Below are 115343 nucleotides of genomic sequence, written 5' to 3'. Positions count from 1 at the left end.
AAAAGGTGGGCGCAAAGCTCACCTTTTTTTTATGTTTGGAATTTGGTGTTTGGGGATTAAGTTTTAAGTATTCAGGGTAGGGCAGTGTGGAGCTTGCGACACCCAACAACACATTGAGATATCATTAGTAATATACGTCAATGGAGTATATAATAAGTAATGACTAAAAAGGATTCTGGATGTTACATTTTATAGAAACCCCATTGTTTACTAAGCAAGTGCTTAAACTGTTAGACGACGATAACTATAAAGAACTGCAAGCAGATTTAATTAATAATCCAGACCAAGGGGATTTAATTCAAGGCACGGGTGGCGTTAGAAAAACCAGATGGGCGCTAAATCAAGGTAAAAGCGGTGGCGTACGTATTATTTACTATTTTGTTGATAATCACGGCGTATTTTTTATGTTGCTTGCCTATTCCAAAAATAAAAAGGTCAACTTATCAAGCCAAGAGAAGGCAAGCATGTATAAGCTAACCCAGCAAATCAAAGAGGTCTACAACCATGAGTAATGAATTTTATGATGATCTATCTACGTCGTTGAATCAAGCATTAGCGATTGCTAAAGGAGAAGCTGAGCCTAGTCGGCAGTTTAGCTATGAGCTACCTGATATAAAGTTAATACGTGGCAAAACAGGACTATCGCAACAACAGTTTGCTGATAAACTCAATATAAGCCCACGTACTTTGCAGAACTGGGAGCAAGGCACGAGAAACCCAACTGGGGCAGCGGTTACTCTGATGCGATTGTTAGACAAGCAGCCTGATCTGATTGGTTTGGCGTAATAAATAAGAGAAGCGTATTATTTTTTTAGCTGCTATCTTGGTAGTTCACTGTTAGGCGAGAGAAAGCAAGTGTCTGAGACATTTGACCCAACGCAAGGGAAAATTTGTGATCTTCTTATGGCTAAGGTGAGAGGCGTTCCAACATTCGAGCGATCCCCTCTAACCAAGTCACCGCAACCCAGTAGCCATCTAAGTATATCCGCTGCAATCAGGGCTAAAACGCTCTTAGAATCGATATTGAGTAATTGCTTTAAAGTATTTTTAGCTTTTTGAAATTTATGTGCCATGCTTATTTTATATAAAACGGAGCACGAGGCGCACCCTATAACTTATTAGCTTAAACTATCGATAAATCTGTAGGTTGGGCGGAGCTTGCGACCCCCAACAGCTTGTGTAATAACCATAACTTGTCACAAAAGCCAAATTTTTAACAGCTTTTGTAGGCTGTGGCTTTAGCCCAGCAGCAGCTATGCAAAAGTACTATTTGAGTTATGAAAAGCCGTTTGTTCAACTAATGGTAAGTTATGCCATAATAGACAAAAATCGCTGGGTTAAAAACCCAGCCTACGGTAACTTTTCTATTTCGAATAATGATTTACAGAATTTTGATATTAAAGACTTCATCTGTTAAGCCTCGCACCTCGAAACAAAACCTATCTCATGCTAAATCTTAATCTGACTTTGCATTGGGAGGCTGGGCGGAGCGTCTAAACCCCAACATCTCGATAGTGCAATATCCATTTGTTGACTCTCGACACCCACCTAGAATTATTTTTCAATATAAGCTGAGCATTGGCTACATGCGTACAATCATAGCTGGAAACCAGAAGCGTGGGATGAGGACGGCGCATGGATGCGGATGTTCCGTAACGCCCGTGCGTGGTTGCGTTAGGTTTGATTTGAGGTATTTTAGATAATAGCTTTTTATAATAAGGAGGTGGGCTTTGGCTCACCTTTTTTAGGTTTAGAGTTTGATTTTATGTGAGAGCTAATCCCACCTTACGATTGTATCTGCAGTCGGGGCTAAAACGCGCCTTAAGACTACTATTTTATCTAAATAGCAGATTTATGTAGTTTATCTAAATCAGATAAATCAATAGCTTCGAAGTTTTTTCCTTGGATATATGCTTTGTACCAATCAGAATCTTGTTCCTTTGCTTTATTTATTAGGAACAGTTTTAGATCAGTATAAACTTGGTTTATTTCTTCTTTCATTTCATTCGGTGTATCAGCAAGTTGAACAAGTTGTTCATTAGGTATTTCTATTATAGTTCCATCTGTGTTATTGATAAACGGCACAACAAGAAAGCCTTTGATTAGCTTATTGTTTAGAATTCTTAATAAATTATTTTTTATAGAGTCACCAAAGAAGCTATGTCTAATAGCAGAAGGTTTTATAATCAAGATATCCTTGACTAATTCCGATGGTGCAATAGCATGCTTCCAATTAAATAGCTTATAAAAATCTTCAATGTTACTAAGCGTTGAATACATATGATGAATATCAATTTTTCTAAGAGTGTTAGTAGAGATTTTTATATTTTCTTTCGTATATAGACATCGAAAATAGCCCTTATTAACTTTTTTATCCAATATCTCATATTTAGTAAAACCTTTACTTATAAGGATTTTTTGAAAATCCTTATTTTCTAATAAAGAATCTAATAAGTAAGATTCAAAAACTAGCATTTCATTAAGGTTTATAATACTAGACAAAGGTTTTAGGTCGTCTTTATTAATTCGAGCATTACAGAAGCTGTTACAGTTTAGAATATTGTCAATTATAAGTCCTTTATTAGATATAAACATTTCTTTCCATGATTCATTAGTTGTAGATAAACCTTCATTTGAGAACTTCTCAAATAACGCTACCATTCTATGATCGGAATTGAACATGTCATCTAAGGTGTTATCATTATGGTTTTTTATGTGACTTACTAAGTCGTTATAAGCTTGTAATACTCTATAGTTAACTAAGCTTTCGTTAAGAATATTTTCTCGACTAAGATTAATAATTTCAGATGCTTTTTCACTATAAACATCAATTGTGTAATAAAGTGTTTTAATATTGAATATATCAGGAAAATGAAGTGACGCTTCATTTGAATCGAAACTACTCACTCTTTGACCCTTATATTTTAGAGTAGGTAAACGTTGAAAAGTAGTTTCTTCCTTACTTTCATCTATAAAATAGAATTTTATTGCAGAGTTGGCATTTGAACTCCAAAAGTAACCTTTCCTATTGTCTATATCATCATATATATTTTGAATTGAAATCAAATCATCTAATTTTCTGCTATAAGCTATTGAAACTAATGGTGGGTTTAGTAACCTTTTTATACTAATGATTTTTTTCAGAAAACTTAAATCTATAGCTTTTATGCCTTTATAAAATACTAAATCCTTTATTTCTAGAAAACTATTTTTATTTTTTCTATGATCTCTTATATTAACCTTAGATGTTTTTTCTGTAATATAAAGCTTAGTACCAAACTTATTAAGATCATCTATTTCTTCGATAAAGCAGTATCCTGCTTTCCCAAATAATGGCGAGTTAAGTTCAATTTTTAAACTTTCATTAGTTAATCGACTTTTTGTAAAGATAGTTATTTTCTGATGTTCAGCAGGTAAGTCTTTCATTAGAAGAAACGCACTATGTAGACCGATACCAAACTCACCCGAGGGTCGCATCCATTCTGGCATTTGGGCAATTATCTTTTTCTTCTCTTTATTGTTTTTAGATCCTGCAATTTTTTGCATATACTCAAGGTCTGTGCGCGATATACCAACACCATTATCTTCAATACTGAACTCCCATAAATTTGAATCTTCATCATCAGCTACCTTTTTACAATCTAAGACAATAGGATAGTCTGCGAATAACTCACGAGTTTCTGTGTCATAAGGATTAGCATTTTCAGGTAGTTTCCTAATACTGTGTTCTTGTCCATGCTCTAACCACACTCGTATCATTGTTGCGTCAATCGCATTTTGAATCAGTTCTCGATAAATACTCATATCATTTTTATATAAGTTATTACCTTGTAGTAACTCAATAGCACTGCGCTCATCCAATGAAAATCTCATCGGTTTATCGTTAAGCAGTATCTTCTTGTCAGTCATTTCGACATCAAGTTTATTTATAGTCGGAAGCAAACCAAAATCACGACTAGGAACGATATTCTTCCACTGTGACATTTGGTTTTGAATTTCTTCTTTTATCCAATCAAACCAATTACGGCATTCAATGTATGCCATTTCAGTACTGCATATAGCAGTCACGCTTACTGTTTCATTATCTAGTTGAAACTCGCGAATAGCTTGATGTTTGTGTTTATGCGTTTCACTAAATGATGGCATATTACCAACTTGTCTTGCCATAACAGGGCAAAAACGGTTGTCATCGATATCAAATAAATCACCTAAACGTAATAGGCAGGCGACAAAACGAGGGTGACAGTGTTCTGTACCCATACCTGTTTGGCGAAAGGGTAATGTTTTCATCACATAGTCTTCAAAACCAAGACCGTGTGCCCAGCATATTTGACCAAGATAACGATAAATACGTTTAGGAAGTAGCTCGGTACGAGGAGAGCTAATGCCTAACTTTTCAAAAGGATCTAGAACCACTAAATTTGAATTTTTGGCATGACCACGACGATACCATTCAGCGATCATCTGACGATACTTTTCAACACCTGTATGTGGATCTGAATGATTGACAAGTGCTTTATTCCAACCGTCCTCATGCCAGACTTTAGCAAACTCATGTAAGTCTTGGGTATTATCATTAGCTAGGCTTTCGACATATTCTTTAAAGTCATCTTCTTCAAAGACTTTTTGGACTTCATCTGCATTGAACAGCATACCGATATCATGCCAGTACGCCGCTTCCAAGATTAACCATGTGTCTGTCGCTGTCAGCTTTTCAATATTGCTACCTAGCAGACGCTCGATATTGACCAGTATCTGCTGTGAGTGAGATTCGTTGTGGCTACTAAAGTGAGGATAATAGCTACCCACATTTTCAAGTGACTTACCGACGAGCTTTTCATCAAATTCCCATTGCGACATTAATATTCTGGTATTGCTGTCTTCATCTGTTTTCTTTCTTAAATGTTTGATTAATCCTGCGCTCATGGTAAGTCCTTTTATTTTTATATGTTTAGTAGTTCAATTCTATATTTTATGAACTTAATTCTACCTTAAACGCATGAGCAAAGGAGAGAGCATATTTCAATTAATCATCTCTAGACTTCGCTTTAGCCTCAGCCACTAACTCCCGAACCCGATCACTTTCCCTCAGCACACAAGCATCATAAGCAGAAAGCGGCTCAGACTCTTGTTCTTTCTCCTGATCTTGCTTGGCTTTTTCTGCTAAATATTCTGCAAGTTTATCCGCCTCAGAATCGCCCATAGCTTATCCCTCGTATAATTTTTACCCTATAAAAAACGGCACTGAAATCAGTGCCGTTTTATAAGTTGTGATAGTTTAAAAGCTAACCACGACTCCTTAAATACTGATGCACCACATTATCAATCCCAGCTTAAAATCACCTTACCGCATTGTCCACTCTCCATGATATCAAAGCCTTCTTGAAAGTCATCAATGTGCATACGATGAGTAATGATGGGCGACAAATCAATACCGCTAATCAGCATTTGCTCCATCTGATACCACGTCTCCCACATCTCACGGCCATAAATACCCTTTAGGGTTAACGCCTTAAAAATAATCTTGCTCCAATCTACCGTAGTAGTGTTAGGTAAAATGCCCAACAGAGAGATTTTAGAGCCGTTATACATATTACTAATCATCGAATCAAAAGCCTGAGGCGAGCCTGACATCTCAAGCCCAATATCAAAGCCGTGCATTTTTAACTCAGCAATGGCGCCTTCGATAGTTTCACCTTTGGCTGGGTTGACGGTCATAGTCGCGCCCATTTTTTTGGCAATCTCTAAGCGATAATCACTGATATCACTGACCACAATATTACGTGCCCCTGCAAAGCGGCAAATCGCTGTTGCCATAGAGCCAATCAGCCCCGCACCCGTAATCAGCACATCCTCACCAAGTACAGGAAATGATAAAGCGGTATGAGTGGCATTACCAAAGGGATCCATAATGGCTGCCATCTCATCGCTGATACGCTCATCGAGTGTTATGACATTGTCAGCAGGTATCACCAAATATTCGGCAAACGCGCCATCGCGGTCAACGCCCACGCCTATGGTATTTTCGCATACATGCAGCTTACCACGGCGGCAGTTACGGCAATGTCCGCAAGCGATATGCCCCTCTCCAGTGACTCGATCACCCACTTCAAAGTGCTTCACACCATCGCCCATTTCGCTAATGATACCAACGTATTCATGTCCGATTATCATCGGCGTCTTGATGGTATTTTGTGACCACTCATCCCACTTATAAATGTGCAAATCTGTACCACAAATGGCGGTTTTATTAATTTTTATTTTAACGTCATTGATGCCAACCTTTGGTTCTGGCACATCTTGCATCCAGATGCCTTTTTTATCATGGGCTTTAACCAGTGCTTTCATATTTATCTCTTATTTAGCTTCATTGCATTTCATTGTTGAATCCAGCAGGTAACTATGTAATTACTTAATTATGTAACTACGTAACTGGGTAACTAGCGAACCACTTTTAAGCAATCACTTTCATTTGCTTGGCGACTTTGATAAAGGCGGCGATACACTGGTCTAGCTGCTCGCGAGTATGAGCGGCAGAGAGCTGGACACGAATGCGAGCCTCGTCTTTGGGTACGACAGGGTAAAAGAAGCCAATCACATAGATACCCTCGCAGAGCAGTGCCTCTGCCATTTGTTGGGAGACAGTGGCGTCATAAAGCATAACCGCACAAATCGCTGATTGGGTGGGCTTGATATCGAAGCCCGCATCTTGCATTTGCTTAACAAAATAGGCGGTGTTTTCATGTAATTGGTCTTGTAGAGTGTTGTCTTGCGCTAGCATCTCAAACGCTTTTAACCCAGCAGCAGCTATCATAGGCGGAATGGAGTTTGAAAACAGATACGGGCGTGAGCGTTGACGCAATATCTCAATCATCTCTTTTTTACCAGTAGTAAAGCCGCCAATAGCACCGCCAAATGCCTTGCCTAAGGTACCAGTGATAAGCTCAATATCACCACGTAGATTGAACAATTCAGTTACGCCGCCACCAGTGCGACCGACGACGCCTGCTGAATGACACTCGTCAATCATCACCATGGCATCATATTTTTGTGCCAACGCATAAATCTCATCCATTGGTGCCACATTACCATCCATTGAAAACACGGCATCGGTGACAATTAAACGAAAACGCTGTGCTTGCGCTGCTTGCAATTGAGTCTCTAAATCTTGCATATCGGCATTGGCATAGCGGTAACGTGCGGCTTTACATAGGCGCACACCATCAATGATTGAGGCATGATTTAACGAATCAGAAATAATGGCATCCTCGCTGGTTAGCAAGGGCTCAAAGGCACCGCCATTAGCATCGAAACAGGCCGCATAAAGAATGGTATCTTCGGTATTAAAAAACTTAGAAATCGCCGCCTCTAATTGCTTATGCAACTCTTGTGTACCACAAATAAAACGCACCGATGACATGCCATAACCTGAGTTTTCGATGGCCTGGATAGCCGCTTTTTTAATCTCAGGGTGATCAGACAATCCAAGGTAATTATTGGCACAGAAGTTAAGCACCTCGCGGCCATCGGCGATCTTGATTAACGCATCTTGCGGAGAGGTGATCACGCGCTCGGTTTTATACAGTCCTGCTGCACGTATATCGCTGATTTCTTGTTGTAGGTGTTTCTGAAAGTCTTGATACATAAAGATTCCTTTTTAATATTATTAGATTTTGTATTGATAATGCAGATATTAGCTTAATTTGATTGGTCTCGTTTCTCGACACCAACCTACAACTATTTGTTCAAACCACCTATCAATAAAACCAGTCTCCATCATAAAGCTTTCCCATATCTCGATCACTGGTTATACGCAACATGTTTGAGATGGCACCATGAGCTTGTCCCTGATTTAGCTTTGTCAAAAAAGTCGCTACCTCAGACTCATCAGTATGAAGTATTTTGTCTAGGTAATAGCGCTGTTCACTTTCCTTTAATGCGGTTTCTTGAAGTTGAAAAGTTCGATGTAGAGCCGCTTGTAGCAATGCTGCACGATACTTATCGCTTTTGATCATATTAAAATCGCGACCTTCTATATCTATAGTTACATGAAAATCTGCAAAACCACTAGCAATAAAAATTTGCAAAGTATAATCGCCATTTTCTGCTTTAGCTATCATACGCAAATTGTTGTAATCTACTTCTTCATACATATTTTTTCCTAACAATTTATTTCTATAAGATGTATGAATATCATCTATATCAGATGAATCTTTTGGTACTAAGCGATTCTGAGTCGATGAGCATCTTACAAGTTCATTAATTTTTCCTGGTGAAAATTTTGTTTTTGGATAAACTATGTTGATTCTATTCTCAGACACAGATTCGAGAATTATAGTGTGTTGAGTCTTATCTAATAAGTTTGCATTTACGCATGAAAAATTTGCCTGTTGCTTATCTGGATTTAGGTATTTTCCATTAATAAAATCACAGTAAAAATACATTTCATCTCTTTCAGTTATCATCTTGTCTTCAGAGACGTTGAATATCCAATCAAGCTGGTTTGGATCGTCTTTTAGATTGCAATCATTCTGTGATATACCAAATGTATCAATAAATCTTTTATCAGCTATTGATGAGCTTGAAACTTCAGATGTGACCGTATTACAACCTGAAAGAAAAAAAGTAATATGATTAAAGGTTTTCTCATAATATAGGTTTCACTATATAAATAATTTATTACTTCTTACTATTATTTTTCATCAAAATTTTAATGATTTCTACCCTAAACTACGAATCTATATTTTTACGCACTTACTCGTCCTCTACAGCACGTTCTGCAGCCTCTCTCTGAGCCTGAGCCACCAACTCATGAATCTTAGCACTTTCTCTTAGCACACAAGCTTCATACGCAGATTTTGGTTCAGTCTTATTCTCGTTTTCTTGGTCTTGCTTAGCTTTTCCCTTAGATAACGTTCTAGATCATCTGCTGATACATTACTCATTTCTTACTCCTATTGATGCGTTTTAAATTTTTAAAGACTAACAACTGCTCATATCATACGTATCAATAAAAATCATCCGTACCCGCATACTTCTTATTGAGCGCCTTTAAAATAGCGTAAGTCTCTAAGTCCAAATCGCCAGTTGGTTTAAGTGGCCTAAAGTGCAACTGAAAAGCATAAATCACATTGCGACTGGCTTTATCCCATTCATCACTGTCATTGATTCGATAACCATATTCTCGAAATTCTCGCTTGATCTCTTCAACGCTTGCACTATCAAACTCATCTTGATTCATAAACAGCGCTTTATCAGCTTCATCATACCAAGCTCCGATACCATATTGCTCATACAGTCGCTGCCACGGGAACTTCGCACCAGGGTCTATTTTACGTGAAGGTGCCATATCAGAATGACCGATGATATTCTTTGGTGAGATCTCATAGCGCAGCGTTAAATCTTGTACCAGCTTAGCGACTTTCTTAATCTGGATTTCCTCAAATGCTACGTAGTGCTCATAGGGATGATACTCGAAGGCTTGAGTGCCATCAGCACCTTTTTTAAGGGCATCTCGATACGGTTTGGCAATACCATCATTGACGATTTCTATGCCGATAGAAGTATCGTTTAATATAGTTCTACCCGCAAAACTACCATCACCAGCATGCCAAGCTCGTTCACTTTCAGGCACTAGATTATAAATTTTATTATCGTCTTTATTTAGAATAAGATAATGGGCACTGACTTTACCCATGGTCAATAGCTTAACTGAGCGCTCATTATCGCTGACGGTATAGTGCAGGATAATAGTTTTAATCCGTTGGCTTTTGCCCGTTGCTTGATAGGTTTGACTATCGATGACATAGCCAGATTCTTTAGTTGCTACGCAGCCGATTAGCGGCATAGCTAGAAACAGGGTTAGTACTGAGGCCCGTATCAATGCTAATGCAATTAAGGTAATTTTTTTTGCCATGAAATGCTCTGTATGCCAAGGATTAGTATGGATTAAATAAGGTGCAAACGGCTATTGTTGAGTAACGTTGACAGTACTGGCTTGAGGTATTTTTTTATACCCTATCGCCCCTAATATAATAAACAAAACTAACAATATATAAGCATTTGCTGACAAAGCCGCAGGTGAAAATGGCAGTAGCAGCAGCGCTATAAAGATGATACTAATAAACACTGATAGATAATTTAACAGGCCAGCTTGTTGCTTGTTGCGCTCATTGATTAAGTCCGCTGTTGTTACATAGGCGAAGCCGACAGTAATACCTAAAGAGGCCATAGTAACGATATCGAGTAAGTAATTTCGGCCCAGCCAAGGTGAGAGCAGACAAACCAAAGCTATCAGCAGTACGGTTCTTTGCTTACTAAACTGCTGATTATTATCCGTAAAAATAGTCGGAAGTAAAGAGAACTGTCCCATGGACTCTAACAATTTGACAGAAGATAATATAAAGCCATTAATACCACTAAGTATCGAGCCAATCATAGCAATGGATAGCAGCACAACGCCTATGCTACCAATACGATTGTCTATGCCTTCACCAGTCGCCCAATTGCTATCTTTGATAGTTTGATAATCAAAATTCATGTTCAGTGCGGTAAAGTAGTTAATCAAGAAGTAGAATAAAACACCGGCTATCAATGAAATTAAGATGATGCTCTTTGTTTTGGTTTTTGAGTCGCTAATAGATTTTGATATCTGCGGTGTGGTCTCAAAGCCGACATAGGCCCAAGGCATGACCGCAAGAATAGGTAACCAGGCAAAATTGGTGATAGAACTGCTTTTCATATCCGTTGGCAGAAAGGTTTGGCTAGTAGGCACAGCCCAAAGAGAAGCAAAGAAAAGCGCCGTTACGGACAAAATCATAAGCAGGGCGATATACAGTTGAATTTTGGCACCGACTCTTACGCCCTTCAAATTGATATAACTAAACAAAATAATGGCAGCGCTACATATTACCACTTCGCTGGCATAAACCTCCCAACCGGCAATAGTGTACAGATAACCCAGTTGTAAGCTGCTAGGCACCAGATATCTTAGTAGCAACGCCACGGCCGATATATTTAGAGCGACGATAGAGATATAGCCAAGCGCTACGCCCCAGCCATAGATATAAGCGTGTTTTCTATTGATGTATTTTTCAATCCAATAGATACCGCCTGACTCATTTTCTGGTGTTTGAGTAAGTAAATTAATATACGAGCGCGCGACCATATAGATGGCGAAGGTACCGATTATGATGGCTACAGAAGAGCCTAATAGCTGCGACTGCGGCAAAAATAAATCGCCTGGCATCACATAAGCACCCCAGCCTATAATCGCTCCTACGCTAATTGCTATTGCTTGCAGGTAGCTGATACTTTCAGGTTTTTTACTCATGGAATGCTCCTTCACGGTATAGAGTTGAGAAGGAGATAATGCTTACTATAGAGCTGATATGGAACATGAAAAACCTTGTGACGCCATTACGCATGGTGCTGGCAATCTCTTGTAAATAGAAAAGCTATACTAAAGGTTTTTTCTGCATAACACTTTATCTATCGTGCTACATTTTCTTAGCTAGAACCTTCTTCCAACTGTCCTCTAAACATTCAATAGCTAGCCACGGCTCAATAACCTCTGCGGCAAACTTCTCTTTGGCGTTCGACAGTTGCCATAGCTTCTCTAACGTCGCAAACGGGTAGGGGCGTGCTATCAAATATACTGGCAAACCAGCACTAATCATCCCATCACGAACGACTTTAAAATACCAGCCAGCGATACCTTGCTTGCTGATCCATGAAGCGATGTTAGCCACTTCAGTAAACTGGCCGATCTGGTCATTAATTTTGTAACAAGGACGACGGGGTTGCACAATGCGTAATTGCACGCTATCGCTATCGTTTATTTGAGTGTTTTCATCCTGTCCACCGTATTGAAAGATGTCACCGATACAAACTGTGGCCTCAGTCATATCCGGTAAATCATTCACCGGCTCAGTGATAAGGTTTTCGCCCAAAGTGCCGATACGTACCTTTAAATCAAACTGTTGATTGATAAGACCATAAGTAGCAGTAGGCATCTGATGCACCGCTTTTAGTGGCCCGCCATGATGCTTACGATCAGCTTGCTCATCAGTCGTTAAGCCCATGAAATTGACAGCGACAGGGGCCTTAATAGGCGCTTTATCAATGGCACTTAGTTGCTCACGGGAGAAGGGCATAGCCTTGCCAGCTCGAACATCCACTAAAGTTGCGATATGCAGGGGCAAGGGTTGATTAAAGTCAGTTTTGGTTGGTTGCGGCAATGCTTTACTTGCTTGGTTGCTCATAGGAGGTCCTAAACGACAGTTATTTTACGGGACAAATAGGGTTTGAATAATAGTAGCTATCTTAGCCCAACTAATACTGATTTTCAGCTTATTTACCGAGTCAATACAACTCGGTTTTATGCAGTTAACTCTTATGCCGCTTAATCTTATGCAACCTAAGATTATACAAATTATAGCCATAAAAAAAAGACCGGAATATTAATCCAGTCTTTTTTAAGGTTAAAGCAGCCGATAATTAAACACTAATAAACTAGCACTATAATAAATAGAGCTATTTGTTTTTATTACGGCGACCAGCGGTTTTCTTTTCACGCGGCACTGCAATTAGCTCAGCCAATTGCTCAGGTGATGACCATAGACCTTCAAGATCATAGAACTCACGAGCGGCTGGAATCATCATGTGTACCACTACGGCACCTAGATCTATTAGCGTCCAATCAGAATCGTTGCCACCTTCACGGCCAAGCGGCATAAAGCCTGCTTGTTTAGCATCAGCACCTAGATTGTCAGCCATAGCACGAACATGGCGTTTTGAAGTACCGTCAGCTATAACGATACGCTCCATAACGTCAGTCAAGTCTTCTACATTCATTACAGTGATGTTCTTAGCTTTCATATCTTCTAAAGAATTTTGGACTAGTGCTAAGCACTCATTTAAACGGTCATTAGACATAGTTGGAATCATAAAGGTAAATCTCTTAAATAATCGATCATAATAAAAGTATAAGTAGTCGCTCTACATTAACGAGCTGTATAGGAGCATGCTAAAGGTAAAATGACAAAGATAGTGCAATTTTAACGGAATTAGAGCACAGAATATAGCTGATGAGTAATTATATATTGATAAACTTTAGGATTTAGCCAATTGGCTAAATTATTGCGCTTATTAACTATGTATTTAGCAGACGGCAATGACTCAAAATCAGGTTTATAAAATTGTTGTCGAATCTCAGTACTAGAGACAGTTATTACTGAGCGAGTATCTATATAAATGCGTCCTTGCTGCTGGCTTTTCAAGGCCTCAGGCGAAAAGGATTTATGGCTCGATGTATTGTTCAATGACGGCTGGATTAATAGTAACTCGATATACGACTCAGTCACTTGCTGTTGTAATTCATCGGGCAGTTGCAGCGTTAGCACGGCAGTGTCCTGCGGTGATTGATTACGATCAAATATCCATAGGTGCAAGTAATCAGTCAATTGTAAGCCGCCTTTCCATTTAGGCAAGCTACGGGCGCTGTCCATACCCATAATAAAGATCAAGCAGTCATCAGGATAGCGCTGGCGCAGTATCCGCACGCTATCGATGCTATAGACCGGCGGCGTTTGCCACAGTTCAAGCTCATCGATCTGCAAGGGGGTGTCCTCGATAGCCAGCTTTAGCATCGCCAAACGATCAGCAGGATCGGTACTTTGCTCCTTAAAGGGAGAACGGGCATTAGGTAATAGCGCAACTTGTAGCTCACGCTGCTCAGTGGCGAGAGGCAGCAGGCTGTTATAGACGCTCATCGCTATTTGGATATGTCCGCCATGCACTGGATCAAAGGAGCCACCAAGATAGGCACGAATGGCTGGTTGGGGTGTTTCAATAGTTTTAGCGACTGTAGCGCATGTAGCGTATGTATCAGGCATAAGTAAAAAGGCTAAATATAAGTCATATAGTGCTATTGTAGAGGGCAAGCAGGTTATTGTCATGTTGTCATGCATTAAAAAGCCGACTATCATGACGATAATCGGCTGGATGCTATAGGAGATAGGGCTATTGCACTTGTTCAGCTACACCTTGAGCAAATCAAACAGTATCACTATGCGCTTGAATGGCGGTCAAAGCGATGGTATAGACAATATCATCGACTAATGCTCCACGTGATAAGTCGTTTACCGGCTTATTGAGACCTTGTAGCATTGGCCCTACACTAATGACATTGGCGCTACGTTGTACCGCTTTATAAGTGGTGTTACCAGTGTTTAGATCAGGGAAGATAAATACATTGGCTTGTCCGGCAACCTTTGAGTCTGGGGCTTTTTGCTTGCCAACACTCATCACTGACGCCGCATCATATTGCAGAGGGCCATCGACCGCTAGGGTAGGCTCACGCTCACGCACGATTGCTGTGGCACGTTTGACTTTTTCCACATCAGCGCCAGAGCCAGAGGCACCCGTTGAATAACTGATCATCGCCACTTTAGGCTCAATTCCAAAGGCCGCTGCAGATTGTGCAGACTGAATGGCAATCTCAGCCAGCTCTTCAGCCGTTGGGTCTGGATTGATCGCACAGTCACCATAGACTACCACTTGCTCAGGCAACAGCATAAAGAATACTGACGACACTAGAGAGTACTGCGGTGCAGTCTTAATTAACTGGAACGCTGGCAGTACCGTATTGGCTGTAGTGTGAATAGCACCAGAGACCAAACCATCTACTTCGTCTAGAAGGAGCATAACGGTCCCTAAATAGACGGTATCTTTGAGCTTCTCAGCAGCAGCTATATCAGTCGTTTTGCCTTTACGGGCGGCAACCACGGCGGCGATATATCTAGTCATATCTAAAGTTTCAGGGTCGAGAATTTCTAGCCCTTCTGGTAATACTAAGCTACGGTTTTTCGCCACTTGTTCAACGTCGCTGCGCTTAGCTAGCAACACACAGTTAGCGATACCACGGCTTTGACAGATACAGGCGGCCTCTACTGTGCGGGGCTCAGAACCTTCTGGTAGTACCACCCGTTTTTTGGCTAGCTGTGCTTTTTTAACCACTTGATGGCGAAAGGCAGCAGGAGACAGGCGTGGGGTATAATCACCACTGAAGTACTCTTTGATCCAGCTTAGATCTAAGTGGGCGGCTACGTAGCGCGTGACTTCTTGCGCACGCTCGGTATCATCGCTTGGAATCTCAGAGCTCATATGCAACAGATTCTGTACGGTCTCAAAGCTGTCAGTCTCAACACTCATCACCGGAATACCAGTCTTAAGCGCTGATTGCCATAATTCAGCAACGGTTTCGTTGGGCATCACCCCGCCAGTTAGCACAATACCTGCCAGTGGAATGCCGTTAATACAAGCCAATCCAGCGGCTAATAATAGATCATCACGATCACCTGGGACTACAATCAGAGTGCCACGCTTGAATATTTCATCGACACGGGCTACTGAACGGGCGGTTAAACTGATGTTATTGATACGGCGGGTCTTAGCCTCACCGACATTCAACCAAGTGGCGTCAAGCTCAGCGGCGATATCCCAAGTACGGGGTACTGATAGTGAGTCACTAAAAGGCACTACTCCAATCAGGCGGAATTGATCAGTATTAAAATGCGGCGATAAACGCTGGACGTTTTCTATGAATTTTTTATCAAGACTGCATACCGCTTCACCTGGAGCTACGGGTTGAGCGTCAAAAGTGTTAGGCACATCGACACGCATCAAGATACAGCCTAGCGTACGCTCATCAGCGATACCCCCAAACTCACGCCCATGAACATCGAGCTTATCGGCTAACAAGGCTGGATTATTAGTATCAGCCGTACTGACAAAGATAATCTTGGCATCTAAAGCGTGGGCAATAGCACGGTTGATTTGTGAGGCATAAGAAGCTTCAGTGGTGGGTACTAAGCCTTCACAGATGATGACATCTTGATCAGTACCGATTGACTGGAAGCTCTCAACGACTTGCTCCATTAGGTCATCGAGGTTACCGTCACCGATCATACGCTCAACGTGCTGACGGCTGATAGATTGAGGAGGGTTGAGACCAAAAGCATGCATAATCAAGGCGCTGGAGCTGTCGAGACTATTTTGTTTATCGAGAGTATCGTCTTGCAAAAACGGCTTCATAAAAGCAGCTTTAACGCCATTATAATCTAGAGCACGGATGAGACCGAGTGCGGCGGAAGTGACACCGATACCACGGCTAATAGGGACAAGTAAAATGGTTTGCATAGCGTATCCTACAGTTTATTTGGTTTTTTAAACTAACAAGCGCTGCTGTTTTAATAGTATCAGCAGTGTCTACTGGTAACTATTCAACACGCTCTAAACCGAGTGCTTGACGAGTTTCTTGCGCAATACGGCATTCTTCATCGGTTGGGATAACCCACAGCTCGATACTACTATCAGCACTTTGGAAGCTGCCTTCTGCACCGCCAACTAATGACTTGTTTTTCTCAGCATCAAACTTGATACCGAAGTGACGCATGACCTCTAAGATACGAGCACGAGTGGTTGCCGAGTTCTCACCGATACCACCAGTAAAGATAATGCCAGTAAATACAGGCATAGCACAGCTAAGGCTAGCTAAGTATTTTCCTACACGATAGCAAAACATATCAATTGCTAGCTGCGCATCGGCATGGCCTTCACTAGCGGCTTGCTCGATAGTGCGCAAGTCATTCGATAACCCTGAGATACCGAGTAGACCGCTTTCACTATTAAGCATCTTATCGATTTCTTCTAAACTCATACCGAGTAGACGCTTTAAATGAATGTGTAGTCCAGGATCGACATCACCACTACGAGTCCCCATCATCAGGCCTTCAAGCGGCGTCAAACCCATGCTAGTGTCTAAGCTCTTGCCATCATAGACCGCCGTCGCAGAACAACCATTACCCAAATGCGCCGTTAGCCAGCCATGCGGACCTTTAGCTTGGGTAAGGGCACTGCCACGTTCAGAGACGTAGGCGTGTGAAGTACCATGGAAACCATAGCGACGAATTTTTTCATCTTCATACAGGGCTTTTGGGATCGGGTAGCGATAGGCAACGGGCGGCATAGTTTGGTGAAAGGCGGTATCAAAAACTACCACTTGTGGAATATCAGGATAGATAGCTTGTACTGCTTCAATACCTAAAGCATTAGCAGGGTTATGCAAAGGTGCTAGGATCTTTAGACGTTTTACTTCTGAGAGTACATGGTCATCGACCCGTACAGCTTCTGAGTACTCACGACCACCATGAACACCGCGATGACCAACGGCAATAAAGTGATACTGCTCAAGCAATTCAAGAATCTTTTGTAACGCCAGCTTATGACGACCGCCAGGGATTGAGATTTCAATCTTTTTGCCATCTAATTTAGTATGTTTAATACGCGCCGTATCTAGGCCTAAGTTTTCTGCAAGACCTGTAATACGAGTAGATTCGTCTTCGCTAATTAAGGCATATTTAATCGAAGAAGAACCGCAGTTCAAAACTAGTGTTGGGTTGGTTAATTGGTGAGTACCAGTAGTCTGATCGCTAAAAGTGGAATTGCTGAGGCTATCACTCATAATCTATCCTTAGATGGTGTTTTATAATTAGGTAATCATAACGGATTAACCGCTGCTGAACAAATAGAAATAAATGGAGAGTCAACTAATTTTTATTAGCTGATAGTCCTTTTATTTCAGGGGTTGACAGTGACTAGTTAATTTCAAATTACCGACATTGTAGGTCATTAAACTGCTTACTGTTTTAGGGTCAAAATAGCTAGCAGCAAAGATAAAGTAGATTAGCTTATTAGTTATACCCTGATGACTATAAGGTTTTATCTTGGTGCTCGTCAAGAGCCTAATAGAGTTAATTATCGGCTAGTAGCTTAGCTAGCATAGTGGTACAAGCATTGATCCAAATTGTAAGTAAAGTTGTCCAATAGTTTTTGACTATTGCTCATAGCCACTAGTAGCAGCTATAAAGCTTATTATGCTACCCTGAATAGTGAATAAACAGCGGTTGGTAGGCCAATAATTCTTGCTATAATTAGCGACTAAATAAACCCGATCAATGCACAGCTTTATAGATTAATGCTATGATCAATGGCCGTAGAGCGTAGAGTAGGCTAGCTGTTTCAATACTTTCCTAGAGTATCTATAACTGGTCTTTGCGATAATTTTTTATAAAGGCTGTTTATCGCTACAGGCAGTTTATGATTAAACGCTATCAATCGTTACTTGCTCTGCACTACTGAATTTACTTATAGCCAAAGGTTATCTGTTGTTAAGGCTAATATTTTGCTCAGTGCAATTTGTTATTGAGCAACAGTTCCTGCTATCAATCAGCTCGTCACTCTCTTGGGTACTCCCTTATGGTAATAATCAACAAAGCCTTTTTATCTAAAAAATTTGCCCTTATAGCACTAAGCTTAGCCGTATTGACTATGACTGGCTGTGGTCAAAAAGGCAGCCTATATTTAGCAGATAGCGATAGTCAAATGGTCTCTAACAGCTCTGGGATTTTAGAAAGTACTAGCAACCCACAAGATGCTGCTTTTGCTGGAATTGACGATAATGACTATCAGAAAAATCGCTACTTGGAGCAAGAGAAAGCATTCCCTGAAGTCAGTGATGATCCTAATGACTATTAATAGAGGCTTATTAATAGAAGCTTATTAATAAATGATGATTGTTTATCGATGATTGATGAGTAACTATTACCAAGTATTTATCAATCATGAGCTTATGAGTTACAAAACACTTAGCCATGGGTAGTAATAATCAGTACTTAATAAGCCAGATACTCTTTATCGTTTAATCGGTGAAAATTGCTCCGAGTTAAACGCCAGCTGTTGCAAAGCAGCTCGACTATATAACCTTGATGACCTGACCAAATTAGAGATATAACTATGAGTAATTCTACTTCGCCAGCTGATGCGATTAATACGCCAACCAATGCTAGCAGCTGTCCTGATGTCACAGTACAAACTGAGCAAGGCTTGTATATTAATCCTACTGCGCTAACGGCACACTTGCCAGCATTAGCGTATCGCAATAGCACTCTGTATATGGAAGATATCAGTGTCGATGAATTGGCTGAGCGTTATGCTACGCCTTGCTATGTCTATTCAAAACAGGCGATAGTAGCCGTCTATCAGGACTATAGCGATAGTTTTGCGGCTATTGAGCATCAAATTTGTTATGCGGTAAAAGCCAATTCTAATCTCGCTGTTTTAGGAGTGTTAGCGCAAGCAGGTGCTGGCTTTGATATCGTTTCACGTGGTGAGCTGATGCGAGTGTTAGCCGCTGGTGGCAAGGCGTCAAAGGTAGTGTTTTCAGGGGTAGGTAAGACAGCTTATGATATCGAGTTTGCCCTAAATCAAGGCATTAGCTGCTTTAACGTAGAGTCTGTTAATGAGCTGATATTAATCAATAAAGTTGCCCAGCAGCTCAATAAATCGGCACCAATATCATTACGGGTTAATCCAGATGTCGATGCTAATACTCATCCGTATATCTCAACGGGGCTCAAAGACAATAAATTTGGTATTGCCCACGATAAAGCAGTAGCGGTATACCAACAAGCCGCAGCCATGTCACATATCGATATTATTGGTATTGACTGTCATATTGGCTCCCAGCTAACCGAAGTCGCGCCTTTTATTGCCGCTTTAGACAAGTTAATCGAGCTTATTCAAAATTTAGCTGATAAAGGTATTCAACTTAAGCATATTGATTTAGGCGGTGGTCTTGGGGTGCGTTATATCGATGAAGCACCAATTACCATAGCTGAGTTTGCCCAAGCTTTATTACCCAAACTAACAACGCTAGGCCTAAAAGTATTCTTTGAGCCAGGTCGCAGTATGGTCGCTAATGCTGGTATCTTGCTTACTCGTGTCGATATACTAAAACCCACTGAGCATAAGAACTTCGCTATTGTTGATGCCGCAATGAATGATTTGATTCGTCCAGCACTTTATCAAGCTGAGATGGCAGTGATTCCAGCGTTATTGTCGAGTGTCGATGCAGATATTGAAGATATGCAGGCGTGGGATATCGTTGGCGCTATCTGTGAGACTGGCGACTTTTTAGCCAAAGATCGTCTATTGAATTTAACTGGTAATGATCTATTAGCTATTACCGGTGCCGGCGCTTATGGCATGGTGATGAGTAGTAATTATAATACCCGTCCCCGTGCTGCTGAGGTGATGGTGGCAGGTACTCAGCATCAGCTGATTCGAAAACGCGAAAGCATCGAAGAGTTGTATGCCTCTGAAACTTTATGGTCAGCTGACCAATAGCCGCTCACAACTAATGCTGGATAAGTAGCGCCTAATGAGCAGCGCCTGACCATTAGCAATAAGGCTAGGAGTTTTATAAGCCTATGGTAGTCGGTGCTATTACTAGTAAGAACCCCATTGTTAAAGTAACAGTGGGGATTTTTTTGCCTATTTTCATATAAAAATAAGCTCGCCCAAGCTACTGCGATTGTTATCATTGTGCTATACAGCGTGCTACTATAACGCATACATAAAAATAGAATGGGACACAAGGATATGCTAATAGAATTTACCAAAATGCATGGTCTGGGTAATGATTTTATGGTTATCGATCTGGTGACCCAGCGTTTGGAATTAACCAAAGAGCTAGTACAGCTCCTCGGCGATCGACATTTAGGCATTGGCTTTGATCAGCTATTAGTAGTAGAGCCACCGATGCGCCCTGATGTGGATTTTAGTTATCGTATCTTTAATGCTGATGGCTCAGAAGTTGAGCAGTGCGGTAATGGGGCTCGCTGTTTTGCTCGCTTCGTCCAAGCGCGCAAACTATCGTTTAAGCAGCGTCTACGAGTAGAGACAGCCAGCGGTGTTATTGCTCTAACTACCGATCGCTATGGTTGGGTAGAAGTAGATATGGGTAAACCAAAGTTCGAGCCCAATGAGATTCCTTTTACTCCCAAATCAACTACCAAAATTCAGAACGCCTATCATATTGATGTCGCAGGCACACCAGTACAGTTATACGTGGCCAATATGGGCAACCCCCATGCGGTCATTAAAGTTGACGATATTTTAGCAGTTGATATCGAAAAACTCGGTAAAGCTATCGAGGGGCATCCTGCTTTTCCTAATCGAGTCAATGTCGGCTTTATGCAAGTGATGAACCAGCGTCATATTCGTTTACGTGTGTATGAGCGTGGGGTTGGAGAGACTCAAGCTTGTGGTACTGGTGCTTGTGCGGCAGTGGCCGTTGGGGTGCGTGAAGGCTGGCTCGATGAAGGAGAAGATGTGCGCACGCAGCTGTATGGTGGCAGTTTAGTGGTACGTTGGCAGCCCGGCTATTCGGTGATGATGACTGGACCGACGGCATTCGTTTATGAAGGTGTATTTAGCCCTGATGGATTGATGGCACAATCAGGAATTAAAGCCAATCCGAGCTAATTTAGTTAGCTCAAGGAGTGCTGATATCTATGGATATTGAATCCCTATTAAGTACAGAACCAGATAACGCTCTAGCCGAATTATTAATACCAGTACAACGCTGGCTAGAGGTACTGGCAGTGCGCAACCATTCTCAGCATACTTTGAGTGCTTATTTTGCTGGGGTCAATCAGCTCGCGCTATTTATACGGGGTAAGCGCTTAACATGGACACGCTGTGACAAACGTCAGTTGGCTCAGCATATCAGCCAGCGCCTTGATGAGGACAAGCTAGCTCTGTCTAGTGTGCAGCAGGAGCTGTCTGCCATTAGGCATTTTTACGGTTGGCTGATTGAAGAAGGGCTGGCCCGTATTAATCCAAGCACTGGCTATCAGCTCAAACGTAGTCCTAGACCCTTACCTTCGATAGCGGATATCGATCTACTGACTCAGTTACTTGATCAGGCCAGCCCTGACATCCCAGAGCAAGCCCGCTTATGGTTACGGGATAAAGCGATGTTTGAGCTGCTGTATAGCAGCGGTCTGCGAGTAGGTGAGCTCGTGGCTCTGGATAGTAGTGATATCGACTTGGCTGACCTACGAGTACGGGTGACTGGGAAAGGTAATAAGACCCGCTTAGTGCCTATAGGGACTAAAGCAGCGGCGGCTATCAAGCGTTACTTGCCGCATCGCAACTTATGGGTCGAGCAGCAAGACCCTGCGCTATTTATTAGCGAAAAGCTCGGTACTCGGTTATCTAGTCGTGCAGTACAACAGCGCCTAAAAGTAGCGGCAACCCGTGCCGGTATTGCCCAAAATATGTATCCGCATCTATTACGTCATTGCTTCGCCTCACACCTTTTATCGGGCAGCGGTGATCTACGTGCTGTGCAAGAGATGCTTGGTCATAGCGATATCAGCACTACTCAGATTTATACTCACGTCGATTTTGCTAAGCTCACCCAAGTCTATGATCGCGCTCACCCACGTGCCACTCATCGGCCAACTGATAATGAGCAATAGCTTGCCTTTATTATAAGGCGCTATTAAAGCTGTACTACAGCAGATTTAGGCCAAGCGATGACATTGAAAAATAGGCATACTTTGGCGTCCTTGCTGCTGCGCTAGTTTGTCTAAACTGGCGAACACTAGCGCATAGTCGTTGACTTTATTGGCTGCTACTTTGTCAATCTCGCTATGCTGATAGCTAGTCACAATAGTGCCATCGAAAGCGCTAATTGCTGCATGTCCCCAAGTTTGACGCACTGTACCGTTTCTATAATGATGGTCACCGCCTTGTGCCGCACCAATCACCATACATTGGCTGTCCAAAGCACGTGCTTGTAATAATAGCGACCAATGCGCTTGACCGGTCATATAAGTAAAAGCCGCTGGCGCACTGAGGAGCTCAGCTCCTGCTTGGCGTAAACGTTGGGCCAGCGCTGGAAAACGTAGATCAAAACACACCATCATACCCAATTGATAAACCTCATTCTTGAGCTCAATCGGCGTCACTACCGTCTGCGTGCCAGGCTCAAAGGTCAAGGCTTCATTATAGCTGCCTTGCTTGTCAGCGACAGTAGCGGTAAACAGATGGATCTTATCGTAACGTGCGACGACCTTGCCAGCAGGGCTAAACAGTAAGCTGACTTGGCGCATACGACCATCAGGAACGATCACCCCATCAGGACGATAAGGACAAGGTAGAGAACCGGCAAGCACGTATACTTTATGAGCATAAGCGTAGTCAGCGATAGTCGCTGATAACTCATCAAAACGCTGAGCAGTAGCAAGCTGTTCGCCCATACTACAACAGTTCTCTGGGAGTACTACTAGCTGCGCCCCTTGTGCACTAGCCACGCTAATAGCTGACTTTATGGTGGCTAAATTGGCGCTAATATCTTGTTGGCTATTCATCTGTACAGCAGCTATAGTAAGGTGATGGTTATTCATAGTGGATTCTCAATGGTTATTTTTGCTAGTTGCTTTTAATAAAGCCTTTAATAACTTTTTAATAGAGCCTTTAATAGTTAGCTTTCAATAAACAGTCTTTAAGTGAGCGCTAACTATTTAAGAGTTTACTAGGATTAGGTTTGCTGTTTTTTGACTATAACTCTCACGGTTTAGCTACAAATGAACAGCTAATCACTCAACAATAATAACTTATAACCACTAATTATGGCTCGGCAGGATATAGATTATCATAGCAACAGACGGATAAAAAATGCTATCGTCAAGGCATATAGGTTGATTACACTGTTAAATCATAGCAACCAACAACCGCTATTACCAAAATTTTATTAATACTGGAGTGCAATAATCTGTCTATGAGTATGTCATTCGGATTAGCAGCCACGCTAAGTACCTCACAGAAACTCACCCCACAAATGCAGCAGGCGATCAAACTGTTGCAGCTCTCTAGTCTTGAATTGGCACAAGAGGTTCAAGCCAAATTAGATAACAATCCTTTGCTAGAGCGAGTCGAAGATGATGAAGATAGTAATGAGGACGACTATGAGCTTAGTCTAGCTGATGAGTGTTTGACCTTAGAGATGTGGAATGAGGATAGCTTAGCTGCTTCAGCAACTAATGACTCTGACAGCAGCAATACCGTCAATAGCGCCGATCAACAAGAGATAGATAGCTTGGATAAGTTACAACAAGCCAGTATCGACAACGAGGCTATGGATAACAGTAATGACAGCTATGCCAGTTTAGATAGTGATAACTACGATTATAGTAGTGTTGAGAGCAGCAACTATGCCTCTGCTGCTGGTTCAACGATCAGTTATACTGGCTATGATGATCCCGACAGCTATCAAGGCAGCACTAGCGCTACTATTCAAGATTATGTGCGCTGGCAACTAAACTTTAAACGGCTGTCCGATACCGATACCTTGATTGCTGATTATTTGGTGGACTCCATGGATAATATGGGTTTTGTCCGGCTCGATATCGAGGAGCTGCTACAGAGTTTTCAGACTATGGGCAGTTTCTATCAATGGGAGACTCAAATTCAGGCTGATGAGATAGTAGCGGTACTACGAATTATTCAGTCTTGCGATCCTTTAGGGGTTGGTGCTCGCCATTTGAATGAATGTCTCAATATCCAGCTACAAAAACTGGATACTTCTACTGAATTTTTGGCGCAAGCACAAGCCTTACTTAAGGCCAGTGAGCATCTGGTTAGCAATAATATCAAAGCTTTAACCGATATCACAGGCCTAATGCCAGAAGAGATTACTCCAGCGCTCAACTTATTACGTACCTTAAACCCTGCGCCTGGCTTAGCTTTTCAAAGCCGTCAGCCAGAATATACTCAGTTGCCAGAGAGCTATGATATTCCAGATGTACTAGTTACACCGTTACGCCGTGATGTAGCAGCAGTTAATAGCAGTGCTAGCAGTAAAACCAACCAGCAATTAGATAGCAGCCAGAATAACTTAGCTATAATTGAGGGCTGGCATGTGCGCCTCAATCCGGATACTTTGCCTAAACTACGAGTTAATCAAGAGTACGCCAATTTGGTCAAACGTGGTGATGAGAGTCCCGAAAATCAATATTTACGCGATAATCTAATCGATGCTCGCTTATTCATTCGTAGTATTGAAGAGCGTAATCAAAATTTATTGAAAGTATCCACTAGCATCATTTATCGCCAACAAGCTTTTTTGCAGTATGGTGCTAAAGCTATGCAGCCCCTAATATTAAAAGCTATTGCCGAAGAGGTAGATCTACACGAATCTACGGTTTCACGACTGACTACTAGTAAGACTATTCTGACTCCACAAGGGCTGTTCTCCCTCAAATACTTTTTTTCATCGCATGTTAGTAGTAGCGATGGCGATGTATCTTCTACCGCTATTAGTGCGATGATTAAGCAAATGATTACTGATGAGGATATGAAGAAGCCGCTTTCTGATAGTCGATTGCAAGCTTGTTTGCATGAAGAAGGTATCGATATTGCTCGGCGCACGGTGGCCAAATATCGTGAAGCTTTAGGTATAGGCTCCTCTACCCAACGCAAACAAAAGTATTAGTTGTGACTGATAAGAAAATAAATAAAAACAAAATTTTCTAATTGTATAGAATTGAGTAAAAAAGCCTAGCTGCGGTTACATTTAATTACAACAACCTACCTTGCTACTATTGGGGTTTCATGACAAATTAGAGAGGCATTAATAGCAAAAGCCAATACTTTTTAAATGTGGTTTATAAGGGCTTTTAAGAGTAGAAGCTCTCTACATTGAATAAAGAACTGAAGTTATTGATAAGGTAAGGTGGTTAGGCTAGTTTGCCTAATCGCTAGTGATATAAAGTTATGAACATGAGGATAATAATATGAATGTTTCTATCAGTGGTCACCATATCAGCGTAACCGATGCCATGAATACAGCTGTACGCGAAAAATTAGAAAAAATTGAGCGCCATTTTGATCAAATTCAAAGCATCCAAGTAATTTTGTCATTAGACAATAGTGGTGCCAGCGATGGTGGTCAAAAAAGCCATAAAGCCGAAGCTATCATGCGAGTTTCAGGCAAAGAGATGTTCGTACAATCTTTTGATGACGATATGTATAAAGCTATTAACGATATGACCGATAAGCTTGAGAGACAAGTGCGTAAATACAAGACTCGTCAGGAAGGTAAAAAGACTCAAGGTGCTGGACGTGATGGACGTTACGTAGATAATGACATTGCTGATGCAGAGCCTGTAGTATAAGAGGCAGAGACCTTGTAGTGAGAGCAATAGTAATTGTAACTATAGTAGTAGGAGAGACCAACAGTGAGGATGCGACAGTAGTGTTTACAACAACTAAATAGTAAGCCTTTGATCGGTGCGGTACTAGTCACAATTAGTGATAATCATAATACTAAAACATGATTGTAGTTATGCCAAGTCGATCAATCTCTTCACTACCCTGTTATTACCTGTTGATGATAAAAAAAGACCTCAAACGTATAATTCGTTGAGGTCTTTTTTATGGCTGCTATTTTATTTTGCTTGTCGCTGATGAATGACCGAATAAATTTATAAATTAGCCTAAAGTTTAAGCTTCATATTAAAAGTTTAACCACCGCCTACCGCTTGGACCACTTCAATACTCATACCCTCAGTAATACGTAACGTAGTAAGCTCGCTTTTAGGAATCAGTTCACCATCGACCTCAACCGCATAACGACCAGTACTTAATCCCAGCTCATTAATTACTAACTGCACGGTCTGATGAGTAGTTTGTAATGTTTTGCCGTTGACTATAATCTTACTCATAATGTTTTCCGGTAATGGTTTGATAAATGACTAGTAGCTAACAGTAAATCGCTTATCGATGATAGCTGACTAACCATCTTTTGTTAACCGCATTGTTAGGATATTTAGCACGCAAAATGATTCGTTTCTATAACGTGTTATTACCTAAACGAAAGGCTGTGACGGCTAGCCATAGCCAGCCTGCAATCATCAGGAGTCCACCGATAGGAGTAATAGCTCCAAACCAACGTGGTGCTCCTAAAGTCATCGCATAGAGACTACCGGCGAATATAATCACCCCCAGCTGTAATAACCAGGCACTAGTTTGGCTAGCATAATTGAGACGAATTAATAGGCCGACTAGCAGTAATCCTAGAGCATGGGCTAATAAATATAGGGTTGCAGTATGCCACCAAGCTAGTTGTTCGGCATTGGCTATACCTTTGAGACCATGAGCACCGAAAGCACCTAAAGCAACCGCTAGAGCCATATTGAGAGCAGCAATACCTATCCAATTTACCATGGTCTAACCTTTAAAGTGATTATGGACTATCTAGCTATTGACTACCCACTATCAACCAATCTCAGTTGTGGTAGAGGTGTGCTGCTATTAATAACTAGTTAATAACTGGGGCTACTGATTGCTATAGATATTGATGGCAAGTGCTATTGAATGTCATCGGGCAAAATGACACTATCGATAGTCATCGCATCACGAATTTTATCCATGGCATTCTTTTCGATCTGACGTACTCGCTCTGCTGAGATAGAGTAGACCGCTGCCAACTCATGCAGAGTGGATTTTTGCTCAGTGAGCCAGCGTTGCTCAACGATATCACGTGAGCGATCATCCAAGGTATCCATCGCCGCTATCAGTGCTGATGAGTTATTCTCTTCCCAATCAGCTTCTTCTACCATTTCCGCGGGGTCAATACCATCTTCTAAGAACAACTGCGGTGCGTAACGACCATCATCGTCATCACTCGATTGCGTCTCAAAAGAAGCATCGTAAGAGGTCAAACGTGATTCCATCTCTAGTACTTGTTTACGAGTAACATTGAGATCATTAGCAATCGCATCGGCTTCTTCTAAAGTCAGCTGATTATTGGTCTTTTTTAGACTGCGTAGATTAAAGAACAGTTTGCGGTGAGCTTTAGTGGTAGCGACTTTGACGATGCGCCAATTGCGAATCACAAACTCATGTATTTCAGCCTTGATCCAATGCACTGCAAAAGATACTAAGCGTACGCCTTTATTAGGATCAAAGCGTTTGACTGCTTTCATCAAGCCCAAATTACCCTCTTGAATCAAGTCAGCTTGTGGCAGACCATAACCTGAGTAACTACGAGCAATATGAATGACAAAACGCAAATGTGACATCACTAATAATCGTGCTGCCTCAACATCACCTTCATCGAAGTAACGATGAGCCAACTCTTGCTCTTGGGTGGTAGTCAAGATAGGGATTTGATGTACAGTATTGATATAAGCACCCAAATTCACCCCAGGGGCAGACAGATGGGTCGGCATAGCTGGTACTAAGTCACGAGTGCTAGTATCTTCTAGAGCACTAGCGTCATAAGGCGGACGTTGGGCTGCAGCCTTAAGGGCGGCTTCACGCGCAGGATTTATTTCAGCAATAGGCTGGTCATTAGCTGGCTTTTTATCCACTTTTTTACTAACCGTTTTTTTTACTTTATCTTGCTGCACACTAGTAGCTTTAGCCGTTTCGCTTTGATTATGGTTACCTTCGATTAGCGCATCTTTTACCTTTGCATCTTTCATTTTGGTGTTTTTTGCCTCAGGGCTGTGTGGTTTTACAGTTTTTGCACGCTTGGCTTGAGTGCTTTTTACGATTGCGGTCTTAGGAGCACTATTTTGAGTTGTCGTCACCGATTCAGTAGCCATATTTTTGACCTTGATTAATAGAAGATAAGTAAACAAAGTTACTGTTTAAATTTAACTTGAAGTTAATGCTTAGAGTTATTGTGCAAATTTGCTACGTAGAGTTAATAGGCAAAATTTCATTATCTTAATTGTAAAGGATAGCAACGCTTAGTTGCTATCAGTTTTGGTAATGATGAAGTGAAATATTGTATCAAAACTTGCACTAGTCTTAGTTTTAATAGACGCTGACATGGTTTGGTCAGTAGTGCTTTTATTTAGTATCAGCTGTAAACCCAAAGCATTATTTGCTTGCTGAGTGTGCTGACAAAAAGCAGTAATATCTGCCCGTGAATTGGGATCAGTAGCAATAACATATAGCGAATCACCGATAGCTATATTACGTAGTGCTACCTTGGTTTTTAGCAGGGGCATGGGACAAGCCAAGCCCCGACCATCGACTATACCTTTGATGGTCACCACATTATTATTTGCTAGCTCAGTACTTAAGTTAGCTGTATCCGATTGAATATCACTGATACAACCTGCTGGTAATAGGCGCAAGTTAGTGACAATCATATCTTCCTCAGACGCTACTAGGCTTGGTGCTAAGCACACCGAATAGGGCAGGGAAGAGATACTATTCGAGCAGTTATCAGCGTACATAGCAATAGCCTTGGATACCTTAGTTCTTATTACAAGAGGGTTGCTTTCTAACGCAAAAATGCAAGGTCGCTGTTAGTAATTTATCAGTAGCCAGTCACCAACAAATAAGGACAAGCTACTAAGCACAGTAGACTGATTATAACAAACTAGCGCCATGGCAAAGTTGTTGTTTGTGAGCACTACTATTAATACCACTATTAAAATTATCAATGATAGCTAATAGCATGAAAATAGCATGAAAATAGCATTACTGAACGGTAAGGGGATCAAAGACAGTGTTGCACAAAAGTCACGCCGTGCTTAGATATTAGTAGTCAGCAGCAGATTAAAATTGACCTTACGGCAGCAAGCTCCTATAGTCGATCATTGGATACTCCGAATAAAAAGACTTGCTGATAAATTAGGATATGCCCTTGATGCCTTTTAATCATAGTTATAACTCTAGTGTTTTGCACAGCGCAAAAGCTAGTAATCGATTAGATGTTGAGCCACGCAGCTTTAGTAGTCAAGCGCCGTGGCCAGCTAAGTCAGTTGCTGGTCAGCTTCGAGTGCCTAGCGTAAAGCTATTATTAATTGGCTTAGCTAGTAGCCTTATGTATAGCAGTTATGCAGCGCCCACTGTGAGCTATGGCTCATGGCAGCAGCCTAGCACAGACGTATTGGCGTTACCCAACTTACGTGGTGAGAGTCTTAGCTTCGCCGAACAGTATCAAAACAAGCTGATTGGGGAATGGTCGCTACAGAGCATCAATGGGCAAGTAAAGATGGAGCATGACCCTTGGATTCAAGAGACGGTCAAGGAGATGACTTGGCGACTTAATGCGCAAGTGCGCCAGCAAGCTCCTATGGCGGTAGTGATCATTGATAGTCCGACTATTAACGCTTTCGCTGCGCCAGGGGGTCTAATCGGTATCAATACGGGTACTATTACCGCTGCCAAAAGCATGGATGAGCTAGCAAGTGTAGTTGCCCATGAGGTTGCGCACATTAGTCAGCGTCATTATGAGCATAGCGCTGATGAGCGTAGAAAGGCGTTGTTGTTGCAAGTAGGCGGTATGATAGCTGCGATAGCTGCTTCCGCCGTTGATGGTGACGCAGCAGCAGCAGTGATGATGGGTAGCCAAACAGCAGCTATGAACAGTGGCATGGCCTTTAGTCGTAGCAATGAGCGTGAAGCGGACCGTGTTGGCATGCAAATTATGAATCAGGCCGGCTACAATCCACGAGCGATGGCTAGCTTTTTTGCTACTATGAATGAGCGAGGTCAGTTAAACCAAGTTGAGAATCAGTTTTTACCTAGCTTTGTACGTTCGCACCCGTTAAGTAATGAGCGCTTAAGTGAGTCGCAAAGCCGTGCCCAACGTTATCCTACTTTGTCATTGAATCAGCAGCAGCGTCATCAAGCCTTGTTTGATTTGCTCTATTGGCGAGTACAAAGTACCGGTAAGCGTATGACCCAAACCGCATTGATGAGCGCCGCTGAAAATAGCGTCGGTGCCAAACTAGCCTTAATGCATTGGTATGGTGAACAGCAACGTTTTGCTGAGGCGGAGCAACTATACAAAGTACTTATAGCTTTACCGCTATACGATCAACAGTTGCTAGAGCCGCTGCTATCTATTACTCAAAGCCAAATACTAGTTGAGCAAAATAAATGGTTACAAGCAGCACAGATTTTGCAGTCGCAACAGAGTCTATACCCCGAGCGCCGTGATTTACGCTTATATTTAGCAGATGCGCTGACCAATAGTGGTAATCCTACGCAAGCACAAGCACTGTTAAAGCCGCTAACGCTGCAGCAGCCTAGTGATCGCTATGCTTGGCAGAGCCTACAATTAGCTAATGAAAAAATAGCTAAGACCTCAACGTCGCCACAATTAGCGAAGATTGCCACTATCAATGCCTTACGTTATCGTAGCCATGATCAGCTATGGACTGGGCGCTACGATAGTGCAATGACTTCGTTGACCCAAGCCAAGCAGTTGGCTGAGCAAATGCAGGCAAGTGGGCAAGAGAGTAGTGCTCGACCTTTGCTGGCGAATATTGCCCAAGAAATTAGCCAAGTAAAAACCGCTAAAGACTATAAGCCTTAAGCGGTTGAATTAAGCAGCCGGTTTATTGAAAAATGCTTTAGTACTCTTTATATAAGCTGTTAAGGCTTACCCTTGCAGAGCGTCTCTTACTAACTTTGAAATTAACCCAGGATCTGCACGACCTGCTGTTTTTTTCTTTAGTTCACCCATCACTGCGCCCATATCACGCATAGAAGTAGCGCCTTGCGCAGCGATTTCACTACTGACTAGCGCAGCAATTTCGCTATCATCCATTTGCTTAGGCATGAACTCATTAATAATATTAATCTCGAACTGCTCTTTAACCGCCAAATCTTTGCGATCATTTTCAGTAAATATAGTTAAGGATTCTTGACGCTGTTTAAGCTGCTTTTGTAGCACATCTAACACATCGGCATCTTCGAGTTCGATACGACGATCGATCTCTATTTGTTTGATTACTGCATGCACATTGCGTAGCACTTTTACACGTTCAATTTCGCGAGCTTTCATAGAAGTGATGATAGTGTCTGCCAAATGCTGTTTAAGTGGACTCATAGCTATTATTATTCCTAATCAGTTAACAGTGTGAAGTAAGATCAAAACTTATTAATACTACTCAGTGATAAAAATTGTAGCATAAAAAACGCCACTGATATCGATAGATAACAGTGGCATTAGTATAGCGCTTGTAGTTATTGATAGGCCAGTCATTGATTGACCTTAATAACTATTAGTACATACGTGTGGTACGTACAGTATCACGTTGTGTTTTTTTCTTATAACGCTTCACAGCAGCGGCTTTCTTGCGCTTGCGCTCTTGCGTTGGTTTTTCATAAAACTCACGCTTACGCACGTCTGACAAAACACCAGCTTTTTCGCAAGCACGCTTAAAGCGGCGAATAGCGATATCAACTGGTTCGTTTTCTTTAACCTTAACTGCAGGCATGAAGACTCCTTATTAGGGATGAGATACATAAAGGCATTAGTTTGGCTGTATAGTAGTATTTAGTCGCAATATCTCAAGATCGCAGACATCAGCTCAAACTAGGATAGTCTTGCGCAATAGCACAAGGCCGATTATCTTAATCAAAAAACTCAACAAAGTCAAAGATTTTAATATATATATTCTATAAAACTAGTATAAATTCCGTACTGACTATAACGATTTATACTTACTTTATGCTATGATCATTTTAGGCTGACGGTAGCTAAATTCACGCTTTTATGTCAATTTTATTAAGGATGTTGGGATGAGCAAAGCAGTATCAAAATTAGGGTCAAAAAACCCATTAAGCACTGCATTATTGACTACGCTAGTGCTGGCGTTAGGTATTAGCATCAGTGCTTGTAGCAGTGAGCCTGAAGCTGGGGCAGAGTCAGGAGAGATCTTGGCAGTTGATCGCGTTGATCAAGCGGCTGATATTGCTCGCCAGTTAGCGCCAGAAGCAGAAGATATGAAGTTTCCAGCCACTGCCCCTGTAGTTGTGGCCGAAGCTACTCCTGCTGCTGGTGATATGGCAGTCGCAGCAGATGGCGCAGCAGCTGCTCCAGCCGCCGCTGTTACTGAAGATCTAGCGGTTAATGTTGGTGCAGAGCTTTATAATAAGCAATGTATGGCTTGTCATGCTAATGGCTTACTTAATGCACCAAAATATGGTGATGCAGCAGCTTGGGCACCCCGTATTGCTAAAGGTAAAGAGACTTTATACACTCATGCAGCAAAAGGCTTTAATCAAATGAATGCGCAAGTAAACGCAGAAGTGAGTGAAGAGCAAGTCCATGCAGCAGTAGATTATATGGTAGCTGCTGCGAGTTAATGTGGTTTAAGTGGTTGACGCTGGTGCTAAATCCTACCAATCAAACTGCAAAGTTTGTCACGCTAACGGTTCATTGAATGCGCCAAAATATGCTGACAAAGTAGCGTGGAGTATGCGTATTAGCGAAGATAAAGAAACGCTATATATGCATTCAGCTCAAGGTTTTAATAAGATGCCCGCACAAGCTGTGAATGGCGTTACTAAAGTGCAAGTCAAAGCCTCTGTTGACTATATTTTAGAGGCAGTTAGCTAATATTAGCTGTAGGCTGTTGAAATTTGTTAAACTAACCGTCATTGTAAATTGCGATGACGGTTTTTTTCGTGGCTACAATCAGCTACTTTTTAGCTAGAAATAACAGTGAAAACCTTATAAAGGCCATAGCATGAAAGTATTAGGTTTAGAGACTTCTTGTGATGAAACTGGTTTGGCTATTTTTGATAGTGAGCAGATCAATAGCAGCAATCACGGTTTGCTCGGACAAGTACTATACTCACAAATAGAGTTACACGCCCTTTATGGTGGCGTAGTGCCAGAGCTGGCTAGTCGTGATCATATTCGCAAATTAGTACCGCTATTTCATGAGTTATTAGAGCAGTGCAATATCAGCAAAGATGAGATTGATGCGATTGCTTATACTAAGGGCCCGGGGTTAATTGGTGCTCTAATGACTGGGGCATTATTTGGCCGTAGCTTGGCTTATGGCTTAGATATCCCAGCGATTGGCATCCATCATATGGAAGGCCATTTGCTAGCCCCTTTGATGGGAGTTAATCCGCCAGCTTTTCCTTTTGTGTCGCTACTAGTATCCGGTGGTCATACCTTGCTTATTGCCGCTCGAGGAGTAGGTAAGTACGAGATACTTGGTGAGTCTATCGACGACGCGGCAGGGGAGTGCTTTGATAAAGCAGCCAAGATGCTAGGCTTAGCTTATCCGGGTGGCCCCAATATCGCTAAGCTTGCGGAGACTGGTGATGCCGACGCTTATTCGTTGCCTCGACCTATGCTGCATCGTGGTTTAGACTTCTCCTTTAGCGGGATGAAAACGGCAGTGCATAATCTAATCAAAGATACTCCTGGATCAGGTGTGGGTTCTGCGAGTGACCCACAAGTACGTGCCGATATTGCGGCTAGCTTCCAACATGCGGTAGTCGATACTTTGGTGAAGAAATGCGTCAAGGCGCTTAAGCAAGCTGATATGAGTCGCTTAGTAATTGCTGGTGGGGTCAGTGCTAATAGTCATTTACGCACTACCTTAGAAACTGAATTGGCCAAAATAAATGCCACAGTACATTATGCACCGCCAGCACTCTGTACGGATAATGGGGCGATGATTGCTTATGCCGGTTATCAGCGCTTGCAGGCCGGACAAGCCGATGACTTAGCGGTTAGCTGTGTACCCCGTTGGCCGATGACTGAATTGCCAGCCCTATAGATGGTTTTTAAATTTTGAGAGCTTAAAACTTTAAAATTTTACCACCTTAAAACTTTGTAGTAAAAAGCTAACAATTTTATGGAAAAGGATAGGTTATGCAGTGGTTAGCTATCGGTTTAGGCGCTGCCATAGGCGCTTGTCTACGGGCATGGCTTGGGCGCTTTAATCCACTACACAGTTGGATACCGCTTGGCACTCTTAGTGCTAATATCTTGGGTGGCTTATTAATAGGCCTAGCATTAGTCTGGTTCGAGCGCATGGGCAGCAATGTACCCGTTAATGCAAAACTGTTTATTATTACTGGATTCTGCGGTGGTCTGACAACTTTTAGTACTTTTAGTGCTGAAGTTTTTACCTTAATTAATGATGGGCGTGTGTTACCAGGCCTTGGGCTAGTGGGTCTACACGTAGGCCTGACTTTATTAGCCACAGCTATTGGCTTTTATTTATTTAAAAGTATTTTATAATCAACAATCAACAATCAACAAGCTATAACGGCTTGACAATCCGTTCCAATAAACTAGCAAAGCCTTGCATATAGGCGGTATCTTGGCTAGAGTCCCGAGTCGCTGCGTAGAGCTGACAATAGACGCCATTGCCTAGTGGACGCGAAACTACCCAGCCTTTTTTCTCATATTCAGCCACTACCCAATCGGGTAAGGCCGCTACTCCACGTTCACTAGCGACTAGCTGTATCAGCATTGCTGTCAGCTCAGTAGTACGAATATTTTTGAAGTTTACTTGTGCGGGGGTCATAAAGTTGGCGATGATATCTAAGCGCTTAACTTCGACGGGATAAGCAATCAAAGTCTCAGCGGTTAGATCCTCAGGACGTATAAAGTCTTGCTCGGCTAAATCATGCAAAGGCGATAGCACTAAGCGACTTTCATACTCAAATAATGGCTGATAGCTCAGTCCTTCTATTGGCAAGTTACTAGTAGTAATCAATAGGTCAATGTCACCTTCCATCAATAGATGATGGGGCTCAGGCTCAAAACCAGTAGCGAAATCCAACTCTACGTCAGACCACTCACGGCGATAGCGGTTAAGTATCGGCATCAACCAGTCAAAGCAGCTATGACACTCGGAGGCTAGACGTAGTCTGCCTGCTTGACCGTGAGCTAAGCGTTTAAGGTTGGCTTTAGTGCGAGAGACTTGTGGCATTATGCTGTCAGCTAGGGCCAATACTGTTTTGCCCGCTGGGGTAAAAGTAAGAGGACGAGTACGACGATTAACTAAGCTAATATCGTAGTAGTTTTCCAGCTCCTTTAACTGATGGGAGACAGCAGAGGCGGTGACATGTAGCTCATCAGCTGCAGCCGCTAGCGAACCATGTGCCCGCAAAGCGGTTAAGGTATTAAGATGGCGAAGCTCTAACATAAGATGACCTGAGTTTTATATTTATTTAAATCAGTTGTTAAGTCAGTACTTAAACTAATCCTTGCAACCTGTCTTAACGTCGACGTAGTAATAGCTGCGAGATAATCACTAATACTAATGAGGCAGCTAGCAACAAGGTACCAATAGCGTTGACTTCAGGTTTAAGGCCTACACGTACCATCGAATAAATCCTTAGCGGCAGAATCTCATAGCTAGGACCAGTGACAAAGGTCGATACTACTACATCATCCAGCGATAAGGTGAAAGCGAGCAGCCAGCCAGCCATAACTGCTGGTAATATTACTGGAATTAGCACTGTGCGTATCATCGTCGATTCGCTGGCCCCTAAGTCACGTGCGGCCTCCATTAAGCTCTCATCTAAGCTACTTAAACGGGCAAATACGGTAATCACCACAAAGGGTAAACAGAAGGTAATGTGTGCTAGTAATAGCGACACAAAGCCCAGCTGTAAGCCAATCAACAAGAACAATGCTAATAAAGAAATAGCCAGTACAATCTCAGGTGACATCATCAACACAAATAACAAGCTGTTCAATAGCCCTTTACCGCGAAAATTATAGCGATGCAAGGCCATAGCAGTCAGTACCCCTATCAAAGTTGACACGGTAGCAGCCACTAACCCTAATATAATAGAGTGCCAAAAGGAATCAAGCATTGCCTGATTTTTAAATAAAGATTCGTACCATTTCAAGCTAAAACCGTCCCAGTTGTAGCCTGTTTTTGACTTATTAAAAGACATTACTACTAACACAATGATAGGCAAATATAGCAAAGCGTAGATCAGTCCTAAATAGCCTTTGGTAGCGATACTACCGATCTTACCTTTCATTTTTATAGGACGCGAGTTCGACATTAGGCCACCTCATTAAAGTCAGTCTTGCCAATTCGGCGACTACTAGCTCGATAAGCGAGTAATAATACTGCCATAGCCAAAGTTAACAGCACGCTAGCCGCCGCACCAAATGGCCAGTCACGTGCATCTAGGAATTGGTTTTTTATCACATTCCCGACTAATAAATTACGTGAGCCGCCCAAAATATCAGCGACATAGAACATGCCCATGGCTGGCAGTAATACCAGCAGCACCCCAGAGATAATACCAGGAGTAGTCAACGGTAGAACTACATGCCAAAAAGTCTGCGATTTTGAGGCACCCAAATCTTGCGAGGCTAATAGCATGTCATTACGCAAGTCAGTAAACACCGCATATAAAGGCAACACCATAAAAGGAAATAGCAAATAAGTCAGGCCAACAATGACTGATCCTTGGGTATATAACATGTCGATAGGAGCGTCGATAATGCCAATCGCCAACAGCGCTTTGTTGAGCAAGCCATTAGTCGCCAGCAGTAACTTTAGCGCATAAACCCGCACTAGTGAATTGGTCCAAAACGGTAATATTAACAGCAGCATCAGCAAAGGTTGCCAGCGTGCGTTAGTTCTGGAGACTAGCCAAGCAAAAGGGTAACCCAGTAGCAAGCAAATAATAGTAGTGATACCTGCCATCCACAGCGAGTGAACAAACACCTCAAAATATAGCGGATCGACCATGCGGACATAGCTGTCAATAGTGACCGGTAAGCTAATGAAGTCGCTGGTATCACGAGTCAAAAAGCTCACGGCTATCACTAATATATTTGGCAGTAGCGCAAAGATCAGCAGCCAACCCCAGATAAGCCATAACGTGGTGGTACGAAAGAGGTTCTTATTACTCACATGAGTAGCACTTTTACCTGCCATTAGCTCAGATCCTTGTGCACAGTTGCGCTGCTAATATCGAATATGGATTTAGAGACGACTTCATCATCGAGAGAGCTGTCATTAGGCAATACCCATTCCCAACCGTCGACCCAAGTGACTTTCACTGGCTCATTCATTTTATAATCAAAGCTAGGGTCATCTTCATCAAAGAACTCTGAGGCTTTTATAATATGGCCATTATCCAGCTCAATAATAGAGTCTAGAGTACTGCCTTTATAGTTACTCTCAATTACCCGACCTAGCAATCCAGAGTGAGTGCTGTCGTTGACTTCATAAATACGTAAGTCTTCTGGACGCAATAGTAAATTGACGATATCACCAACTTTTACATCGCTAACAAAATCAGGACGGCGCAGATTACGCAAAGTAGCCGGTGTAGCTTGTGCTTGCGCCTCACAGACTTCGACTTCGATACGGCCGTTAGTAACTAGTCCATCACGATCTGGCTGTTGCGGACAGACATTCTTAACTTCAGCTTTAAATAGATTGGTTTCACCAATAAATTTAGCAGTAAATAGATTCGCTGGAGTTTCATAAATCTCAATAGGGGTGCCAATCTGCTGGAACTTGCCATCTTTCATCACTGCAATACGATCGGACATCGACAGCGCTTCTTCTTGATCGTGAGTGACGAATACAAAGGTGATGCCCAGCTCACGTTGCAGACGCTTGAGCTCTGATTGCATCTGCAAGCGTAGCTTATAATCAAGCGCTGAGAGTGGCTCGTCTAAGAGGAGTAACTTGGGACGGTTAATCACCGCACGAGCAATAGCCACTCGCTGCTGCTGACCACCAGACAAGTCTTGCGGACGACGATTGGCCAAAGCTTCTAGCTGTACCATTGCTAACATATCGCGCACTCGAGTTTGAATCTCATCTTTCGGCACTTTTTTAAGCTTTAACCCATAAGCAACATTTTGCGCTACGGTCATATGGGGGAATAGAGCGTATTGTTGAAATACGGTATTGACTGGACGCTTATCAGCAGATAGCCCAGCCATTTGTACCCCATCTAACTGAATAGTTCCGGCTGTCGGTTGCTCAAAGCCGGCAATAAGGCGTAGCAAAGTCGTCTTACCACAACCCGATGGGCCTAATAAAGTCAGAAACTCACCTTGCTTAATATCCAGATTAATATCTGTCAATACTTCGGTTTTATCATAGGACTTTTTTAGCCCGGTTATTTTTAGTAGGGTATCAGTAGCAGCAGGTGCTTGAGGATTTACGGCTGAGTCAGTCATGATCGAGATTCCTAAGAGACCAAAATAGATGGTACTTATAGTTAGGTAATATGCTTAATATAAACGCTTAACGTCGAGACCTAATAGTAAAGCTTGGCATTAGGGATAAGCTCGATGTAATTGCTGCGTATTATAACAAACCTTCCCTATAAGTTGCTGCAAGTTACGCAGGCTATACTTTATTGCGCTCAAACTGTGGCGTTAGAGTTTAGTTGACTGACTCATTAAGATTTCATTAAGTGATAATGACTGTAGCTGTGCTAATAGGTTTAGCTAATATAAAAGCTAATACGGTTTAGAAACAGCTAGCAAACTGAGGGATGACATAATGTGAGGGCTGTTTTATCCTTTGAAGACAGCCATCTCTATTGGTCAATGACTAAGCAACAGCTGCTAATATTAAATTTTCTATTATTATTTTGCTTTTATTGCTATACAATAATTTTGATACTAATGAATAATATAACCCATTTATAATCAAGGATTGCTAATGCCTAATGCTAATCGCCCAAAAACAGGAACGGAAGCGCTTGCATTGCTTAAAGAAGGCAATAAGCGCTATGTGGATAGTTTAACTAGTGATCCATCGATGCAGCGTCGTCCAGAATTAGTCAGAGACCAAGATCCGCTAGCTATTATTTTAGGGTGCTCGGATGCTAGAGTACCAGTAGAAATTGTCTTCGATCAAGGTTTAGGCGATTTATTTGTGATCCGAGTAGCTGGTAATATAGTAGCACCCTCGCAAATCGGTTCTATTGAGTTCGCTGCTGAAAAGTTCGATACTAAATTAGTAGTCGTACTAGGTCATTCAAATTGTGGGGCGGTAAGCGCTTGTGTAGATACCCTAATTAATCCTGAGAAAAACTATTCACCAAATTTACAGTCTATCGTTGATCGTATCCGTCCAAGCGTTTATAACTTGCATGAACTAGCCACTGCTAATGGGCAAGATGTGGATGCCGAAGAGCTTATAAATCGCTCTATACGCGCCAATGTACGCATGTCAGTCAGTCAGCTCAAACATGGCTCACGGGCTTTAGAAGATTTATCAAGTACTGGCCAGCTGTTAATCGTTGGCGCAGAATACAATATTGACACTGGCAAAGTACGCTTTTTAGACAGCTAATAAAGTATTTTCTGCATAACATTATCGATATCAGTAACCTCTGTGCTAATAACATTATTTTAAAAAGTGAGAATAATTATGTCTAATGATACTAATACTAATATCAATGACAGCAGCAATCATATCTCTCAGCCGGCGACTAGTATCCAAGTTCAGGGTGTCCAGTCTATCGCTATGGTAACTAGTGGCTTTACCTTTAATCACACTATGCTAAGAGTCAAAGACCCAGTTAAATCTTTGAGTTTTTATACTGGAATTTTAGGTATGAGCTTATTAGCTATCAAAAAGTTCCCCGAAATGGGCTTTGATTTATACTTTTTGGCTAAGTTGACTGATGAGGAGCGTGACAATCTACCAGCGGGTGATGATTTGGCTATCTACGCCTTCCGTCAGCGTGGTATCTTGGAATTGACGCATAATTATGGCACTGAAACTCAGCAGAACTTTAGCTACCATGATGGCAACGAAGAGCCACAAGGGTTTGGTCATATTTGCTTTACTGTGCCCGATTTAGAAGCTGCGGTTGCTTGGTTTGATGATAACAAGGTTGATTTTAAAAAACGTCCAGAACAGGGCAGTATGAAAAATATTGCTTTTATTAAAGATGTTGATGGCTATTGGATTGAGATCGTGCAGGCCGATCTGATGGGCTAGTGCTCTCAGCACCATTAGTTTTGATTATCGAACTGTACAATTATTAAGTAATATAGTTTTGTGCCTTATACTTTTGAAGCTTATAGTTTTGAAGTTGATACTTTTGTGTTTGATAGTTTTCAATAGCCTAGCGATAAACAGCATAAAAAAAACAGGAATAATCATTCTATGCCTAGCTCTGATACTGACGTTGCAGCGGCTCCTACGGAAGCTCTGACTTACCAAACTATCACTGGCACTGCTAATGAGCTATTAATAAGCTTTGTAGAACGTGTTCCTTATTTAATAGCAGCATTGATAGTCATGCTGATTTTTTGGTTACTATCCAAAGTCTTCAAAAAGGTTGTGATTGAACTATTGGGCAAACAGCGTAACCATCAAAACTTAATCAAAGTCTTTCAGCGAGTAGGCGCGGCGCTGATATTTTTTATTGGTTTTATGATAGCTATGGTAGTTGCTATTCCCGGCTTTACTCCTGCTAAATTAATTGGTGCTTTGGGCATCGGTTCAGTAGCTATCGGCTTTGCTTTCAAAGATATTTTCCAAAACTTGCTATCGGGTATTTTGTTATTGTTATCAGAGCCATTTCGTATCGGCGATCAAATCGTCTCCGGTAGTTTTGAAGGTACCGTTGAAGATATCAAAATCCGTGCTACTACGATTCGTACCTATGATGGTCGACAAGTAGTAATCCCTAACTCAGACCTTTATACCTCGGCCTTGACGGTCAACACCGCTTATAAACAGCGCCGCTTACAGCTAGCTGTGGGCATCGGTTATGCTGATGATATTGAACAGGCCAAAGCACAGATCATCCAAGCGTTAACTAGAGCAGACACGGTTTCAACCTTATCTGCACCAAGCGTTATCGCTACTAATTTGGGAGATTCAACAGTTGATTTGATCGTGCGCTGGTTCATTGAAGATGGTACCCAAGCCAACAAAGTGGCTTCTATTGATCAAGTCCTAATCGAAGTCAAAAAAGCGCTGGATAGCGCCGGTATAGATATGCCATTCCCAGTACGTACTTTAGATTTAAGTGATCCTTCAGTACCAGCCATAGCCAAGCAAATAAAGCAGCCACAGAATGAGGATAACTAGGCTTAGTAAGTAACTAGGCTTAGTAAGTAACTAGGTTTGGTAAGTAACTAGGCTTAGTAAGTAACTAGGTTGGTAAGTAGTTTGTATAAACTACTTCTAACTATGATTGCTAATTTGAGTAAGTGCTGGTCAATCTATGGTCTATTCGCTGGTCAAATTCGTTATGTTAGCTAAGGTTTGAGCACAAAAAAAACCGCCACTATCAAAAATAGGGCGGTTTTATCATTCTATTAACTCTTTAAAATTGCTAGTCTAAGTTGCCAGCATTGGTCTAAGTTAAAACAACTAGTCATCTTTTTTTACTTGGTAATCATCATGGCATGATTTACAGCTTTTGCCAACTGCACCAACAGCCATCTTTATATCATCAGCAGAAGTTGCTGTTTGTGCCACAACATTCAACTCAGCACTAGCCTGTTGAAAATCTTCTGCTTTGGCTTTGAAGTTAGCCATATCAGTCCAAACTGCTTCTTTAGCATTACCAATGGCTGCCTTATCTTCAAAATGAACCCAAGGGCTCTTAGATTCTTCCGCTAAAAATGAGGCTTGCTCTTTTAAAGTTACCGCATCAAAAGTATCTGGCTCTTTTACCATTCCACCTATTGATTTCATGGTATCACCGTAGTTCTTCATAATATCTTGACGGGCTTTTACATCAGGATTGGTAGGGCCGCTACAGGCGCTTAAGCCTAGTGCCAAAGTCATTAACGTGACGCTAGTGATAGATTTTAATGGGGTAAGGTTATAAAATTTTGACATAGTAAAACTCCTTTATACGTGGCTTGTGATAAGCGTATTAAATCATACTGACCTTAAAGTGCTTATGCAAAAACAAGTGGCTACGTTAGACTAGCTATAAATAAAGTATCTCTTATAAAGTTAAGGTCAGCTACAGGAGCTGACCTTCGGATATGCTAAACGTTTACTAGCAAATCTAATTTTATAACGTAAGACATTTATCTGCTTATCAGAGTTATTATGCCAATAAAGACTATAAAGTCAACCAATCCCGAGGTTTTAAGTAGAAGTCAGTCAATTCAAACTCTGGCGTACCAGCTACAGGCTCGAAGCGGTAGTGCCAACTGGCAAGCGGTGGCATGCTAACTAAGATTGATTCAATGCGGCCATTACTCTGTAAGCCGAACAAAGTTCCACGGTCATAGACTAGATTATATTCAACGTAGCGACCACGACGATAAAGCTGAAATTCGCGCTGCTCGTCAGTATAAGGCAGATCTTTGCGCTGCTCAAAGATAGGAATAATACCGTCGAGGTAGCCCTGACCAACTGCTTGCATAAGTTGAAAACAAGTATCGAAGTCCCAGCCACGACTTTCAGTATTGACATCATCGTAGAACAGACCGCCAACACCGCGCTGCTCATCACGATGACGTAAATGGAAATACTCATCACACCATTGTTTAAAGTCCGAGTAGATATTGTCACCAAAAGGCACACACAAGTCATGACAGACTTGATGCCAATGCACACAATCTGCTAATACTGGATAAAAAGGCGTCAAGTCAAAACCGCCACCGAACCACCAAATAGGCTCTTTACCAGCGGCTTCGGCGACGAATAGACGCACGTTAGCATGGCTAGTAGGGACATTAGGATTCTTGGGATGTACTACCAAAGACACGCCCAGCGCTTGCGCTTTACGTCCGGCAATATCAGGATGACGAGCAGTTGCTGAGGCTGGCAAGTTGCTGACATGAATATGGCTAAACATCACTCCAGCTTTTTCGATTACCTTGCCATCAGCTAAAATACAAGATCGACCACCGCCACCTTCAGGACGCTCCCAATCATCGGCCACAAAAGTAGCTGTACCGCCGTCAGCGCTTTCTTGCACTTCTAGGGTCTGACAAATTTTGGCTTGTAGTCCTACTAAAAATTCACGAACTCGTAGTAGATCAGCTGCCGTTACGCCGCCCTCAGATTTTGAAGTGTCTGTGCTGGCAAGGGGTGTAGGATTTAATTTAGGAATAGTCATAAAGATCTCTATTATTATAATGAAGGTTTAGGACTTAGAACTCAGCAGTGGCAACTTATAACTCAGCAATCGTCAATTCACAAAATGCTCTAACTACTGATCGCTCTAGTATTAAGCATTGAGAAACTAAGGTCTTAATGGTCAGAGGCTTTAAAGCGCTATTTTTTATTATCAAAGTACCAGCAGTATTCTAAATTTCTGGGTCTAGTAAATGGCCCATGCGATCACGTTTAGTGGCCAAATAATCAGCATTCATAGCATTGACCCCTACTACTAGAGGCACGCGCTCAACCACTTCGATATCATGCTCAGTTAGGTAAGCGATTTTATCTGGATTGTTAGTAATTAGTCGAACCTTGTCAACGGCTACATGAGCCAGCATAGCGCCACACATATCATAAGTGCGAGCATCGGCTGGAAAACCTAGCATAAGATTGGCATCCAAAGTATCATGACCTTGATCTTGCAGGGCATAGGCTCGGATCTTATTGGTCAAGCCAATTCCGCGACCTTCTTGACGCAAATATAAGATAGCACCACAGCCTTCCGCTTGAATGGCCTGCATGGCGGTATTTAGTTGCGCCCCACAATCACATTTAAGCGAGCTAAAGGCATCGCCGGTTAGACATTCAGAATGAATACGTACTAAAGGCACTGTTTTATTATGCTCATCAAGCTGCTGACGACCATTATTACTAGCCGCATTTACACTGGGCAAAACTTTGTCAGTTGACTTGTTATTAGTGTTTTCAGCCGAGCGGTTAGTAGCAGTAATAGCAGCCACTTGGTTAGTGCTAATGGCACTACGCAAGGTATCTTGCTCGACAACAGGTAGGCCAACCGTGAGCATTACATGCTCTTGACCATCACCGTTTTCAAACATGTGGATATCGAACTCGCCATGACGAGTAGGTAATTTAGCACTGGTAATAAAATGATATGACATTACTGTCCTGCATAGGCCGATGATGTAAACGGCACAAAGTATGAGTATTATGATTATTGGACTGATGGCGACCTTGTTAGTAGGTAACCTATTAGTAACCGATAAATAACAACGATGAGTGCTAGCTATATTGGCATCAATACCCAGAATACTAGTCTACGTTAGCTTTACTAGTCACTTCACTAGCAATAAAACACATAAAATTCACAGAGTAGCCACGATGATTGGAACGATGGGCCAAAAAAAATGCTATTATGCCATACTATTTTAACAGATACAGTCCCGAGTCTTTGCCCTTACATTACTGTATCGTCATCAACATTTAGTATGAATACTCAGTAACAGTGTTTATTATTGAGTCTTACTATAAATGATTAGTGGCGATGCACTAAGCATATCGTTATCTACAGTCAATAATTGCAAGCTTTATGCCGCTATTGTCAAGATTGTAGAATATTCATGTCTCCGCATCATAATGATAACGGAGCGCATTTGATAGGGTAAGGCGGCACCTTGTCAGCAGATTGGTAGGTATAGCACGGTTTATGCAGCAGTCATCTCATTCCCCACAGTCTCGGTCAGCGTCTACTTCGACGTCATCAGCTACTGAGTCTGCTGCGCACCTACACGGTTTGCAACAGACTTATGTGACGATTCCGCATACACGTCCTCAGACCTTGTTATTGGATAGTATCGATAATCCCTCTGACCTTAAGACGTTATCTACCGATAAGCTAATCACTCTAGCTGACGAGTTACGCTTGTTTTTATTATACGCAGTTGGTCAAAGTGGCGGTCATTTCGGTGCCAACTTGGGCGTGGTTGAACTTACTATTGCTTTGCACTATCTGTTAGATGCACCGCGTGATCAGATCGTTTGGGATGTAGGTCATCAAGCTTATGGTCATAAAGTACTGACCAGTCGCCGTGAAAAACTCATTGGTATTCGTGCTAAGGCGGGCCTAACGGCATTTCCTGAGCGTGCAGAATCTATTTACGACACCTTTGGGGTAGGTCATTCATCGACTTCGATTTCAGCCGGCTTAGGCATGAGCTTAGCCTTACGTTACCAAAAGCGTGAACAGACAGTCGCTTGTATTATCGGTGATGGTGCTATGAGCGGTGGTATGGCTTTTGAGGCGATGAATGATGCCGTGCAACAAGATGCTGATCTACTGGTTATCCTCAATGATAACGATATGTCTATATCTTGTTCGATAGGGGGCTTTTCAAGGCATTTAGCAATGCTGTGGGAGTCCGGTTATCAAGTTGATATTTCAGAAACGGGTGAACCAGTTCTGCGTCAGCGCCCTAGCATGCAAGACTTCGATCGACGCAAACGTCATAAGCAGCATCGTGAGGTGCCTAAGATTGAAGATAATTTATTCAAAGCTATTGGCTTTACCTACTTTGGCCCATTTGACGGTCATAATTTGCCGGAGCTTCTGCGGGTATTAGGTAGAGCCAAGCAAATAAAAGGCCCAGTGTTAGTTCATATCTATACTACTAAAGGCAAAGGCTTTGCGCCTGCTGAAGCGGATCCTGTTGGCTTTCATGCCATAGGTAAAGTAGCCGCTGTTGACAGTGTGAAAGATTTGCAGACTAAGCCTGACTTGCAGCAAAAAACGCCTCTAAAGTATTCGCAAGTATTTGGACAGTTTTTGTGTGACAAAGCGCCACAGGATGATAAACTGCTGGCCATTACTCCGGCTATGGAAGAAGGCTCGGGAATGACGGACTTCGCTCGTCAATATCCTGAGCGTTTTTTCGATGTGGCGATTGCTGAGCAGCATGCAGTGACCCTAGCGGCAGGCATGGCTACTCAAGGTGTTAAGCCTATAGTAGCTATTTATTCTACCTTTTTACAGCGCGGCTATGATCAGCTCATTCATGATGTGGCCTTACAGAATCTGGATGTAACCTTTGCCATCGATCGTGCTGGCTTGGTGGGGGAAGATGGGGCAACTCACGCAGGAATATTTGATTTTGCCTTCTTGCGTTGTGTTCCTAATATACTAATTGCTGCCCCTAAAGATGAAAACGAGTGCTACCATCTATTGAATACTTGCTATGAGTATCAAGGCTGTAGTGCCGTACGTTATCCACGTGGTAATGGGGTAGGCGCTGCTATTGAGCTACCAGCACAGCAATATCCAATAGGGCGCGGAGTAGTGGAGTTAGTATTAGGCGCAGATAATGCGGTCACTAAGCTAGCGATTTTAGCCTTTGGTACTTTAGTTGCGACAGCGCAACAAGCTGCTGCTATGCTGATGGATAGTCATACTGATATTCAAGTCCAAGTGGTCAATATGCGCTGGGTCAAACCTCTAGACACTCAACTGTTAGAGAGCTTGATTAGCCAAGGAGTCACCCATATTGCTACTGTAGAAGAGCATGTGATTATGGGCGGCGCTGGTAGTGCGGTAAATGAGTATTTGCTAAATAGCTCGCCGGCCTTTAAGTCTAATAGACCGGCTATTGCTAATATTGGTATTCCTGATAGCTTTTTGGCTCATGGTTCACCTTTAGAGCAGTTAGTTGATGCTGGTTTAGATACGACTGGTGTGGTTGCCCAGTTACAAGCCCTAGTAGTCTGATAGTGGCTGTAATAGGCGCCTACTAAATAGTGGGCTGCTATTACAGCCATTATTTTTATAGCAATTGTTGTTAAACTTACGGTTGCTAAAATCGCTGTTATTAGAGCCACTAGATAATAATTTCGCAGCGCTTTAAAAGCAAAAAACTTTATAGATCATCTCTTTAGAGTTATATTATTTTACAGCTTAAATACTATTTCGTTTTTTATTCCTCAAACAGACAGGTTATTTATGGAACCCATGGTTGTCATCGCAGCGCGTGCTGCTGAAAAAGTTGGTAAAGAGATTTTATACGCGCATCAAAACCGCCATAAAGTTGAATTTGATATTGAGTCAAAAGGTTTAGATGGGCTAGTAACGCGTATCGATCGCTTTAGCGAAAAGTTGACTATTGAGACCTTGAAGAGTAGCTATCCTACTCATTCGTTCTTAGGTGAAGAGTTCGGCATGCAAGAAGGTCGCGGCGAAGATGCTGACTGGTGCTGGATTATTGATCCTCTTGATGGCACCAAAAACTTTGTGCATGGTATTCCACAGTTTTGTGTGTCTATTGCCGTTCAACACAAAGGCGTTACCCAACATGGCGTAGTCTATGATCCTGTCCGTGACGAGATGTTCTCTGCCAGCCGTGGTAAAGGCGCTCGTCTAAATCAGCGCCGGATCAACGTCAGTGAGCGCAAAACTATTGAGGGCGGTCTATTTACTACTGGTCATCCTTTAGAGCGTACACGTAACAATGAAGTGGTCTCTTATGCTAAACAGCATTTTGACAGCTTATTGAAGATTACTGAAGAAGGTGGTCAAATTCGTCGTTTAGGTTCAGCGGCGCTAGATCTATGTTATGTCGCTGCTGGCCGTCTTGATGGCTATTTCGAAATGTCTATTAAGCCGTGGGATATTGCTGCTGGTGAGCTGATTGTTACTGAAGCTCGCGGTACTGTAGTTGATCATACAGGCGCTCATAACTCTATGACTACAGGCTCAATTTTTGCTTGTAATATCAAGTTGTTAAAGCCTTTGATGCAAGTAGTTGTGCCTATCTGGGGCGATGCAGTTTAAGCGGTTATTTAGCGACCGCTAAAAGCTGGATAGTGTTTATAAAAAAAGCTGACGCTATTAAAGAGTCAGCTTTTTTGTGCGGCTAATTAATGCTCAAAGCTGGTTACTGAAGGGTTGTTGCTTAAGATTGTTACTTAAGATGATTACTAAAGGCTTATTATCGAAAGAGTGTTAATGAAACTTGAGTGTTTAACCTTGAATATTAGCGATTCAATACTGCACAATGACTACTTCTCACGTAAGCCCAAACGCTTCTCTTCACTGATACTTTCTAACAAACTTAGCTCTTCTTCGATCAATGCTAGCATGTCTTGCACATGCGGCAATATTTTGCTACAAGCGGTAATACAAAATTCAATTTTGTCTTGATAACTAGCCAGAGTAATGTTCAACGCTTGTCCGTCTACTAGAATAGAAGCGGGATACAAGGCTTTGAGCGGTGCACCATTCCAGTACAGCTGCTTTTTGGAACCCGGTACATTGGAGATGATTAAGTTAAAGGCCTGCTTTCTAGGGAACAGCCCAGTGAATACATTGAGCCCTTCCCAAGCATAAGCCACCGCACTGTAGTTGATAACTTGGGCTTGGTTCATTCGACGGAAGCGACGCTTACCACTGTTCATACTGTCATGAATCAGCTGCATACGCTTTACTGGATCGTCTAAGTGAGTCGCCAAATTGGCCATCAAAAATGAGATTTGATTGCCAGAATCGCTATCATCACAACGTAATGACATCGGTACAAAGCCTATCAATGGCTTAGTTGGCAGGGCATTCATATCCAATAAATAACGACGAATTGCCCCTGAACAAACTGCCAGCACCACGTCATTTTGGTTCATCTCAAAGCTATCAGCGATGCTATAAAAACGCTTAATATCATAAGACTGCGCTGCGATACGCCGCGAGGCTGAAATACGTTGATTAAGTATACTCATAGGCGCATCAAAAGTGCCAACATAATCGATATCGCCACTATGCTTTAGATTATCTATTAGCTCAGTGAATACCGGTTTGATAGTAGACAGTTGTTCTTTGATGATGCGTATCACTGAACGTGCTGCAGGCTGCACTCTTTCAGCTTTATTGCCATGACGAGTCATCAGCGACCATAGCGGCAACGTCATCGGTTCGGTTGGTGATTGTGACAATGCCTTTTCAACAATGCGCATAGCAGCAATACCATCAACCAAAGAATGGTGGATTTTAAAGTATAAAGCAAAGCGCCCAGGCCTACCTTCGAACTCAGGTAAGATCCCTTCGATGACATGACACTCCCATAGCGGCATAGCGCGATCAAGCAAGCGACTGTGCTCTTTCGATATGTACATCAATAGCTCACGCACCCGACCAAGATTAGGTAGCGCGACATGGCGGAAGTGATGTTCAACATCGAACTGATCGTCTTGCTTCCAAAAAATTAAATTTTCTAACACTTGGTTAAAAGGAAAACTTGGCGGCACCGTTGAAGTCTGCATCTGCTGCACTAATTTATAAACAAAGTCGCTATCGGCACTTTGTTCATCTTCAGGGAGCTCAAACAAAAACAAACCACCGACATGCATAGGTTGTTTGCGCGACTCTAACAGTAAAAATAATTGATCAACGGCGGTCATAAGTCGCATAATAAGTCCTTTTACGGCGATTAGTAATTAATGAGATGATAACTTATAAAAATTTGCTAAAAAGTTTTAGGCAAGTTGGCAGTGGACAGCTTATCGAAAGCAGTTACCTACCAACTTGTTATTGCAAAGCTTTTATTGGAAAAAATAGCCAGTTTGCGGTGAGCTGGCAGTAGCCATTCTGCGCATCGGCATACGACCTGCCAAAAATGCTTGGCGTCCTGCCCAAACCCCATGCTTCATCGCCTGCGCCATCATTACCGGATTTTGTGCATTGGCAATCGCTGAGTTCATTAGCACCCCATCACAGCCAAGCTCCATGGCAATAGCAGCATCTGATGCCGTACCTACGCCTGCATCGACTAATACAGGTACTTTAGCATTTTCAATAATCAAGCTGAGTGTATGGCGATTGAGAAGACCTAGACCTGAGCCAATCAAGCTACCCAAAGGCATTATAGCTACACAGCCCATACTCTCAAGCTCTTGCGCGACTATGGGGTCATCTGAGGTATAAACCATGACCTCAAAACCATCATCGATCAGAATTCTAGCTGCTTTTAGCGTTTCCATAACATTGGGATAGAGACTAGTCTCATCGCCCAACACTTCTAACTTCACTAGATTATGCCCTCCTAATAGCTCGCGAGCAAGTTTACAAGTGCGCACGGCACTATCGCTATCGTAACAGCCAGCAGTGTTTGGCAGAATAGTGTATTTATCTGGAGAGATTACATCTAACAGATTGGGCTCATTACGGTTCTGGCCTATATTAGTTCGACGAATAGCTACGGTAACGATTTCTGCAGCAGAGGCGGCAATGGCTGCACCAGTCTCGTTCATGTCTTTATATTTACCGGTACCAACTAACAACCGTGATGAAAAAGTACGACTGCCTACTGTGAAGCTGTCTGAGCCTAATGAGTTTTGCTGATTAATAGTGGCTTCTTGGGTGTTAGCTTGTGACATAGATAGAGTCCTGATAACGGATAGGCAATAAAAGTAAAGCAGCGACTAAAGTTAGGCTGGATTAATCAGCCCTTTATAGCGATTAATCATCGCTATAGGAAGTTATCAACTCAGCAAATAAAGCATAGAGTCTGTTTATTGATAACCTGCTGTAGGTATAACAAAATGTTATTATAACAAACTCATCTAAACTCACGACCACTCTTTTTGCCTTTTCACTCAACAGTTAGCTTGTTAATAAATAGAGGTTTATTAGCCGGTTTTAGGAAGTTTGATAGCGAGTGGTTGGAGCATTTATTGGCTAATTGTTAGAGTCATTAATAACTAGCTATTAGTTACTTATCAGGGAGATAATTGCAGTAACTAGCAAATAAATTAGCTGTTAAATAAATTAGCTAGCAAATAAAGTAGCTGTTAAATAAAGCAACTATGCCAACAAATCGCTGAGTATTGCTTTACCTTGAGCCACCCAACATTCTTTGTCAGGTCCTTCTTATGATGCAATTGCCTTACAGTTTTGCCAAGCGCCATCAGCTATTAATCCTCTTGGCTATTTAGCCTGAGCTGTCGCCGACCTTAGTATTGACTAAGGCGACGCCGCTATCTGCTATTAACGAAGCAGTACGGTTTTTACAGCAGCAAGGTATACGGGGCGCACCGACTTATGAGAGCATCAGTCCTGAAGATTTTGAAAATCGCATGAATGCGGCTTATTCAGGTAACACGGGCGAGTCGCAACATATTGCTGCTGGTCTAGAAGATCATCCTGACCTAGATAGCCTAGCGGATAGTGTTCCTGAAACGGAAGATCTTATGGACATCCAAGATGATGCGCCTATTATTCGTCTTATTAATGCACTGCTGTCAGAAGCGATTCGTCTTAATGCCTCAGATATACATATTGAGACTTTTGAGAAGCGTCTAGTGGTTCGTTTTCGTGTCGATGGCGAGCTCAAAGAAATCATCACTCCCAAAAGACAGCTGGCACTATTGCTAGTATCTCGTATCAAAGTCATGGCTAAACTTGATATCGCTGAGAAACGAGTACCACAGGATGGTCGTATCAGTCTCAGGTTAGCAGGCAGAGAAGTCGATGTTCGTGTCTCGACGCTACCTTCAAGTTTTGGTGAGCGAGTGGTGATGCGGCTACTAGATAAGCAAGCTGGGCGCTTGAATATGACCTATCTAGGCTTATCTGATGACGACTATCAACAGCTTAAGCGCTTGATCTATCAGCCACACGGCATTATTTTAGTCACCGGTCCTACAGGCTCTGGTAAAACCACTACTTTGTATGCAGGCTTGACTGATCTTAATGATCAGACTCGCAATATCTTAACCGCTGAGGATCCTATTGAGTTTCAGCTCGATGGTATTGGACAGACGCAAGTGAATAATAAAGTTGATATGACTTTTGCGAAGAGTTTGCGGGCTATGTTACGCCAAGATCCAGACGTAGTTATGGTCGGGGAGATTCGTGATCTTGAGACCGCTGAGATTGCTGTGCAAGCCTCATTAACCGGTCACTTAGTACTGTCAACTTTGCACACTAATACCGCTATCGGTGCAGTGACTCGTCTGCAAGATATGGGCGTAGAGCCGTTCTTATTATCATCCTCATTGATAGGGGTAGTCGCTCAGCGCTTAGTACGTACTTTATGCAGCCATTGACAGAGTTGGCAAGTAGCAGATGCTGAGCAAGCCAAGCTATTTAACGAGATTGATCTGCCAATCGATAGCGTAATAAAAATACCTAAGGCGGTCGGTTGTGATAAGTGTAATCAATCAGGATTCAAAGGACGTACTGCGCTATATGAAGTCGTCCCTGTGGATGATACTTTGCGACGAATGATTCATAGTAATACCGCAGAGTATGAGCTGGAGGAATACGCGCGTAAAAACACTCCTTCTATCCGTGCTGATGGACTACGTAAGGTGCTGGCAGGACGTACTACTTTAGAGGAAGTGCTACGCGTCACTAAAGAAAGCGCCATGCTCGATGACGCTGTGGTTATTTGACAGCAGTGTTTATTTTAAAGCTTTTTATTGAAAAGCTTTGGTTATCTAAAGTCTTTTTATAGTTAAGCGTTGGTTATTAAGCTTAACTATAAAACTATTGAGCGAAATTTATTTTGCAGCGATACATTCAATCTCAACACTAGCACCAGCGGCTAGCTCTGTAACCCCAAAGGCTGAGCGTGCTGGATAAGGCTTACTCAGCTCGCTCTGATAGACTTTATTAAAGTCGCCAAAGTCGTCCATATCAGTCAACATAGCGCTACACTTGATGATATCTGACTTTTGATAGCCGTACTCTAGCAATACCATTTGGATATTATCTAGTGCTTGCTTAGTCTCAGTTTTGATACCACCTTTAACTAGCTTGCCGTCTTTAAAGCCAATTTGACCTGACATATATAAAGTATCGCCAACTCGCACAGCTTCTGAGAACGGGTATTTGCCACCATCACCCAAGAACAGCGGCGCGGATTTGCTATAAGTAGGATTAGTAGTAGTGGGGGCCGCGTTGGCGCTGATAGCTAAGCTCAACGAGCCAGCGGCTATTACTAGTGGTATTAATGGAGTTGCCAGTAATGGGACTGCTAAGCGACGCACTACAGCGCGAGTCATTTTGCTAGGGTTGCTAAACATAGAAACTTCCTTATTTATAATAGTATTATTTGCTTTTCTGATGATCGTTGTTGAGCTTAATGATCGACAAAGTCGCTAAGTCGCAACTTATATCAGCAGTTATTTATTCAAATCGCTATTCGACTGTGGGTCCGCTGCTGGTTTTACGTTTTGTTTTTTATTGTTACTGTTACTGTTACTGTTATTGCCTTCACGTCTAGCTTCAAGCTCAGACTTAGGTATCCAAGCCCAAGTCATCTCAACTACTATAGGATCGCGCTCGCTATCGGACTCCCGATCATTGATAACACAAGGGATAATCATCTCACCTTTAGGAGTATTAACAATCTCCAGACGTTGCTCATCTGATAAAGTAGCGATAGCCGCTACTTGACCTTTTTTAAGCGGTCGATAAAAATTAACGGAGTAAGACTTTATTAATAATACTCGATCCATAGGTAAGTTCAAACCAAGAATAAAACCAGTAGCCGTTTCAGCTAGTAAAGTAACAGCAACGGCATGAATAGAGCCGATATGGTTCTGAACGTTTTTACTATTATTTAGACTGACGACTACTTTATTAGGCTCAACAGTTTCATAATACACGCCAGTAGTGCCAACATAAGGCACCACTTTGCCAAAAGCTTTAGATAATACTGTAGAGCGTGCAGAGGCAGGCAGATATTTGGTCACTGATAATAGTTTGGTAAACTGATTACTAATCGGCTTCAGTTTATCATTCAAAACCTCCGCTTGGGGAGTAATAGCTTTCGCAATTTTGGTAGGTAACTTGGCTTTGTTGGATAGTTTATTCAGTAATTCTGACATAGCGCATTCCTTGGATTTGAACAAAACGATAGCAGTTAATTCATACAATAAAAGCAGTAATGCTATGATTATTAAGATGTTTATTAATTAGTGTCTAGATTTATGTGGCCAGCTTTAGCTAGGCTAGTATCTCAATGCTATTACAACTATGGTAGCATTAACTGACACTTTACTAATACTCATAACATAGACTGTTGCGCTTATAAAATAACCTTAGTGGAGACTTTAATTTCTAATTAACCATAGGTTACTGCGTTTGCGCTCTTTTGCTTTACTAGGTGCCTTAAGCAAGTGCTATCTCTCTCAACAGCTAGGTTTATTATGCGTGACATTTCTGTGAATACTGCTACTAACGTTATTTATACGGGTGTTGCTGGTACAGGCAAGACTTACCAGTTGCTACAAATCGCTCAACAGTACACCGATCAGTTGCCAGTTATTGACCATCAGCAACTATTAGCGCACCTGCTACAGCCACTGAGCTGGCGAGAAGTCGTTTGTCTAGTCATGCTCGGTTTACGAGCTGAGCAGCAGGATTTAGCAAAAGTACCTGAGATTGTAGCGCATGAGTTATTCGTCGCCAAAGCTGCCCAAAATGCTCGGGCAAAAAACCTTAATAATACCGCTTGGTCAGTGCTGCAAATGTACAGTCCAGTAGACTCTAAAACCGTCAGCTGTGATAACCGTGCTAGCCAAGCTTACTTCGATAAAGATGAGAGTGGCGCTTGGTATTTATTGGCAGACAGTTTGCCATTATTGACTGATTTAGCGCAGCAGTTGACTGAGCTTAAACAAGTGCAGGATGAGCAGCAGCCTAAACAAGGCCAAAGCTCTAGCGCTCAAAGTAGTCAGCGTTTTAGTATGGTCAGCTTCCATCAAGCGTATGGTTATGAGGAGTTTGTGGAAGGTATTCGCCCAGTGCTCAGCGCCGGTACTCAGAACCAGCAAAGCAGTCAAATGCACTATGATATCCAAGATGGGGCTTTTTTAAAGTTATGTCAGCGGGCAGCTAATGATCCTGAGCGGCGTTATGCGATGCTGATCGATGAGATCAATCGTGCTAATGTATCGCGAGTATTCGGTGAGCTGCTAAGTCTAATTGAGCCAGATAAACGTAGTGGTCAAGCGCAAGCTATGCAAGTGAATTTGGCTTATTCTGGTCGAGCTTTTGCCGTGCCTAATAATCTTGATATCTATGCCACTATGAATACTCAGGATCACTCTTTAGCGCCACTCGATATGGCGATGCGACGCCGTTTTCGCTTTATCGATTGTCCGCCACGGCCGGAATTATTAGCGACTATCCAAGTGCCTGATAGCCTAGAGAATGAGCTTTCAAACCCGCCTAAACTATCAACTAACGCTGCTAATAATGCTCCTAATGAGCAAGCAGTGACAGTTATAGATTTAGCAAAAGTTTTGACTGGTTTAAATCAGCGTATCGTACAAGTATTAGGGCCAGAGGCACAATTGGGTCATGCTTTTTTATGGTCATTGACGACTCTTGGCCAGTTACAAACCGCTCTTATTGAACAGATTATCCCGCAATTGGCGCAAGCGACGGGGGGACAGTTGGCATTACTACAGTATCTATTTAATGATGAACAGCAACCTTTGTATGCGCAGTTTATTCAGGATAGTCAGGCGCATTTTAATAGTCAAACTAATATTCAAGCTGGCTATACTGACCCTATGTTCAATACCCAACAGGCGCTGTTAGGTCAGTCGATGGCCGCTAACAGCTATCAAGTTAATGCGCAGCTGGTTGCTAGAACAGGTACCTTCGCTAAGGCTAATGTTTATCAACGCTTATATTAATCCGACAGTAGCTATGAGAAATCATCAACGCCTCTATATAGTGGTTGACGTTTTCCAGCTATTAGCAACTATGTTGATGCTCAAAACTATACTGCTGCCCAAAACCATGCTAATACTCAAAAACATACTGCTACCTAGAACCCTAGTGATACGGATGAATCGTAGATGCCAATAGATACTATCAATAGCCGTCAGCCCCAGCTTGCGCCAGTAAATAGAAGTGTCCCATCGAGTAGTAAGCGTCAACAGATTGGTTTAGTAGCCTCCAATAATTTAATTATTAGTGTGTTTGAGCATCAACGCTTGACGGCAAAAGACTTTAGCCAAGCTAGCGATTTTAGTTGGTTATTAGCGCAAGAGTTTGAGGTGTTCAGTTTGAAGCGCCAGCGTGGGCAATGGCAACTAAAAGTAGGGCACTACATCGGTATCATTATGCTCCCTAGTGGTACGACTCTTGAGATATTGCCTAAACCTATCGCTACTGATCACAACGCCGGTACTGATAGTTCGAGCAATCATGGCTCAAGCACTTACAATATAGCGCTTACCCGACAGTGGGTGCAGCAAATGCTCAGCGATCTATTCGACAAGGAGAATAACAGGTTACCGCATCGTAAAAACTTAGCTCAAATCAGTACTAACTTACAGCCTTTGCCTTCCTTAGCGATGCAGCCTTTACCTCTGTCTGAATGGCTAGTAAAGCAGTTTTTACAGCTACTACCACGCTATCAGCCAGCCCATTATTATCAGGCAAGTGTTCAGAATAAGAGCATGCTACAAGGTAAATTACTGATCAAAGAACAACTGCGACGCAATGCTATGCAGCCGCATAAGTTCGTCAGCGAAGTTAGTAGTTTAAGTATAGATATGCTCAGTAATCGCTTGATAAAGAGTGCTTTAGTATTGCTTGAGCCGCTGTTGGCTCGATCATCGTGCTCTGAGCACTCTAATGGCTCAATAAAGAATTTGGCAGCACAGCCGCTACTGGCTTGGCAAGCGGTAACGGCCTGTAATCAATACGAGTTGCGCCAGCTCGATAGTTTATATTTATCAGCGAAGCGCCAGCTAGCTATGCAACCCTTAGCACGTGAACAGCTGCAAAGCGCTCAGCAGTTATTAGAGTGGGCCTACTGGCTGCTGCAGAGGCAGCAGCTAGCTGTGCAGGTAGGTAACAGCCTGAGAGCTAACAACAGCGCTCTGGCGGCAGCTAGACAGCCAAGGCTATGCATATTATTCAACATGAACCAAGCTTTTGAGCAATGGGCCAGTTTACGCATCGCTATGAGTTTTGCGCAGCTTGATAATAATTATCAAACCTTATATCAGGCGCAGCATAGTTGGCTAAGAGATAAGTGGGGTCAGACCTGTCTGTCTATACGCCCTGATCTTTTGATTGGCAAGCGGTTTACTAGTGTAACTAATAGTCGTGATACCAATAGCGTTAATGGTTTTCGAAACAATGCTCATCTTAATACCAATAACAATTCTGATAATGCTGCTGATCAAAATAATCATTACCAGCTCAATGATGCTCAAAACGCTTTTAACTGTAGTCATGTGATCGATATAAAATGGAAGGCTTTAGTACAGCCGTCATCTGTCAGTGCCAGTGACGCCTACCAGCTGGCCAGTTATGCCCAAGCTTATCAAGCTGAGCAAGTATGGCTAGTTTATCCGGTTGCTAATGCTAGTAACAATAATATTCATCGACCTACTGTGTTGAAACAGCACGGTGCTACAGAGCACTCTAACCTTAGCCAGCAGGCAGAGTTATGGCTAATGCCGTTTAATGTCCTAACCGCCACCTTAAATGACTGGCCGCTAGTGATAAAGTAGAGCCTATCAACCATAGAATTGCGGTTTTAATAAAAAAACAGCTTTTATTTTAAAATAATTGAAAATAGCTGTTGACAGGGAGGCCATAAGCCCTTAATATGTGCACCTCGATAGCGAGGAACGTTAACCAGTTAGCAGCACTATTAACCAGTTAATACAATCGTTTTATCGAGGTAATAGAGAACATCGGAGTGTGGCGCAGTTTGGTAGCGCATCTGGTTTGGGACCAGAGGGTCGTAGGTTCGAATCCTATCACTCCGACCATCTATTTTAAGAGCCTTACAGGCTTTTTTTTATGTATAAAGGTTTAGTTGTTTATAGGCCTAGATAGGTAAAAAGCCCTTAAGAGCGCCTGTAGCTCAGCTGGATAGAGCATCTCCCTTCTAAGGAGGTGGCCGCAGGTTCGAATCCTGCCAGGCGCACCATTTAGCCTGAAAATATTGCCTATTATTGGCAACAGTTATGGCGGTTGTAGCTCAGTTGGTAGAGCCCCGGGTTGTGATCTCGGTTGTCGTGGGTTCGAGTCCCATCAGTCGCCCCATATTTTATTCGTTATAGTTCATTAAATTTATAAAACAACATTTGCCTCTTTTGGCATTTTTTTTCGTCTGCGTTTTTAGTTGCTCCCTCTACTCTCAGTTGCCAGTATATTTAAAGTATTGGTCATCAGCATCATTTATCAAACCTCGCTATATTTACCCCTCTAAATTTAACCGATATGCAGCGTACTTATATTCTTACTTAAAGTCCAAAATAAGCGATTTACCTTGTATGATGGCTATTAAGTAGTTTATTTTGCTACGGTTGACTAATCAGTCAATACACCATTAAGGAAGTAGGTTATGGACGCACTGAGTGTATTACTACAAGAGGTGCATTTGATTGAAACAAAATATCACCGTTTAAATGGTTGTGGTGATTGGTCTTATTCGTTTTCTAGAAAAGACACTATTATGTTTTATTTAGTATTATCTGGTAGCTTCTGTATTGATTTAGGCCATGAAGTACGACAAGCGAATACTGGTGATACGATCATGATTGCTAACGCCACTCAGCACGTGAGTTATGCGTTACATCACAATGGTGATAACGCCAAACCTTTAGATGACTTATTGACTATTGATGACAGTGATATCCTGCAACTCAATAGTGGCGATGTTAACAATGCTTGCTTAATATTGATTGAATGCCAGTACGATAAACAAATGATTCGTCCTTTATTATCAGTATTACCCTCTATGTTGCCAGAGCTAGGGGTCAAATCAGATGGTCGCTTCGGCGTTATGGATGTAGAGGTTAAGCTATTAGCCTTAGAGTCTGAGCATCAGCGTATGGGCAAGACAGCGGTGATCAATCACTGGGCTAGTATTATGATGATTGAATGTCTACGCACTTATATAGAGAGCTTGCCTGAGGCTACAGACAGCTGGTTACAAGCCATGAAAGATCCCTATCTGGCCAAAGCACTAGCAGCGATGCATGATGCGCCTAATAACAACTGGACTATTCATAGGCTTGCGGAAGTCGCTGGCATGTCACGATCGAGCTTCGCGCAAAGATTTAAGGACGTAGTGGGCATGCCGCCACTGACTTATTTGATTGATTACCGACTACGGCTAGCAGCGCGCTATTTACGCTTGCAACAGAACAGCATTAGTCGGATTAGTGAGTTAGTAGGTTACGCTTCAGACTCAACTTTTAGCCAAGCATTCAAACGCGTTTATGGGGTTTCGCCAAAAGCTTATCGTCAGAGGTATCGCCATAAGCTGATCTCTTAAAGATCATCGGTGCTTTGATCGAAGGTTCAACACCCCCTAGTAGCTCTATTTTATTTACACTGATCAATGGCCCTTAGTCAATAGCTTCGACTATTGAGGCAAGCTACTAAAGCAATAGCGTTGAGGTGTTTTTTAAGCCTTAACGCTATTTTTTTGTCGGTGTCAAAGCAATTGCTGCTGGTTCAGTCTTTGCTAGTAGCACAGCTGACAAGCTAAGTTAGTTAAGGTACTATAGAGCAGTTAATTCACTCATATATATTGTATGATCGTTATTTAGACAATCTACATTTTTGACTGGTGATAGTAAGTTATGACTCGACCCATTTTGAAGAGCAGCGCCAAAGTAGCGCTTACCAATAGCAATGAGGCCGCAACTGCCGACATTATCGTAGAGGGGCTTGGCTGTGCAGACTTGACTACTGCGCAACAGGATTCGCTGAGCTTAGCGTCATCAGTATTGAACAAAGCTGAGCTGTTAGCGTTGTTTACTTTGCCTGAAGCGTTTAGTGCTGATGTTAATACTGATGTGAGCGCTGCTATTAATAGTGCCGCTGCTGTCAATTTAGTTGATGCTGAGGCTGAGATTAACAAAGATACTATCGAATTAACAGTCGCTGAGCAGCGTTTAGCGCTTTATCATCGCCAGCATCAGCGTACTCGGTTATTGTATCAAGCCTCTGCTAGTAGTCGGCCAACTTATCTAGTCCAAAATCTAAAAACGCAATTTGTAGAATATCAGCAATATTTACTAGCACAGCAGCTAGATAAACGTGGGCTTATCGATATCGATGCCATTGAGCGTTTGTGGCAGCAGCTGCATGTAGTGGATGACATCATCGCTGATATAGTGCGTCATATGCCCGCTCAACAGCCCGCAGGCTGGCAATTGACTGCGCAAGATGGGCACAATCCTCTAAGTATGCCTACTGTTGGCAAGCTCAAACACTTGAAGCCGATAGCCGACTTGGCCAGTCTTAACAGTTACGTGCTCAGTCATTTTGGCGTTAGTAGCTTTACTTATGATCGTGGCTATTATATTGGTCATGTGGTTGGTTATTTATTCAGCTGTTATTTCTGTGCTCATCTGTCTATTAATTATGGGGTGACTGCACTTGGCGAGCATGTGGTACTGGATTTTGATTATGCTAGCCTTGACACTCCTTATATGGTGCGCTTACTTCAAGGACTTGATGGCTACTGCAAAAAACGTATTTATCAGCTGGCGGTTATCTGTGCCAGGTTAAGTGTTTATGCTTCTGATAAGCGTATTGAAAGAATGTTGATTGCTGAGGTTAATGATTTTGATAAGAAACTACAACAGCAGCACTTAGATGTTTTATTATTGCAAGGAGTGATGCCTGAGAGCAGTGATTCAACGCCTCTTTTTTGACTATAAGTTTTGATCCTAAAGCGCCAGCTGCCGTTTGACTATTTAATGGCAATCTACCTATTAACTAATTATTAACTGACGATTTATCTACAAACGGTTGAGCGCTAGGTAGAAAAGAGCTAATCGTTACCGTCTTTTGCCCATTTGCTTTAGGATAATCAAAGCTATGCCTGCTTATCATTATAAGGCCCTTGATGATCAAGGAGCCGTTCAAAAAGGCTTGCTTGAAGGTGATTCTGCGTGACAAATACGTCAGCAGCTACGTGATAAGCAGTGGACACCAGTAGACGTTAGCGCTGTCAATGATAAGTACAGTAAACATAAAAGCCGTTATAAAAAACCCTCTGCTTATGAGCTGGCATTACTGACCCGTCAATTATCAGTCCTACTTGCTGCTGGTATTCCCCTAGAAGAAACCCTCGCTGCAGTCGCCAAACAATACCCCAAGATCCATATTAAGTCTTTGATGCTAACGGTGCGTGCGCATGTACTAGAGGGCTTGAGCTTAGCTCGATCCTTACAACAAGCGGCCAGTTTCCCACCGCTATACATTGCTACTATTGCTGCTGGGGAGAAATCTGGACACCTTGATCTGATCCTTAATCAGCTGGCAGATTAAACCGAAAACCGCTTTGCACTACAAAAGAAAATCCAAGGTGCTATGGTTTATCCTATCGTCTTGATGGTCATGGCCTTAGCGGTGATTGTGGGTTTGATGAGCTTTGTAGTCCCCAAAATAGTCAAAGTATTTGAGCAATCTGAGCAAGCGCTACCATTAATCACTCAAATCGTTCTGTCCTTGTCTAACTTAATCACTCAATGGTGGTGGTTAATGCTGATAGTGTTAACCAGTATGAGCTTATTATTCTATCGTTTTGCGCAGACGCAAGCGGGCAAGCTAACCTTAGATAGCTTAGTCCTCAGATTACCGATATTGGCACGTTTATCTAAAGCTCTTAACGCAGCGCGTTTCGCTAGTACTCTAGCGATATTAGTGCGCTCAGGCGTACCGCTAATCGAAGCACTACACATTGGCGCGGCTGTTAATACTAACTTACATATTCAGCGCAATATCATTACCGCCGCTGATCGAGTTACTGAAGGGGCAAGCTTATCCAGCCAATTGGAAAAATCCGGTTATTTTCCACCGATGATGGTACAGATGATCAAAAGTGGCGAAAACTCAGGCGAGCTTGAAAACATGCTTAGTCGAGCGGCAAACATGCAAGAAGCTGAAGCCACGAATTTTATTAGTACTTTATTATCTTTGTTAGAGCCGCTAATGTTAGTTCTGATGGGGGTAGTAGTAATGATTATCGTCATGGCAGTCATGCTGCCTATCGTTAATATGAATGACTTAGCAGGCTGATGCTTACTACGGCGGACTAAGTTGACTAAATAGCGAAAATAGCCTAGTCAAATCAGCCAATATCTTCTAAAGATTATAGCTAGCCTATAACCCTTGTATAACTAATCCTCATTAACCACCTCTTTAGAATCGCTCCTCTATATATCTGTTATTTGCAGCTAAAGTCCCAAACAGCATCGATAGCTTTGACTGCTATTCGACAGGGATCTGCATGCAAAATCTAGATGGATAGCACCCAGCAATAAGCCTATATCTAATGCTCAGCAGCGATGGTATTCCTACGCTTTCTATTACAGATGTTTTACTTAATTTAGCTTTAGGTTTCTTAAGCTTTACTTACTGTATTAGATTGATGCTTGATAAGGATTTTTACTATTACTAGTCAATTCATTGGTTTATAGTGGCCAGTGTCAGGTGCTTGTCGCTTATAGCTGTTGTTTTAGCAGTGAGTAGTCACTGATAGTATTAGAGGCCAATAGGGTATCAATAATAGCTGTCAAAGGTAGAGAACAAAGGTAGATAAATTTAAAACCATAGTCTATAGTGACTAAGGCCTAATTATTTATTTCAGTATGAACTACTATAAGAGTGACGATATCAGTGATAACTATATTCAAGCAAAGTTGATTTAAGTCAAGCCAAACAAGCTCCTTTGAGCAACAGGATATAAACAATACTCAGCTAAAAATTATAAATAAAACTAGCACTATGATCTTACCTACTCATCGCCAGTAGACAGAATTTACCCTGATTGAGATTATGGTAGTTATTGTTATTTTGGCTATCTTGGCAGGCTTAGTAGTACCAAAAGTGGTAGGACAAAGCGACAAAGCGACAAGGTACGAGTCAAAACCACTGAAACGGCGCTAGCCACTGTCTCTAATGCTCTAGATATGTACAAAGTGGACAACTCCCGCTATCCAACCATAGCCCAAGGTTTGGATGTGCTAACTACACCGCCAGCAGACGCTAAGAACTACCCTGAAGGCGGCTATATCAAAGGCGGTTATTCAACCGATGATTGGGAGAATGAAATGCAGTATGTGGCTCTTGGTACTGAGGGTAAGCCTTATGACTTGTTCTCTTTGGGAGGCGATAATCAGCAAGGCGTGGAAGGCCTAGATGCTGACATCCATGCTCAGTTATAGTTATAAGCTATATATGCCAAGCTAGATAGATAGCTATTTGGCATCAACTTAGGGTTGATAACTAGTAACTTATAGCTTGATAGAAAAGCGCATAATATCAACCAGTAACGAGTTATTGGTTGATATTTTTTATGAGCGTTTTATTACAGTGGGTTTAATAAGATTCTTACGGAAGAGTTTAGCAACGACAGGGTTTATATAACCAACAGTTGAAGCAGTAACAATCGCCCTCATGATTGTAAAACTATAAATAGGCCCATTAACTTGTTAGTCGCTTATAAGAAATAACCATCTATCTATGATTAGTATTTATGACTAGTCATTAAGCACAGTTTAAAATTTTAAACAGCTCTAAATATAAATATCTCTAAATATAAATAGCTTTAAACATTAGTAATAAAAGGTAGCTTTCCATGTTTACACAAAAATCAATACCCAAAAAGGCAAGCAGCAAAAAATCCTCTATCTTGCTGTTAGCCTTGACTAGTATTTCTCTAGTAGCCGGATTAAGCGCTACCACTATGACTACGCAAGCCGCTGGTTTGAGTGATTTATTTGGAAATGACCAAAGCGCTTCACAGTCGAAGTTCCTCCCTGTTGATAAAGCTTTTCAAGTCGTTAGTAGTAATAAAGCTAGCACTCAAGGTACGGTATTGTCTATTAACTTTGACATTACTCCTGGCCATTACGTCTATAAAGACCGCTTGACCTTAACTTTCCCTAAGGGTGTGCGTGCTACGCCTTTTAAGTTCAGTCAGTCGCCCGTATCCATCAATGATCCGACTTTTGGTAAAGTACCCGTATTCACTCAAAGAAACATGGTGGCGACTACTACTTTGACTTCTACTAATGGCAAACCTATAAAAAATGCTGCTCTAGTTATTGGCTGGCAAGGCTGCGCCAAAGCAGGTCTCTGTTATCCACCTGAAAAGATCAAAACTACTGTGAATATAGCTCCAGCTCGTAAGTAGTTCCTAGTGCAATGACTAGCCTCTACATCGCTATTAATGGCGTAGTTATTAGTTTAGTAGCTACGCACTCATTGGCAATAAAAGCTGTAAGTAAGCATCCTCTATCAGTACCTACAGTTTCACTATTAATCAGTATTAACCGGTAATAACAAGGTAGCCTTCATGTCTAGAAAGACGCCAGAACCATCATCAGCAGCAATAAAGCATACTGCTAGTAAAAAGTCTTGTTTATTAGCTTTTGCTATCGCTAGCAGCGTACTAACGGCTGGAATGGGCGCTATGACTAGCCAAGCTGCAGGCTTAGGCGATTTGTTTAGTAATGATAAAAGTGCTACTCAGTCAAAATTCTTGCCAGTAGAGCAAGCTTTTAAAGTCACCAGTAGCAGCAAAGCCTCAGCTAAAGGCACAAGTTTAGCAGTGAATTTCACTATCACGCCTGGACATTATGTCTATAGAGATCAGCTGAAGTTAACTTTGCCAGCTGGCGTGAGCGCAGCACCTTTTACTTTTAATCGCACTCCAGTATTAATTGATGATCCAACTTTTGGCAAAGTGCCAGTATTTGATCAAGCTAATATGGAAGCGAGGACTACCTTAACTAGCACTAGTGGCAAAAGTATAACTAACGCAGCAGTAGTTGTTGGCTGGCAAGGCTGCGCTAAAGCAGGTCTTTGCTATCCTCCTGAAAAGATCAAAACTACCGTTAATATTGCTGCTACCCCACAAAAATCAGCGCCTGTTAATACTATTAAGGCCGCTGCCGTAACAGCCGTTGTTAGCTCCCCAGCAAAAAACGCTAGCGCTGAGCCATCGGTTGTTGCAAATGATGACGCTGTAGAGGCTGCTAATACTGAAGCCACCAATAGCATCTCCGGTGCAAATACTGAAACGGACACTATCTCTGGTGCTGACACTGATACTATATCTGGTGCTGACACTGACACTGACACTGATACTATATCTGGTGCTGACACTGACACTGATACTGTATCTAGTACTGACACTGAAACTAGCACTATGTCTGGCGCTGACAGTAGTCCAATAGGGGATGAGGTTAATGCTATTGAGGCCAATAACGGCTTATCAGAAAGTGATCCATTTGGACTAGCAAGCCACCCTTGGTTGGCATTATTATTATTGTTTTTAGCTGGTCTTGGCTTGGCATTTACCCCTTGCGTGCTACCGATGTTACCTATCGTGGCAAACATCGTTGCTCGTCAGCAGAATCCAACGGTCAAAAAAGGGGTGATACTGACTACTAGCTATGCGGTAGGGGTCGCTATCGCTTATGGTATCCTGGGAGCCGTGATTGCGGTATTTGGTGAGTCTTTAGGTATCATCGGCTGGCTACAGAACCCAATAATATTGATTAGCTTTGCTATTGTTTTTGTATTATTAGCGCTCTATATGCTCGGAGTGTTTACTATACGTTTGCCACGTTTCATCACTAGCAAAATGCAAGGCTTAAGCCAAGCTGGTGATAGTAAATTGGGTAGCGCTGGGGGCAGTCTAGCTGCTGGCTTCTTATCGGCACTAGTTGTATCGCCTTGTGTATCAGCACCCCTATTTGGTGCCTTGCTGGCGGTCTCTACTATTGGCAGTCCACTACTGGGTTTTGCCGCTTTATTTATGCTGGGCTTTGGCTTATCGGCGCCACTTATCCTAATTGGGGCGACTCAAGGTAGCATCATGCCTAAAGCCGGCGAGTGGATGAACTGGGTCAAAGTAGGCTTTTCTTTATTACTATTTGCGGTGGCATTGCTATTAGTTGAGCGCGTATTTATATCGTCAGTTATGTTATTAGTTTGGGCACTTTGGTTTATGGTAGTGGCTACTTGGGCTTGGAGCTGGTTGGGCAAAGGCCGGATGCTTACGCAAGCATTAGGGTTAGTCGCTGGTATTTGGGCGGCAACTTTAATTATCGGCGCCGCTTTAGGTAACGATGATAGTTTACACCCCTTAGAATCGTTAGGAGCTGCACCGATGATGATCCAAGCAGCTGGTGGAGCAGGCAATCAAGAGCTAGCAGCGAGTAATGCTACTGATAAGAATATTACTACCTTAGCAGAGCTGGATGTCATCACTGCTGCTAATCCTAAAGTGTTAGTGGATGTCACTGCTGAATGGTGTATCGAATGCCGGATTATGGATAAGAATTTGTTTACTAGTCGTCCAGCACAGATGCAAGGCTGGCAGTTAGTTCGCTTAGATATCACAGATACCAATGAAGACTCAAAAGCTATCTTGGCTCGTTATAAGCTATTTGGTCCGCCGACGTTGCTGTATTATAAAGACGGTGAACTGGTCAATAAACAAGTTGGCGAAATAGGTCGTGAAGAGTTCGAACAGACTTTAACTACTTTGAATAAATAAGCCAAAACTACTACCTCGCTAGTGAAAGTAAGAATCAGCCAGCGCTATTAAAATAGTTGCTGGCTTTTTTTGTCAAATTTTTGCTAATGAAGTTTAAACTATAATTATCTCTCTACTAACAGCGTACTAGCTATAAAAATATAGTGATTAAATCGGCTGAGTGAGTCAGAATCAAAGGGTATCTCTAAGATATAATAGTGACTCAACACTATAAATAACCGCAATGCTGCCCAATAAAGGGCTATTGGCTGGCACATTAAATATGTGATAAAGCTAGTATAGTAGATATATATTCATTACAATAAAGTAACAATTTCAACATGCTATAGTGTTGGTTTATTAACGGCTATTGCGTTTTAAGATTTTCCAATTCACCTGTTTTTCCTATCTTTTAGACCATCTGTTGGCGCTACTGCCAGTTAAGATAAAGGATCTCTATGTCTGCCGATTTTATCTCACCGCGCCACAGCGTGACTTTTGTGCCTACTTATCTAAGTATAGCCATTGGTGTGACGCTCAGCTGTTTTGCGTTTTCAGCGCAAGCAGCAACTAGTAAAACTTATAATGAATTATCAGTATCAGATGTGTTAGTCGAACAAGATAATAATGTACCAAAAGTTATCTATAATCGCCTAAAAACCCCCAGTACGCCTGTTAGTAGCCGAGAAACCGCTAGTAAAGAATTGGTAGCTAAGCAAACCCAGCTATTTTTTGACTGCACGCAAGTACAGACTGATGGCGCACGCTTAGCTTGTTTCGATAAAGTGGCGAACCAAGGCGAAACTAATCTAGCGACAAAACAGTCACTAGATCTAGTAAAAACCCTCAAGACCACCATAACTGGCAGTCCGCAAGTGGTATTGACAGTAGATACGGATCTTGATAATGTGCAGAATACGGATCGACTACTGGCCAATCAAGCTGCTGATAACGAGCCGTTAAGCACTGTAGGCTTGACCAAAAATGAAGCTAAAGTGTTAGAGGATGCTGGGGTCACGCAAACTGATCTTGAAAAGTATACCCCATTAAGTTTGGCTTATGATCTTGATAAAAACAGCGAACGCGGTACTTGGACCATTCGTCCTCATAACCCAAACTATGTGCTCCCTTTATTTTATACGGCTAAGCCTAATCTAAGCCCAAATAGTCCTTCACTAGATGGAGGAGAATTTACTTCTAATGACATTCGCAACACTGAGTTAAAGTTTCAGTTATCCCTAAAATCTAAAGTTGCCGAAGATTTATTCGGTACTAATGCTGACTTATGGTTTGGTTATACCCAAGATTCGCATTGGCAAGTTTATAATGAAGATAACTCACGCCCTTTTAGAGCCACTGATTACCAGCCAGAGATTTTCCTGACTCAGCCTGTAACCGCGAATCTACCTTTTGGTGGGCGCTTACGGATGTTAGGGTTAGGGGCGATGCATCATTCAAACGGTAAGTCTGAACCAGTATCACGCTCTTGGAACCGAATATATCTAATGGGCGGGGCTGAATGGGGTAAGTTTTCTATCGTGCCACGAATATGGGCGCGCGTAAAAAATGAAGATGAATCTAGTGAAGATAATGCTGATATCGAAGATTTTATGGGTCATGGTGATGTGAAGTTCTTGTACGACTTACCTAAGCAACAGAGCATAAGTGGTACCCTCCGTTATAATACCAGCACTAACAAAGGCGCGGCTCAAATTGATTACGTTTATCCTTTGACTAAGAACGTCAATGGCTATGTGCAGTTATTCCAAGGTTATGGTGAGTCGATCATTGACTATAACCATGAGACTACAGCTGTTGGTGTCGGGATAGTACTTAACGACTGGAAAGGGTTTTAGAGTAACCAGCTTATACAAAACAGGGTTTGAGCCAGTTAGCAATTGCTTAGGCTTGAACCTGTTTATTTGGCTACAGATAACCACATCCATCCTAATTAATAAGGAGCTTCTATGCAGAGAATGGCCCCTTATCAAGCAGGTGTCTCTATAGCAGAATATGTTAATAGACGCTGTCAGCTATGCCACATTCAGCCGAGCAGGCTGGTAATTAACAGCGTTAAGACCGTCACTAATCCTGTAACACGCCTAAGTCATTACCTTAATAGCGGACTGCTATGTAGCTATTGTCAAGATAGTATAGTCTGGCTACCACCTTCTTTTGCTGTCGATATTGCGCCAGCTATCTCTTTGCCCATTCAGGCAGCTACTTACTACCATTATCCTATTCGTCCTGCTTTTCGTGCTTTTAAGCACTATGAGGATATCAGTAAATTACCACTCCTAGTACATATTCTACGGCAGTTACCACGGCCCAAAGGCTGTCATCATGCTAATAGTGTCATCGTACCTATGCCTACTACCAACAGTCGCTTGCGCAAGCGTGGTTTCGACCCAGTAACCATCCTATCAGCATATTTGGCCAAACACTGGCAGATTCCCTTATGGAAAGGAGTACAGCGCACAGACAGTACACTTAGTCAGCAAGGTTTAACTCGCGCTGAACGCCTGAGTAATTTAGATAACGCTTTTGTAGTCACTAAGCCACCAACAGTCAAACGTTTATTGTTATTCGACGATATAGCGACTACTGGTGCTAGTTTGCAAGCATTGGCAACTACCTTACATGCGCACTCTCAACCTTCTAACCGCCAACTTATAAATAACTCTACTGAGAATCCTTCTATTAACAGCCCCTCTATTCACACTCCCTACCACATGACTGCCTACGCTATCGCCCATGGCAGTAATGACTCCCTTTAGCTACTTTATCAGGGTAACTAACCTTGCACTGCTATGCGTAGCACTGTTAACTCGTAGCATTGTTTTTAACTATGCCAAATAGTGGACAGTTGTCGTATTTTTTTATAAAAGCTCAGTGGTTAATTTTAGTTCCTATTAGCATTACTGATAACTATTATGAAGCAAAGCGCTCTAGGATTTCAGCAGTCATCACTACTTTATAGTTATTTATAAATATGGTGGAATGAAAATTGCAGCGCTTAGTTATAAATTATTGAATACAAACTGTTAAATATTAATGCTTTAGTGAGAACCGTTAAATAGCGTTGATTGATATAAGTTATAAAAATTACTCATAAGTTGGTAAATAGGATAGAGCGGTGAAAGTAATTATAAATAGCTCATCAGATCGACAAAAGACGACTGGTGCTGGGTTTGCTCTGATTGAACTGATGGCTATTATTGTCACTATTGCTGCTCCTAGCTTTAGTATTAAGCTAGCCAATCAGCGGGTTAAATCGACGGCAGTAAATATACAGAGCACTCTAAAAGAGGCTAAGGCGGAAAGTATCATTCGTCGTCAGGACGTTACGGTTATTGATAACCTTAGCTTAAACACAATAGCCTTAACAGGTAGAAATAATACTCTCATCGCTACTTACAGTGTCAAAAGCCAAAGTATAGTAAGTCAGGCTATTAGCCCTAGCAGTGTTACTCAAGTTGTCTTTCAACTGAATAAGCTCATAAGTGGAGCAAGTACCGAAGTTGTCTATACTATCTGTGATGATAGCTCCGATAGTGAGACCCCAAAGCAAGTGGTGGTCAATAAAATCGCTAATATTAGCATTATAAATGCCGGGAGCTGTTAATGAAGATTGATGACACACAGGTAGGCGTAGGACTAGTAGAAGTGATGGTTGCACTATTGTTATTAGCGGTGGCCATACTAGGGTATAGCGCGCTACAAGGCCAAGCTATAAAAGCAACTAATGAATCGTTTGAGCGTTCGCAATCGATAGTAATAATGCGCAATATAGCAGAAAAAATTCACGCCAATCCTTTCGCAATCGAAACTTATCAGACTAATATTAATAACGTAGACACAGTTACCGCACCTAGTATTCAGTGTGGCTTAGATGGAGCAGCGGTAACCACTTTATGTACTCCTGTCCAGTTTGCAGAAGCTGAAAGCTATAAAATCAAAGCGAACTTACAAAATTATGATTTCCAAATACAGATGCATCCTTGCCCTAATACTGGCGGAAATGGTGCTGATGTGACAAGCAACATTATGTTTTCGTACTGTTTGATTTCAGCGTGGGGTAATACCACAGCTACTGTTGGCAGCGACGAAGACACAGACTGTTTAACGGCAACAGTTATCGATGTTGACGATGTGGTAGAGCAAGTAGGTGGTAACTATCATTCTAAAGCTACTTGCATGATGATGGAGATATGAGATGAATTCAAAGGATCCCAACCTCCCACAATCCACTACACAAAATAATGGCGCTATCCAAGATCCTGTTTTTAATCAAGTAAAAGGCTTCACCTTAGTAGAGTTAATGATTGCTCTAGTATTAGGTTTGTTAGTCTCTGCTGCGGCATTACAACTATTTTATACCAGCTCAGTTAATAGCCGCCGTCAACAAGCCAGCTCACAGATTCAACACAATGCTATTTTTGGTTTTTCTCAAATTCAGCAACATCTAAGACGTACTAACTACGGCGCCAAAGCCACGACTGCGTATGATGAGTTTTTTATGAATCACTTGACGCCACAGGGAGGGGTTGTACTTACCACGCCTGTTGCTACTGGTACACCAGTCAGTTGGCTACAAGGTAATTTATCTGGCTTAGTATTAAATAATGCCGCTATTCCGGCAGCTTTATTAACCAGCAATGCGTCTAGCAATAGTATAAGTAACTTAAAAGGTACTAGGGTTGCCAACAGTGATCAACTAACGATTCAATATCGATCAGATAGACAGAATGCTTTTGACTGTGAGGGCGATACGATACCGGCAGGGTTTTATGTAATCGAGCGCTATTTTGTACGAATGGATAATACCGTCACGCCGGCCGCTCCGGGACTAGCCTGTGCCTCAGCTATCTATGACTATAATGAGACTGCTGCTGGTAGCGTAACGGGTATTGATATAGCCCGTTATACGGCACCCGCTATACCAGCTGTAACTACCACACCAGCTGTGCCTGCTAAAGTGAGAAATAATAATTTAGCCGGAAATGGCACTATCATTATATCCAACGTTGATTATTTTAGAGCAACGCTTGGCATATCATCGAGTAGAAGTTTTGCTACTGATCCTGAAAATTTAGACATTGCTTATGTGGCTATTCCTGCTGCAGCAGATCTTACGTCATTGCTTGATACTAGACGTATTGTCAGCTTACAGATTGGAGTGTTAGCACGATCAGATAATCCAACAGCGAGTGCGCAAGCCAATAGTCAGTTGAGATTCACAGTTTTAGATAAGGTGGATGCTGAGCTTAGTACAGCGGCTGCAGCTGGCCCAACATATTTACGCAATGTTTACCAAAGCACCATCTTATTACGTAATGCTAGAGGAGGTTTATGATGAATCCTAGGACTATAAACCCTCCTAAAGTATCCACGAGCTTAGATAATCAAACCGGTGCAGTGTTGATCGTGGTAATGCTAGTGTTGATTTTAATTACGATAGTAGGAGCAGTTGCCGTTAGACAAAGCACTACTGATCTTAAAATAGCTACTGCTGATCAAGTAAATAAACTATTGTTTCAGGCTAATGATGCTGCCTTGTTAAAAGTTGAAAAAGAAGATCGTATCTCAAGTGCTAATAACCGCAAAAAAAAAGATACTTTAAAGGGCTATATATCCAGTAGCGAGCGAGAGGGTCATAAGATTAGTTTTTGTGTTAGACCGCGTAGTACTGAGCTATTTAGTATCCTCAAAATTAGTGAGATCGATCAAAACAATGCCTTACTGACTAATAAAAACAATGGTTATTGCAACCCTAATGATAGCGATGATTATGTCAGTGAAGGTCGAGTCATTACCCAAATGACCTTTGTACGATCTGAAACCCAAGGTGTTTTTTCTGCAGAAGGATCTGGTACCTCGTCCGACAATGTTGAACCAGCAACTACAGGAGAAAATGCCTCTATTGGCTGTACTACCTTTGTCGGTTATGTCACCTCAGTCATACCAGCGCTATCTAGCGCTCCATTAGGTAATCCTAGTAGTAATAATACCACCTCTATTTCTGGCTGTTTTAAACAGTTGCGTACCGGTAATAATACTGTAGATAGTTGTTTGGCTGCATTGAGCGTGCCGTATCAAACTCAGCAGCAGACTTATATCAATCAGCCTGTTGGGGTTAAGTGTGTCTCTGGAAGCTAAAATGTTATTAGAGGCATCAGTTTCAGTATCTAGCGTAATGTTACCTGAGAGATAGCAAATTATTTATAACAGCGATAAATATATATGGGCGATTACTATGAAAGTCTCAGCAAAAATCAAAGATAACCCAGCTTATCTTATTAGAAGAGGCTGGGGTATAAGACTACTATCAACAGCAGTCTTAGGGTGTATGGCAAGCAGCGCTGGCCACACCTCCGATTTAGAGATATACCAAGGTGCGACTTTTGGTAATGCCACTATTATGATGATGCTCGATAACTCAGGTAGTATGAATAATAATAGTATTGAAGCAGATTACCCACTGGTGAATTTGCGAGATCCTATCAGGAACGAAACTATTACTTCCTACATCTATGACGATGATGGCGTAATAACAAACGATAGCGTCAGTTATAGTGTGAGCTATAGATATGATGCCGATTTAAAAAAATACTATAGTCGTATGGGGCGTCTAAAAAATGCATTGATACCTATGTTTGCTAACCCCAAAAGTAAGGATGCTTTTGGCAGTAGTGCCGATCTGAGTAAATACAAAATAGGACTAGGTAAATTTTATCTAGGTCATTTTGAGATTCAAGGAGGTCAAATACTGGTACCAGCTTTAAATTTGACCTTGCAACATCGAAAAAGATTAATTGAAGACATTAAGAACCTGCAGCCAAACATCAATGGAACTCCTACTGCTAACGCTTATGCTGAAGCAGGTGCTTATATGTTAGGGACCAATACCTTAACCAGCAGTCAGACCACTCGTTATCTAGAGGTTGGCTATTCAGAACTTACCAATGGTAAGCATGACCTATATAAATGTACTAAGAATGAAACTAGCTTTTCCACTCATAATAATTATAAATATTATCCGTGTAATAACGAAAGAAAAGTGCAAGATAACGCTAGTTCTCTAAATTTAGGACTGCTAAATAATTTTAATTCCGGCTTTACTAATCTCAAAACAACTCGCTATCTCAGAGCTATTACTAAAGATTGGAGTAAGAGTAATTCAAGGAAAACGCCAAGTGGTTTTGATTTGTCGGTCAATGATACTAAGGTTCAGCCGAATAAGTTGACCTACCGCTCACCTCTTAGTGGTGTGCCTGCCCAATGTGATGGTTATGGGGTCTACTTTTTGACTGATGGTGAGCCTAACAGAGCTTATGCAGAGACTATCACCTTGATGGAAGCTAGCTTAAGCGGTAGCGCAATGTCTATGGGGGCTTCTTGTGACTCGGGTTTAACCAATATAGGGAGTAGGCAAGGGGAGCAATCTGGTTGGCAATGTATCGGTGAGTATTCAAAAGCATTGAATAATAGCAATAATGCTAAAAATACTTCAGTTTTGACGGCAGCGGTAGGCTTTGGCCGAGTGTTTGAAGAGATTGTAGCGCAAGCAAAGATAACAAAATCTATCACTGTGTCCGATGGCACGATTGAGAGAGTACCAGTCTATGATTGTGATAACTCTGCTATTACTAATCAAGACGCTAAGAACTTATGTAAACTTGGCGAAAAAGGCTACGGTTATGGTGAGGGTGGATTTTATTATACGCAAGAGTCTTTAGAGGTTGCCAATAGTGTCAGAAGCTTTATCGAAGATGTTAGTCAAATAGAGATTGAATCACTATCAGCAGGGACGATGTCAGTACCTCTTGATAGCTTAAGAGGTCTCACCTCACGTAAATTCGCTTATCTACCCATACTTGAGCCCGTTCCAAAGTCATCATTATTATGGAAAGGTAATCTCAAGAAATATAAGGTTAAAGATACTACCTTATTTGGCGCAAACAATAGTTTTGTGTTTGCTAATAGTACGGGGTTATTCGCAAAAAATACTTATGACTTATGGAATACTATCGTCGACGATACTCGCGCTGATACCCTAAAACCTGATTTGGCAAAGCCACAGGTTGGTGGTGCTTTTCAACAAGTATTCGGCAATGCTACTACGAATGTGGGTAATAGGAACTTGTTCGTTGACGTTGGTAGTAGTCTCGTCAATCCACAAGTGGTTACTGATAATAAGCCTGCAAATTTTGCTGCTTTGACCAGCTACACTAATCTACAAAAACTAACTTTGCTCAATTTTATGGGCTATAGCGAGCCTGCAACTACTACAGTAACTGATAATACTGCGTTAACGTCTACCCATGATAAAGGGCTGAAAAACATAGGTGGTGTGTTGCATTCTATACCGCAGCTGATTACCAAAAAAGTAGCTATTGATGCTATGGGTAGGTTCGATACTAGTAACCGTAAAGATTATATTATTTATGGCTCTATGGATGGTGCCTTGCACATGCTCGATGATAGTACCGGTAAAGAAGCCTTTACTTTTGTACCGAAACAAATTCTCGATTTGCAGCCTAAAGCACTCAGTGGCAATGGTTCTGCTGCAGATGGCAGTTACCCTTATGGAGTCGATGCCCCTTGGCTCACTTATGCTTCTTATACTACCAAAGCCACCACCACAGGTACTGGTGATACGGCAACAACGGTCAACACTTATGAAGCCGATCAAAGCTTTGCGTTAGGTGGTCTGCGCATGGGTGGCTCTATGTATTATGCTCTGGATGTCTCAGATGTTGACAGCCCTAAGATTATCTACGGGGTTGGCTCTAATTATGCCAATCAATTACAAAATAATAGTCTAACTCTAGCTGGTACTAAAAATAACGTTACTGGCAGCAGCACAGCAGAACAAAAAGCTTTTGCCCGCATGGGTCAGTCATGGGGTAAGCCGAGCCTAGGTTATGTAAAAAGTGGTGGTAAACGAGTGATGGTTAGCCTGTTACCTGGGGGTTACGATAGCTGTTATGAAGATCCAAATTTCAAATTAAATACTAGCTACCCGAATAACGCTCAATGTCATAATAAAGCAGCGGCCCAAGGTAATGGCGTTTATATGTTACAAGTGGGTGAAGCCAAAACTAAAACCAATAATGAAGAAACCATAGACACCGCCGTAAATAATGGCGCTTTACTTTGGTGGGCAAGCAATAGTGGCAGTAGTAGTAACAGTACTACTCGTTCTGCTTCTCTGCAGTATTCAAAAGCGCCAGACCTTAAACATAGTATTGTTACGCAGATCAGAGCTATGGATCGTAACTACGATGGTCTTATAGATCATATCTACTTCGCAGATTTAGGCGGTCAAGTTTGGCGCGTTGATATTAATAATAATGCCGACACTGATAACTTTAAGGTAGATAGAGTAGTCAAAGTGTTAGACGTTAGCGACCAAGTTGCGACTGGCGATGCACCACCACGTATTTATGAGCGTCCGCTGGTAACCTTTTATAATGGCAAGTATAGCTATGTAGATGCTGCTGGTACACCAGGCAGCGCTAATGGTGTACAAGCTATAGTGACAGTAGGAACAGGGGATCGCAGTAATCCGGTAACGGCAACCAGAAATATCCCCGACGCGCTATACAATATTATCGATAAGGATGTTGCCCGTAGTGATTTATTTTATTATGGCACCGCTACAACGCCGACGATGAATTTACGTACACCTGTGAATAAGGTAGCAGGTATCAGCAATAGAAACGATAAACTACAAAAGCTAACTTTTTCTGCTGCAGATATAGCTACCTCAGGTATTAAAGAAGGAATGCAGAGTGGTGCTATACAAGGCTGGTACATGCCATTCACGGCTTGGTTAAATGAGACGCCGCAAACTACTGGCCCCTACAAAATAAAAATGTTCAATGAGCCAGATGCATTAGCTGGGATATTAGTATCCTCTTCCTATAACCCTGACGAAGGGCAAGAAGTTCAGGCTTGTAGCGCTGGTGTCAAAGGTGAGACGCAACGCGAACGTACTTGCTTACCTTATGGTACTTGCTTAGATAGTGCCGGTAACGGGATATTGACTGTACGCTCTACTTTTAATGCTGGTTCAGGAATTGTTGATAATATTATCAGCCAGTTCAATGATACTAGTACTTTTAGTAGCTTAGTTAACCGCTGTGAAGGTGATGATTGCCAGCCTAAAGTTATCTGCCCGAGTGGTGATTGCAAACCTGCACCGCCTACTTGTACAGGCCCTACTTGCGGTCCTCTCGATGGTTTCAATACTGATAAACGTATCAACCCACTAAGCTGGATTGAGCATTGATATGTCTAAATGGTTAAATGATAAAACCCTGCAACAATCAGGATTTACTCTTATAGAACTAATGGTAGTCGTGGCAATTATCGCAATTTTGGCGACTATCGCCATACCAAGCTATCGAGTGTATGTGATTCGCAATGCAGAGTCTGATGTGCAGCGCAAAATGCTAGCGCTAACCAATGAGCTTGAACAATGGCGAGCCAAGGCGCTGACTTATAAAGGCTTTAAGCCTGATACTATTGCAGATAGTACAGGAGCTATTAACTGGCCCGCTACTAACCCAAGTTATATTATCCAACTAGGCCATGTCACTGGACCAGCGACATTTAGTACTTTGCATCAAGGAAATGCGCGCGCTAATGACTGGGTGATAATGGCTACGCCTATCACTATGACTAGTGCAAGCAATTTTAAGATAACTAGCCAAGGGTTACGCTGCGCTAATAAGTTGAGCTTTACTATTACTGCTGCAGGGTGTGGAGCAGGAGCGACGACATGGTGACATCATTACCAAAAACCGCCTATAAAGCACCCGGCAATAGTGAACCTAACGGTTTTACTCTTATAGAGCTGATGGTAGTTGTTGCGGTTATAGGCGTACTTGCAACCATCGCTTATCCTAGCTATCAAGGTTATGCACAGAGTATCAATCGTGCAGACATGATGAGCGAGATGCAACAAATCGCTCTGCGTATAGAGTCTAATAAAATCAACTATCGACGTTATGACAGAATACCGTTGGTTACTATCATGTCAACGGCACCTGCTGCTAATGGTAGTGTGCGCTTTCCGAGATCTGCTACAGCATTATATACGGTGACGGTCACTCCGAATGATGCTACTACTCTGTCTAGCAGGGATTGGACGATAACGGCAGTCCCTATAGTCACTCAACGTATGGCTACTGACGGTACTCTAACTCTGGATAATGCTGGAGAAAAATGCCGAAGTTCTGTCTGTGGCCTGAGTGATGAGTGGCGTTAAAACTCTAGAGGTAGTCCTTATAGATGATCTAATAACCATAAGACCGTATTGCCGAACATTGTCAGTATCAAGGTTTGTATTTAAGTAAAGCAAAGCTAAAATCTGACAAAAAGCGTCAGATTTAGGTATCTTCTGCAATCGAGTCACTTAAAAGTGACAAATTTTAGTAATAATATAGCAACACATAGTTTTAGCTAATACTCACTAGGGTTGATTTAATAATCTAAAAAAAGTGACTATCGCTAATGAAAGGTTATTTACAGCCTACAGGCTGTTATTTTTCCTCTATTAAACCATGAGCTAAGCCGTTAATAAGTAGGCGCCTAGATGTATTCCTGATAAAAAGAGTTGGCACACTACCTGCAATAATTATGATAAGACAGACAGTAGGATCAATAGTTCACTAGGACTGTCATTCATTTTATAAAAGGTGGTAAGTAATCTAACTTACTAGCCATCCAATCATCTTAAAGGACATGCTTATGAACGCTCAAAAAGGTTTTACCTTGATCGAACTAATGATCGTTATTGCCATTATCGGTATCTTGGCTGCGATCGCTATTCCACAGTATGGCAACTACACCTCACGCACTCGTGCAGCAGCTGCAGCTGCAGAGCTTGCTTCAGTCAAGTCAGCCGTTAACGAATGTATCGCTTTTACTGGTACTCTTGATGAATGCGACTCTGGCGAAGAAGGTATTCCAGCTAATACTGATTTTACTGCCACTAGAAACGTTACTTTAGCACCTACTGTAACTGATGGCATCATCACAGCAACTACTGGTGCAACAGATGCTGCAGGTAATGATTTAACTTATGAGAATACGCCTACGCTTGCTGCTGATGCCGCAAATATGATTTGGTTGCAGTCTGGTTCAGTTTGTAATGCTACTCGCGGCTTTAAGTCAGGTACTGGTGATTGCGCATAATCTTATAACTTAGATATCTTCAATTAATAAAAAAGCCAAACATCATGTTTGGCCTTTTTGTATCTACTGAGTGAACATTAAAGAGTGACATAATATCCTCTATAACAGAAACTATAAGTGATTGTAGGAGACATAATGAAAGCCACTACCCAAACAGGCTTTACCTTAATCGAATTAATGATTGTTATTGCAATTATCGGTATTCTAGCGGCGATCGCTATGCCGCATTACAGCAATTATACCTCACGTATTCGTGCTACAGCAGCAGCTGCAGAACTTGCTTCAATAAAATTAGCAGTCAATGAATGTATCGCTCTTACTAGTGTAATTGTCGGTTGTAACGCTGGAATCAATGCTATCCCAACTATTGCTGCGTTTAATGTGACTGATAACGTTACGGCATTAACCTCTATAGTAGATGGAGTGATTACTGCGACTACTGGCGCAACGGACATTACAGGCACTGGTTTAATCTATATGAATACGCCGACTGTAGTCAACGCTTCTATTATGATCTGGACCAATAATGGTACAACATGTAACTCTGCCCGCGGCTTTAAGTCAGGTACTGGTAATTGCTCATAATCTAGTGTTTAGGTATCGTAATGTAAAGGCGGCACTTTATGTTTAGTTTTTCCTAAGCAATAGGTTATAGCATCAGCAGTGTGGAATCATTGTATAAATACTGACTGTAGGTAAGAGTCATTTTATGCGCATAAAAGATTACTAGAAAAGCAATATATCTATAATAAGATTAAAATGACACTCTGCACTGGATCTTATAGGCTATCAATTACTGTACTCGTTAGCCTTCAGAGGCTTTACTAATCTTATTTTTGTTTGGTATCTCAACCCTCTTTATCACGCTACTGGTATTTTACCAATAGTTCTAATTATGATCGCTCTAAAATTATCTTCAATAGTGTAAACTCAGTGTACCAATAATAGTCACGCTGGCGAGTGGTTGTATGCAAAGAAAAGTCTTAGGAATATGTTTAGCCATCGCACTGCTTGAAGGCTTTGCTGGTCTCGGTATTGAGATATATGCGATTAGAATATCAGCGACTTATATAGGCTCATCTATCTCTATCACTGGTGTGATCTTGGCTATGGTGTTGATTGCGATAGCCGTTGGTTATTGGCACGGCGGGCGTTTATCACAAGATATCAAGACCCCGAGGCAAGCCTTATTAAAAGCGGGTCATGTATTGTCACTGTCCGCCATCTCTCATGCTATCGCTTGTATAGTTCAATTGCCTTTACTAGCGGCTATGACCTTAAGTACTAGCAATCCTATTATAGCGGCTATGGGTGTAGGTCTATTGTTCGGCATCGGCCTAGCTTTTGGCTCGACCACCATTCCTTTGATTACCCAATTCTTAACTTTAAAATATCCAAATAGTGATGGCGTCGATGCGGGTAAAAATGCTGGCATGATGGTAGCCATTACCACAGTCGGTAGCGTACTAGGCTCAACGCTAACGCCAATTTTATTATTGCCTTATATCGGTCTTATGAGCAGCCTGGCATTATTTATAACGGCACTAGCGCTAAGTGCTTATTTATGTACTAAGCTGGCTGTACAACTCTATAGTGATGATTATGCTAGTCAGCTGGCACCTAGGCAGAACTATCTGCTAGCGGTATCAGCCGTTGTATTAACCGCCGCTTTTATATTTCTTAGCAAAGTAGATACTGGCTATCAGACCTCAACTGGGGCTTGGTTTATTAAACAGATCATTTATAAAGATAAGCTAGCCGTCACTATTACCGATAAACCCGGACAATCAACCAGTAGCTGCTGGATCTACTTAACTAAGAAGAATTGTCATTGGTATGGCGAGATTACGGTAGCAGCTATCGAGCAAACTGCGCCTAGTACTTTAGTATTCTTAGGCGGTGCAGGTATGGGAACGCCAAGTGAAGTTGCCCATCATAATCCTGAGATGGCGCTTACGGTTATTGATATCGACAAGGATTTGCCAGACATTATCGAAGAGCATTTTTTAAAAGCACCAATAGCAGAAAATATTGAATTCATCGGCGATGATGCTCGTGGCTATTTGACTCGTAATCGCGATGCTCGTTATGATTTTATGCTCATTGACGCCTTTCAAGGTCGTTATGTGGCTAGCAATTTATATACCTTAGAAGCACTTAGCCAATTTAAAGAAAACAGTAAATATATCATGGCAAATGTTATAGGACAGCCGAATAGAGCGCATGGTTATACCCAAACGCTGTTTAGAAACTGGTATGAGGTGTTTGGAGATAGCGCTTATGTTCTAACTAAAAATGATAGCCCCAATCTACAAAATATTATGCTATGTAATTTTGCCTGTCCTGGTAGCCAAAGGCTTGTGCAAGTTGACTATTTTAATAGGCGTCAAAAGGTGCATACGGATGACTTGCCAAGGCTGGATAGATACTATTATCGATCTATTGAGATGAGCTAGAAAATAGTAAAGAATGATGTCGTATTCAACGATATCTACAAAAGCGCTGGGCTAAAAGCCCCAGCCTAAGGCAAGTATATCTTGTCAATTAAGGCTACTTATACATATTGATTGATAGTAAATATCGTATTTTAAAGTACAAAAAATAAAGCTAGATAATATCGTGTAGGCTGCGGCTGTGTTTAGCCTAGCAAACCCTCGTGCAAAATCATAATTTTGCATAGTGGAAAATCACTTATAAGCTGAATGATAAGCTGTACCCTATTATGAGACATAAAAAAAGCTGGGTTAAAAAACCCAGCCTATGGTCTAAACTTTTGTTGCAACTACTTCTCTAAATATTGAATCTTACCTTCAACACCATCCCACTTTTCGGCTTCTGGTAGTCCTGGAGTCATCTCAGTAATATTTGGCCACTTTTGTGCCAGCTCGGCATTGAGCTCAGTAAACATCTCCTGACCTTTAGGAACTTCATCTTCTGAAAATATAGCATTAGCTGGGCATTCTGGCTCGCATAAGGCGCAGTCGATGCACTCGTCAGGATCGATGACGAGGAAGTTCGGTCCTTCATAAAAGCAGTCCACCGGACAAACTTCCACGCAGTCGGTGTATTTGCAAAGGATGCAGTTATCTGTAACGACAAAGGTCATGGTGTTGGCTACCTGTTATTGGTTCGGCTGAGTGCTGAATAGAGTGAAGAAAATTCACATAAAAATAAAACGTATTTTAGCGCTTTTACGCCACTTTAACAATTCCCTTTAACATCTAATGAGTTGCTTAAGCTTATAAAGTAAGTCGTGAGCTTGTTTGGGTGTCAAAGCGTCAGGATCAGTATTATCTAAAGTGCTATGCAATGCAAGTAGCTGATTATATTGATTATTAGTATCATCTAAAATAGCCTGCTGTGGTGTGTTACTAGCTATTTTTTGTTCACTAACCGCATAACTCTGCTGGCTTTGGTCATTTACTGAATTAGCTAAGTCGTTTTTGTTATCAGCCGTCGCAACCTCGATAGCTGCTTTAAGGGTTAATTTATCAGTTGAGTTATCGCTGTTATCAGTAACGGTTAAATTATCAACTAAATAGCGTTTGGCATCAGCCAGTACTTCTGCTGGAATACCAGCCATTTTAGCGACATGGAGCCCAAAGCTGGAACTGGCTGCCCCATCTCGGATTTGGTGTAATAGTAACAGTTGACCATCGACGTCACTAGCAGCGACGTGAACATTGCGAATACCGTTAGCTTTATCATTATAGCTAAGGTCAGCCAACTGGGTTAGCTCAAAGTAATGAGTAGCGAATAGCGTCAAGCAGCCTATAGCCAACAGCTTATTGACGCAAGCATGAGCAATGGCTAGACCATCGGTAGTGGCGGTTCCACGTCCGACTTCATCCATTAGTACTAAGGATTTATTAGTGGCTTGATTGAGGATATTAGCGGTTTCTATCATCTCTACCATAAAGGTAGATTTGCCACCAGCTAAGTCGTCAGCCGAGCCAATACGAGTAAAGATACGATCAATATCGCCAATACGAGCGCTTGCTGCTGGTACAAAGCTACCGCAATGAGCGAGCAGCACTATCAGTGCCGTTTGGCGCATATAAGTTGATTTGCCGCCCATATTAGGGCCAGTAATCAGCAGTAGCCGTTCAGTATGTCTATTATCATTATTGCTGGCGCTGCCAAGTCGACAGTCATTAGCTACAAAGCTACTACTAAACTTTGTATCAATACTATTGAGACTAGCACTAGTTGGATTGAGTGCTGCTTCGACTACTAAGTGGCGACCAGCGATAATGTCGATGCTGGTTTGGCTACTGCCATTGTGGTTGATGCTAGTTTGGCTATGAAGCTGGTGTTGGCTTGTTGCTTGCTGATCAAAATTAATTTGATTTTGCTGATCGCTATCTTCACTATCTGTGCTGTTTTTAAAGGCGACCGACTTATCTAAAGAGTCGTTAGTCATCAGCGGACGTTGCCAGTTATAAGTACAAGCCAGTTGTGCCCAATTGGTTAACACATCGAGTTGGGCAAGAGCAGCACTTAACTGCTGTAGTGGTGCTAGATTACCGCTTAAAGTAATCAGCAGCTGCTGATAAAGTTCCTTTTCTCGAGCTAGCGCTAAGGTTTGCGCCTCCAGATACTCAGTTTCGACTTCTTTAAGTTCATCAGTAATGAAGCGCTCGCTATTTTTTAGCGTTTGCCGACGAATAAAGTGAGCAGGTGCATGCTGAGCTTGCATTTTTGGCAGTTCAAAATAAAACCCGCTGACTCTATTAAAACCAACTTTTAAGTTAGTCAGTTGATGAGATTGACGCTGTTGCTCGACCATCTCATCAAGGGTAGTCTGAATATTATCATGCAGATGGCTTAAGCGATCGAATTCCTCATCAAAACCCATTGCTAACATACCACCATCACGAATATGAGCAGGTGGCTCAACGAGGATAGCGTTATCAATCAGGTGCGCAGTCTGTTGCAGGACTGGCAGCCGGGCAGGCAATTGCTCGATTAGGCTAGTCAATAGGCAGTTCTGTCGACTAGTAGACGCAGGATCTAGCTCAATGGCACTAAGTAGCACGCTTAACTGATCACAATTAGCAATGCCATCAGCCAGCTTACGTAAGTCTCGTGGTTTAGCACTCATCAAGGCGATACGACTACTGATGCGCTCAATATCACCGATACTGTTTAAAGTTTGTCGCAGGTTTTGTACCAAAGACGGAGCTGCTTTACCGCTAATATTCGACGGCTTATCGTTGCTCAAAGCCTGTTGGTTTTTTAGCAAGCTAGTAATAGCTTCTAAGCGCTGATTGATCCGGCTATGTTGCCGCAATGGCCGTTGCATTTGTTGAACTAATAGACGTCGACCCATTGGGGTCTTGCAGTGATTGACTACTGATATAAGTGAAGTCCCATTGACACTGACTGGGCTAAATAGCTCCAAGTTTTGCTGACTGTTGGCATCGATAATTAAATAGTCATCATGGTGCTCAACAATCAGCTGATTCACTTGTGGCACATGGCGTTGCTGAGTCTGTCTGGCATAGTGGATAAGGGCGGCACAGCTAGTCTGCGATAGCGGCACATCGAGGATACCTAGCCCATCAAGGCGCTGTACATCGAACTGTTGGCACAAAGTCGTTGCGGCATGATCTCGATAAAAGTCATTAGCCGCCACTTCGATGATTGGACAGTCAAGATGACCGCGTAACCAGAGCATCCACTCTTCGCCGACCCTGTCAATCAGGGCTTCGCTGACGATACATTCACTGGGGGCAAAACGGGCTAACACCGTTAGCATTTGCTGCTGTAAGTCTTTAACGCTGTCAGTAGTCGTGCTGATGGTTGACAGTGAGCTTAAGGCTTGGGTAGTTAAGGTTCCTGCGGCTAAGTCCAGCTGACTGATGGCGGCTTGCCATAATCGCTTGCTGCCAGCTTTTGAGGCAGGGGCTGCAATATCAATAGCCACTACAGTAGGTCGATGATTAGGGGCTATCAAGGCGTCATCAGTGATAGTGCCAGCAGTAAGCGTTTTGACTACCTCACGACGCATGATACCAGTAGGTTTGCTGGCTTTGTTCATTGAGTCTGTAGCGCTATCTTTGTTAGCGTATTCCGGCTGCTGTTTGTTACTTTTAGCACCCATAGTAGGGAGTTGGCTAGGGGCAGATTCATCGATTTGCTCGCAGACTACTACGGTTTGTCCTGCAGCAATTAGCCTCGCCATATAACTGTCAGCGGCGTGAAATGGCACGCCAGCCATAGCAATAGTATGGCCAGCTTTATCAGTACCACGGCGAGTTAAGGTGATGTCTAGAATTTGCGCAGCACGTTTAGCGTCCTCAAAAAACAACTCGTAAAAGTCGCCCATCCGATATAGTAATAACGCTTGTGGATAGTTGGCTTTCATCGTTAGATACTGCACCATCATCGGGGTGTGATCGGCCAAGTCATAAACAGTATCACCGATAGTCAAACACTTAGAGGCTAGATTGTCTAAGATATGGTCAGATAGCGAGTCTGATAAATGTTTTTTCGGGGTAGTGGATTTAGCAGTCATGCACAGTCTCTTCTATTTCTAATAAGGGTGTTCTAACAAAGTAGGCTTGAACACCCTTGGATCGTTTATTTGTTGCTATTGAAAAAATAGTTTAACTAGGTGAGGGCAAGTGTGGAGGTGGATAATTGGCTAAGTAAAGCTATAAACTGGTAATAATAAAGGCTATTTTAACATGCCTTAGCACTAATTCACCTCAGCAAATATCTGCTTATTGCCCTTGTATCCAACAGCATCATAACCATATATAATGGCGGCATCCTTAATAGACGGCTAGCCAGTTGATTATCTTGCTAGCCAGTTGACGAATATTAATCAAATAATGATTGTCAGTTACCAACGGTCAAACGGGCAAGTAGCACTAATAATACCAGTAATGATAGTCAAGCAAGCTACGCTGCTAATAATAGTCGAATAACGACAGTGATAATAAAACAGCGGGCTAAGCTTTGACTACTGAACGTTAATCATCAAATATTCTTATAGGTTAAAAATTATGTTATCAAAGATTGTAGGTAGTGTTGTTGGTACTAAGAATGACCGTGAACTAAAGCGCATGCGTCGAGTAGTTATCAAAATTAACGCTCATGAGGCTGCTACACAAGCCTTATCTGATGAACAGCTACAACAGAAAACTGTGGAGTTCAAAGAGCGCTTTAAAAAGGGCGAGAGTTTAGATGCATTACTGCCAGAAGCTTTTGCCGTCTGCCGTGAAGCCTCGTTACGTATTACTGGCATGCGCCATTATGATGTACAGCTAATCGGTGGTATCACCTTACATGAAGGCAAGATCGCTGAAATGAAGACCGGTGAAGGTAAAACTTTGATGGCTACTCTAGCCATCTACCTAAATGGTATTAGTGGCAAAGGCGTACATGTAGTCACAGTCAATGACTATCTAGCCGCTCGTGATGCCGATTTGAACCGTCCTTTATTTAACTTTTTGGGTCTAAAAGTTGGCGTTATTTACTCGCAGCAGCCTGGACAAGAAAAAGTCGACGCCTATCAAGCTGATATCACTTATGGTACTAACAACGAGTATGGCTTCGATTACCTGCGCGATAATATGGTATTTAGTTTAAAAGACAAAAAGCAACGTCCTTTAAACTATTGTATCATCGATGAGATTGACTCTATCCTAATTGATGAAGCTCGTACGCCGCTGATTATCTCAGGCCAAGCCGAAGACTCATCACGGATGTATGCGCTGATTAATAATATTATTCCGCTATTAGTACGCTCAAAAGATGAAGAAGCCAATAAGAATAACGAAGAAGAAGACTTCTGGATCGATGAAAAGAACCGTCAGATAGAAATCAGCGAAAAAGGCTATGAAAAAATAGAGAGCTTTTTGATCGAAGTTGGTGAGTTAGGTCCTGAAGAAAGTCTCTACAGCCCTAGTCGATTACCCTTATTGGCTCACGTACAAGCTGCTATTCGTGCCCATCATATTTTTGTGAAAAACGTCCACTATATTGTTGATGATGGCGAAGTGGTCATCGTCGATGAAAACACTGGTCGTACTATGCCGGGCCGTCGCTGGTCAGAGGGTCTGCATCAAGCGGTTGAAGCCAAAGAAGGTGCTGAAATCCAAGCTGAGAACCAGACGCTAGCGACTACTACTTTTCAGAACTTTTTCCGTCTTTATGACAAGTTATCGGGCATGACAGGTACTGCTGATACAGAAGCGGCAGAGTTTAAGTCAACTTATGATTTGGATGTAATTGTTATTCCAACTCATATGCCGATTGCACGGGTCGATCTAGATGATCAAATATTTTTGACTAAGCTGGGTAAATACCAAGGTATTATTCGTGAGATAAAAGAGATTCAAGCCAAAGGAGCGCCAGTACTAGTAGGTACTGCCACTATTGAGGCCAGTGAAGAATTATCGTATTTACTCGATCAAGAAGGCGTGAAACATAACGTTCTAAACGCAAAGCAACATGAGCGTGAAGCTGAAATCATTGCACAGGCCGGTAGTCCTAAGGCGGTCACTATCGCAACCAACATGGCTGGTCGTGGTACCGACATTATCTTGGGTGGAAACTGGCAATCTTTCATTGAAGATCCTGAATCTGTCAGTCCAGAGGAGATGAAAGGTCTAAAAGCTCAATGGCAGATTAAGCATGACCAAGTGGTTGCGGCAGGCGGCCTACATATTATCGGTTCTGAGCGTCATGAATCACGTCGCATCGATAACCAATTGCGTGGTCGCGCCGGTCGTCAAGGAGATCCAGGTATGTCACGTTTCTTCCTATCATTAGAAGATGACTTGATGCGTATCTTTGCTGGTGATCGAGTAGTCAACATGATGCGCGCCATGGGTCTAAAAGAGGACGAAGCTATTGAACATAAAATGGTGTCTAAATCTATTGAAAATGCGCAAGGTAAAGTTGAGAGTCGCGATTTTGATGCCCGTAAAAATCTACTAAAATACGATGATGTTGCTAACGACCAGCGTAAAGTCATTTATGGTCAGCGTGATGACCTACTTGCTGAAACAGATCTTTTAGTCGCTATTGAAGTGATGACTAAAGAAGTTTACAACGCTATGATCAATCAGTTTATTCCACCAGGTTCGATCGATGATCAGTGGAATGTCGATGGCTTAGAGGATGAGCTTGAAAATGAATTTAAGTTGTATATGCCGATTAACGATTGGTTAGATCAAGACCGTCGTCTCGATGAAGAAGGCTTGCGAGCGAAAATTGTCGAAACTGCGTTAGAGCACTATCATCAACGCCGTGAGCAAATGGGTGAGGAGAGCGCCGCCCAACTTGAGCGTCATTTTATGCTGCAAAGCTTAGATAAGCATTGGAAAGAGCATTTGACCCAAATGGATCAGTTGCGTAAAGGTATTCACTTACGTGGCTATGCGCAAAAGAACCCAGAGCAAGAATACAAGCGTGAATCGTTCGAGCTGTTCCAAATGATGCTCGCTGCTATCAAATCAGAAACGGTACAAGATCTATCGCGAGTGCATATTCCTAGCAAAGCAGAGTTAGAGGCCTTAGAAGTACAGCAACGTGCAGATCGTGAGCGTATGCAAATGCAATTTGAGCATACCGATGCTAGTGGTATCAATGGTGAGGTTCAACAGCTAGCCGACACTAGCCAGGATACTCAGCCCGCGCGTAATAATGGTAATATGAGTGTCAACCTTAGTGGTGGTGCTGCTACTGCCAGTAATAATGTAGACAATACTGAGCCAAACCCTTATACCAATATGAATGTTAGTCGTAATGCTCCTTGTCCTTGTGGCTCAAACCTTAAATATAAACAATGTCACGGTAAGATTTAGTAGATATCACCTTTAGTATCAGCAGTTAACAGGGTTACTGCTGATTGTATAGTGTCCATTGTTAATAATAGCGATGGGCATTTTTTTGTTTAGCGAGTAGTCAATCTACTGTATAGTTATTGGGGGCGTGTTAAACAATCATTGCTTACAAATTGCAAGTAGGCGCTAATAGTTGGACACGCTATAGTATTTAGCATATCACTGTAGGAGTAGAATATGAATTTAGCATCACTAAAAAAAATCCGGTCGTCTGTTGTTACTGCGGGTTTACTAGCTAGTATGATTAGCATTAGCGCTTGTCAGCAACAGCCAGAACCAGAACCAAGCTTAGAAAATAATATTAATGCTGAACAGCCAGCACCTATGTCTGCAGATCCTGCAGAGCCAAATGATATAGTAGTGGCGACTGATGATGCCCCAGCTAGTGAAATAGCGGATGATACTATCGCTTCAGTAAATACTGGCGTTATTCAAATGCTCTATTTATGCGCACCTGAGCTTAAAGTACAAGCGACTTATAAAGATGAAGAAAACACGGTAGTGCTAGTGACTAATAAAGGAACAGTTAGTTTAGAACAGACTAACGAAGGTTCTAATCCTGAAGTGTTTGAAGGCGCAACAGCGATGGATGGTACGGAAGGATTTGTACAGTGGCGAGTCGCCCATACCGAACGTGAAACTGGAGTAATACGTACCGCAGGTGCCGATGAGTCTAAAGTCGAAACTTATCAGTGTAATAAGACCGGCTAATTATAAGTTTAGTAGCTTGTTAAGCTACTGAGAGTACATCAATAATTAGCAATAAAAAAAGCAACGTAATCGTTGCTTTTTTATTGGCAGTTTTTAGGATCGAGGGTTACAACTAATACTATCTTAGAAATCAAAGCTTGTAGCTATAATTCCTATAACTATAAGTCCTATAATTAAAAGGATTGTAGCTAAAAGTATAGACCATAGCAGTAAATACTGAGTATCTTAACTACTCAGTATCTCAACTGCTCAGTATCATGACTACTTAGTGATAGGGGTATTGTTATGATCCAAGAACCCTTCTTCACGGACATCAAGTTCTTCATGTTTTAATTCAATAGCTATATTATCGACATGAGTATGAACACTCTTGCTAATAGCAACTTCCTGAATGGCATAAGTTTCTTTGGTGATAGTAGCCACTTGACGAGAGATGACAATTTCAATAGGAGCATCACCGATGGTAACTTGTTTATCATTTATCGTTACTACGGCATTACTAGCTAATGAAGGCTCGACACGGCGTAAGATGTCTTTATCATCGTAGCTGCCTGATAACAGATCCTGACTTTCAGCGTCATGATACTCAGTTTGCACGGTAATATATTCTTCTATCAGCTCAATAGGCACTTCAATAGTTTTAGTACGAGTATGCTTAGTCACCGTGACTCGGCCAATATCTAAGCGCTCTTTATTAACTATTGGACGCTCTTCTAAAAGTTCTAGATAACCATCACCTGCGTTCATAGCCATTTCTGCTTTATCTGCACTATAGTCAGGGGCAGGCAGTTTATTATCAGCGCTTCTATCAGTAAGCATAGCGTTATTATCAGCATCGGTAGGGGGTAGATTAGGATGCTCGTTTAGATTATTATTGATAGTCATTATTCAAATCCTTATGGTTAGTATGTTTTTTATAGTCGGTACAGTATAGTTATCAAAGAGCTTTTATTGTTACTACTAACTTTATTAACACCAATATTATTACAGAGAAAAAATTATTAATGGAAAATAAAATCAGTGCTAAGATAAGATTTTTTGCCAAAATTAATGCTATGCATGTGGGAAGATTAAAGATACTGAATAACTTAGTTGACCATTATATTCAGCATAATTATTAATACTGATATTATTTTAGATAAAAAAATATTAATAGAAAATAAAATAAGCGCTAAGGTAAGATTTTTTGTCAAAATTAAAGTTATAGCTTTGCAAAGATTAAAGGGACTAAATAACTTAATCGATTACTCAATTTAGCATAGATTACTGCAAAGAATTGCAATATGAGTCTGACACAAAAAAAGACCAGAGACAGGCTCTGGCCTTAATTTGCTAAGTAATATAAGTAACAGTCCTTACTAATAACTGCACTTAACGATTAACGGTCTAATAAAATAAACTAGGCAGTTAATCTTTAGCTTATTACATACCACGAGCTCTACGTACATCTTCAGCAGTGATACTATCATTTTCGTATAGTGAGCCGTTAGCATCAACTACATTACCATCACGATCGATGTTTAACTCTTCACGCTGAATAGTTTCTACGATAGTTTCAGTATGGCTTTGAGTCGTTTTGCCTACATTTACTTCTTCAGTGACGAAAGTTTGTTTAGCAACGTTAGCACGCTCTGCTTCTAACTGTACTTCAACAGTTTCATTACCGTTAGCATCACCGATACGACGATCAGTTGGACGATCTACGTTAGTACGTTCAATATGAGCATGCTCTTCTTCAAGCTCTACTTCTACGTTACGTTCTTCAGTAACTACATGCTTACCTACTTTTACTAGACCAGCTACAATACGGTCTTTATTTACTGTTAAACGTTCTTCTAACAGCTCTAAAGTGTTTGGCGCATTGTAAGAGGTATCAGTAATGTCCATACGCTCTTCTGTAGGGATAGTATCAGCAACAAAAGTTTTGCGATCGTTCTCATACTGCTCTTTATAACTATACTGATAGTCATGGTCGTATTGCTCCATGGCTTCTACTTGGGATTTAGTTAAGCTATCAAAGAATACATCATCACCAACGATACGAGCTAAACCTGCTGGTACTAATACTTCTTTTGAGCTGAACCAACCACCTGCATCAACGATTAAATAACGAATACGGCCAGTAGTATCTTCTACTAAAGCGCCATCAATTTTACCAATCTTTTCTTCATTAACGCCATAAGCAGTTTTACCTGTTGGATCGTAGTAATCATCACCAATTAGGTCACGTTGAGTAGCTTGGATATCTTGTAAACGAATTAATTGACTCATTATTTTCTTCCTTTTATATAAGTTATAAGTAAATAGTATAAAAACGATTATTAAAATCTTATCTCAGAAAAATAGTGTTAAAAATAGTACTAAGTAAAAACACTATCAAATATATTTAATGCTATCAATAGCTAATAACCGAAACTGCTGCTTTAGCTATTATTAATATCGCAGCAATTCAATGGCTGTTCATAAATTTTTAATAGCCATCTTAACTAGCTGCTACTGCATTAACTTGCAATGATAATAGCATTCAGTTTTTTGATGAGATATATGAGCGAGGTAGCAAAGTGTGCATCAGACGTAAATGCGTGTAATAGGCTGTAAACAAAATAACATCGTACTTGTATAAGTTAACGTATTCTTACAGTGTCATAAGACCGTAGCAATTTTTCTTTAGTAATTAAAAAACCGCAACGAATGAATCGCTGCGGTTATTAAAAATATGTAAGATTAAAAGACTTGAGGCTCTATTTAAAAATAGTTACCATTACTACAGCTACTAATTTAGAGCTAAAGCAATTATAAAAAGCTATTAAGGCAGTTCGATAGCTACGGCTACTGCTTCGCCGCCGCCGATACATAAAGTAGCTACGCCTTTTTTGCCACCTGTACGCTGTAACGAGTGCATTAAGGTGATTAAGATACGAGCGCCAGAGCATCCTACCGGATGACCTAAAGCACAAGCACCACCTTCGATATTTACTTTGGCATGGTCAATAGCTAGTTCTTGCATAGTCACCATAGTTACCATAGCAAAAGCTTCATTGATTTCCCAAAGATCGACATCGTCAACTGACCAGCCAGCATTGGCTAATACTTTTTCGATAGCGCCGATAGGAGCAATAGTGAATTCTCTAGGGTGACGCGAGTTTGAAGCAGTAGCAATGATACGCGCTTGATAGTCTAAGCCTTCCGCTTTAGCTTGTGATTCTCGCATGACCACTACAGCTGCAGCTCCATCTGAGATAGAACTGGCATTAGCTGCAGTAATAGTACCGTCTTTAGAAAAAGCTGGACGCAGAGTAGGAATACGTTCGGCATCAGCTAAGGCAGGCTCTTCATCGGTATCGACTGTCTTTTCACCTTTGCGAGTGTTAAAAGTCACCGCAGTGATTTCATCTTTAAAGTGGCCGTCGTTGATAGCCGTTAGCGCACGAGTTAAGGATTCAATGGCAAACTCGTCCATCTGCTCACGGGTATAGCCCTTTTGGTCGGCCATCTCTTGAGCGAATTGACCCATAAGCTTGCCGGTTTCTGCATCTTCTAAACCGTCCAAAAACATATGATCTTTGACTTCTTTGTGACCCATACGGTAGCCACTACGCGCGCCTGGCATAATATAAGGAGCATTAGTCATCGATTCCATACCACCAGCGACCGCAACATTGAAACTGCCAGCTTTAATGCCATCATGAGCTTGCATCACAGCTTTAAGACCAGAGCCACAAAGCTTATTGATAGTCACAGCACCAGTAGCATCATTGAGACCTGCTTTGCGCATTGCTTGACGAGCAGGACCTTGACCAAGACCAGCAGTCAAAATACAGCCCATGATCACTTCATCAATACTATCGACATTGACTCCAGCACGATCGACCGCTGCTTTGATTGCCGCAGCCCCTAGATCTGTTGCACTGACGTCTTTTAAGGCACCCTGAAAAGCACCCATTGGTGTACGTGCGCCATTAACAATAACAACTGCATCATTCAACATAGTTATTTCCCTTATTTTTACACTTTTATAAATTGATTAGTCTAGTAATGAGCTAGGCTTAAACCTGTTATAACAAGTTTTGACTGCAAATGTTTATTATAGTACGCACCTGTCGGTCAATATTAAGCCAACTCATCCAAGCGAATACGTATCACTTTGCCAGTAGTTGCTTCTAGTTTTTCAATCTTTTCGATAGCCAAATTCATTTGGCTTTCAACTACCGGCAAAGTCAGAATAATAACTGGCACTTGCCCAAGCTTATGCGCAGGTTTCTGCAAAATTGCGTCGATATTGATACCGGCATCACTTAAGATACGAGTAATATCTGCCAATACCCCAGGGTTATCATAAGCATGTACACGTAGATAGTAGCCAGTAATCATCTGTTCTGCGCGCAATATTGGCGTATCTGATAGTTGATCAGGTATAAAACCTAAATGAGGAACATGATGGCCATGATTAGTTTCAGTATGACTGCTATCAGCTTCTGAACCTAGCACACGAACTAAGTCCATCACATCAGCCATTACTGCTGAAGCCGTCGCCCCAGCACCAGCACCGTCGCCATAGTACAAAGTTTGTCCGAGCGGATGCGAGTTAACCAATACCGCATTTTTGACTCCATTAACGTTAGCTAATAAAGTATTCTGCGGAATCAGTGTAGGATGAACACGTAGCTCAATACCGGCACTATCTGAATTAGTTTGGTCAGTACCATTGCTATTAGCATTGCCATCACGACGTACTGCAAAGCCCACGTGCTTGATACGATAGCCTAGCTCTTCAGCATAATTGACGTCTTGCAAAGTAATATCAGTAATACCTTCACAGTACACTTGGTCAAACTGTAATGGAATACCGAAAGCGATGGAGGCCAGAAGTGCTAGTTTGTGCGCCGCATCGATACCTTCGACATCGAATGTAGGATCCGCTTCGGCATAACCAAGCTCCTGAGCTTCAGCTAGTACCTCAGCGAACGGACGACCCTTGTCACGCATCTCAGTCATGATAAAGTTGCCAGTACCATTAATAATACCCGCCAGCCAGCCAACCTTGTTAGCCGCTAAAGCTTCGCGCATGACTTTGATTATAGGAATGCCACCCGCCACTGCTGCTTCATAAGCTACATGTACATTATTGGCTTCAGCTAAGGCAAAAATCTCATTACCATGTTCGGCAAGTAGCGCTTTATTAGCGGTAACTACATGTTTGCCATTTTTGATAGCGTGTAAGATGATATCTTTGGCAAGAGTAGTACCGCCAATCACTTCGATAACGATATCAACATTATCACTAGCCGCAATAGCCATTAAATCACTATTTTGGGTGATATCAGGATCAATATCATCACGCTGACGACGGGTGCCGACTTCGGTAATAATAATATCATGACCACTGCGACGCTTTAGTTCGTCTAAATTATCGCTGATTAGATTGATGACGCCTGTACCGACAGTACCTAGGCCTAGTATCGCTAGTTTGATGGATTTGCTCACAGTATCCTCAAGAGATTAGATTAATAAAAAGTAATTAAATAGAAATAAGGGGGAAGTGGAGTTAGTAATTAGGCTGATTAACGCTTAGACCCCTAATGATTAGGGTATAAAGGTGATAACAGCTTAGTTTTTATAGCCCAATGTCAACAGTTGTATTCTTATAGCTCTATACTGATAATAGCATGCTTAGTAACAAGCTGATCGGCATCTTGCTTTATCGTATCATATCGCCAAGCATCTGCAATCACTAAAGCGTTGTTAGAATAAAGGGTTAGTAGATAAGGTATCGACTAACCCCTAAAAGCTTACATTTGATAGCTTTTGATTAATACTTTTCAACCAATGCTTTTTAGCTAATGCCAAGTGCTTGTGCCAGTTGCGCTGCTGGTAAATAACCACCAACTTGCTCGCCCGTTTCAGTAAATACCGCAGGGGTCCCGCGTACACCGAGCGCTGCACCTAAGGCCAGCTGCTGTTCAACGGGATTTTTACAACTAGGGCCTTGCACACTAGCGCCCATCTTCGCTTGATCCATAGCTGCATTACGATCTTCGCTACACCAAATAGCTTCCATTTTAGGGATAGTTTCTTGACTACGAGGCCAAGCTAAATAACGCACTTCTATACCACGTGCATTAATATCAGCCATCTCTTCATGCATTTTACGGCAGTAGCCACAATCAGCATCAGTAAAGGCATAGAGCACAGATTTAGTTTTGCCTACTGCTGGGTATATAATCATGTCTTTTTTATCGACTGCTGCTAGGGCCTGTTTGGCGGTAGCAGCTACTAGAGCAGCACTGATATCTACGGGTGTTTGCTGACCCACAGCAATAATTTGACCTTGAATAATATGTTTACCCGCCTTGTCCGCAAAAAACGGTGGAACCCCTTCACCGGATACCCAGTAAATACCTGGCATATCAGTAGGTACCGCTGAGATAATTTTTTCTTCAATCCCAGAAGCTTTTAGGTTGGTCTGTAATGCTGTCACTACCGCAGAATCGCTAGCTTTTGCAATGGTGCTAGTATTTTGAGTAGTTGGGGTGCCGTCAATGGTAGTGCTATTATTAGTAGCGTCAGCCTCTTTATTTGAACAGCCTACTGCAGCAATGACTAATAGCGTACTCATCATAGCCTGCGTCAGTTTACTACGAGAGAGCTTCTGAGTAGTTGAGTGGGCTTTAGTAGCTGAAAATAGGGACATAAAAGGTTTCCTGTAGGCCAAGTGCCTATATGTGATATAAAAAAATAATATGATATAAAGAAATAAAGCAGATAATACTAGCGACAAAACGCTAAGCTAAAACCTATTAGGAAGGGTTAAACTTGCACAAGTAGACCCTGCTGATAGCTAATGATTTATCAAAGCTGTGTTCTAGTCTAAGCAAAAACCGTAGGTACGGGGACAAGACTCTTATTGCCGGTACTGAGCTAAAATCATCATTTTATGATCAATAAGATAGATAGTTGGAACTGGAAGTTATTATAGAATCAGTGCCTAACAAACAGTCTCTATCAACAGCGTATAAGTGTTGTGGTCAATTACTTAACCGCACCTAAACTAAAAATAGTTAGTCGGCAGTAGCGTTGTGATTATTCGGCATAATTTTTGCATATTTTGTATATGGTGATTATCAGTAAAGTAATAAAACCTTGTATATTAGCATATTTTTTTAAAATAGCAGCCAACCACCTCTTGTAGTACAAGCTAAGGTTGGCATAAGCCAGATAAGCACGGATTAAACTCCACTATAAACAAGCAAACAGAAACATAGACATAAAAATAAAATACATTGTTACTATTTAATATAAGCGTCGCTATAGGTAGGCTACTGATAATAAACAGTCTGCATTCGCTAAGCTTACTATTATAACTATCGTCACTAACAGCATTATTACCAAATGATTGCAAAAGTTGTGCCTAAGGTTATAGCAGCTACGTAGGCTACTCGTAAACAATCTATCCAAACTACTCTCAATTAAGGAATATCTATGGCAGGTGCTAGTTTATTAATGCTGCTCGATGACATCAGTGTAATATTAGATGATGTTTCGGTCATGACTAAGGTTGCTGCTAAAAAGACCGCAGGGGTATTGGGTGATGATTTAGCACTCAATGCTGAACAAGTCACTGGGGTCAAAGCAGATCGTGAGCTACCGGTTGTTTGGGCAGTAGCAAAAGGCTCATTCATCAATAAGCTAATATTAGTGCCAGCAGCGTTATTGATCAGCACTATATATCCCCCATTAGTGACTTTTTTATTGATGTGTGGTGGACTGTATTTAGCTTATGAGGGAGCGGAAAAAGTTATCCATAGGTTTTGGCCACATATTCTACCGCATGATGAAGAGCAGAATGCGCGCAGACAAGCTAATGCGGATGACACTATAGATTTGGTAGCTTTTGAAAAGCAGAAAATAAAAGGTGCAGTACGTACTGACTTTGTTCTTTCAGCAGAAATTATTGTCATTACCTTAGGGGCGGCAGCCGGTGCAAATTTATTAACTAAAACCTTAGTCCTGTCTATTGTAGCGATTGTCATCACCGTTGGGGTTTATGGACTAGTTGCAGGTATCGTTAAGATAGATGATTTAGGGCTTTATCTCAAAAAACAGAGCAGTAGTATTAAACAAAAAATCGGTGACTTTTTATTAGCAGCAGCGCCAAAGCTAATGAAGTTCTTATCTATTGCTGGTACTTTAGCGATGTTCTTAGTAGGCGGTGGTATCTTAGTTCACGGTATAGGATTTTTGCATCATGGCGTAGAAGATATTGCTCATTTGACTGGAGTATTCGAAACAGTAACTACTACTTTACTTAATGGCTTAGTCGGCTTAGTAGTAGGGGTGATAGTAGTCGCTATTGTCACTATTATTGGCAAGATACGCGGTGGCAAATCAGCTCTTCATTAAAGTTAAAAGTAACCGTTATGAGGATAGCTATGGCAGTTTTAGGTTACGCTACCAACTGTTATAACTAAGATGAGTAACGCTGTACAGTTTATCCTATAGCATATAAAAAGCCCCGAAACTATTAAGTTTCGGGGCTTTTTCTTACGTACGTTTAGGATCTGCTAATAACAAGTACTAGTTATTAGCTCTCACTATCTGAGTCATCAGTCTCTGCTTTCTCAGCTTGTGTAGGCTTCTTATGCTCAGTCTTAGGTTTACGAGTGCGAGCCTTTGGTACTTTTGCCGTAGTCAAATTAAACATGCCCGTTTGTGGCAGTAATTGCTCAGCCACATTCTCAATCATGTTCTTATAGCTAGCAATAGTGGTTTTTGACTTGCTGGCTTGGCTGTCCTCTTTTACCGATAGCTCTGGTGAAGAGCCTTCAGCTGGTAAAGAACCCTCAGCTGGCAAAGCGTTTGCAGAAGCATCCGATAAGTCAGCATCCGGTGATTGATTACTTGCAGCCCTTAAGTCAGCATCAGCTTGTAGCAGTTGCTCGCTCTCAGCACTGACATCTTCGGCTTGGGTGGCACCAGTCAATGCGGTTGCAGTAACTTGATGGGCATCCACGACTTCGACAGCTGATGAGTCTACATTTTCAACTTGCTCAGCTTCAGCACTGTCTTGTGGCTGAGCCTGCTGTGGCTGAAAACTAGGATGCTGACCACGTGGATCATTACTAGCGCGCGCGCTTACTGCCGTTGGCTGTACAGAAGTTTTACCTTGCTCCATTGCAAACTGACTAGCAGCGGCAGTCATAGATTTAAAGCTAGTCAAGTAATCTGCTGTCAAAGGTTGATAACCGTAGTTGCTAAAATTAAAGCTACTATCACTGTCACTCTCTTTAGGGCTATCCGTATCCTCAGTCACAACATCTGCGCTCTGTACTTGAGCGGTTGCTTGGTGCTTATACTCAGCAATAGCAGCGATGAAACAGTTAATTATCCCTTCATCAGCTAAACGGGTTTGTCCGTCCGCTAGAGTAGCGCGGATAAAATCGCCAACCGTACCACGAATAGCCGGTATATCTGCGCTTGCCGCTATAACATTTGTAGCTACTGGCTGCTCAACTACCGCTGAATTTTTGCCTTGTAGTTGCTGTGCCTGAATAATACGAGGATCATTACTAGCTTTGCCAAACTTATTAGCCGTCACATAGCGCTTAGCAAATAGGGTTTCATGAGTCAGTTCAATAGCTGGTTTTTCAGCAACGTCAGTCGCTTTGCTCGCAGGCGCTTCAATAGCTTTAGCTTCTATAACTTCGGCTACGGTCGCTTCGCTTGCAGCGGCTTCAGTAGCTGGGATTTCTGTAACTACGCTTTCTGTGACAGTAGTGTCAGCTTGCGAAGTTTCAGTAGTGACTACTGGCGTTGAGACTGCTTCAGCTAGTGCTTGACTGTCAGTATTGGCAATATTGTCATTAGGCTGCGAGCTGTGATTAGGTTGAGTCGTTGTAGTTTCTTGCTGCGCTACTGGTTTGCTACTAGATTGCTGTACATTGTCTTGAGCTAGTTGATCTTCGCTAGAGTCAGCTTGGGTTTGATCGGTAGCAGCTGATTGATGTGCTGTATCCGTATCGACATCAGTATCAATACTATTGACAATATTAGTATCAATATTGATATCCGTATCAGCGACTTTATCATTGCCAGACTGAGTATTACCAGATTTGACATTATCAGACTCATTGCGCGGTTTCGCTTCACTAGGTGAGGTAGTTTTATTATCTTTGGCTACTTCAACTGTTTTAGCGGAAGGCTCAGCATTTTGCGGCGCAGCAGACTTATGATTCATTCGTGTAGATTTGCTGTCGTCTAAAGACAGATGCACTACTTCCGGCGATTTAAGTTTTGCTGGCGCTTCGTTTACTTGCAGCACAACCTCGTTTGGGTTCTGATTACGACGCGCAGCAGCCGATTGACTATTACGATTGTCATTAGCAGTATGCTTGCCATCATTGTTAGTGCTGGCAGTGGTCAAAGTCTCATTGCGTTCAAGAGTACCGCGTGAGCTACGTTGACTGTGTGGCTTACGTTTAGCACGAGCTTGCTCATCAGAAGCGGTAGTACTGTCCTTACGCTCAGAATTAGTATCGGCATCAGTGCTACGGTCTTGACGATTATTGCGATTACGATCGTTTGGACGTTTATTTTCAGAGCGTTGACTGTCATTGCGCTGGTCTTGATCATTAGACGATTTGGTATCGTTGTCGTTGTCATTAGCAGCATCGCTATCGCTACTAGTACTATCTAGTGCATCGTTATCATCGCGCTGCTCTCTTCTTTGACGTGGCTTTGATGATCTAGATTTGCGTGACTTGCGTCTTCTTTTGTCATCGCTGCTCTCGTCAGTGTCACCCTCATTATTGCGAGTGCTTGGTTTACGATTACTATCTGATGGCTGCTCATCGTCATTATTTTGGCTAGCATCTGGTTGAGTGGCTGCTGAACCTTGAGTAGGCGTTAGAACACTGCTATCGACTTGGCCAAATGAGCCTAAACTTTTGGCCCCAGTATTAACTAAGGTTTCGATAGCTTCAGCAGCATCACGACTGCTGACACTACTGGTGGTTTGCGCTTGTGGTGCTTGAGCGAACAGATTAGATAACCAAGCAACGGCCTGTGGCTGCGCTGGACTAACAGGATTTTGAGCCGCTACAGCTACTGCTGCCGCTTGAACGTTAGGCGACACAGCAGAATCCTGCTGAGCGTGAGTAGGCGTCGTAGCAGCAGCATTATTGTTTTTACTATTATTACGATGCTCATTGCTATGGCTAACCGTACTAGCATTTTGCCCACTTTGTTGAGGGCTAGTAGCAGGGCTGTTTGAGCTACTGTTTTTACTATCGCTAGTTCTTAGCGGCTGACGAGTTGGTTGCTGTTCAGGGCGTTCTTTTTCAGCCGTTTGCCAATCAACATTATAGCCAAGATCGCTATGCTCTTGCTGCTGAGTGTCAGTGATGCGCTCGTAACTCGATGGGGCAAAGCCATCACGATTGAAGTGTAGCTTGAAATTGGGTGACTCAAGGTGAGCATGCGGCAAGATGGTAATACGCGTGCCACTGTCCTGCTCAAGATAAACTAAGCTATCGCGCTTTTCGTTTAGTAAAAAAGCAGCAATATCAGTTGGCACTTCAGCTTGTACTTCGCCTTGACGTTCTTTTAGGGCAATCTGTTCAATCTGACGCATGATAGATAGGGATAGCGAACGCAAGTCGCGAATCATGCCATTACCATGACAACGAGGACAGATATAGCCCGTAGACTCTTCTAATGAAGGGCGTAGACGCTGACGACTCATTTCCATCAAACCGAACTTAGAGATGTCACCAAATTGTACTCGTGCTCGGTCGTATTTAGTGGCATCTACAAGGCGTTTTTCAACTTCTTTTTGATGCTTGTTGTCATTCATGTCAATAAAATCAATGACAATCAAACCACCCATATCACGCAAGCGCAGCTGACGAGCGATCTCATCAGCGGCTTCTAGATTAGTGTGATAAGCCGTTTCAGCGACATCTGAGCCTTTAGTTGACTTAGCAGAGTTGATATCGATAGACACCAAAGCTTCCGTTTGATCAATGACGATTGAGCCACCGGAGGGCAGACGAACTTCACGCTGATAAGCGGTTTCGATTTGCTTTTCGATATTGAAACGCGAAAACATCGGCTCATAGTCAGTGTATTTGCGTAGTTTTTCAGCTTGTTTAGGCATTACCGCATCGATGAAACCAGCCGCTTCAATATAAGCATTTTCATTATCGATCCAGATCTCAGCGATATCATCACGCAGATAATCGCGCACAGCACGAGTAACCACCCCTGCTTCTTGATGCACTAAACGTGGTGAAGGATACTTTTGATTTTGCTCTTGAATGGCTTGCCAGATGTTTAGTAGATGGTTGAGATCGTGTTGCAAGTCCTCTTGAGTCTTACCAATACCAGCAGTGCGAATGATGACACTCATACCTTTTTCTAAATCAAGACTACCTAGCATACGTTTCATGTCTTCACGAAGTTTGCCAGAGATTTGACGTGATATACCACCACCACGAGGGTTATTAGGCATTAATACCAGATAACGACCAGCAAGTGAAACGTAAGTTGATAGGGCAGCGCCTTTATTACCACGCTCTTCTTTTTCAACTTGTACGATTAGCTCATCGCCTTCTTTGATGAGCTTTTTGATATTTTCATCACGTGGATTACCGCTCAAATATTCAGAAGAAATCTCACGAATAGGCAGAAACCCTTGACGCTGTGAGCCATATTCTACAAACACAGCTTCTAGTGAAGGCTCAACACGAGTAACGTGGCCTTTATAAATGTTGGATTTTTTTTGTTCGCGGGTACGGTTTTCTAAGTCAAAATCGTACAGATGATTGCCTTTGCATAAGGCAACACGAATTTCTTCGTTTTGAGTAGCGTTGATCAAAATGCGTTTCATAATAGTATCCTATGAGTACGCAGAACAACGACTAGATTTCTCTGTGGCAGCAGTGGCAAAAAAGGGTAAAGCTGAGAAGGTTACTAATATTTATTGAATGCTAATAAATAAACTATAGGCTTATCTGTCTGGCCTAGGAATATCCACCTAAAGCTCCGGCATAAACGTAAGTGCTACATATCATTGCTGAGCTAAAAGTTCAGCGTAAAATGTCAATAATAACTTACTTAGACGCTCAAGGCTATCTACCCGATTCGACTGGTTTTACCTACTCGTTAGCATAGTGATTTCGTTATTAGCAATGGCTATAAATTAAACAGAGTGTAAGGCTGTTAGCATCTAGTCTTTACAGGACGTTGGCAAACTTTGCAAGTATTCATACCCGAAGGATAAGGTGCTTACTAGTCAACATCGCTGGTCACTTTTTATCACTGTGGTAATAGTAGCCGGTCATTAGTATAAGTTGTAAGCTTATAAGGGCGGTTATAATCCAGTTGTACTTTAGAGCTAAAAGCTCAGAAATAAGTAATAGTATTTATTTACCAATTGGTTCATTATTACAAAATATTAGTTTTATCTTTAATTAGATCAACGCTGTATAAAAATTCAACGGGGCGTACTTGGCAAACAAAATAAAAATCCTAGCCTGGTTAGGGCATAAGTTGTCGATTGTTTAACTATTATTATTTGTTTGACCGTCAATATTTAAGCAACAGCGACACACTAACCTCAATTTATCATTTTTTGCTCAACTGCGCGTGCCAATCAAAGTTGCAAAAATTGCAGGTCAAGTCGTGGTCATGCGTTTATTGAGTAAATGGTATCAAGTTATCGTTTAATAAATAAGCATATTCGCCTATATTACTAAGTCGATTGGTCGATTGTTATATAAAGCTATTAGGTATAAATACCTTTTGTCGGGCGGGATTTACAGGTCAGTAAGAACCTTGCCCTAAAAATCAGATGAAATGCATAAATTTAGCAGGAGCCTTACTACTATCAAATATTAATTGCTACTTAGCGTTTATCGGTATTAAAAAATACTAGAATAAAAACTTCAGCAATAAAAACAGTAGTCGACTACAACAATGATTATTGTCGCAACCTCTGCTCAATTGGCATTCAACATGCTAAACTATAGCAAATCTTTATGCAAACACCTAACTAAAAATGACGAACTCTAAAATGACAAATGACGCACCCGTTCACGAAGCTCCTGTTATCTTCAATAGTAAAACTCGTCCCCAGAGCGCTGACGATGAGATTGGCAACTTTGAAAAGGTCAATTACTTAGAAGTGACTCGACATCAACATGACCAACGTTTAGATAATTTCTTATTGAATCGTTTAAAGGGCTTGCCAAAATCACACATCTATAAAATGATTCGCTCAGATGAGATTCGAGTCAACAATAAGCGCTGTAAAGCCCATGACAGATTGCAGCGTGAAGATGTTGTCCGTATTGCGCCAGTACAGTTAGCTACTCGCGAAAAACCAATCATTAGCACTGAATTTGCTAAAAGCTTATTGTCACGTGTGGTCTATGAAGACGAAGGCTTGTTAGTATTGAATAAACCTTCAGGTATCGCAGTACATGGCGGTAGTGGTCTTGACTTCGGGGTTATCGAAGCTATGCGTGAAGCGACCGGTAAAAAGTACTTAGAGCTAGTACATCGCATCGATAAAGATACTTCAGGTCTACTGATGATCTCTAAAAAGCGCTCAGCACTTAAAACTCTGCAACAGCATCTCGTTGACAAGACTATTCAAAAGCACTATTTGTGCTTAGCAAAAGGGCAGCCAGTACTCAATGAGCAGCGTATCGATGCGCCATTGCTACGTTATACGCTTGGTAGTGGTGAGCGCCGAGTCAAAGTAGATGCTCAGGACTCACAAGCCAAAGAAAGCCAAACTGATATCGTAGTACACAGCCGCTTTATGCATCTTAATCAGGCTATAAGTCTGATAGAAGCCAAACCATTAACTGGGCGCACTCATCAAATTCGTGTACATTTGGCGCATATTGGTCATGCTATTTTAGGCGATGATAAGTATCACGTACATGATAAGTCTGGCGTGCATCGTTTATGCTTACATGCGTGGCGCTTAGATATCCCAGGTTATGAGACTATCACCGCTCCGCTACCTGAAGATATCGCTGCATTATTGCCAAAAGAGACTGAATTGCCTAAATAAGTGACTAACCCTTCTGATAAGACTTAAAGCCAAGCTACTAGCTTGGCTTTAAATATTGGTTTGGCTGAGTCTTATATGAGTTTGTTATCAGTATTTTGTCATTGTTAATTGAGCACGGGTCAGTTTATCACTGTTAGTCGCTAACAGCGTCCTGCAACATTATCATTCCATGGTGCTAACCCTATTTATTAAGGTCTGTTTATGAGCGAAGCTACTGCCAATCCTACAGCAACGGCTACTGCTGCTACTTCAACACAAACTTCTTTACAGCCACTTGCTAGTGCCCCATCAGCTGCTGATTGCTTAGCAAGCAAAAAACTTATTATCTTTGACTGGGATGGCACCTTGATGGACTCTATAGGTCTAATCGTCGAGTCGATGCATCTTGCTGGCGAGGCTCATGGGTTTGTTACTACTGACAAACAAGTGCAAGATATCATTGGTTTAAGCTTAGTAATAGGCATCTATATTCTGTATCCCGGCGCAACGGCTGCACAGAAGCTAGCCATTCAAGATAGTTATAGCGAGCATTACATCGCTAACAGTCACTGTACGCCGTTTTTTCCTCAAATCGAGGCGATGTTGCAAACCCTACAACAGCAAGGTAAGCAGCTAGCCGTAGCCACTGGTAAAAAGCGTCGAGGCTTAGACCGAGTATTGAGCGCTGCTAACGGTCACGATTATTTCGTGGCCACCCGCTGTGCCGATGAATCTGGCTCTAAACCTGATCCTAAGATGCTGATTGAAATTTTGCACGCTACGCAGCAGCAAGTATCTGATGCGGTATATATTGGTGACAGTATTTATGATATTCAAATGGCCAATCAGTTGGGGATGACTAGTATTGCAGTTGACTATGGCTCGGCTGCTAGTCACGAGCTGGCTGCCCAGCAACCGACTTATCAAGTCACTACGCCTCAAGCTTTGGTTAAGTTGTTAGGGGCTTAAAGTGGCTAACCGTTAAAGCTTTACTATAAGTTATGATCAATAAAAACAGGGTTTATCGTTATTAGCGATAAACCCTGTTTATGTTTTAAAGCGGCTATGTGTAGCGACTGCTATGCTTAGAAACTGCTAAATAATCTGTAATACGGCATAATTAACAACCGTAAATACAAATTATTTATCTATTGATTGTTTGTTAGTTGCTATAGACGTTTCTAGAGTTTGCGCTTCTAATTCAGCATCTAATGCCGCGTTAAGCGACGCTAGATCAGTTTGCTGGTTAAAGCCTGATGCCGATACTTTTTCATCGGTAAGTTTATAGTCATACCAATTACCCATGACGCCAGCCAATTCATCTAAACCTTCTTTTCTAAGAGCTGAAAACAACTGAGTAGTACAGTCTAAGCCTAATTTTTTTAGCTGTTTACGAGTATTGAGAAGCGCATTTTTAGAGGCTCCATATTTTAGCTTGTCCGCTTTAGTGAGTAAAATATGGACTGGTAGCTCACCTTCTTTGGCCCAATGCAGCATTTGCTCGTCATAAAACTTTAGAGGATGACGAATATCTGTTAATAGCACTAATCCAGCTAGGCTTGAGCGTGACACTAGATACTCCTCCAACTCCACTTGCCATTCTTTTTTCATCTCTAGTGGTACCGCAGCATAGCCATAGCCTGGAAGATCGACTAGACGTCTATCAGTATCGCCAATACTAAAAAAGTTGATCATCTGAGTACGCCCAGGGGTCTTTGATGAGCGTGCCAACTGACGTTGATTGGTTAGAGCATTAATTGCTGATGATTTACCAGCGTTTGAGCGTCCAGCGAAAGCCACTTCAAACCCTGCATCGGGTGGACACAGACGAAAAGTAGGCGCTGAAGTCATAAACTCAGTTTGTTGTATGCGCTGGCGAGCTTTGGTATTAAATGCCGCATGCTCAGCGACAACATCTTTATACGGGGTACTCATAAAGGGCTCATTAATATATATAAATTCGAAATAAATCTTGGATAAAGGTAAGGAGTAGAGCGCTAGCAAGATAGTGAGTCTCGACATCACGGTCTAAGAGCCTATCTTTTCATTACTATCTACGTGCCGATCTCAAACTAGCTGCTGATTTAAAAAAAAGATATTATAGCAACTGTTAGCAATAACTATCAGTATTTACGGGTAATTCGATAGTAAGGTCTAATCCAGATAGTTAATAAAAGTTGTAGATAAAACTGTTGAAATAATAGCTAGGAACACCATATTAGTTATAGCATAACATTAAACGCGATAGGCGCTTATAGAAAGTTCTCAACACCGCTAAACAAAGCATCACTACATTAAGCTAATATAATTTGTTACAATATAGGCCAAGCCAGTAGATATAAGAGAAGACAGCAATTCGCTGTACCTTTTATCGTTATCCAGCTAAAGGAGGCCTCTTATGCGCCTATTAACTCAATTGACAGCCGCTATCAGTAGCGTTTTAATCAGTCGTACTTTAACGGGTGGTATAGCCGCTATTTTGTTAACTACAGCAATGGTAACTACGGTTTCTGCTGCTGATATTGCTATTATCTATAACGATTCTTGCGCGGCTTGTCATAACAGTGGTGCTTTAAACGCTATCAAAAAGGGCGATAGTGCCAAATGGCAGCAGCTCAAACAACAAAAAGGTATACCAGCGCTTATCGAGTCAGTCAAAAACGGTATGATTCAAATGCCTGCTGGCGGCTTATGTAATAATTGTAGCGATGAAGATTACAAGCAGTTGATAGAATATATGAGTAAGTGATGTTGAAAATGAATATAGATATAAAACTGAATAGACTAAGATATTACTGAGATTAGGTAAGCAAATACTATAAAGTCTTGCTATAATAATCGTAAATAAACCTTGTTGTCAGTAAGTGCTTTTGGGTGGTTGATTACTAAGATTGAAAATGTAGGAATTGTTCTATGAGCATTGCTACATACTATCGTATAGATAGAGTCTTGTTAATGCAATTATGCTAACTGATACTTACGCCAAGTTAGTAGGATTCATATAGATGAAAAAGTTAATCGCTGCCGCCAGCTTATGTATTGCAAGTTTCAGCGTACAAGCTGCTATTACTGTTCCTGAATATGACGCTAATGCAGGTAAAAAAATCGTAGAAGCACAATGTGCCGCTTGTCATGGTGTTGACGGAGTAAGTGCAGTCCCTGCTCAGCCTAACTTAGGCGGCCAAAATGTAAAGTATCTTTATAAGCAACTAGTGAACTTCAAAGCAGGCTACCGTAAAAACGGTATCATGCAAGCGCAAGTTGCTAACTTGTCTCAGCAAGATCTAGCTAACGTTGCTGGCTACTATACTGAAAAAGCTCCTTGGGGAGTAGGTTTTGGTAACCCAGCTACTGTGCAAGAAGCGACTAAGATATTTTTAGGTGGTGATAAGTCACGTGGGGTCATTGGTTGTGCTGGTTGTCATGGTCCAGATGCTGCTGGTAATATTTGGGCTGCTTTCCCACGTTTAGGGGGTCAACATTCTCAATATATCGCGACTCAGCTTAAGCTATTCCGCGCTGCTGGTCGTGAAGATGATGTCACTAGTGATGATCAAAAGCGCTACAATGATGCTGCTAAAGAAGGCGATAAGGGTATGATGCAGGTAGTAGCTTCGAAGTTGTCGGATCGCGATATTCGCATCCTTGCAGACTACGTCAGTGCTATCCATTAATTCAATATCTAATACTTAAAAATACTAGTCCTATACCGTAGTTAAATGAGTTTTTTAAATCCTATAGAATATAGATTATCCTTTAGCTACTAAACCCCGATTCCGGGGTTTTTTTATAGCTAGCTCTCCATTATGTATAACCACTTAAAGACACAGCTCTACAAATAATGGCTTATAGATGCTGCCTTATATAAATCATAAGGGTTTACAATAAGCCGGTGCTCCTATATAGCTGTATTTATATATAAGAATAACTGTATTTCTATATCAGGACGTATTTGTACATATTGCACAACCCCTAACGCTACTTATTACTTTAGAACGTTTGGATTGAAATTATGATGATCCGTTATGCCTCTTATTTTATAGCTGCACTACTGCCACTATTATTGTTTCGCTGGTTTGCCCCAGCCTCAATTGGTGAAATCGATTTTTGGTTACTATGGTTATTAGCCATGGTGCTAGTATCTCTACCAGTCATTTATGCTGAAGTTGCTTTAGCTTATCGCAGTGCTGAGTCGCCATTAGCAGGCATGCAAAAGCTGACACGTGAAGCTGATGCCAGTTCGCTATGGCGAAGTTTTGCTTGGCTTGCAGCTTTAGTGTCGATAGTTATTGCGGCACTAGTAGTCTCTGATGCTAGTAACAGGATATTAGCAGCACTGACTGAGCTTAATAGTTTGCCTAATATACCAAGCTTTGCCGTTGGTGCCGGTTTGCTAGTCATCGCTGTATTGCTAAGCTTGCTTGGAGCAGCTCCTTTACCAATTGGTCTAGGGTTGATGATCATAGGGTTAGCGCTAGGCGTTGCCAATGGCTTGCCTACTATTAGCTTCGCTATGACTGATATTAGCTTGAGTGAATGGGCACGAGCTGTAGCATTGGCATTAGTGAGTGTAGGTGCTGGTACTGGTCTATACTGGTTCGGACAGCACTTAGTCAGTAAACAAACCCTATTAACCTCAGGTGCTAACCATAGTGACGCTGCCACTAAAAAAAATCAGTCTACTGCGGTATACCGCGCTACTAAACTAGTATTACCGATTTGGATATTACAGTTGATAGTTGGGGTGATTGCGTTATTTATTAGTGGTCTAAATCTGCCACCAATCGCGCAACTGGTATATGGGCTAGGAGTGCTGTTTGTAGTCAGTTATTTGCTACATTATGCTGTGCAACAACTATCTTATAAGTTTGGGCTGGTAGTTAGCTTACTATTGACCGTAGCACTAGGGGTAGTATTAGTAATAGCCGTACCAACCACTTGGCTAGTTGGATTGTTAGTTATTATTAGCAGCGTAGCGGTATTGTTGCTTTCAGTATTCGTTGGTTGGCAGATGAAAATCAGTCATCTGCGTAAGTCGTTAAACTTCGGTAATGAAGGCTTTTATAATTTGTGGCGCATAGCCATTCGTATTTTTGTGCCCTTAGCACTGACTTTAGCATTAGTAGGTTGGGTACTACAGTGGATGAGCTAGTAAATAATGATGTGGCTGTACAGATGCCCTTACAAACGCTAGCATCTAAGCCAATAACGGTACACTTAGCTTATGCAGAGACGGCACAAATACAGCATTATCTGAGCTTAGAGGTGGCTAATGGTACAACGATATATGAGGCGTTGGCACAAGCAGGTTGGTTAACACAGTTTGCTGCTTTGGCAGTATGGTGTGAGCAAGTAGCAGCGGCTATAACTCCCGCTGCCAAATTATGGCATGTGGGAATTTATGCACAAAAGCAGCCACTCAGCTATCAATTGCAGGCGCTTGATCGAATTGAAGTCTATAGGAGCTTAAGTACTGACCCGATGTCTCAACGCAAGAATAAGTCTAAATAGTGGCAAACTATACGGTTACAGTCTGTCAGCAGACAAAACCTAACGCATAAAAAAGCGCTATTTAAAAAGTAAACAGCGCTTTATGCTAACTAGTGCTTAAGGTTGAGCTATTAAAACTGATTTATCACCCTTGGCTTATCTTGAATGATTTACTACTTCTCATTTATCAAGGTTGCGGCAAGGTTTCAATACCTTCAATACGGCTAACTATGCCATTGGCATCGAAGTAAACTCGCAAATGCTGGCTAGCATTTTTGACATCAGCAATGCCCTTACGACTTCCTTCAGTACCTGCTTGAAAGTCATAAATATAATCCCAACGATTAGGCTCTAAAGTGTCTCTAATGGCAGGGCTGCCTAAGATATAGAGCACTTGGTTTTGGCTCATACCTACCTTCAAGGCTTGGGCTTGGGTCTGACTAAGAGGTGTTCCTTGCGGCAGATCAATCTTATAAACGCTAAATAGTGAGCAGCCTGATAGCGTAACTGTAGCGCCAATGCTAATAGCGATCATAAGTTTGCGTAGCATACGAGTATTGGCAATAGAACGAAGAGATAATGAATTTATCATGGTAAGATGACTCATAAGAAATGGGTTAGGTACGGCCAACAGTTGTCAATACAACCATTACCGACAATCTTGGACAAATGATACGTGATTTACTTGCAATTGCCTATCACTTACGACATTATTTAATAAGCATTATAGAATAACTATAACTACTAGTACCTCATAATCTTAACAGAATTAAAGCTTTATAAGCTTAAGCTTATCTACTTACAATAGTATTTTGAGATAGTTTAAAGCTGTTAAAGCCTAGTTCTTACTCTTTAATGGTTGTTGGCTTTGGCCAGTAGCTTGCCTTCAGCCGCACTTGTTTATCATTGCAAAACGTTTTTATTTACTAAGACTTTAATAGTCAAGAGGGATACTATGGCTTTCACCAATCAAGATTTACGTAAAGCGGGGCTTAAAGTTACCTTACCTCGCATTAAGATTTTAGAATTATTAGCAAACGCAGAGCATCACCATATGAGTGCTGAAGAAGTTTATAAAGCACTGATTGGGCAAGGTGAAGATGTGGGTTTAGCCACGGTTTATCGAGTATTAACTCAGTTCGAGCAAGCCGGTATCGTTGAGCGTCATAACTTTGAAAATAATCTTTCTGTGTTCGAGATCACTCAAGACGAGCATCATGACCATTTGGTTTGTGATGTATGTGGCAAGATTATTGAGTTCCACAACGAAATTATCGAAGAAGAACAACTGAAAGTGGCAAACGAGCATGGTTTTAAGCTCTCAGGACATTCACTAGTACTTTATGGTATCTGCAATAATCAAGAATGTAAGGATAGCGCCAAGTAAGTCGCACGATTCAGCTAGCTTTAGTGCTATTTGCTGTAGTGCTTTATTCCTGATATCTTAGGCTTAGTATTAAGCATAAAAAAAGTCTTTATAAATAAAGGCTTTTTTTATTGCAGATAGGTTGAGGATAGCTAATTCAAGGTTGGTTATCGGTTGCTGCTTTTCATTATTGGCCCTTATAAATATACTATCTAAACACTGACAAGTTAACAGCGGCGATTTCTTCAACCCCAGTTTATCCATAGCTAATGATGGCTCAACGCTAATAGCTAATTAGCATCTAAAGAGAGTTTTTTAATATTTTTATCTTTATAGTTATCACTATGTCTACTATTGAGCTTGACCTGTAAACGCAGATCATTTGGTGAGTCAGCATACTTAATAGCATCTTGGTAAGTGATCTCGGAGTTTTCGTACAAGTCGAACAGGGCCTGATCGAAAGTTTGCATGCCACTATTACGTGAACGAGCCATAACCTGTTTTATTTCGTGAATTTCACCCTTACGAATATAATCACTTATCAGCTGCGAGTTTAGTAAGATTTCAATAGCGGCTTGGCGTCCTTGGCCATCCGAGGTAGGGATGAGTTGCTGAGCGACAATCGCTTGTAAGTTAAGCGATAGATCCATAAGTAGCTGACTGTGACGATCCGCTTCAAAAAAGTGAATAATTCGATCTATGGCTTGGTTGGCATTGTTAGCATGTAAAGTCGCAAAAACTAAGTGACCAGTTTCAGCGTACTGAATCGCATAGTTCATAACTTCACGGTTACGGATTTCTCCGATTAAAATAACATCTGGTGCTTGACGTAGAGTGTTTTTCAGACCTGTCTCAAAAGTTAAAGTATCGATACCTACTTCGCGCTGGGTGATAATACAGCCTTGATGCTGATGGATAAATTCTATAGGGTCTTCAATAGTAATAATGTGGCCATGCGAGTTACGATTACGATGTCCTATCATAGCAGCTAGGCTAGTAGACTTTCCTGTTCCTGTGGCACCCACTAACAATATAATACCGCGGTTCTTCATGGCCAGTTGTTGCAATAATGGGGGTAACCCCAGCTCATCAGTAGTAGGGATTTTGTTTTCTATTTTTCGCAAAATCATGCCTGGCATGTTACGTTGCCTAAAAGCACTAACCCGAAAGCGTGCTTTTTCTAATTCATCTGTGATAGCAAACTGACATTCATTAGTCTCAGCAAACTCTTTACGCTGACATTCTGTCATTACACCTCTGACTAAGGTTTCGACTTGCTTCTCTGTTAATGCTACTTTACCTACAGGACGGATGACACCGTTCATCTTCATCGATGGAGCGACATTGACGGTAATAAATAAGTCAGAGCCATTATTTTTAATCATCAGTTGTAATAGTTTATCGAAGTCCATAATGATAGCCTCATATAGATAGAAATTAAAAAGGCTCAAAGTAGTCAAGTCGATGCCAAAAAGCTATAAAGTTATTGAGCACTAAGAATTAAGAATTGAGCACTAAGAATTAAGCTATAAAATCAAATTACAAGAATGCATCAGGTTGTTTGGCATAAGGACGAGCAACTTCTTTACTAATCGTGCCTTTACTGATTAAATTTTGTAATGATTGGTCGAGGGTGATCATGCCTTCGCTAGCACTAGTTTGAATAGAGGAATACATCTGCGCCACTTTGTTTTCGCGTATTAAATTACGGATAGCTGGAGTACCGAGCATGATTTCGTGCGCAGCGACACGACCACCTGTTTTGCGTGGCAATAGAGTTTGCGAGATAACGGCTTGCAAAGATTCAGATAACATAGCCCGAATCATAGATTTTTCTGAAGCGGGAAACACATCAATGACTCGGTCAATAGTTTTGGCAGCTGAGCTAGTGTGTAAGGTGGCAAACACTAAATGTCCAGTCTCAGCAGCAGTCAAGGCCAAACGTATAGTCTCAAGGTCACGTAGCTCACCGACCAAAATCACATCCGGATCTTCACGTAAAGCTGAGCGTAGTGCTGGTCCAAAGCCCAAAGTATCACGGTGCACTTCACGCTGGTTAATTAGACTTTTTTTGGACTCATGGACAAATTCAATCGGGTCTTCGATAATTAGAATATGCTCTTTACGGGTCTCATTAATGTAATCAACCATAGCGGCTAATGTCGTTGATTTACCAGAGCCAGTAGGACCAGTGACTAACACTACTCCACGCTTAAAGTCAGATACCCGTTTAAAGACATCGCCCATATCTAAATCATCCATAGACAAAACTTTGGAGGGGATAGTACGAAAAACAGCGCCGGCACCCCGGTTTTGGTTAAAAGCATTTACTCGAAAACGGGCTAAATTAGGTATTTCAAAAGAAAAGTCGGTCTCAAAAAACTCTTCAAAGTCTGCTCGCTGCTTATCATTCATGATAGCGTAGATCAGCTGATGAACTAACTGATGGCTCATTGCTGGCATATTAATACGAGTCATTTCGCCATCCACTCGAATAATTGCTGGCATTCCTGCTGAAATATGTAAATCTGATGCTTGGTGCTTGACCGCAAAACGTAGCAAATCCTCAATGCTCAACGTGCTTTTTTCAGACATAATTAGCGATTCCTAATGGTGAATAAAATACAACACTGCACCCTCTAAGCTTATATTTACAAAGAGCAAGGATGTTTTTATGTTAATCTGCTATAGCTATAATTGAACATGTATTCACATAGTAAGTAAGTTAATGTAACAATATAATAACAATACTAGTCATACTTAACCATCTATTAGCGCATACCAAGGCATAAATAGATTTATACAGAAACTTTCGATACGAGTACTTTATGAATAGTTCTTTGATTAATCCTAAAAACGACAACGATGCAAATACAGAAAGTAATAATGATCAAGCTAATAATAGCGATAGTGACTACAGTAAATTGATTAACAACTGGCAACAAATAAGTGCTCAAGTTATGCAAGCTTGTGAGCAGGCCTCCCAACAACCGGAATCCAAATCAGCGAGTAAAGTGACCTTATTAGCAGTGTCTAAGACTAAGCCTGCTGAAATGATTACCACTTTAGCTAAGCAAGGTCAGCTTGAGTTTGGAGAGAACTACCTACAAGAAGCTATCCATAAGATTAGCAGCTTGCGGGCAGACCCTGAAATGACAGCTATTGTTTGGCATTATATTGGTAGTATTCAGCGCAACAAAACTCGTGATATAGCGGAGAACTTTGATTGGGTGCAGACTGTTGAACGTGACATTATCGCCAAGCGCCTGAATGATCAGCGCCCAGATGGTATGGCACCATTGAATGTCCTTATTCAGCTCAATATTGATAATGAAGACAGTAAATCAGGCTGTTTGCCTGCAGAGCTTGCTGATTTGATAGCTACTATCAAAAGCTATGAGCGCTTACAACTGCGTGGACTTATGATTATTCCTGCCAAAGCAGATACTGATGCTTTTGCCCGTACTCAGCAGTTATTCAACGACATACAAAAGCAGTATCCAGAGCTTACTGCTTGGGACACGCTAAGTATGGGTATGAGTGATGATATGACTGAGGCGATTGCTAATGGCTCGACTATGGTAC

At 41.8% G+C, this 115343-nt stretch carries 89 protein-coding genes, 3 tRNA genes and 3 pseudogenes (1 of these 95 running past the window's edge); 53 read left to right on the top strand and 42 right to left on the bottom strand.

Annotated features, from left to right (window positions below; all coding sequences use genetic code 11):
* Positions 1–179: 179 nt before the first annotated feature.
* On the top strand, positions 180–512 hold the full coding sequence (locus KPY62_RS07230) for a type II toxin-antitoxin system RelE/ParE family toxin (protein ID WP_216581410.1): 333 nt from the start codon (positions 180–182) through the stop codon (positions 510–512).
* Positions 505–786 (top strand): NadS family protein, encoded by a 282-nt coding sequence (gene nadS / locus KPY62_RS07225; protein WP_216581409.1) that lies wholly within the window; start codon positions 505–507, stop codon positions 784–786. The genes KPY62_RS07230 and nadS overlap by 8 nt, the downstream gene beginning before the upstream one ends.
* Positions 787–1839: 1053 nt before the next feature.
* On the opposite strand, the gene KPY62_RS07220 is transcribed toward nadS, so the two are convergent.
* From KPY62_RS07220 to KPY62_RS07165, 12 genes are all read right to left on the bottom strand, one after another.
* On the bottom strand, positions 1840–4926 hold the full coding sequence (locus tag KPY62_RS07220; protein ID WP_216581408.1) for an ATP-binding protein: 3087 nt from the start codon (positions 4924–4926) through the stop codon (positions 1840–1842).
* A gap of 100 nt (positions 4927–5026) precedes the next feature.
* The gene (locus tag KPY62_RS07215) at positions 5027–5203 is read right to left on the bottom strand and encodes a hypothetical protein (RefSeq protein ID WP_216581407.1); all 177 of its coding nucleotides are present in this window, start codon (positions 5201–5203) and stop codon (positions 5027–5029) included.
* Positions 5204–5322: 119 nt separating this feature from the next.
* The gene (gene tdh / locus KPY62_RS07210) at positions 5323–6348 is read right to left on the bottom strand and encodes an L-threonine 3-dehydrogenase (RefSeq protein WP_216581406.1); all 1026 of its coding nucleotides are present in this window, start codon (positions 6346–6348) and stop codon (positions 5323–5325) included.
* 106 nt (positions 6349–6454) lie between these two features.
* Complete coding sequence (gene kbl, locus KPY62_RS07205) at positions 6455–7645, bottom strand: glycine C-acetyltransferase (RefSeq protein WP_216581405.1); 1191 nt, start codon at positions 7643–7645, stop codon at positions 6455–6457.
* Positions 7646–7757: 112 nt separating this feature from the next.
* On the bottom strand, positions 7758–8465 hold the full coding sequence (locus KPY62_RS07200; protein WP_216581404.1) for a hypothetical protein: 708 nt from the start codon (positions 8463–8465) through the stop codon (positions 7758–7760).
* Positions 8466–9007: 542 nt separating this feature from the next.
* On the bottom strand, positions 9008–9916 hold the full coding sequence (locus KPY62_RS07195) for an N-acetylmuramoyl-L-alanine amidase (RefSeq protein ID WP_228730607.1): 909 nt from the start codon (positions 9914–9916) through the stop codon (positions 9008–9010).
* Positions 9917–9967: 51 nt separating this feature from the next.
* A complete protein-coding gene (locus tag KPY62_RS07190; RefSeq protein WP_216581403.1) occupies positions 9968–11332 on the bottom strand; it encodes an APC family permease in 1365 nt (454 codons plus the stop codon).
* Positions 11333–11498: 166 nt separating this feature from the next.
* Complete coding sequence (locus KPY62_RS07185) at positions 11499–12263, bottom strand: MOSC domain-containing protein (RefSeq protein WP_216581402.1); 765 nt, start codon at positions 12261–12263, stop codon at positions 11499–11501.
* Positions 12264–12534: 271 nt separating this feature from the next.
* A complete protein-coding gene (gene rsfS, locus KPY62_RS07180) occupies positions 12535–12936 on the bottom strand; it encodes a ribosome silencing factor (RefSeq protein WP_416384030.1) in 402 nt (133 codons plus the stop codon).
* A 131-nt stretch (positions 12937–13067) separates the two neighbouring features.
* The gene (locus KPY62_RS07175) at positions 13068–13895 is read right to left on the bottom strand and encodes a nicotinate-nicotinamide nucleotide adenylyltransferase (RefSeq protein WP_216581400.1); all 828 of its coding nucleotides are present in this window, start codon (positions 13893–13895) and stop codon (positions 13068–13070) included.
* A gap of 160 nt (positions 13896–14055) precedes the next feature.
* Positions 14056–16200, bottom strand: a complete 2145-nt coding sequence (gene pta / locus KPY62_RS07170) for a phosphate acetyltransferase (protein WP_216581399.1) — start codon at positions 16198–16200, stop codon at positions 14056–14058.
* Between the two features lie 79 nt (positions 16201–16279).
* The gene (locus KPY62_RS07165; protein ID WP_216581398.1) at positions 16280–17524 is read right to left on the bottom strand and encodes an acetate/propionate family kinase; all 1245 of its coding nucleotides are present in this window, start codon (positions 17522–17524) and stop codon (positions 16280–16282) included.
* Between the two features lie 794 nt (positions 17525–18318).
* Here KPY62_RS07165 and lptM point away from each other — a divergent pair.
* From lptM to KPY62_RS07145, 4 genes are all read left to right on the top strand, one after another.
* Positions 18319–18597, top strand: coding sequence for an LPS translocon maturation chaperone LptM (lptM, locus tag KPY62_RS07160; RefSeq protein ID WP_216581397.1), 279 nt, complete (start codon positions 18319–18321; stop codon positions 18595–18597).
* Between the two features lie 258 nt (positions 18598–18855).
* Positions 18856–20247, top strand: coding sequence for a diaminopimelate decarboxylase (gene lysA, locus KPY62_RS07155; protein WP_216581396.1), 1392 nt, complete (start codon positions 18856–18858; stop codon positions 20245–20247).
* Between the two features lie 255 nt (positions 20248–20502).
* Complete coding sequence (gene dapF / locus KPY62_RS07150) at positions 20503–21387, top strand: diaminopimelate epimerase (RefSeq protein ID WP_201621704.1); 885 nt, start codon at positions 20503–20505, stop codon at positions 21385–21387.
* 29 nt (positions 21388–21416) lie between these two features.
* Positions 21417–22388: a tyrosine recombinase XerC gene (locus tag KPY62_RS07145; protein ID WP_216581395.1), complete on the top strand. Its 972-nt coding sequence runs from the start codon at positions 21417–21419 to the stop codon at positions 22386–22388.
* Between the two features lie 45 nt (positions 22389–22433).
* On the opposite strand, the gene KPY62_RS07140 is transcribed toward KPY62_RS07145, so the two are convergent.
* Entirely contained in the window at positions 22434–23318 is an 885-nt protein-coding gene (locus KPY62_RS07140; protein WP_216581394.1) for a nitrilase-related carbon-nitrogen hydrolase, read from the bottom strand.
* A 374-nt stretch (positions 23319–23692) separates the two neighbouring features.
* Here KPY62_RS07140 and KPY62_RS07135 point away from each other — a divergent pair, with 374 nt between their 5' ends.
* Together KPY62_RS07135 and hpf are read left to right on the top strand one after the other, a co-directional pair.
* Positions 23693–25405, top strand: coding sequence for an RNA polymerase sigma-54 factor (locus tag KPY62_RS07135; RefSeq protein ID WP_216581393.1), 1713 nt, complete (start codon positions 23693–23695; stop codon positions 25403–25405).
* Between the two features lie 301 nt (positions 25406–25706).
* Positions 25707–26087, top strand: a complete 381-nt coding sequence (hpf, locus tag KPY62_RS07130; protein WP_216581392.1) for a ribosome hibernation-promoting factor, HPF/YfiA family — start codon at positions 25707–25709, stop codon at positions 26085–26087.
* A 348-nt stretch (positions 26088–26435) separates the two neighbouring features.
* Here the strand turns inward: hpf and thiS are convergent, their stop codons facing one another.
* The 4 genes from thiS to KPY62_RS07110 all read right to left on the bottom strand — a co-directional run bounded on the left by thiS (position 26436) and on the right by KPY62_RS07110 (position 29165).
* Positions 26436–26636 (bottom strand): sulfur carrier protein ThiS, encoded by a 201-nt coding sequence (gene thiS / locus KPY62_RS07125; RefSeq protein WP_201621709.1) that lies wholly within the window; start codon positions 26634–26636, stop codon positions 26436–26438.
* 127 nt (positions 26637–26763) lie between these two features.
* Positions 26764–27138: a DUF423 domain-containing protein gene (locus tag KPY62_RS07120; RefSeq protein WP_216581391.1), complete on the bottom strand. Its 375-nt coding sequence runs from the start codon at positions 27136–27138 to the stop codon at positions 26764–26766.
* A gap of 143 nt (positions 27139–27281) precedes the next feature.
* A complete protein-coding gene (rpoH, locus tag KPY62_RS07115; RefSeq protein ID WP_201621943.1) occupies positions 27282–28145 on the bottom strand; it encodes an RNA polymerase sigma factor RpoH in 864 nt (287 codons plus the stop codon).
* A gap of 525 nt (positions 28146–28670) precedes the next feature.
* Positions 28671–29165, bottom strand: a complete 495-nt coding sequence (locus KPY62_RS07110; protein WP_216581390.1) for a sulfurtransferase TusA family protein — start codon at positions 29163–29165, stop codon at positions 28671–28673.
* A 416-nt stretch (positions 29166–29581) separates the two neighbouring features.
* Between KPY62_RS07110 and KPY62_RS07105 the strand changes: the two genes are divergently transcribed.
* The gene (locus tag KPY62_RS07105) at positions 29582–31258 is read left to right on the top strand and encodes a M48 family metalloprotease (RefSeq protein ID WP_216581389.1); all 1677 of its coding nucleotides are present in this window, start codon (positions 29582–29584) and stop codon (positions 31256–31258) included.
* A gap of 66 nt (positions 31259–31324) precedes the next feature.
* Here KPY62_RS07105 and KPY62_RS07100 read toward each other — a convergent pair whose 3' ends face one another.
* Together KPY62_RS07100 and rpsU are read right to left on the bottom strand one after the other, a co-directional pair.
* Positions 31325–31774, bottom strand: a complete 450-nt coding sequence (locus tag KPY62_RS07100; RefSeq protein ID WP_216581388.1) for a GatB/YqeY domain-containing protein — start codon at positions 31772–31774, stop codon at positions 31325–31327.
* Positions 31775–31949: 175 nt separating this feature from the next.
* Positions 31950–32165, bottom strand: coding sequence for a 30S ribosomal protein S21 (rpsU, locus tag KPY62_RS07095; RefSeq protein WP_201571244.1), 216 nt, complete (start codon positions 32163–32165; stop codon positions 31950–31952).
* Between the two features lie 304 nt (positions 32166–32469).
* Between rpsU and KPY62_RS13760 the strand changes: the two genes are divergently transcribed.
* From KPY62_RS13760 to crcB, 4 genes are all read left to right on the top strand, one after another.
* Positions 32470–33036: a c-type cytochrome gene (locus KPY62_RS13760; protein WP_228730606.1), complete on the top strand. Its 567-nt coding sequence runs from the start codon at positions 32470–32472 to the stop codon at positions 33034–33036.
* A gap of 10 nt (positions 33037–33046) precedes the next feature.
* Complete coding sequence (locus tag KPY62_RS07085; RefSeq protein ID WP_216581387.1) at positions 33047–33289, top strand: c-type cytochrome; 243 nt, start codon at positions 33047–33049, stop codon at positions 33287–33289.
* 130 nt (positions 33290–33419) lie between these two features.
* Positions 33420–34469, top strand: a complete 1050-nt coding sequence (gene tsaD, locus KPY62_RS07080; RefSeq protein ID WP_216581386.1) for a tRNA (adenosine(37)-N6)-threonylcarbamoyltransferase complex transferase subunit TsaD — start codon at positions 33420–33422, stop codon at positions 34467–34469.
* A 95-nt stretch (positions 34470–34564) separates the two neighbouring features.
* Positions 34565–34936: a fluoride efflux transporter CrcB gene (gene crcB / locus KPY62_RS07075; RefSeq protein WP_216581385.1), complete on the top strand. Its 372-nt coding sequence runs from the start codon at positions 34565–34567 to the stop codon at positions 34934–34936.
* A gap of 22 nt (positions 34937–34958) precedes the next feature.
* Here crcB and KPY62_RS07070 read toward each other — a convergent pair whose 3' ends face one another.
* The 4 genes from KPY62_RS07070 to potA form a co-directional block, all read right to left on the bottom strand.
* Complete coding sequence (locus tag KPY62_RS07070; RefSeq protein WP_216581384.1) at positions 34959–35849, bottom strand: LysR family transcriptional regulator; 891 nt, start codon at positions 35847–35849, stop codon at positions 34959–34961.
* A gap of 73 nt (positions 35850–35922) precedes the next feature.
* A complete protein-coding gene (gene potC / locus KPY62_RS07065) occupies positions 35923–36723 on the bottom strand; it encodes a spermidine/putrescine ABC transporter permease PotC (RefSeq protein ID WP_228730605.1) in 801 nt (266 codons plus the stop codon).
* Positions 36723–37610, bottom strand: a complete 888-nt coding sequence (potB, locus tag KPY62_RS07060) for a spermidine/putrescine ABC transporter permease PotB (protein WP_216581383.1) — start codon at positions 37608–37610, stop codon at positions 36723–36725. Before potB ends, potC begins: the two co-directional genes overlap by 1 nt.
* A complete protein-coding gene (gene potA / locus KPY62_RS07055; protein WP_216581382.1) occupies positions 37610–38872 on the bottom strand; it encodes a spermidine/putrescine ABC transporter ATP-binding protein PotA in 1263 nt (420 codons plus the stop codon). Before potA ends, potB begins: the two co-directional genes overlap by 1 nt.
* Before the next feature lie 490 nt (positions 38873–39362).
* Between potA and KPY62_RS07050 the strand changes: the two genes are divergently transcribed.
* The 3 genes from KPY62_RS07050 to KPY62_RS07040 all read left to right on the top strand — a co-directional run bounded on the left by KPY62_RS07050 (position 39363) and on the right by KPY62_RS07040 (position 41753).
* Complete coding sequence (locus KPY62_RS07050; RefSeq protein ID WP_216581381.1) at positions 39363–39998, top strand: carbonic anhydrase; 636 nt, start codon at positions 39363–39365, stop codon at positions 39996–39998.
* A gap of 78 nt (positions 39999–40076) precedes the next feature.
* Positions 40077–40652 (top strand): lactoylglutathione lyase, encoded by a 576-nt coding sequence (gene gloA, locus KPY62_RS07045; protein ID WP_216581380.1) that lies wholly within the window; start codon positions 40077–40079, stop codon positions 40650–40652.
* Positions 40653–40820: 168 nt separating this feature from the next.
* Positions 40821–41753, top strand: a complete 933-nt coding sequence (locus KPY62_RS07040; RefSeq protein WP_216581379.1) for a mechanosensitive ion channel family protein — start codon at positions 40821–40823, stop codon at positions 41751–41753.
* Positions 41754–42038: 285 nt separating this feature from the next.
* Here the strand turns inward: KPY62_RS07040 and KPY62_RS07035 are convergent, their stop codons facing one another.
* The 3 genes from KPY62_RS07035 to ribA form a co-directional block, all read right to left on the bottom strand.
* Positions 42039–42512 carry a c-type cytochrome gene (locus tag KPY62_RS07035; RefSeq protein ID WP_216581378.1) on the bottom strand — a complete coding sequence of 158 codons (474 nt, stop codon included), beginning with the start codon at positions 42510–42512 and terminating at the stop codon, positions 42039–42041.
* Positions 42513–42744: 232 nt separating this feature from the next.
* Positions 42745–43749, bottom strand: coding sequence for an oxygen-dependent coproporphyrinogen oxidase (gene hemF, locus KPY62_RS07030; protein ID WP_216581377.1), 1005 nt, complete (start codon positions 43747–43749; stop codon positions 42745–42747).
* A gap of 190 nt (positions 43750–43939) precedes the next feature.
* Positions 43940–44695 carry a GTP cyclohydrolase II gene (gene ribA / locus KPY62_RS07025; RefSeq protein ID WP_216581376.1) on the bottom strand — a complete coding sequence of 252 codons (756 nt, stop codon included), beginning with the start codon at positions 44693–44695 and terminating at the stop codon, positions 43940–43942.
* Positions 44696–45240: 545 nt separating this feature from the next.
* Here ribA and dxs point away from each other — a divergent pair.
* Together dxs and KPY62_RS07015 are read left to right on the top strand one after the other, a co-directional pair.
* Positions 45241–47292 (top strand): 1-deoxy-D-xylulose-5-phosphate synthase, encoded by a 2052-nt coding sequence (dxs, locus tag KPY62_RS07020; protein WP_216581375.1) that lies wholly within the window; start codon positions 45241–45243, stop codon positions 47290–47292.
* A gap of 231 nt (positions 47293–47523) precedes the next feature.
* Positions 47524–48351 (top strand): inositol monophosphatase family protein, encoded by an 828-nt coding sequence (locus KPY62_RS07015; protein ID WP_201621726.1) that lies wholly within the window; start codon positions 47524–47526, stop codon positions 48349–48351.
* A gap of 227 nt (positions 48352–48578) precedes the next feature.
* Here the strand turns inward: KPY62_RS07015 and KPY62_RS07010 are convergent, their stop codons facing one another.
* Positions 48579–49976, bottom strand: a complete 1398-nt coding sequence (locus KPY62_RS07010) for a WS/DGAT/MGAT family O-acyltransferase (protein WP_216581374.1) — start codon at positions 49974–49976, stop codon at positions 48579–48581.
* A 132-nt stretch (positions 49977–50108) separates the two neighbouring features.
* Entirely contained in the window at positions 50109–50942 is an 834-nt protein-coding gene (locus KPY62_RS07005) for a thiazole synthase (RefSeq protein ID WP_216581373.1), read from the bottom strand.
* A gap of 564 nt (positions 50943–51506) precedes the next feature.
* Here KPY62_RS07005 and gspE point away from each other — a divergent pair.
* Positions 51507–52961: pseudogene (gene gspE / locus KPY62_RS07000) on the top strand (type II secretion system ATPase GspE).
* 108 nt (positions 52962–53069) lie between these two features.
* Here gspE and KPY62_RS06995 read toward each other — a convergent pair.
* Together KPY62_RS06995 and KPY62_RS06990 are read right to left on the bottom strand one after the other, a co-directional pair.
* Positions 53070–53594, bottom strand: coding sequence for a RidA family protein (locus tag KPY62_RS06995; RefSeq protein ID WP_228730604.1), 525 nt, complete (start codon positions 53592–53594; stop codon positions 53070–53072).
* Between the two features lie 99 nt (positions 53595–53693).
* On the bottom strand, positions 53694–54401 hold the full coding sequence (locus KPY62_RS06990) for a DUF4442 domain-containing protein (protein ID WP_216581372.1): 708 nt from the start codon (positions 54399–54401) through the stop codon (positions 53694–53696).
* A gap of 321 nt (positions 54402–54722) precedes the next feature.
* Between KPY62_RS06990 and KPY62_RS06985 the strand changes: the two genes are divergently transcribed.
* From KPY62_RS06985 to KPY62_RS06875, 23 genes and pseudogenes are all read left to right on the top strand, one after another.
* On the top strand, positions 54723–56219 hold the full coding sequence (locus KPY62_RS06985; protein WP_216581371.1) for an McrB family protein: 1497 nt from the start codon (positions 54723–54725) through the stop codon (positions 56217–56219).
* A gap of 165 nt (positions 56220–56384) precedes the next feature.
* The gene (locus KPY62_RS06980; RefSeq protein WP_216581370.1) at positions 56385–58055 is read left to right on the top strand and encodes an McrC family protein; all 1671 of its coding nucleotides are present in this window, start codon (positions 56385–56387) and stop codon (positions 58053–58055) included.
* A gap of 187 nt (positions 58056–58242) precedes the next feature.
* Positions 58243–58319: transfer RNA gene (locus KPY62_RS06975), tRNA-Pro, on the top strand.
* Between the two features lie 84 nt (positions 58320–58403).
* A tRNA-Arg gene (locus tag KPY62_RS06970) sits at positions 58404–58480 on the top strand.
* A 40-nt stretch (positions 58481–58520) separates the two neighbouring features.
* Positions 58521–58596, top strand: a tRNA-His gene (locus KPY62_RS06965).
* A 301-nt stretch (positions 58597–58897) separates the two neighbouring features.
* Positions 58898–59833: an AraC family transcriptional regulator gene (locus KPY62_RS06960; RefSeq protein ID WP_216581369.1), complete on the top strand. Its 936-nt coding sequence runs from the start codon at positions 58898–58900 to the stop codon at positions 59831–59833.
* Positions 59834–60143: 310 nt separating this feature from the next.
* Positions 60144–61223 carry a hypothetical protein gene (locus tag KPY62_RS06955; RefSeq protein ID WP_228730603.1) on the top strand — a complete coding sequence of 360 codons (1080 nt, stop codon included), beginning with the start codon at positions 60144–60146 and terminating at the stop codon, positions 61221–61223.
* Between the two features lie 166 nt (positions 61224–61389).
* Positions 61390–62592: pseudogene (gspF, locus tag KPY62_RS06950) on the top strand (type II secretion system inner membrane protein GspF).
* Positions 62593–63351: 759 nt separating this feature from the next.
* Positions 63352–63740: pseudogene (gspG, locus tag KPY62_RS06945) on the top strand (type II secretion system major pseudopilin GspG).
* 413 nt (positions 63741–64153) lie between these two features.
* Positions 64154–64711 (top strand): protein-disulfide reductase DsbD N-terminal domain-containing protein, encoded by a 558-nt coding sequence (locus KPY62_RS06940; protein WP_216581368.1) that lies wholly within the window; start codon positions 64154–64156, stop codon positions 64709–64711.
* Positions 64712–64873: 162 nt separating this feature from the next.
* Positions 64874–67084 (top strand): protein-disulfide reductase DsbD domain-containing protein, encoded by a 2211-nt coding sequence (locus KPY62_RS06935; protein ID WP_216581367.1) that lies wholly within the window; start codon positions 64874–64876, stop codon positions 67082–67084.
* A 437-nt stretch (positions 67085–67521) separates the two neighbouring features.
* Positions 67522–68919 (top strand): phospholipase A, encoded by a 1398-nt coding sequence (locus tag KPY62_RS06930; RefSeq protein WP_216581366.1) that lies wholly within the window; start codon positions 67522–67524, stop codon positions 68917–68919.
* Between the two features lie 111 nt (positions 68920–69030).
* A complete protein-coding gene (locus tag KPY62_RS06925; protein ID WP_228730602.1) occupies positions 69031–69840 on the top strand; it encodes a ComF family protein in 810 nt (269 codons plus the stop codon).
* A 359-nt stretch (positions 69841–70199) separates the two neighbouring features.
* The gene (locus KPY62_RS06920) at positions 70200–70688 is read left to right on the top strand and encodes a pilus assembly FimT family protein (RefSeq protein WP_216581365.1); all 489 of its coding nucleotides are present in this window, start codon (positions 70200–70202) and stop codon (positions 70686–70688) included.
* Positions 70688–71278, top strand: coding sequence for a type IV pilus modification protein PilV (gene pilV / locus KPY62_RS06915; protein WP_216581364.1), 591 nt, complete (start codon positions 70688–70690; stop codon positions 71276–71278). The genes KPY62_RS06920 and pilV overlap by 1 nt, the downstream gene beginning before the upstream one ends.
* A gap of 1 nt (position 71279) precedes the next feature.
* Entirely contained in the window at positions 71280–72419 is a 1140-nt protein-coding gene (locus KPY62_RS06910; RefSeq protein WP_216581363.1) for a PilW family protein, read from the top strand.
* Complete coding sequence (locus tag KPY62_RS06905) at positions 72416–73222, top strand: pilus assembly PilX family protein (RefSeq protein ID WP_216581362.1); 807 nt, start codon at positions 72416–72418, stop codon at positions 73220–73222. Before KPY62_RS06910 ends, KPY62_RS06905 begins: the two co-directional genes overlap by 4 nt.
* Before the next feature lie 97 nt (positions 73223–73319).
* The gene (locus KPY62_RS06900) at positions 73320–77360 is read left to right on the top strand and encodes a hypothetical protein (protein WP_216581361.1); all 4041 of its coding nucleotides are present in this window, start codon (positions 73320–73322) and stop codon (positions 77358–77360) included.
* Between the two features lies 1 nt (position 77361).
* The gene (locus KPY62_RS06895; protein ID WP_216581360.1) at positions 77362–77859 is read left to right on the top strand and encodes a type IV pilin protein; all 498 of its coding nucleotides are present in this window, start codon (positions 77362–77364) and stop codon (positions 77857–77859) included.
* Positions 77853–78341: a type IV pilin protein gene (locus tag KPY62_RS06890; RefSeq protein ID WP_216581359.1), complete on the top strand. Its 489-nt coding sequence runs from the start codon at positions 77853–77855 to the stop codon at positions 78339–78341. Before KPY62_RS06895 ends, KPY62_RS06890 begins: the two co-directional genes overlap by 7 nt.
* A gap of 482 nt (positions 78342–78823) precedes the next feature.
* The gene (locus tag KPY62_RS06885) at positions 78824–79270 is read left to right on the top strand and encodes a pilin (RefSeq protein WP_216581358.1); all 447 of its coding nucleotides are present in this window, start codon (positions 78824–78826) and stop codon (positions 79268–79270) included.
* 135 nt (positions 79271–79405) lie between these two features.
* Positions 79406–79855, top strand: coding sequence for a pilin (locus KPY62_RS13965; RefSeq protein WP_216581357.1), 450 nt, complete (start codon positions 79406–79408; stop codon positions 79853–79855).
* A 383-nt stretch (positions 79856–80238) separates the two neighbouring features.
* Positions 80239–81726 carry a fused MFS/spermidine synthase gene (locus KPY62_RS06875; RefSeq protein ID WP_216581356.1) on the top strand — a complete coding sequence of 496 codons (1488 nt, stop codon included), beginning with the start codon at positions 80239–80241 and terminating at the stop codon, positions 81724–81726.
* A gap of 326 nt (positions 81727–82052) precedes the next feature.
* Here KPY62_RS06875 and fdxA read toward each other — a convergent pair whose 3' ends face one another.
* Together fdxA and mutS are read right to left on the bottom strand one after the other, a co-directional pair.
* Positions 82053–82376, bottom strand: coding sequence for a ferredoxin FdxA (fdxA, locus tag KPY62_RS06870; RefSeq protein WP_201621748.1), 324 nt, complete (start codon positions 82374–82376; stop codon positions 82053–82055).
* A 108-nt stretch (positions 82377–82484) separates the two neighbouring features.
* Positions 82485–85790 carry a DNA mismatch repair protein MutS gene (gene mutS / locus KPY62_RS06865; protein WP_216581355.1) on the bottom strand — a complete coding sequence of 1102 codons (3306 nt, stop codon included), beginning with the start codon at positions 85788–85790 and terminating at the stop codon, positions 82485–82487.
* 493 nt (positions 85791–86283) lie between these two features.
* On the opposite strand from mutS, the gene secA reads away from it, so the two are divergent.
* Both secA and KPY62_RS06855 read left to right on the top strand, forming a co-directional pair.
* Entirely contained in the window at positions 86284–89091 is a 2808-nt protein-coding gene (secA, locus tag KPY62_RS06860; RefSeq protein WP_216581354.1) for a preprotein translocase subunit SecA, read from the top strand.
* A gap of 216 nt (positions 89092–89307) precedes the next feature.
* Positions 89308–89841, top strand: coding sequence for a hypothetical protein (locus KPY62_RS06855; RefSeq protein ID WP_216581353.1), 534 nt, complete (start codon positions 89308–89310; stop codon positions 89839–89841).
* A gap of 261 nt (positions 89842–90102) precedes the next feature.
* Here the strand turns inward: KPY62_RS06855 and KPY62_RS06850 are convergent, their stop codons facing one another.
* The 5 genes from KPY62_RS06850 to KPY62_RS06830 all read right to left on the bottom strand — a co-directional run bounded on the left by KPY62_RS06850 (position 90103) and on the right by KPY62_RS06830 (position 96532).
* Positions 90103–90726, bottom strand: a complete 624-nt coding sequence (locus KPY62_RS06850) for a YsnF/AvaK domain-containing protein (protein ID WP_216581352.1) — start codon at positions 90724–90726, stop codon at positions 90103–90105.
* A 537-nt stretch (positions 90727–91263) separates the two neighbouring features.
* Positions 91264–92112, bottom strand: a complete 849-nt coding sequence (locus KPY62_RS06845; RefSeq protein ID WP_216581351.1) for a DUF2382 domain-containing protein — start codon at positions 92110–92112, stop codon at positions 91264–91266.
* Between the two features lie 535 nt (positions 92113–92647).
* Positions 92648–93829 (bottom strand): thiolase family protein, encoded by a 1182-nt coding sequence (locus KPY62_RS06840; protein ID WP_216581350.1) that lies wholly within the window; start codon positions 93827–93829, stop codon positions 92648–92650.
* 122 nt (positions 93830–93951) lie between these two features.
* Complete coding sequence (locus KPY62_RS06835; protein WP_216581349.1) at positions 93952–95325, bottom strand: homoserine dehydrogenase; 1374 nt, start codon at positions 95323–95325, stop codon at positions 93952–93954.
* 349 nt (positions 95326–95674) lie between these two features.
* On the bottom strand, positions 95675–96532 hold the full coding sequence (locus tag KPY62_RS06830) for a DsbC family protein (protein ID WP_216581348.1): 858 nt from the start codon (positions 96530–96532) through the stop codon (positions 95675–95677).
* 788 nt (positions 96533–97320) lie between these two features.
* On the opposite strand from KPY62_RS06830, the gene KPY62_RS06825 reads away from it, so the two are divergent.
* Positions 97321–98241, top strand: coding sequence for a DUF808 domain-containing protein (locus tag KPY62_RS06825; RefSeq protein WP_216581347.1), 921 nt, complete (start codon positions 97321–97323; stop codon positions 98239–98241).
* Positions 98242–98422: 181 nt separating this feature from the next.
* Here the strand turns inward: KPY62_RS06825 and KPY62_RS06820 are convergent, their stop codons facing one another.
* Positions 98423–102727: an Rne/Rng family ribonuclease gene (locus KPY62_RS06820; protein ID WP_216581346.1), complete on the bottom strand. Its 4305-nt coding sequence runs from the start codon at positions 102725–102727 to the stop codon at positions 98423–98425.
* Between the two features lie 1185 nt (positions 102728–103912).
* Between KPY62_RS06820 and KPY62_RS06815 the strand changes: the two genes are divergently transcribed.
* Entirely contained in the window at positions 103913–104923 is a 1011-nt protein-coding gene (locus tag KPY62_RS06815; protein ID WP_216581345.1) for an RluA family pseudouridine synthase, read from the top strand.
* A gap of 201 nt (positions 104924–105124) precedes the next feature.
* Positions 105125–105871: an HAD family hydrolase gene (locus KPY62_RS06810; RefSeq protein ID WP_216581344.1), complete on the top strand. Its 747-nt coding sequence runs from the start codon at positions 105125–105127 to the stop codon at positions 105869–105871.
* Between the two features lie 171 nt (positions 105872–106042).
* On the opposite strand, the gene yihA is transcribed toward KPY62_RS06810, so the two are convergent.
* On the bottom strand, positions 106043–106837 hold the full coding sequence (yihA, locus tag KPY62_RS06805) for a ribosome biogenesis GTP-binding protein YihA/YsxC (RefSeq protein WP_228730601.1): 795 nt from the start codon (positions 106835–106837) through the stop codon (positions 106043–106045).
* A 463-nt stretch (positions 106838–107300) separates the two neighbouring features.
* Between yihA and KPY62_RS06800 the strand changes: the two genes are divergently transcribed.
* From KPY62_RS06800 to KPY62_RS06785, 4 genes are all read left to right on the top strand, one after another.
* Entirely contained in the window at positions 107301–107651 is a 351-nt protein-coding gene (locus tag KPY62_RS06800; protein WP_216581343.1) for a c-type cytochrome, read from the top strand.
* Between the two features lie 256 nt (positions 107652–107907).
* Positions 107908–108576, top strand: coding sequence for a c-type cytochrome (locus KPY62_RS06795; RefSeq protein ID WP_216581342.1), 669 nt, complete (start codon positions 107908–107910; stop codon positions 108574–108576).
* Positions 108577–108914: 338 nt separating this feature from the next.
* The gene (locus tag KPY62_RS06790) at positions 108915–110054 is read left to right on the top strand and encodes a hypothetical protein (RefSeq protein WP_216581341.1); all 1140 of its coding nucleotides are present in this window, start codon (positions 108915–108917) and stop codon (positions 110052–110054) included.
* Positions 110042–110413, top strand: a complete 372-nt coding sequence (locus KPY62_RS06785) for an RnfH family protein (RefSeq protein ID WP_324033889.1) — start codon at positions 110042–110044, stop codon at positions 110411–110413. Before KPY62_RS06790 ends, KPY62_RS06785 begins: the two co-directional genes overlap by 13 nt.
* A gap of 166 nt (positions 110414–110579) precedes the next feature.
* Here KPY62_RS06785 and KPY62_RS06780 read toward each other — a convergent pair whose 3' ends face one another.
* Complete coding sequence (locus KPY62_RS06780) at positions 110580–110999, bottom strand: outer membrane protein assembly factor BamE (RefSeq protein WP_216581340.1); 420 nt, start codon at positions 110997–110999, stop codon at positions 110580–110582.
* 348 nt (positions 111000–111347) lie between these two features.
* On the opposite strand from KPY62_RS06780, the gene fur reads away from it, so the two are divergent.
* Positions 111348–111779, top strand: a complete 432-nt coding sequence (gene fur / locus KPY62_RS06775) for a ferric iron uptake transcriptional regulator (RefSeq protein ID WP_216581339.1) — start codon at positions 111348–111350, stop codon at positions 111777–111779.
* A gap of 269 nt (positions 111780–112048) precedes the next feature.
* Here fur and KPY62_RS06770 read toward each other — a convergent pair whose 3' ends face one another.
* Together KPY62_RS06770 and KPY62_RS06765 are read right to left on the bottom strand one after the other, a co-directional pair.
* Entirely contained in the window at positions 112049–113170 is a 1122-nt protein-coding gene (locus KPY62_RS06770) for a PilT/PilU family type 4a pilus ATPase (RefSeq protein WP_216581338.1), read from the bottom strand.
* Between the two features lie 127 nt (positions 113171–113297).
* Positions 113298–114335 carry a type IV pilus twitching motility protein PilT gene (locus KPY62_RS06765; RefSeq protein ID WP_216583197.1) on the bottom strand — a complete coding sequence of 346 codons (1038 nt, stop codon included), beginning with the start codon at positions 114333–114335 and terminating at the stop codon, positions 113298–113300.
* Between the two features lie 251 nt (positions 114336–114586).
* On the opposite strand from KPY62_RS06765, the gene KPY62_RS06760 reads away from it, so the two are divergent.
* Positions 114587–115343: the 5' portion of a YggS family pyridoxal phosphate-dependent enzyme gene (locus tag KPY62_RS06760; RefSeq protein ID WP_216581337.1), read on the top strand. It continues 35 nt past the right edge of the window; only the first 757 of its 792 coding nucleotides appear in the window; it begins with the start codon at positions 114587–114589; the stop codon falls past the right edge of the window.

Origin of the sequence: Psychrobacter sp. TAE2020 (assembly GCF_018919485.1) — a bacterium.
Lineage (GTDB): Bacteria > Pseudomonadota > Gammaproteobacteria > Pseudomonadales > Moraxellaceae > Psychrobacter.
Note: the sequence above shows the minus strand (reverse complement) of the source record. Positions and strands in the feature narration are given on the sequence as shown.

What these genes read in the sequence shown, in the direction of transcription:
- KPY62_RS07230 (WP_216581410.1), top strand. Translation starts at nt 180, where the DNA reads ATGTTACATTTTATAGAAACCCCATTGTTTACTAAGCAAGTGCTTAAA.
- nadS (WP_216581409.1), top strand. Translation starts at nt 505, where the DNA reads ATGAGTAATGAATTTTATGATGATCTATCTACGTCGTTGAATCAAGCA.
- KPY62_RS07220 (WP_216581408.1), bottom strand. Translation starts at nt 4,926, where the DNA reads ATGAGCGCAGGATTAATCAAACATTTAAGAAAGAAAACAGATGAAGAC.
- KPY62_RS07215 (WP_216581407.1), bottom strand. Translation starts at nt 5,203, where the DNA reads ATGGGCGATTCTGAGGCGGATAAACTTGCAGAATATTTAGCAGAAAAA.
- tdh (WP_216581406.1), bottom strand. Translation starts at nt 6,348, where the DNA reads ATGAAAGCACTGGTTAAAGCCCATGATAAAAAAGGCATCTGGATGCAA.
- kbl (WP_216581405.1), bottom strand. Translation starts at nt 7,645, where the DNA reads ATGTATCAAGACTTTCAGAAACACCTACAACAAGAAATCAGCGATATA.
- KPY62_RS07200 (WP_216581404.1), bottom strand. Translation starts at nt 8,465, where the DNA reads ATGATAACTGAAAGAGATGAAATGTATTTTTACTGTGATTTTATTAAT.
- KPY62_RS07195 (WP_228730607.1), bottom strand. Translation starts at nt 9,916, where the DNA reads ATGGCAAAAAAAATTACCTTAATTGCATTAGCATTGATACGGGCCTCA.
- KPY62_RS07190 (WP_216581403.1), bottom strand. Translation starts at nt 11,332, where the DNA reads ATGAGTAAAAAACCTGAAAGTATCAGCTACCTGCAAGCAATAGCAATT.
- KPY62_RS07185 (WP_216581402.1), bottom strand. Translation starts at nt 12,263, where the DNA reads ATGAGCAACCAAGCAAGTAAAGCATTGCCGCAACCAACCAAAACTGAC.
- rsfS (WP_416384030.1), bottom strand. Translation starts at nt 12,936, where the DNA reads ATGTCTAATGACCGTTTAAATGAGTGCTTAGCACTAGTCCAAAATTCT.
- KPY62_RS07175 (WP_216581400.1), bottom strand. Translation starts at nt 13,895, where the DNA reads ATGCCTGATACATACGCTACATGCGCTACAGTCGCTAAAACTATTGAA.
- pta (WP_216581399.1), bottom strand. Translation starts at nt 16,200, where the DNA reads ATGCAAACCATTTTACTTGTCCCTATTAGCCGTGGTATCGGTGTCACT.
- KPY62_RS07165 (WP_216581398.1), bottom strand. Translation starts at nt 17,524, where the DNA reads ATGAGTGATAGCCTCAGCAATTCCACTTTTAGCGATCAGACTACTGGT.
- lptM (WP_216581397.1), top strand. Translation starts at nt 18,319, where the DNA reads ATGGTAATAATCAACAAAGCCTTTTTATCTAAAAAATTTGCCCTTATA.
- lysA (WP_216581396.1), top strand. Translation starts at nt 18,856, where the DNA reads ATGAGTAATTCTACTTCGCCAGCTGATGCGATTAATACGCCAACCAAT.
- dapF (WP_201621704.1), top strand. Translation starts at nt 20,503, where the DNA reads ATGCTAATAGAATTTACCAAAATGCATGGTCTGGGTAATGATTTTATG.
- KPY62_RS07145 (WP_216581395.1), top strand. Translation starts at nt 21,417, where the DNA reads ATGGATATTGAATCCCTATTAAGTACAGAACCAGATAACGCTCTAGCC.
- KPY62_RS07140 (WP_216581394.1), bottom strand. Translation starts at nt 23,318, where the DNA reads ATGAATAACCATCACCTTACTATAGCTGCTGTACAGATGAATAGCCAA.
- KPY62_RS07135 (WP_216581393.1), top strand. Translation starts at nt 23,693, where the DNA reads ATGAGTATGTCATTCGGATTAGCAGCCACGCTAAGTACCTCACAGAAA.
- hpf (WP_216581392.1), top strand. Translation starts at nt 25,707, where the DNA reads ATGAATGTTTCTATCAGTGGTCACCATATCAGCGTAACCGATGCCATG.
- thiS (WP_201621709.1), bottom strand. Translation starts at nt 26,636, where the DNA reads ATGAGTAAGATTATAGTCAACGGCAAAACATTACAAACTACTCATCAG.
- KPY62_RS07120 (WP_216581391.1), bottom strand. Translation starts at nt 27,138, where the DNA reads ATGGTAAATTGGATAGGTATTGCTGCTCTCAATATGGCTCTAGCGGTT.
- rpoH (WP_201621943.1), bottom strand. Translation starts at nt 28,145, where the DNA reads ATGCCGACCCATCTGTCTGCCCCTGGGGTGAATTTGGGTGCTTATATC.
- KPY62_RS07110 (WP_216581390.1), bottom strand. Translation starts at nt 29,165, where the DNA reads ATGTACGCTGATAACTGCTCGAATAGTATCTCTTCCCTGCCCTATTCG.
- KPY62_RS07105 (WP_216581389.1), top strand. Translation starts at nt 29,582, where the DNA reads ATGCCTTTTAATCATAGTTATAACTCTAGTGTTTTGCACAGCGCAAAA.
- KPY62_RS07100 (WP_216581388.1), bottom strand. Translation starts at nt 31,774, where the DNA reads ATGAGTCCACTTAAACAGCATTTGGCAGACACTATCATCACTTCTATG.
- rpsU (WP_201571244.1), bottom strand. Translation starts at nt 32,165, where the DNA reads ATGCCTGCAGTTAAGGTTAAAGAAAACGAACCAGTTGATATCGCTATT.
- KPY62_RS13760 (WP_228730606.1), top strand. Translation starts at nt 32,470, where the DNA reads ATGAGCAAAGCAGTATCAAAATTAGGGTCAAAAAACCCATTAAGCACT.
- tsaD (WP_216581386.1), top strand. Translation starts at nt 33,420, where the DNA reads ATGAAAGTATTAGGTTTAGAGACTTCTTGTGATGAAACTGGTTTGGCT.
- crcB (WP_216581385.1), top strand. Translation starts at nt 34,565, where the DNA reads ATGCAGTGGTTAGCTATCGGTTTAGGCGCTGCCATAGGCGCTTGTCTA.
- KPY62_RS07070 (WP_216581384.1), bottom strand. Translation starts at nt 35,849, where the DNA reads ATGTTAGAGCTTCGCCATCTTAATACCTTAACCGCTTTGCGGGCACAT.
- potC (WP_228730605.1), bottom strand. Translation starts at nt 36,723, where the DNA reads ATGTCGAACTCGCGTCCTATAAAAATGAAAGGTAAGATCGGTAGTATC.
- potB (WP_216581383.1), bottom strand. Translation starts at nt 37,610, where the DNA reads ATGGCAGGTAAAAGTGCTACTCATGTGAGTAATAAGAACCTCTTTCGT.
- potA (WP_216581382.1), bottom strand. Translation starts at nt 38,872, where the DNA reads ATGACTGACTCAGCCGTAAATCCTCAAGCACCTGCTGCTACTGATACC.
- KPY62_RS07050 (WP_216581381.1), top strand. Translation starts at nt 39,363, where the DNA reads ATGCCTAATGCTAATCGCCCAAAAACAGGAACGGAAGCGCTTGCATTG.
- gloA (WP_216581380.1), top strand. Translation starts at nt 40,077, where the DNA reads ATGTCTAATGATACTAATACTAATATCAATGACAGCAGCAATCATATC.
- KPY62_RS07040 (WP_216581379.1), top strand. Translation starts at nt 40,821, where the DNA reads ATGCCTAGCTCTGATACTGACGTTGCAGCGGCTCCTACGGAAGCTCTG.
- KPY62_RS07035 (WP_216581378.1), bottom strand. Translation starts at nt 42,512, where the DNA reads ATGTCAAAATTTTATAACCTTACCCCATTAAAATCTATCACTAGCGTC.
- hemF (WP_216581377.1), bottom strand. Translation starts at nt 43,749, where the DNA reads ATGACTATTCCTAAATTAAATCCTACACCCCTTGCCAGCACAGACACT.
- ribA (WP_216581376.1), bottom strand. Translation starts at nt 44,695, where the DNA reads ATGTCATATCATTTTATTACCAGTGCTAAATTACCTACTCGTCATGGC.
- dxs (WP_216581375.1), top strand. Translation starts at nt 45,241, where the DNA reads ATGCAGCAGTCATCTCATTCCCCACAGTCTCGGTCAGCGTCTACTTCG.
- KPY62_RS07015 (WP_201621726.1), top strand. Translation starts at nt 47,524, where the DNA reads ATGGAACCCATGGTTGTCATCGCAGCGCGTGCTGCTGAAAAAGTTGGT.
- KPY62_RS07010 (WP_216581374.1), bottom strand. Translation starts at nt 49,976, where the DNA reads ATGCGACTTATGACCGCCGTTGATCAATTATTTTTACTGTTAGAGTCG.
- KPY62_RS07005 (WP_216581373.1), bottom strand. Translation starts at nt 50,942, where the DNA reads ATGTCACAAGCTAACACCCAAGAAGCCACTATTAATCAGCAAAACTCA.
- KPY62_RS06995 (WP_228730604.1), bottom strand. Translation starts at nt 53,594, where the DNA reads ATGTTTAGCAACCCTAGCAAAATGACTCGCGCTGTAGTGCGTCGCTTA.
- KPY62_RS06990 (WP_216581372.1), bottom strand. Translation starts at nt 54,401, where the DNA reads ATGTCAGAATTACTGAATAAACTATCCAACAAAGCCAAGTTACCTACC.
- KPY62_RS06985 (WP_216581371.1), top strand. Translation starts at nt 54,723, where the DNA reads ATGCGTGACATTTCTGTGAATACTGCTACTAACGTTATTTATACGGGT.
- KPY62_RS06980 (WP_216581370.1), top strand. Translation starts at nt 56,385, where the DNA reads ATGCCAATAGATACTATCAATAGCCGTCAGCCCCAGCTTGCGCCAGTA.
- KPY62_RS06960 (WP_216581369.1), top strand. Translation starts at nt 58,898, where the DNA reads ATGGACGCACTGAGTGTATTACTACAAGAGGTGCATTTGATTGAAACA.
- KPY62_RS06955 (WP_228730603.1), top strand. Translation starts at nt 60,144, where the DNA reads ATGACTCGACCCATTTTGAAGAGCAGCGCCAAAGTAGCGCTTACCAAT.
- KPY62_RS06940 (WP_216581368.1), top strand. Translation starts at nt 64,154, where the DNA reads ATGTTTACACAAAAATCAATACCCAAAAAGGCAAGCAGCAAAAAATCC.
- KPY62_RS06935 (WP_216581367.1), top strand. Translation starts at nt 64,874, where the DNA reads ATGTCTAGAAAGACGCCAGAACCATCATCAGCAGCAATAAAGCATACT.
- KPY62_RS06930 (WP_216581366.1), top strand. Translation starts at nt 67,522, where the DNA reads ATGTCTGCCGATTTTATCTCACCGCGCCACAGCGTGACTTTTGTGCCT.
- KPY62_RS06925 (WP_228730602.1), top strand. Translation starts at nt 69,031, where the DNA reads ATGCAGAGAATGGCCCCTTATCAAGCAGGTGTCTCTATAGCAGAATAT.
- pilV (WP_216581364.1), top strand. Translation starts at nt 70,688, where the DNA reads ATGAAGATTGATGACACACAGGTAGGCGTAGGACTAGTAGAAGTGATG.
- KPY62_RS06910 (WP_216581363.1), top strand. Translation starts at nt 71,280, where the DNA reads ATGAATTCAAAGGATCCCAACCTCCCACAATCCACTACACAAAATAAT.
- KPY62_RS06905 (WP_216581362.1), top strand. Translation starts at nt 72,416, where the DNA reads ATGATGAATCCTAGGACTATAAACCCTCCTAAAGTATCCACGAGCTTA.
- KPY62_RS06900 (WP_216581361.1), top strand. Translation starts at nt 73,320, where the DNA reads ATGAAAGTCTCAGCAAAAATCAAAGATAACCCAGCTTATCTTATTAGA.
- KPY62_RS06895 (WP_216581360.1), top strand. Translation starts at nt 77,362, where the DNA reads ATGTCTAAATGGTTAAATGATAAAACCCTGCAACAATCAGGATTTACT.
- KPY62_RS06890 (WP_216581359.1), top strand. Translation starts at nt 77,853, where the DNA reads ATGGTGACATCATTACCAAAAACCGCCTATAAAGCACCCGGCAATAGT.
- KPY62_RS06885 (WP_216581358.1), top strand. Translation starts at nt 78,824, where the DNA reads ATGAACGCTCAAAAAGGTTTTACCTTGATCGAACTAATGATCGTTATT.
- KPY62_RS13965 (WP_216581357.1), top strand. Translation starts at nt 79,406, where the DNA reads ATGAAAGCCACTACCCAAACAGGCTTTACCTTAATCGAATTAATGATT.
- KPY62_RS06875 (WP_216581356.1), top strand. Translation starts at nt 80,239, where the DNA reads ATGCAAAGAAAAGTCTTAGGAATATGTTTAGCCATCGCACTGCTTGAA.
- fdxA (WP_201621748.1), bottom strand. Translation starts at nt 82,376, where the DNA reads ATGACCTTTGTCGTTACAGATAACTGCATCCTTTGCAAATACACCGAC.
- mutS (WP_216581355.1), bottom strand. Translation starts at nt 85,790, where the DNA reads ATGACTGCTAAATCCACTACCCCGAAAAAACATTTATCAGACTCGCTA.
- secA (WP_216581354.1), top strand. Translation starts at nt 86,284, where the DNA reads ATGTTATCAAAGATTGTAGGTAGTGTTGTTGGTACTAAGAATGACCGT.
- KPY62_RS06855 (WP_216581353.1), top strand. Translation starts at nt 89,308, where the DNA reads ATGAATTTAGCATCACTAAAAAAAATCCGGTCGTCTGTTGTTACTGCG.
- KPY62_RS06850 (WP_216581352.1), bottom strand. Translation starts at nt 90,726, where the DNA reads ATGACTATCAATAATAATCTAAACGAGCATCCTAATCTACCCCCTACC.
- KPY62_RS06845 (WP_216581351.1), bottom strand. Translation starts at nt 92,112, where the DNA reads ATGAGTCAATTAATTCGTTTACAAGATATCCAAGCTACTCAACGTGAC.
- KPY62_RS06840 (WP_216581350.1), bottom strand. Translation starts at nt 93,829, where the DNA reads ATGTTGAATGATGCAGTTGTTATTGTTAATGGCGCACGTACACCAATG.
- KPY62_RS06830 (WP_216581348.1), bottom strand. Translation starts at nt 96,532, where the DNA reads ATGTCCCTATTTTCAGCTACTAAAGCCCACTCAACTACTCAGAAGCTC.
- KPY62_RS06825 (WP_216581347.1), top strand. Translation starts at nt 97,321, where the DNA reads ATGGCAGGTGCTAGTTTATTAATGCTGCTCGATGACATCAGTGTAATA.
- KPY62_RS06820 (WP_216581346.1), bottom strand. Translation starts at nt 102,727, where the DNA reads ATGAAACGCATTTTGATCAACGCTACTCAAAACGAAGAAATTCGTGTT.
- KPY62_RS06815 (WP_216581345.1), top strand. Translation starts at nt 103,913, where the DNA reads ATGACAAATGACGCACCCGTTCACGAAGCTCCTGTTATCTTCAATAGT.
- KPY62_RS06810 (WP_216581344.1), top strand. Translation starts at nt 105,125, where the DNA reads ATGAGCGAAGCTACTGCCAATCCTACAGCAACGGCTACTGCTGCTACT.
- yihA (WP_228730601.1), bottom strand. Translation starts at nt 106,837, where the DNA reads ATGAGTACCCCGTATAAAGATGTTGTCGCTGAGCATGCGGCATTTAAT.
- KPY62_RS06800 (WP_216581343.1), top strand. Translation starts at nt 107,301, where the DNA reads ATGCGCCTATTAACTCAATTGACAGCCGCTATCAGTAGCGTTTTAATC.
- KPY62_RS06795 (WP_216581342.1), top strand. Translation starts at nt 107,908, where the DNA reads ATGAAAAAGTTAATCGCTGCCGCCAGCTTATGTATTGCAAGTTTCAGC.
- KPY62_RS06790 (WP_216581341.1), top strand. Translation starts at nt 108,915, where the DNA reads ATGATGATCCGTTATGCCTCTTATTTTATAGCTGCACTACTGCCACTA.
- KPY62_RS06780 (WP_216581340.1), bottom strand. Translation starts at nt 110,999, where the DNA reads ATGAGTCATCTTACCATGATAAATTCATTATCTCTTCGTTCTATTGCC.
- fur (WP_216581339.1), top strand. Translation starts at nt 111,348, where the DNA reads ATGGCTTTCACCAATCAAGATTTACGTAAAGCGGGGCTTAAAGTTACC.
- KPY62_RS06770 (WP_216581338.1), bottom strand. Translation starts at nt 113,170, where the DNA reads ATGGACTTCGATAAACTATTACAACTGATGATTAAAAATAATGGCTCT.